This is a genomic window from Marinobacter sp. UBA2688, assembly GCF_002352785.1.
GTDB lineage: Bacteria > Pseudomonadota > Gammaproteobacteria > Pseudomonadales > Oleiphilaceae > Marinobacter > Marinobacter salarius.
Genome location: NZ_DELU01000007.1, coordinates 122152 through 237494 on the forward strand (window position 1 = coordinate 122152; position 115343 = coordinate 237494).

General features: G+C 57.8%; 99 protein-coding genes (2 of these 99 only partly in view). 47 read left to right on the plus strand and 52 right to left on the minus strand.

What is annotated here, in order from left to right; translation table 11 throughout:
- The 5 genes from rng to B3M52_RS01960 all read right to left on the minus strand — a co-directional run.
- On the minus strand, nucleotides 1-1415 hold the 5' portion of the coding sequence (rng, locus tag B3M52_RS01940; protein ID WP_286748613.1) for a ribonuclease G. Its footprint begins 67 nt before the window's first position; the window shows 1415 of its 1482 coding nt (coding positions 1-1415); its start codon is at nucleotides 1413-1415; the stop codon falls past the left edge of the window.
- Nucleotides 1408-2013, minus strand: coding sequence for a Maf family protein (locus tag B3M52_RS01945; RefSeq protein WP_075196513.1), 606 nt, complete (start codon nucleotides 2011-2013; stop codon nucleotides 1408-1410). The genes rng and B3M52_RS01945 overlap by 8 nt, the downstream gene beginning before the upstream one ends.
- Nucleotides 2014-2027: 14 nt before the next feature.
- On the minus strand, nucleotides 2028-2504 hold the full coding sequence (gene mreD / locus B3M52_RS01950) for a rod shape-determining protein MreD (RefSeq protein WP_036209841.1): 477 nt from the start codon (nucleotides 2502-2504) through the stop codon (nucleotides 2028-2030).
- Nucleotides 2504-3394 carry a rod shape-determining protein MreC gene (gene mreC / locus B3M52_RS01955; RefSeq protein WP_075196514.1) on the minus strand — a complete coding sequence of 297 codons (891 nt, stop codon included), beginning with the start codon at nucleotides 3392-3394 and terminating at the stop codon, nucleotides 2504-2506. Before mreC ends, mreD begins: the two co-directional genes overlap by 1 nt.
- Before the next feature lie 120 nt (nucleotides 3395-3514).
- Nucleotides 3515-4555, minus strand: a complete 1041-nt coding sequence (locus tag B3M52_RS01960; protein ID WP_036210335.1) for a rod shape-determining protein — start codon at nucleotides 4553-4555, stop codon at nucleotides 3515-3517.
- A 377-nt stretch (nucleotides 4556-4932) separates the two neighbouring features.
- On the opposite strand from B3M52_RS01960, the gene gatC reads away from it, so the two are divergent.
- The 3 genes from gatC to gatB are packed head-to-tail and all read left to right on the plus strand — an operon-like array spanning nucleotide 4933 to nucleotide 8197.
- Nucleotides 4933-5220, plus strand: coding sequence for an Asp-tRNA(Asn)/Glu-tRNA(Gln) amidotransferase subunit GatC (gene gatC, locus B3M52_RS01965; RefSeq protein WP_041332423.1), 288 nt, complete (start codon nucleotides 4933-4935; stop codon nucleotides 5218-5220).
- A gap of 46 nt (nucleotides 5221-5266) precedes the next feature.
- Nucleotides 5267-6724 (plus strand): Asp-tRNA(Asn)/Glu-tRNA(Gln) amidotransferase subunit GatA, encoded by a 1458-nt coding sequence (gatA, locus tag B3M52_RS01970; protein WP_286748616.1) that lies wholly within the window; start codon nucleotides 5267-5269, stop codon nucleotides 6722-6724.
- Between the two features lie 21 nt (nucleotides 6725-6745).
- A complete protein-coding gene (gene gatB, locus B3M52_RS01975) occupies nucleotides 6746-8197 on the plus strand; it encodes an Asp-tRNA(Asn)/Glu-tRNA(Gln) amidotransferase subunit GatB (RefSeq protein WP_036209830.1) in 1452 nt (483 codons plus the stop codon).
- A 53-nt stretch (nucleotides 8198-8250) separates the two neighbouring features.
- Here gatB and rimO read toward each other — a convergent pair whose 3' ends face one another.
- Nucleotides 8251-9597 carry a 30S ribosomal protein S12 methylthiotransferase RimO gene (gene rimO, locus B3M52_RS01980; RefSeq protein ID WP_075196516.1) on the minus strand — a complete coding sequence of 449 codons (1347 nt, stop codon included), beginning with the start codon at nucleotides 9595-9597 and terminating at the stop codon, nucleotides 8251-8253.
- 414 nt (nucleotides 9598-10011) lie between these two features.
- On the opposite strand from rimO, the gene B3M52_RS01985 reads away from it, so the two are divergent.
- The 4 genes from B3M52_RS01985 to B3M52_RS02000 all read left to right on the plus strand — a co-directional run bounded on the left by B3M52_RS01985 (nucleotide 10012) and on the right by B3M52_RS02000 (nucleotide 14329).
- Entirely contained in the window at nucleotides 10012-10416 is a 405-nt protein-coding gene (locus B3M52_RS01985; protein WP_036209818.1) for a PilZ domain-containing protein, read from the plus strand.
- Between the two features lie 162 nt (nucleotides 10417-10578).
- The gene (gene cysD / locus B3M52_RS01990) at nucleotides 10579-11487 is read left to right on the plus strand and encodes a sulfate adenylyltransferase subunit CysD (RefSeq protein ID WP_036209815.1); all 909 of its coding nucleotides are present in this window, start codon (nucleotides 10579-10581) and stop codon (nucleotides 11485-11487) included.
- Between the two features lies 1 nt (nucleotide 11488).
- Nucleotides 11489-13147 carry a sulfate adenylyltransferase subunit CysN gene (cysN, locus tag B3M52_RS01995; RefSeq protein ID WP_075196517.1) on the plus strand — a complete coding sequence of 553 codons (1659 nt, stop codon included), beginning with the start codon at nucleotides 11489-11491 and terminating at the stop codon, nucleotides 13145-13147.
- 165 nt (nucleotides 13148-13312) lie between these two features.
- Entirely contained in the window at nucleotides 13313-14329 is a 1017-nt protein-coding gene (locus tag B3M52_RS02000; protein ID WP_075196518.1) for a nucleoid-associated protein, read from the plus strand.
- Nucleotides 14330-14507: 178 nt separating this feature from the next.
- Here the strand turns inward: B3M52_RS02000 and trmH are convergent, their stop codons facing one another.
- On the minus strand, nucleotides 14508-15248 hold the full coding sequence (trmH, locus tag B3M52_RS02005; protein ID WP_075196519.1) for a tRNA (guanosine(18)-2'-O)-methyltransferase TrmH: 741 nt from the start codon (nucleotides 15246-15248) through the stop codon (nucleotides 14508-14510).
- 175 nt (nucleotides 15249-15423) lie between these two features.
- On the opposite strand from trmH, the gene miaB reads away from it, so the two are divergent.
- The 5 genes from miaB (at nucleotide 15424) to lnt (ending at nucleotide 21006) form a co-directional block, all read left to right on the plus strand.
- Nucleotides 15424-16770, plus strand: a complete 1347-nt coding sequence (gene miaB, locus B3M52_RS02010) for a tRNA (N6-isopentenyl adenosine(37)-C2)-methylthiotransferase MiaB (protein ID WP_041332420.1) — start codon at nucleotides 15424-15426, stop codon at nucleotides 16768-16770.
- A 394-nt stretch (nucleotides 16771-17164) separates the two neighbouring features.
- Nucleotides 17165-18148, plus strand: a complete 984-nt coding sequence (locus tag B3M52_RS02015) for a PhoH family protein (RefSeq protein ID WP_075196520.1) — start codon at nucleotides 17165-17167, stop codon at nucleotides 18146-18148.
- Nucleotides 18145-18618 carry an rRNA maturation RNase YbeY gene (gene ybeY, locus B3M52_RS02020; RefSeq protein ID WP_036209787.1) on the plus strand — a complete coding sequence of 158 codons (474 nt, stop codon included), beginning with the start codon at nucleotides 18145-18147 and terminating at the stop codon, nucleotides 18616-18618. Before B3M52_RS02015 ends, ybeY begins: the two co-directional genes overlap by 4 nt.
- Entirely contained in the window at nucleotides 18615-19466 is an 852-nt protein-coding gene (locus tag B3M52_RS02025; RefSeq protein ID WP_036209781.1) for an HlyC/CorC family transporter, read from the plus strand. The genes ybeY and B3M52_RS02025 overlap by 4 nt, the downstream gene beginning before the upstream one ends.
- Nucleotides 19456-21006, plus strand: coding sequence for an apolipoprotein N-acyltransferase (lnt, locus tag B3M52_RS02030; RefSeq protein WP_075196521.1), 1551 nt, complete (start codon nucleotides 19456-19458; stop codon nucleotides 21004-21006). The genes B3M52_RS02025 and lnt overlap by 11 nt, the downstream gene beginning before the upstream one ends.
- Before the next feature lie 174 nt (nucleotides 21007-21180).
- Here lnt and B3M52_RS02035 read toward each other — a convergent pair whose 3' ends face one another.
- Complete coding sequence (locus tag B3M52_RS02035) at nucleotides 21181-21729, minus strand: zinc ribbon-containing protein (RefSeq protein ID WP_007154802.1); 549 nt, start codon at nucleotides 21727-21729, stop codon at nucleotides 21181-21183.
- A gap of 433 nt (nucleotides 21730-22162) precedes the next feature.
- Here B3M52_RS02035 and leuS point away from each other — a divergent pair, with 433 nt between their 5' ends.
- From leuS to B3M52_RS02060, 5 genes are all read left to right on the plus strand, one after another.
- Nucleotides 22163-24748, plus strand: a complete 2586-nt coding sequence (leuS, locus tag B3M52_RS02040) for a leucine--tRNA ligase (RefSeq protein WP_075196570.1) — start codon at nucleotides 22163-22165, stop codon at nucleotides 24746-24748.
- Between the two features lies 1 nt (nucleotide 24749).
- Nucleotides 24750-25322, plus strand: a complete 573-nt coding sequence (gene lptE, locus B3M52_RS02045; RefSeq protein WP_036209774.1) for an LPS assembly lipoprotein LptE — start codon at nucleotides 24750-24752, stop codon at nucleotides 25320-25322.
- Entirely contained in the window at nucleotides 25319-26326 is a 1008-nt protein-coding gene (holA, locus tag B3M52_RS02050; protein WP_041332415.1) for a DNA polymerase III subunit delta, read from the plus strand. The genes lptE and holA overlap by 4 nt, the downstream gene beginning before the upstream one ends.
- 87 nt (nucleotides 26327-26413) lie before the next feature.
- Nucleotides 26414-26677: a hypothetical protein gene (locus B3M52_RS02055; RefSeq protein WP_041332414.1), complete on the plus strand. Its 264-nt coding sequence runs from the start codon at nucleotides 26414-26416 to the stop codon at nucleotides 26675-26677.
- Between the two features lie 188 nt (nucleotides 26678-26865).
- Nucleotides 26866-27501, plus strand: coding sequence for an endonuclease (locus tag B3M52_RS02060; protein ID WP_041332413.1), 636 nt, complete (start codon nucleotides 26866-26868; stop codon nucleotides 27499-27501).
- 66 nt (nucleotides 27502-27567) lie between these two features.
- Here the strand turns inward: B3M52_RS02060 and B3M52_RS02065 are convergent, their stop codons facing one another.
- From B3M52_RS02065 to bioB, 9 genes are all read right to left on the minus strand, one after another.
- Nucleotides 27568-29358: an acyl-CoA dehydrogenase C-terminal domain-containing protein gene (locus B3M52_RS02065; RefSeq protein WP_075196522.1), complete on the minus strand. Its 1791-nt coding sequence runs from the start codon at nucleotides 29356-29358 to the stop codon at nucleotides 27568-27570.
- Between the two features lie 214 nt (nucleotides 29359-29572).
- Nucleotides 29573-31372 carry an acyl-CoA dehydrogenase C-terminal domain-containing protein gene (locus B3M52_RS02070; RefSeq protein ID WP_075196523.1) on the minus strand — a complete coding sequence of 600 codons (1800 nt, stop codon included), beginning with the start codon at nucleotides 31370-31372 and terminating at the stop codon, nucleotides 29573-29575.
- 237 nt (nucleotides 31373-31609) lie between these two features.
- On the minus strand, nucleotides 31610-32311 hold the full coding sequence (locus tag B3M52_RS02075) for a putative metalloprotease CJM1_0395 family protein (RefSeq protein WP_226909942.1): 702 nt from the start codon (nucleotides 32309-32311) through the stop codon (nucleotides 31610-31612).
- 88 nt (nucleotides 32312-32399) lie between these two features.
- Complete coding sequence (locus tag B3M52_RS02080) at nucleotides 32400-32645, minus strand: hypothetical protein (protein ID WP_007154811.1); 246 nt, start codon at nucleotides 32643-32645, stop codon at nucleotides 32400-32402.
- A gap of 51 nt (nucleotides 32646-32696) precedes the next feature.
- On the minus strand, nucleotides 32697-33389 hold the full coding sequence (gene bioD / locus B3M52_RS02085; protein ID WP_075196524.1) for a dethiobiotin synthase: 693 nt from the start codon (nucleotides 33387-33389) through the stop codon (nucleotides 32697-32699).
- A 19-nt stretch (nucleotides 33390-33408) separates the two neighbouring features.
- Nucleotides 33409-34233 carry a malonyl-ACP O-methyltransferase BioC gene (gene bioC, locus B3M52_RS02090; RefSeq protein ID WP_075196525.1) on the minus strand — a complete coding sequence of 275 codons (825 nt, stop codon included), beginning with the start codon at nucleotides 34231-34233 and terminating at the stop codon, nucleotides 33409-33411.
- A complete protein-coding gene (locus B3M52_RS02095) occupies nucleotides 34221-34973 on the minus strand; it encodes an alpha/beta fold hydrolase (protein WP_051947032.1) in 753 nt (250 codons plus the stop codon). The genes bioC and B3M52_RS02095 overlap by 13 nt, the downstream gene beginning before the upstream one ends.
- The gene (gene bioF / locus B3M52_RS02100; protein ID WP_075196526.1) at nucleotides 34970-36148 is read right to left on the minus strand and encodes an 8-amino-7-oxononanoate synthase; all 1179 of its coding nucleotides are present in this window, start codon (nucleotides 36146-36148) and stop codon (nucleotides 34970-34972) included. The genes B3M52_RS02095 and bioF overlap by 4 nt, the downstream gene beginning before the upstream one ends.
- Before the next feature lie 28 nt (nucleotides 36149-36176).
- Nucleotides 36177-37283: a biotin synthase BioB gene (gene bioB / locus B3M52_RS02105; protein ID WP_143071122.1), complete on the minus strand. Its 1107-nt coding sequence runs from the start codon at nucleotides 37281-37283 to the stop codon at nucleotides 36177-36179.
- Nucleotides 37284-37332: 49 nt separating this feature from the next.
- Here bioB and B3M52_RS02110 point away from each other — a divergent pair, with 49 nt between their 5' ends.
- Nucleotides 37333-38112 carry a ComF family protein gene (locus B3M52_RS02110; RefSeq protein ID WP_075196527.1) on the plus strand — a complete coding sequence of 260 codons (780 nt, stop codon included), beginning with the start codon at nucleotides 37333-37335 and terminating at the stop codon, nucleotides 38110-38112.
- A gap of 15 nt (nucleotides 38113-38127) precedes the next feature.
- Here B3M52_RS02110 and B3M52_RS02115 read toward each other — a convergent pair whose 3' ends face one another.
- Nucleotides 38128-39243 (minus strand): NAD(P)/FAD-dependent oxidoreductase, encoded by a 1116-nt coding sequence (locus B3M52_RS02115; RefSeq protein WP_075196571.1) that lies wholly within the window; start codon nucleotides 39241-39243, stop codon nucleotides 38128-38130.
- Between the two features lie 145 nt (nucleotides 39244-39388).
- Here B3M52_RS02115 and B3M52_RS02120 point away from each other — a divergent pair, with 145 nt between their 5' ends.
- From B3M52_RS02120 to cmoB, 5 genes are read left to right on the plus strand one after another with little or no spacing between them, the layout of a single operon-like run.
- Nucleotides 39389-39811, plus strand: a complete 423-nt coding sequence (locus tag B3M52_RS02120) for a hypothetical protein (protein WP_007154819.1) — start codon at nucleotides 39389-39391, stop codon at nucleotides 39809-39811.
- Nucleotides 39812-39820: 9 nt separating this feature from the next.
- Nucleotides 39821-40822: a serine/threonine protein kinase gene (locus B3M52_RS02125; protein ID WP_075196528.1), complete on the plus strand. Its 1002-nt coding sequence runs from the start codon at nucleotides 39821-39823 to the stop codon at nucleotides 40820-40822.
- 33 nt (nucleotides 40823-40855) lie between these two features.
- The gene (locus B3M52_RS02130) at nucleotides 40856-41227 is read left to right on the plus strand and encodes a kinase (RefSeq protein ID WP_075196529.1); all 372 of its coding nucleotides are present in this window, start codon (nucleotides 40856-40858) and stop codon (nucleotides 41225-41227) included.
- Nucleotides 41220-41975: a carboxy-S-adenosyl-L-methionine synthase CmoA gene (cmoA, locus tag B3M52_RS02135; RefSeq protein WP_036209747.1), complete on the plus strand. Its 756-nt coding sequence runs from the start codon at nucleotides 41220-41222 to the stop codon at nucleotides 41973-41975. Before B3M52_RS02130 ends, cmoA begins: the two co-directional genes overlap by 8 nt.
- 11 nt (nucleotides 41976-41986) lie before the next feature.
- Nucleotides 41987-42982 carry a tRNA 5-methoxyuridine(34)/uridine 5-oxyacetic acid(34) synthase CmoB gene (gene cmoB / locus B3M52_RS02140; protein ID WP_075196530.1) on the plus strand — a complete coding sequence of 332 codons (996 nt, stop codon included), beginning with the start codon at nucleotides 41987-41989 and terminating at the stop codon, nucleotides 42980-42982.
- Between the two features lie 25 nt (nucleotides 42983-43007).
- On the opposite strand, the gene B3M52_RS02145 is transcribed toward cmoB, so the two are convergent.
- The 11 genes from B3M52_RS02145 to B3M52_RS02195 form a co-directional block, all read right to left on the minus strand.
- Nucleotides 43008-44303: an adenylosuccinate synthase gene (locus tag B3M52_RS02145; protein ID WP_036209743.1), complete on the minus strand. Its 1296-nt coding sequence runs from the start codon at nucleotides 44301-44303 to the stop codon at nucleotides 43008-43010.
- Between the two features lie 82 nt (nucleotides 44304-44385).
- Nucleotides 44386-45567, minus strand: coding sequence for an ATP phosphoribosyltransferase regulatory subunit (locus tag B3M52_RS02150; RefSeq protein ID WP_036209740.1), 1182 nt, complete (start codon nucleotides 45565-45567; stop codon nucleotides 44386-44388).
- A 184-nt stretch (nucleotides 45568-45751) separates the two neighbouring features.
- Nucleotides 45752-46627 carry a protease modulator HflC gene (gene hflC / locus B3M52_RS02155; protein WP_041336347.1) on the minus strand — a complete coding sequence of 292 codons (876 nt, stop codon included), beginning with the start codon at nucleotides 46625-46627 and terminating at the stop codon, nucleotides 45752-45754.
- A gap of 2 nt (nucleotides 46628-46629) precedes the next feature.
- Complete coding sequence (hflK, locus tag B3M52_RS02160; RefSeq protein ID WP_041332407.1) at nucleotides 46630-47823, minus strand: FtsH protease activity modulator HflK; 1194 nt, start codon at nucleotides 47821-47823, stop codon at nucleotides 46630-46632.
- A 78-nt stretch (nucleotides 47824-47901) separates the two neighbouring features.
- The gene (gene hflX / locus B3M52_RS02165; RefSeq protein WP_036209734.1) at nucleotides 47902-49200 is read right to left on the minus strand and encodes a ribosome rescue GTPase HflX; all 1299 of its coding nucleotides are present in this window, start codon (nucleotides 49198-49200) and stop codon (nucleotides 47902-47904) included.
- Between the two features lie 119 nt (nucleotides 49201-49319).
- On the minus strand, nucleotides 49320-49568 hold the full coding sequence (hfq, locus tag B3M52_RS02170; protein ID WP_007154829.1) for an RNA chaperone Hfq: 249 nt from the start codon (nucleotides 49566-49568) through the stop codon (nucleotides 49320-49322).
- 40 nt (nucleotides 49569-49608) lie between these two features.
- Nucleotides 49609-50652 carry a tRNA (adenosine(37)-N6)-dimethylallyltransferase MiaA gene (miaA, locus tag B3M52_RS02175; RefSeq protein ID WP_075196531.1) on the minus strand — a complete coding sequence of 348 codons (1044 nt, stop codon included), beginning with the start codon at nucleotides 50650-50652 and terminating at the stop codon, nucleotides 49609-49611.
- A gap of 7 nt (nucleotides 50653-50659) precedes the next feature.
- The gene (mutL, locus tag B3M52_RS02180; protein ID WP_075196532.1) at nucleotides 50660-52570 is read right to left on the minus strand and encodes a DNA mismatch repair endonuclease MutL; all 1911 of its coding nucleotides are present in this window, start codon (nucleotides 52568-52570) and stop codon (nucleotides 50660-50662) included.
- Nucleotides 52571-52589: 19 nt separating this feature from the next.
- The gene (locus B3M52_RS02185) at nucleotides 52590-53945 is read right to left on the minus strand and encodes an N-acetylmuramoyl-L-alanine amidase (protein ID WP_041332406.1); all 1356 of its coding nucleotides are present in this window, start codon (nucleotides 53943-53945) and stop codon (nucleotides 52590-52592) included.
- A gap of 34 nt (nucleotides 53946-53979) precedes the next feature.
- Complete coding sequence (gene tsaE / locus B3M52_RS02190) at nucleotides 53980-54486, minus strand: tRNA (adenosine(37)-N6)-threonylcarbamoyltransferase complex ATPase subunit type 1 TsaE (protein ID WP_075196533.1); 507 nt, start codon at nucleotides 54484-54486, stop codon at nucleotides 53980-53982.
- Nucleotides 54486-56057 carry a bifunctional ADP-dependent NAD(P)H-hydrate dehydratase/NAD(P)H-hydrate epimerase gene (locus B3M52_RS02195; RefSeq protein WP_075196534.1) on the minus strand — a complete coding sequence of 524 codons (1572 nt, stop codon included), beginning with the start codon at nucleotides 56055-56057 and terminating at the stop codon, nucleotides 54486-54488. Before B3M52_RS02195 ends, tsaE begins: the two co-directional genes overlap by 1 nt.
- A 155-nt stretch (nucleotides 56058-56212) precedes the next feature.
- Here B3M52_RS02195 and queG point away from each other — a divergent pair, with 155 nt between their 5' ends.
- Complete coding sequence (gene queG / locus B3M52_RS02200; RefSeq protein ID WP_036209717.1) at nucleotides 56213-57277, plus strand: tRNA epoxyqueuosine(34) reductase QueG; 1065 nt, start codon at nucleotides 56213-56215, stop codon at nucleotides 57275-57277.
- A 17-nt stretch (nucleotides 57278-57294) separates the two neighbouring features.
- Here the strand turns inward: queG and orn are convergent, their stop codons facing one another.
- On the minus strand, nucleotides 57295-57837 hold the full coding sequence (gene orn / locus B3M52_RS02205; protein ID WP_036209714.1) for an oligoribonuclease: 543 nt from the start codon (nucleotides 57835-57837) through the stop codon (nucleotides 57295-57297).
- A gap of 257 nt (nucleotides 57838-58094) precedes the next feature.
- Between orn and rsgA the strand changes: the two genes are divergently transcribed.
- Nucleotides 58095-59150, plus strand: coding sequence for a small ribosomal subunit biogenesis GTPase RsgA (gene rsgA / locus B3M52_RS02210; protein ID WP_075196535.1), 1056 nt, complete (start codon nucleotides 58095-58097; stop codon nucleotides 59148-59150).
- Between the two features lie 6 nt (nucleotides 59151-59156).
- On the opposite strand, the gene motB is transcribed toward rsgA, so the two are convergent.
- Complete coding sequence (motB, locus tag B3M52_RS02215; RefSeq protein ID WP_075196536.1) at nucleotides 59157-60116, minus strand: flagellar motor protein MotB; 960 nt, start codon at nucleotides 60114-60116, stop codon at nucleotides 59157-59159.
- 29 nt (nucleotides 60117-60145) lie between these two features.
- On the minus strand, nucleotides 60146-60997 hold the full coding sequence (gene motA / locus B3M52_RS02220) for a flagellar motor stator protein MotA (RefSeq protein WP_075196537.1): 852 nt from the start codon (nucleotides 60995-60997) through the stop codon (nucleotides 60146-60148).
- Between the two features lie 180 nt (nucleotides 60998-61177).
- On the opposite strand from motA, the gene asd reads away from it, so the two are divergent.
- Complete coding sequence (gene asd, locus B3M52_RS02225; protein WP_075196538.1) at nucleotides 61178-62056, plus strand: archaetidylserine decarboxylase; 879 nt, start codon at nucleotides 61178-61180, stop codon at nucleotides 62054-62056.
- On the opposite strand, the gene epmA is transcribed toward asd, so the two are convergent.
- Nucleotides 62028-63002 carry an EF-P lysine aminoacylase EpmA gene (epmA, locus tag B3M52_RS02230; protein WP_075196539.1) on the minus strand — a complete coding sequence of 325 codons (975 nt, stop codon included), beginning with the start codon at nucleotides 63000-63002 and terminating at the stop codon, nucleotides 62028-62030. The two genes, asd and epmA, sit on opposite strands and share 29 nt — an antisense overlap.
- Nucleotides 63003-63013: 11 nt before the next feature.
- Nucleotides 63014-63589: an elongation factor P gene (gene efp / locus B3M52_RS02235; RefSeq protein WP_036209698.1), complete on the minus strand. Its 576-nt coding sequence runs from the start codon at nucleotides 63587-63589 to the stop codon at nucleotides 63014-63016.
- A 45-nt stretch (nucleotides 63590-63634) separates the two neighbouring features.
- On the opposite strand from efp, the gene epmB reads away from it, so the two are divergent.
- From epmB to B3M52_RS02250, 3 genes are all read left to right on the plus strand, one after another.
- The gene (gene epmB, locus B3M52_RS02240; protein ID WP_075196540.1) at nucleotides 63635-64675 is read left to right on the plus strand and encodes an EF-P beta-lysylation protein EpmB; all 1041 of its coding nucleotides are present in this window, start codon (nucleotides 63635-63637) and stop codon (nucleotides 64673-64675) included.
- Between the two features lie 226 nt (nucleotides 64676-64901).
- Nucleotides 64902-66704: a GTPase gene (locus tag B3M52_RS02245; protein ID WP_075196541.1), complete on the plus strand. Its 1803-nt coding sequence runs from the start codon at nucleotides 64902-64904 to the stop codon at nucleotides 66702-66704.
- A gap of 159 nt (nucleotides 66705-66863) precedes the next feature.
- A complete protein-coding gene (locus tag B3M52_RS02250; RefSeq protein ID WP_075196572.1) occupies nucleotides 66864-68951 on the plus strand; it encodes an EAL domain-containing response regulator in 2088 nt (695 codons plus the stop codon).
- Nucleotides 68952-68990: 39 nt separating this feature from the next.
- On the opposite strand, the gene serB is transcribed toward B3M52_RS02250, so the two are convergent.
- A complete protein-coding gene (gene serB, locus B3M52_RS02255) occupies nucleotides 68991-70214 on the minus strand; it encodes a phosphoserine phosphatase SerB (RefSeq protein ID WP_036209688.1) in 1224 nt (407 codons plus the stop codon).
- Nucleotides 70207-72531 (minus strand): DNA topoisomerase IV subunit A, encoded by a 2325-nt coding sequence (gene parC, locus B3M52_RS02260; protein ID WP_036209686.1) that lies wholly within the window; start codon nucleotides 72529-72531, stop codon nucleotides 70207-70209. The genes serB and parC overlap by 8 nt, the downstream gene beginning before the upstream one ends.
- Before the next feature lie 210 nt (nucleotides 72532-72741).
- On the opposite strand from parC, the gene B3M52_RS02265 reads away from it, so the two are divergent.
- A complete protein-coding gene (locus B3M52_RS02265; protein WP_036209682.1) occupies nucleotides 72742-72981 on the plus strand; it encodes a hypothetical protein in 240 nt (79 codons plus the stop codon).
- A gap of 105 nt (nucleotides 72982-73086) precedes the next feature.
- On the plus strand, nucleotides 73087-74724 hold the full coding sequence (locus B3M52_RS02270) for a methyl-accepting chemotaxis protein (RefSeq protein WP_075196542.1): 1638 nt from the start codon (nucleotides 73087-73089) through the stop codon (nucleotides 74722-74724).
- Between the two features lie 62 nt (nucleotides 74725-74786).
- Here the strand turns inward: B3M52_RS02270 and B3M52_RS02275 are convergent, their stop codons facing one another.
- Nucleotides 74787-75368 carry a YceI family protein gene (locus tag B3M52_RS02275; protein WP_036209679.1) on the minus strand — a complete coding sequence of 194 codons (582 nt, stop codon included), beginning with the start codon at nucleotides 75366-75368 and terminating at the stop codon, nucleotides 74787-74789.
- Between the two features lie 53 nt (nucleotides 75369-75421).
- Entirely contained in the window at nucleotides 75422-75982 is a 561-nt protein-coding gene (locus B3M52_RS02280) for a cytochrome b (protein ID WP_075196543.1), read from the minus strand.
- A gap of 553 nt (nucleotides 75983-76535) precedes the next feature.
- Here B3M52_RS02280 and B3M52_RS02285 point away from each other — a divergent pair.
- Nucleotides 76536-77831 (plus strand): EAL domain-containing protein, encoded by a 1296-nt coding sequence (locus B3M52_RS02285; RefSeq protein ID WP_036209674.1) that lies wholly within the window; start codon nucleotides 76536-76538, stop codon nucleotides 77829-77831.
- On the opposite strand, the gene B3M52_RS02290 is transcribed toward B3M52_RS02285, so the two are convergent.
- The 8 genes from B3M52_RS02290 to B3M52_RS02325 all read right to left on the minus strand — a co-directional run bounded on the left by B3M52_RS02290 (nucleotide 77818) and on the right by B3M52_RS02325 (nucleotide 90086).
- The gene (locus B3M52_RS02290) at nucleotides 77818-79593 is read right to left on the minus strand and encodes an SLC13 family permease (protein ID WP_075196544.1); all 1776 of its coding nucleotides are present in this window, start codon (nucleotides 79591-79593) and stop codon (nucleotides 77818-77820) included. The two genes, B3M52_RS02285 and B3M52_RS02290, sit on opposite strands and share 14 nt — an antisense overlap.
- A 101-nt stretch (nucleotides 79594-79694) precedes the next feature.
- Nucleotides 79695-81590 carry a DNA topoisomerase IV subunit B gene (gene parE / locus B3M52_RS02295; protein WP_075196545.1) on the minus strand — a complete coding sequence of 632 codons (1896 nt, stop codon included), beginning with the start codon at nucleotides 81588-81590 and terminating at the stop codon, nucleotides 79695-79697.
- A 114-nt stretch (nucleotides 81591-81704) separates the two neighbouring features.
- Nucleotides 81705-82196, minus strand: coding sequence for a protease complex subunit PrcB family protein (locus B3M52_RS02300; RefSeq protein WP_075196546.1), 492 nt, complete (start codon nucleotides 82194-82196; stop codon nucleotides 81705-81707).
- Nucleotides 82193-84832 carry a S8 family serine peptidase gene (locus B3M52_RS02305; RefSeq protein WP_075196547.1) on the minus strand — a complete coding sequence of 880 codons (2640 nt, stop codon included), beginning with the start codon at nucleotides 84830-84832 and terminating at the stop codon, nucleotides 82193-82195. Before B3M52_RS02305 ends, B3M52_RS02300 begins: the two co-directional genes overlap by 4 nt.
- 177 nt (nucleotides 84833-85009) lie before the next feature.
- A complete protein-coding gene (locus tag B3M52_RS02310; RefSeq protein WP_041332394.1) occupies nucleotides 85010-87061 on the minus strand; it encodes a TRAP transporter large permease subunit in 2052 nt (683 codons plus the stop codon).
- Nucleotides 87062-87077: 16 nt separating this feature from the next.
- The gene (locus tag B3M52_RS02315; RefSeq protein ID WP_036209655.1) at nucleotides 87078-88088 is read right to left on the minus strand and encodes a putative solute-binding protein; all 1011 of its coding nucleotides are present in this window, start codon (nucleotides 88086-88088) and stop codon (nucleotides 87078-87080) included.
- 58 nt (nucleotides 88089-88146) lie between these two features.
- The gene (locus tag B3M52_RS02320) at nucleotides 88147-89208 is read right to left on the minus strand and encodes a hypothetical protein (protein WP_075196548.1); all 1062 of its coding nucleotides are present in this window, start codon (nucleotides 89206-89208) and stop codon (nucleotides 88147-88149) included.
- A gap of 260 nt (nucleotides 89209-89468) precedes the next feature.
- Nucleotides 89469-90086, minus strand: a complete 618-nt coding sequence (locus B3M52_RS02325; RefSeq protein ID WP_075196549.1) for a TetR/AcrR family transcriptional regulator — start codon at nucleotides 90084-90086, stop codon at nucleotides 89469-89471.
- A gap of 171 nt (nucleotides 90087-90257) precedes the next feature.
- Here B3M52_RS02325 and B3M52_RS02330 point away from each other — a divergent pair, with 171 nt between their 5' ends.
- The 8 genes from B3M52_RS02330 (at nucleotide 90258) to B3M52_RS02365 (ending at nucleotide 102174) form a co-directional block, all read left to right on the plus strand.
- The gene (locus tag B3M52_RS02330) at nucleotides 90258-92063 is read left to right on the plus strand and encodes an acyclic terpene utilization AtuA family protein (protein WP_075196550.1); all 1806 of its coding nucleotides are present in this window, start codon (nucleotides 90258-90260) and stop codon (nucleotides 92061-92063) included.
- 153 nt (nucleotides 92064-92216) lie between these two features.
- On the plus strand, nucleotides 92217-93083 hold the full coding sequence (locus tag B3M52_RS02335; protein WP_075196551.1) for an SDR family oxidoreductase: 867 nt from the start codon (nucleotides 92217-92219) through the stop codon (nucleotides 93081-93083).
- 10 nt (nucleotides 93084-93093) lie between these two features.
- Nucleotides 93094-94710 carry an acyl-CoA carboxylase subunit beta gene (locus tag B3M52_RS02340; protein ID WP_075196552.1) on the plus strand — a complete coding sequence of 539 codons (1617 nt, stop codon included), beginning with the start codon at nucleotides 93094-93096 and terminating at the stop codon, nucleotides 94708-94710.
- Nucleotides 94711-94976: 266 nt separating this feature from the next.
- Entirely contained in the window at nucleotides 94977-96137 is a 1161-nt protein-coding gene (locus B3M52_RS02345; protein WP_075196553.1) for an acyl-CoA dehydrogenase family protein, read from the plus strand.
- Between the two features lie 177 nt (nucleotides 96138-96314).
- On the plus strand, nucleotides 96315-97133 hold the full coding sequence (locus B3M52_RS02350) for an enoyl-CoA hydratase/isomerase family protein (RefSeq protein ID WP_127401734.1): 819 nt from the start codon (nucleotides 96315-96317) through the stop codon (nucleotides 97131-97133).
- Nucleotides 97134-97454: 321 nt separating this feature from the next.
- Entirely contained in the window at nucleotides 97455-99449 is a 1995-nt protein-coding gene (locus B3M52_RS02355; protein ID WP_127401735.1) for an acetyl/propionyl/methylcrotonyl-CoA carboxylase subunit alpha, read from the plus strand.
- The gene (locus B3M52_RS02360; protein WP_075196556.1) at nucleotides 99446-100273 is read left to right on the plus strand and encodes an SDR family oxidoreductase; all 828 of its coding nucleotides are present in this window, start codon (nucleotides 99446-99448) and stop codon (nucleotides 100271-100273) included. The genes B3M52_RS02355 and B3M52_RS02360 overlap by 4 nt, the downstream gene beginning before the upstream one ends.
- 71 nt (nucleotides 100274-100344) lie before the next feature.
- The gene (locus B3M52_RS02365; RefSeq protein ID WP_075196557.1) at nucleotides 100345-102174 is read left to right on the plus strand and encodes a long-chain-acyl-CoA synthetase; all 1830 of its coding nucleotides are present in this window, start codon (nucleotides 100345-100347) and stop codon (nucleotides 102172-102174) included.
- Nucleotides 102175-102570: 396 nt separating this feature from the next.
- On the opposite strand, the gene B3M52_RS02370 is transcribed toward B3M52_RS02365, so the two are convergent.
- Entirely contained in the window at nucleotides 102571-103551 is a 981-nt protein-coding gene (locus tag B3M52_RS02370) for an NADPH:quinone oxidoreductase family protein (protein ID WP_075196558.1), read from the minus strand.
- 291 nt (nucleotides 103552-103842) lie between these two features.
- Here B3M52_RS02370 and B3M52_RS02375 point away from each other — a divergent pair, with 291 nt between their 5' ends.
- From B3M52_RS02375 to B3M52_RS02395, 5 genes are all read left to right on the plus strand, one after another.
- Entirely contained in the window at nucleotides 103843-104463 is a 621-nt protein-coding gene (locus tag B3M52_RS02375; protein WP_041332388.1) for a trimeric intracellular cation channel family protein, read from the plus strand.
- Between the two features lie 127 nt (nucleotides 104464-104590).
- Nucleotides 104591-105889 carry an NCS2 family permease gene (locus B3M52_RS02380; protein WP_036209628.1) on the plus strand — a complete coding sequence of 433 codons (1299 nt, stop codon included), beginning with the start codon at nucleotides 104591-104593 and terminating at the stop codon, nucleotides 105887-105889.
- A gap of 27 nt (nucleotides 105890-105916) precedes the next feature.
- Nucleotides 105917-106459, plus strand: coding sequence for an adenine phosphoribosyltransferase (locus B3M52_RS02385; protein ID WP_036209624.1), 543 nt, complete (start codon nucleotides 105917-105919; stop codon nucleotides 106457-106459).
- A 42-nt stretch (nucleotides 106460-106501) separates the two neighbouring features.
- Nucleotides 106502-107164 carry a fumarylacetoacetate hydrolase family protein gene (locus B3M52_RS02390; RefSeq protein WP_075196559.1) on the plus strand — a complete coding sequence of 221 codons (663 nt, stop codon included), beginning with the start codon at nucleotides 106502-106504 and terminating at the stop codon, nucleotides 107162-107164.
- 62 nt (nucleotides 107165-107226) lie between these two features.
- Entirely contained in the window at nucleotides 107227-108534 is a 1308-nt protein-coding gene (locus B3M52_RS02395; protein ID WP_075196560.1) for an ABC1 kinase family protein, read from the plus strand.
- Here B3M52_RS02395 and B3M52_RS02400 read toward each other — a convergent pair.
- The 3 genes from B3M52_RS02400 to B3M52_RS02410 are packed head-to-tail and all read right to left on the minus strand — an operon-like array spanning nucleotide 108529 to nucleotide 111196.
- Nucleotides 108529-109209 carry an SIR2 family NAD-dependent protein deacylase gene (locus B3M52_RS02400; protein ID WP_075196561.1) on the minus strand — a complete coding sequence of 227 codons (681 nt, stop codon included), beginning with the start codon at nucleotides 109207-109209 and terminating at the stop codon, nucleotides 108529-108531. The genes B3M52_RS02395 and B3M52_RS02400 overlap by 6 nt on opposite strands.
- A 32-nt stretch (nucleotides 109210-109241) precedes the next feature.
- Nucleotides 109242-109748 (minus strand): DUF2244 domain-containing protein, encoded by a 507-nt coding sequence (locus B3M52_RS02405; RefSeq protein WP_075196562.1) that lies wholly within the window; start codon nucleotides 109746-109748, stop codon nucleotides 109242-109244.
- A 44-nt stretch (nucleotides 109749-109792) separates the two neighbouring features.
- Entirely contained in the window at nucleotides 109793-111196 is a 1404-nt protein-coding gene (locus tag B3M52_RS02410) for an FAD-binding oxidoreductase (protein WP_036209609.1), read from the minus strand.
- A 180-nt stretch (nucleotides 111197-111376) separates the two neighbouring features.
- On the opposite strand from B3M52_RS02410, the gene serA reads away from it, so the two are divergent.
- Nucleotides 111377-112606 carry a phosphoglycerate dehydrogenase gene (gene serA / locus B3M52_RS02415; protein WP_036209606.1) on the plus strand — a complete coding sequence of 410 codons (1230 nt, stop codon included), beginning with the start codon at nucleotides 111377-111379 and terminating at the stop codon, nucleotides 112604-112606.
- Nucleotides 112607-112805: 199 nt separating this feature from the next.
- On the plus strand, nucleotides 112806-113090 hold the full coding sequence (locus B3M52_RS02420) for a hypothetical protein (RefSeq protein WP_007154450.1): 285 nt from the start codon (nucleotides 112806-112808) through the stop codon (nucleotides 113088-113090).
- A 44-nt stretch (nucleotides 113091-113134) separates the two neighbouring features.
- On the opposite strand, the gene B3M52_RS02425 is transcribed toward B3M52_RS02420, so the two are convergent.
- Both B3M52_RS02425 and B3M52_RS02430 read right to left on the minus strand, forming a co-directional pair.
- Entirely contained in the window at nucleotides 113135-114427 is a 1293-nt protein-coding gene (locus tag B3M52_RS02425) for a S8 family peptidase (protein WP_198324912.1), read from the minus strand.
- Nucleotides 114428-114709: 282 nt separating this feature from the next.
- A protein-coding gene (locus B3M52_RS02430; RefSeq protein WP_036210301.1) for an OmpA family protein crosses the window boundary here: on the minus strand, nucleotides 114710-115343 show its 3' portion. Its footprint extends 23 nt past the window's final position; the window shows 634 of its 657 coding nt (coding positions 24-657); its start codon lies off the right edge, out of view; it ends in the stop codon at nucleotides 114710-114712.

Sequence of the window (115343 nt, forward strand, 5' to 3'; positions counted from 1 at the left end):
CTGATAAACGTCTCAAGGTCTGCCACGTTGTCGGACTCTTCATCCAACAGCCGATCCACCACGCTCTGGGACGCCATCACCAGATAGCTTTCCGCGTCATAGGCGCGATTGACCCTGAGAATTTCACGGAATACTTCATAACAGACCGTTTCGCTGGTCTTGAGAAAGCCGCGTCCATCACAGATGGGGCAAGGCTCACATAAAATCTGACCAAGGCTTTCGGTGGTGCGCTTACGGGTCATTTCCACCAATCCGAGCTCGGAAACCCCGGTAATCTTGGTTTTGGCGTGATCCCGCTCCAGCATTTTCTCCAGCATTCGGTGGACCTGGCGCTGGTGCTCGGAATCCTCCATATCGATGAAATCGATGATGATAATACCACCGAGATTCCTTAACCTGAGCTGGCGACTAATGGCACGGGCCGCCTCGAGGTTGGTCTTGAAAATGGTTTCTTCCAGGTTGCGGTGCCCCACAAACGCGCCGGTGTTGATATCGATCGTGGTCATCGCTTCGGTCTGGTCGATGATCACGTAGCCACCGGATTTGAGCTGGACCTTGCGACTGAGGGCTTTCTGAATTTCATCCTCAACGGAATACAGGTCAAAAATGGGACGTTCGCCCGGGTAATACTCGACCTTGTCGGAAAACTCGGTCACAAACTCCTCAACGAACTCCATCACCCGCTGGTGGCTTTCCCGACTATCGATGCGCACCTTCTCAGTCTGTGGACGGATCAGGTCGCGAATGGTGCGGATAAACAGGGGAAGATCCTGATACACCACCGAAGGCGCCTGACTTCGGGTAATGCGCTCCTCAATGGCCTGGTTCAGACGGTGCAGGTAGGTCATATCGCCGATCAGGTCATCTTCCGAGGCAGCCTCTGCAGCGGTGCGAATAATGTAGCCGCCAGAGATGTCCGGTTCTGCGGCAGCACCCTCTTCAACCAGTGACTTCAACCGTGAACGTTCGGTCTCATCTTCAATTCGCTGGGAAATACCAACATGACGGACGCCAGGCATGAATACCAGATAGCGCGAGGGGATGGATAGCTGGGTGGTCAGCCGTGCACCCTTGGTTCCAATGGGGTCCTTGGTGACCTGAACCACGAGGGACTGCCCTTCTCGGAGCAGGGTGCGGATATCCGGAACCGTTTTCGGTGTCTCGGGGGCGTCGCTGGCCGGCTGCTGACTGGTGACGACATCAGAGGCATGAATAAACGCCGCACGTTCCAGGCCGATGTCTACAAATGCCGCCTCCATGCCGGGTAATACACGAACCACCTTGCCCTTGTAAATGTTGCCCACGATGCCCTTGCGGCTGGTGCGCTCAATGTAGGCCTCCTGGAGCATACCGTTCTCCACGAGCGCCACCCGGGTTTCCACCGGGGTCACATTGATCAGTATTTCTTCACTCATTGCGGCTCTCCTGCCTGCTGTTCCAGGTTTCCCATACCGGGTATCCGGCACCGGCCAGTAATGCTGCGGTTTCCTGCAGGGGCAGTCCCACTACGGCGCTGTAACTGCCTCGGAGTTCCTCTACAAAAATACCACCCCGCCCCTGAATGCCATAGCCGCCCGCTTTATCCATGGGCTCACCAGTTGCCACATAGGCATCGATTTCCGCCGCCAGCAGCTCGCGGAAACGAACATTCGCTATCACCAGGCGGGACTCACAAATACCCTTGTGAACCACAGCAACACCGGTCATGACCTGATGGGTGGTTCCCGAGAGCGCCTGTAACATAACGGTCGCATCGCCGGTGGTGTCTGGCTTGCCCAGGATCCGGCCCTCCAGTACAACCGAGGTGTCCGAACCAATCACCAGGCAGCCAGGCTTGGAAGCACTTCCCGCCAGAGCCTTTTCCCGGGCAAGGCGTTCGACATAGTGTTCGGCTGACTCGTTGCTCGCGGGCGTTTCGTCAATATCCGCCGGCTGAACCAGGAACGACAGACCGATCTGCCTTAACAGTTCGGCTCTTCGAGGAGACGCTGAGGCAAGAACAATAGACTGCATAGCGCCCTCCAATCCTAGCCAAGCTTGCGATTCAGGTTATCCAGCAACACACACAACACCGGCCAGACCAGAGCACTGGTCAGCGCCGGCCACAAGTAGCTGAAACCGGAGCTGTCAGCTCCCAGTGTCTGCTTGATAAAATGCACCAGCATCTGGTTGATACCCAACAACAGGAACACCATCAGGCACTGCTGCGGCAAAGGGTACATACGCAGCCGCTGGTGAATGGTCAGCACCAGGAACGCAATAACCCCCATGGCCAGGGCATTCACGCCCAGCGGGGTGGCTTCCAGTACGTCCAGCAGCAGACCGAGGCACCAGGCCAACAGGATACCGAACTGGGCCGGTGCCCGGAATGTCCAGTAGAACACAATCAGGCCCAGCCATTCCGGCCGGAACTCAAACCAGCCCAGCGGAAACAGCGAACTGCTGAGCACCAGGGCAAACAAAACGCTCAGGGCAAAAACGGGATAACTGATCACCGACAGCATTAGCGCACCCCATCCTGTTCTGGTGATCCAGCATCGGAGCCTTCGGGCGAGCTTTCAGCGTCATTCGTGGCGTCGTCCTGTTCCGGTGAAAACACAACCAACACCAGGCGACTCCGGTTCAGCTCCGCCATTGGCGTAGCACGAATTTTCACAAACGGTTCACCCGGCTCCTTGGAAATCTGGTCCACTTCCGCCACCGGGTAGCCCTTGGGAAAACGCCCCCCCAACCCGGAGCTGACCAACAGATCCCCTTCGCGAATATCGGCGGTATCCGGCACATGCACCAATTCAAGCGTGCTGGTGTCCCCATTTCCAAGCAGGATAGCTCGCAAGCCGTTGCGAACCACTTCCACAGGCACCGCGTGGCTGCTGTCCGATACCAATAGAACCCGTGAGGTAAAACTGCTGGTTTGTTGGACCTGCCCCATCAGGCCGTTGGCATCCAGAATAGCCTGGCCGACCACAACACCGTCGCGACTGCCTTTGTTGATCACCACTTCGTGAGAGAACGGGTCCGGTGAAACACCGACTATTTCGCCAACTATGACCCGGTCATCAAGGACCTCTGAGGAGTTCATCAGCTTGCGCAGTTCGTTGTTTTCTGAGGCCAGGGCGGCATACTTGAGCGCCCGGCGCTCCAGTATCAGCAAGCGAGCACGCAGAGCTTCGTTTTCTTCCTGGAGGTCTTCACGGGTGGTAAACAGGCTGGCGACCCAGTCACTGAATTCGGAGGGTGCATTGCCAAGCCAGTGAACCGGGGCAAGGCCGGTACCGATCGCGCTGCGAACCGGCGTTACCTGATCGAAGCGGGCATCCGCAACGATCAGTATCGCTGAGAGCACAATAACCAGTAGTAGCCTGAAACCGGGAACGGGGCCTTGGACAAAGATGGTTTTAATAGCTCACCCTCCCGCACTCCATGCAGGTGTCCATACGACAACCGCCGCCGTGATCATTCACGAGCGGCGGCCGGGTAAAGGCAATGTCGGGGCGTAAAGCCGGAGTCAAGGTCAGCCCTCCTGGGAGAACATTCCGATTCCGCCACGATCAATCACTTCCAGCGCCTTGCCGCCACCACGGGCGACACAGGTCAGCGGGTCTTCCGCAATAATCACCGGCAGGCCGGTTTCCTCGCTGATCAGTTTATCCAAACCGCGCAGCAACGCACCACCACCCGTAAGCACAATGCCTCGTTCGGCGATATCAGACGCCAACTCTGGCGGCGACTGTTCCAGGGCGCTTTTCACTGTCTGGACGATCTGCGCCAGGGATTCCTGGAGCGCGTCGAGGATTTCCTCGCTGTTCAGGGTAAACGCCCGGGGCACGCCCTCTGCAAGGTTGCGGCCGCGAACGTCGATCTCGCGGATATCCAACCCCTCATAGGCACAACCAATTTCGTGTTTGATGCGCTCCGCAGTGGAGTCACCGATCAGGCTTCCGTAGTTGCGGCGAACGTAGGTAACGATCGCTTCATCGAACTTGTCGCCACCGGTACGAACAGACTCGGCGTACACAATGCCATTCAGGGAGATGATAGCGATTTCGGTGGTGCCACCGCCGATGTCCACAATCATGGAACCGCTGGCTTCCTCCACCGGCAGGCCAGCACCAATGGCCGCCGCCATCGGCTCTTCAATCAGGAACACTTCTCTGGCACCAGCGCCCAGGGCGGATTCACGGATAGCCTTACGCTCTACCTGGGTGGATTTGCTGGGAACGCAAACCAGTACGCGGGGGCTTGGGGTGATAAAGCTGTTCTCATGCACCTTGTGGATGAAGTGCTGGAGCATTTTCTCGGTAACCACGAAATCTGCGATCACACCGTCTTTCATCGGACGGATGGCGGTGATGTTTCCCGGAGTGCGACCAAGCATGCGTTTGGCTTCGGCGCCGACGGCTGCGACCATTTTCTGTGAGCCAGAGGTGCGGATGGCTACAACGGAGGGCTCGTTGAGTACGATACCGCGTTCGCGCACGTATATAAGGGTGTTGGCGGTGCCCAGGTCGATGGACAGGTCGCTGGAAAATAAACCTCGGAGTCTTTTGATCAACATTCGTGTAGTTTCAACCTGAGAGTTGCAGTCGCAAAAATGATGCGGCAACTTTAGCAGTGAGCACCCCCGCAGGCAAGGCACCATCGGGGCTCCCGAGGCGCCTTTCGCGCTTTTCTCCTTTGTTTTGGCCCCTCCCGCGATTGTTTGAATCTGTTACCATAGCGCTTTCTTTTTGAACTTGGGTGCATGGGCGCTTGAGAGACAGCCTTCCAAAACACGCTCAAGCACGTCCGTGTGGCGCTTGGGCTCCGCCATCCATGGCTCCGCACAGTTTTGGAAGGCTGTCTCTCAAGCACCCTCATCATCCGTGCAAACTTCAGTTGATATAAAGCGCGCATTTAAGTTACTGAAACTTCATATATATGGGAGGAAGCGTGACCATTTCCCGCAAGGACATTGAGAAAGTCGCTGTGCTCGCCCGCATTCGGGTGGACGAAGAACAGGTTTCAGCGCTGGAAAAGGATCTGGGCAATATTTTGGATCTGGTGGACCAGTTGAGCGCGGCGGATACCGATTCGGTGGCGCCCATGGCCCACCCCTTGGATGCCGTCCAGCGCCTGCGCCCGGATGAGGTGACGGAAACCAATGAACGGGAGGCTTTCCAGGAGATTGCGCCGGCTACCGAGAATGGCCTCTATCTGGTTCCCCGAGTGATTGAATAAAGGGCATCGATTGACCCGACGAACAGCGACGTAAACAGGACGTATCATGCATAACAAATCCGTAGCAGAGCTTTCCCGAGATCTGGAAAGCGGCAAGATTTCCAGCGTGGAGCTGACCCGGCAGTTCCTGGGCCGCCTTGAAAAGGAAGATGAGCAGCTCAACAGCTTTATCACCATTACGGAAGAACAGGCCCTGGCCGACGCCCATGCGGCAGACGAGCAACGGGCAGCGGGTAAGGCCACACCCTGGACGGGTGTGCCCTTCGCCCACAAGGACATATTCTGCACCAATGGCGTGGCGACCACCTGTGGCTCGAAGATGCTGGCGAATTTTGTGCCACCCTACGATGCAACGATCACGGAGAATTTCCGCAAGGCGGGCGCTGTGTGCCTGGGTAAAACCAACATGGACGAGTTCGCCATGGGGTCGTCCACCGAGTCCAGCTACTTTGGCGCCACTGCCAACCCCTGGGGGCTGAGCCGGGGCGAGAAGCGGGTGCCGGGCGGCTCTTCCGGCGGCTCCGCGGCGGCGGTTGCAGCGCGGCTGGTGCCCGCGGCGACAGCCACGGATACCGGCGGGTCCATCCGTCAACCGGCCGCGCTGTGTGGCGTGACCGGGCTGAAACCAACCTATGGCCGGGTGTCCCGTTACGGCATGATTGCCTTTGCTTCGAGCCTGGACCAGGGTGGCACCATGGCCCGCACAGCCGAAGACAATGCGCTGATGCTGAATGTAATGGCGGGCTTTGACCCCAAGGACTCCACCTCCATTGACCGTGACGTTCCGGACTATACCGCAACGCTGAACGAGCCGTTGACAGGGTTACGCATCGGGCTGCCGAAGGAATACTTTGCTGGCAACCTCAGTGCCGCCATGGAAGAACAAGTTCGGGGTGCTATCCGGGAGTACGAGAAGCTCGGCGCCACGGTAAAGGAAGTGTCCCTTCCCCACGCTGACCTCGCCATCGCGGCCTACTACGTTATCGCCCCGGCCGAGGCCTCGGCCAACTTGTCCCGTTTTGACGGCGCCCGTTATGGCTACCGCTGCGAAGACCCGAAAGACCTGCTGGACATGTACACACGCACCCGGGCCGAAGGTTTCGGCACCGAGGTCAAGCGGCGGATTCTGGTGGGCACCTACGCCCTGTCCGCCGGTTACTTCGACGCCTATTATCTGAAAGCCCAGAAGGTTCGTCGGCTGATCCAGCAGGACTTCATTAACGCCTTCAAGGAAGTGGATGTGCTGATGAGCCCGACCACGCCCTCCCCGGCCTTTATCCAGGGCGAGAAAATCAGCGATCCGGTGACCATGTACCTGGAGGACGTGTTTACCATTGCCATCAACCTGGCGGGCATCCCCGCCATGTCCGTTCCAGCCGGGTTTGTGGATGGGCTTCCAGTAGGCCTGCAGATTATTGGGGATTACTTCTCCGAAGCTCGCTTGTTGAACGCCGCCCATCAATTTCAGCAGGTGACCGACTGGCACCAGCGCGAACCGCAATAAGCCCGATACAGGAGAACGACTATGCAATGGGACATTGTGATCGGGCTGGAGATTCACGTTCAGCTCGCCACCAAAACCAAGATTTTTTCCGGCTCCAGCACCGCCTATGGCGCTGAACCCAACACCCAGGCCAATGCCGTTGACCTGGCCATGCCGGGCACCCTGCCCGTGCCGAACGAGCAGGCATTTCGCTACGCGGTGATGTTTGGCCTGGCGGTCAACGCCGAGATTGAACGCCGCTCAGTGTTTGAACGGAAAAACTATTTCTACCCGGACCTTCCCAAGGGCTATCAGACAACACAACTGGAGCGCCCGATTGTCGGCCCCGGCTATGTGGATATCGATCTGGCCAGTGGCGAATCCAAACGGGTGCGTATTCACCACGCCCACCTGGAAGAGGATGCAGGAAAATCTCTCCATGAGGATTTCCACGGCATGACGGGCATCGACCTGAACCGCGCAGGCACGCCGCTGATTGAGGTGGTCACTGAACCCGACATGACCAATGCCGATGAGGCTGTCGCCTTTGCCAAAAAACTCCACGGCATTGTCACGTCCCTGGGCATCTGTGACGGTGACATGTCACAGGGCTCCATGCGCTTTGACGTGAACATCTCACTCAAGCCCAAGGGTTCCGATACCCTGGGCACCCGCACCGAAACCAAGAACCTGAACTCCTTCCGCTTCATGGAGCAGGCCATTGCCCACGAAGTCGAGCGGCAGATGGACATTCTCGAGGACGGTGGCACCATTGTTCAGGAAACCCGCCTGTACAATGGCGACCGGGACGAGTCCCGCTCTATGCGCACCAAGGAAGAAGCCAACGATTACCGCTACTTCCCCTGCCCGGACCTGCTGCCGGTGGAAATCGACGATGCCTTTATCGACGAAGCCCGCAACAGCCTCCCGGAACTGCCGGATGCCCGCAAGGCCCGCTTCAAGGAACAGTACGGCCTGAACGACTACGATGCTGGACTACTGGCTGGCGACTCGAAACTGGCCGCATTCTTCGAAGCCGCCGCTGATCGCGGGAAGGACGCCAAGTTGGCTTCCAACTGGGTTCAGGGCGAATTCTCCGCACGTCTGAATGCGGAGGAAAAATCTGTGGCCGACTCACCGATTTCCGGCAAGCAGCTAGGGGATCTGGTGGTGCGCATCGCGGACAACACGATTTCATCGGCGGGTGCCAAGAAAGTGTTCGAGGCGCTCTGGGCCGGCGAAAATGACAGCGTGGATGCGATTATCGATGCCAAAGGCCTGAAGCAGGTGTCAGACACTGGCGAGCTTGAGAAGATGGTGGACGAGGTTCTGGCCTCCATGCCGGATCAGGTGGCCCAGTATCAGCAGGAATCCGACCCCAAGAAGCAGAAGAAGATGCTCGGCGGGTTCATGGGGCCGCTGATGAAGGCCTCCAAGGGCCAGGGCAATCCGAAGCTGTTTAATGAGATTCTGGTGAAGAAACTGGGGGGCTGACCCTCTGGCTGCGGCCCCAGCCTGTTTGGTTTGGGGGAGGCCTCGGTGGGAGGCTACCGAACAAGCCGACCCCATAGATCATGCTCATCCGCATGCTCGACCGCAGCCTGAACAATCTGCCCCGGAACAAGATCGGTTTCGTCGTTGAGGTAAACCATGCCGTCAATCTCCGGCGCATCCGCCTTGGAGCGGCCGATGGCGCCTTCTTCGTCGACTTCGTCGATGAGAACGTCAATAGTCTGGCCGATTTTGGCCTGCAATCGGGCCGCTGATATTTCAGCCTGTTTTTCCATGAACCGGGCCAAGCGCTCTTCCTTCACCTCTTCCGGAACGGCACCTTCGATCTCGTTCGCCCTCGCACCTTCCACCGGGCTGTATTTGAAGGCTCCGACACGATCAAGCTGAGCCTCATCCAGCCAATCCAGCAGGTACTGGAAATCTTCCTCTGTTTCGCCGGGGAAACCGACAATAAAGGTGGAACGGATGGTGAGCTCCGGGCAGATGTCACGCCACTTGCGAATGCGTTCCAGCGTCTTGCTGTCGTGGGCCGGGCGTTTCATGGCCTTGAGCACTTTCGGGCTGGCGTGCTGGAACGGGATATCCAGGTACGGCAGGATTTTGCCCTCCGCCATCAGCGGGATCACATCGTCCACGTGCGGATAGGGATAAACGTAATGCAGGCGCACCCAAACGCCCATTTCACCCAACGCCTCACACAGGGACTGCATCTTGGTCTTTAGCGGGCGGCCCTGCCAGAATCCGGTACGGTACTTGGTGTCGACACCGTATGCAGAGGTGTCCTGGGAGATCACCAGAAGCTCTTTTACGCCAGCGTCCACCAGGCGCTTGGCCTCGTCCATCACGCCACCAATCGGGCGACTGACCAGGTCGCCGCGCATGGACGGGATGATGCAGAAGGTGCATCGGTGGTTACAGCCTTCGGAAATTTTCAGGTATGCATAATGCCGGGGGGTCAGTTTGATGCCCTGAGGAGGCACCAGGTCCGTAAACGGATCGTGTTGCTTGTTCGGCGGCACAAACTGGTGCACCGCTCCCACAACTGCTTCGTAGGCGTGCGGGCCGGACACGGCGAGAACACCCGGGTGAGTGTCACGTATCTTGTCCGCTTCAACACCCATGCAACCGGTTACGATGACCTTGCCATTTTCATTGATTGCTTCACCAATGGCATCAAGGGACTCCTGCTTGGCGGCATCTATAAAGCCACAGGTGTTCACCACGACGATATCAGCGTCGTTATAGGTCGGTACCACATCGTAGCCGTCCAGCCGAAGCTGGGTCAGGATGCGCTCGGAATCAACCAGGGCCTTGGGGCAGCCAAGACTGATAAAACCCACTTTTCCGCTGCCTGCGGGAACGGATGAAATCTTGTTTGTCATAACCTGCACGAAATCGTGGAGCCGTTGGCGGCCCCGGTGGATGTTGGTGCGTAGTTTACCGCAGCCAATCCGACACCGTAAGTAACAGCTGTCCTTCGTATCCGCCTGATCGCGAGCGCTCCGAATCGATATTGGTGACACCACGCTCACATTCAGTTCACAAATCTGACAGTTTTGGCGACAGGCAACTTGCTGATCACCAAACAAACAACTAGACTTTCAGGAAGTTAAGATCGAAACAACAAGCGCTTGCTGTTTTTCGCACTCGCCATATTGCAGATTTATGACAATTGGCTGGCTTTCTCGTGTGTATAGAAAGCGTGCCTGGAAAGAAGGCAGCGAGTAAAAATAATAAAGGATTGAACGATGGGTAAGGCTGCCTGCTTTGAAACCAGAGATGCAAGAAGAGTGACTATGAAACCAGTTGCCGCCAAGCCAAACCTACGCAACCAACAACGCGTCGATGTCGCTACCGAAGCACGGATTGAAAAAACCGACGGCAGCTGCCTTACCTGTAAAGTCTCCAACATTTCCCGAACCGGCCTGATGGTCCTCTGTGATCAGGACTCTGTGAGAAAACTGGTTCCCGGCCAGAAAACACCGGCACCCGGAAACTGGATATCCGTAACAACGACATTCTCTGTGCCGGTTGTTGCCAACCAACCCGTTTCTGTGATCGCCGGAGGCAACATTGTCCACATGCGACGAATTGCCCGCGACCAGTTCCAGCTCGGCATCCAGTTTTCGGAGTTCGAAGGCAATGGTTTCGACTACGTGAACAACTACGTCAGCAAACTGCTTTCCACCTCGTCGCACTAACTCGGAAGTTTTACCCTCCAGCCTTTCCTGCCGCTATATTGTTATAGCAGTAAACTCTAGTTACCCGACTTCTTATGCCATGGCCTGATCTGGTATCATTGCGGCATTCACACGCCCAGCCTCTATCGAATCCGGAGGCACGCAAAGCGGTAACAGGACACGATGACCACTTACAACCTGACGCATCTCAAACAGCTGGAAGCTGAAAGCATCCACATCATCCGGGAAGTTGCAGCCGAGTTCGACAACCCGGTCATGCTCTATTCCATCGGGAAAGACTCCGCAGTAATGCTGCACCTGGCCCGCAAAGCCTTTCATCCCGGCAAGCTGCCCTTCCCGCTCTTACACGTGGACACCACCTGGAAGTTCAAGCAGATGATTGAATTCCGGGACCGCAAAGCAAAAGAGTATGGCCTGGACCTGATCGTCCACAAGAACGAGGACGGGATCAAACAGGGCATCGGCCCCTTTACTCACGGCAGCGCCAAGCATACCGACGTGATGAAAACCCAGGCCCTCAAACAGGCCCTGGACAAGTACAAGTTTGATGCTGCTTTCGGCGGCGCTCGCCGGGACGAGGAAAAATCCCGTGCCAAGGAGCGCGTCTATTCCTTCCGTGACGAGTACCACCGCTGGGACCCAAAGAACCAACGTCCTGAGCTCTGGAACATCTACAACGGCAAGATCAACAAAGGCGAGAGCATCCGGGTATTCCCGCTGTCCAACTGGACCGAGCTGGATATCTGGCAGTACATCTACCTCGAAAACATTGAAATCGTGCCACTTTACTACTCCGCCAAGCGGCCCGTCGTGGAACGCGATGGCACGCTGATCATGGTGGACGACGACCGCATGCCTTTGAAAGAAGGCGAAAAGCCGATGATGAAATCCATTCGTTTCCGCACCCTGGGCTGTTACCCACTGACCGGCGCCATCGAATCCGAGGCAGACACGCTGCCGGAGATCATCCAGGAGATGTTGCTGGCAACCAGCTCCGAACGTCAGGGCCGCGTGATCGACCACGATTCGGCCGGCTCCATGGAACAGAAAAAGCGGGAAGGGTATTTCTAAGATGGCACACCAGTCTGATCTGATTGCGGAAGATATTCAGGCCTACCTGAAGCAACACGAAAACAAGGAACTGCTGCGCCTACTCACCTGCGGCAGTGTGGACGACGGCAAGAGCACCCTTATTGGTCGCCTGCTGCACGACACCAAGATGATCTATGAAGATCATATGGCGAGCCTGAAAAGTGACAGCGCCAAGATGGGCACAACGGGCGAAAAGCTGGACCTTGCCCTTCTGGTCGATGGCCTGCAGGCCGAGCGGGAACAAGGCATCACTATTGATGTTGCCTATCGTTTTTTCTCAACTGATAAGCGCAAGTTCATCATCGCAGACACTCCCGGCCACGAGCAGTACACTCGCAACATGGCGACAGGGGCATCGACGGCTCAAGTTGCGATCCTGATGATCGATGCGCGCCACGGCGTTCTGACCCAGACCCGCCGCCACTCTTACATTGCCTCTCTGCTTGGCATTCGCCACATCGTGGTCGCAGTGAACAAAATGGATCTGGTTGATTTCAGCGAAGAACGCTTCAATGAAATAAAGGACGACTACCTGGCGTTTGCCAATCAGCTTGGCCTGAAGGATATTCGCTTCGTGCCATTGTCTGCCCTCGAAGGCGACAACGTCGTTAACAGGAGTGAGAACACACCCTGGTTCGACGGCCAGCCCCTGATGGACATTCTGGAGACGGTGGAAGTATCCCACGACAAAAATCTGGAGCACTTCCGCTTCCCCGTCCAGTACGTGACGCGCCCGAACCTGAACTTCCGCGGTTTCTGCGGCACCATAGCCTCTGGTGTTGTGCGCCCCGGCGACAAAGTGATGGCCTTGCCTTCACGACGCACCAGCGCAATCAAAGACATTGTGACGTTTGATGGCAACCTGGAAGAAGCCTATATCGACCAGGCGGTCACACTGACGCTCACCGATGAAATCGATGTCAGCCGAGGCGACATGCTGGTCAAGGCTGAGGATGAGCCAGAAGTGGGCAACCGCTTCACCGCCAACATTGTCTGGATGACGGACGGCCCGCTGGAAACCGGTCGCCTTTACGACATCAAGCTCGGCCCGACGTTTACCTCGGCTACCGTCAAAAAGATTCATCACCAGACCGACGTCAACACACTGGAGAAGAACGACAACCCGTCTGCGCTTCAGCTGAACGAAATCGGACTGTGTGAGCTGACCCTGAGCCAGCCCATTGCGTTTGATGCCTATCAGCGCAACCACGCCACGGGCAGCTTCATTGTGATTGATCGGCTGACCAACGTGACGATCGGTGCGGGTATGATTGCCGGCACTGCAGGCACGGTTGAGTCGCTGGACCCGGTGACCAGCGAAGAGCGCGAGCGCCGTCTGGCGCAGAAGCCTGCCATTATTGCCTGTAACGGCAAGCAGGCCACGGCGCTGGCCCTGGCAGTTGAACGGGCGCTGTTCGATCAGGGCAAGACCTCCGTTGTCCTCAGCGAGGACAATGCCGGCAATGCCGAAGACCGTCGGCGCGCAGCGCAGGTGGTCAGTGCCCATGGCCTGATTGCCATTGCGGTGAACCTGGGTGCGGATGTGGCATCGGCGTCTGTTTCTGCAGACGATGACAAGGAGGTCACTGAAGCGGTGACTTCACTGATTCAGGACCTGATGCGGCATAAGCGGGTTTAACCTCGCTTTTGGGACTTTGAGGATAGCCCCCATGGTCTTAGGCCTTGGGGGCTTCTTCGTTTTGGGGCTGATCCCACAGCCCTATAAAAACCATTACAATCCCAACCCCTGAAGGTTTACCCTCAGCCTCCTACACGTTCTATTAACCAAGGGACTCTTGACTCCATGGCCATCAAACAGCTCCGCACTCTCTTCGCCAGCCAGTATCAGCCCGGACAGCCGGCGCGGGTTCGTCCCGGCGAGGCGTTGGCCGAGCCGGGTGGCGACTATGAGGCGCTTCACAAGCAGATGAAGCGCCTGTTCAACAGCAAACCCGGCAAGAAATACGGTCGTTTTTCCGAGGACATCGGTGAAAGTCCGTTCAGCAGCTGGCTGAAGGACTACCGGGAGGACAAGCAAAGCTTTGCGTCGATGACTGACCGTCTTTTTGGCCAGTGGCAGGAACTGCTGAACAGCGCCCAGGAGGAATTTGAGGGGCACCTGATGATTGTCCACGAAGCCCTCGCGGATGCGGAGGTGGTTTATCTGTTTATCCTGGAAAACGACAGCGCCATGCGTTTTGATGCCCAGCAAACGTTGGACGCGACGGACATCCTGAGCCTGTCGCGGCTGAATCTGGCGGTGCGCGTGGAATTGGACGACTGGCTGGGTGACAACGCCGGCGAGAACTATCTTACGCTGGTCCACGCTCGTGGTTCCGGGGAAGGCGGTGACCTGTTCATCAAGCTATGCGGTTTCACCAATCAGGTGGATGTGGAGAAAGAGACGCTGACGTTCATGGATGCCGTGGAAGCCTTTGCCAAATCATCCGAACCGGAAGAGGCAGGCAAGATTCGGGCGCGAGCCTATGAGTTCTCGAAGGAGCAGCATGCGTTGGGCGAGCCGGTGGCCATCGAGGCATTGTCGGGCTACCTGGATGAGAACGAGCCTCAGCGTTTCAAGGAGTTTGCCAGTGAGACTGCCGAGCTGCCGGAAAGCGGGGTGTTGCATCCAGATCACCGCAAGGTGAAGAAGCTGGTTCGGATTGCGGGCTCAGGTGGTGGTATGAGCGTGTCGTTCTCTTCGGATCTGGTGAATCAGGCGGTTTACTATGACCGTGACAACGACGCATTGACGATTACGCGGTTGCCTAAGGCGTTGCGGGAGCAGCTGCAACGTTATCTTGAAGGCCGGGAGGAATAGCAGCTCACTGATCTGATGACTTTGGGGGCTGACCTTCTAGACTGAGAACTCTTGGGGCTGGTCCCGCCATGGGGTAGCATTTTCTTCTGGAAAAAGAACTCGCTGCGCTCGGACACCTTTTTCCGGCAGAAAATGCTACCCCACACCGTGACCGATCAATCGACTGTGGTTAATCCTTTTATTGAGGTTCGTTGGTGGCTGATTCTGTTTTATCAGTCCACCTCGGACGGTTGGCTCGGAGCTTTCGGACTTCCTGCATCCAGCCTACGCCGTCGACTAATTCACCGGTTTCCGGGTCTATAGGCGGGTATGGCAGGTTGCGGTCGTCGCAGTAGCGTTTTACGACCGGCTGGCACCAGCAGAACAGCAGACGGTTGTATTCATCGTCTGGTAGCCTCTGGTGGGCATACAGGCCTGCCTGTTTCCTCTGCCGTTGTGCTTCGGACAGAATAATCGCACAGGCGGACGACACGTTCAGGGACTCCACCATGCCCATCATGGGGATCACAATGTGCTCGTCAGCCTGTTCGGCAGCGCTGTCGCTGACACCATCTACTTCATTACCCATGATCACCGTGCAGGGCACGGTGAAATCCGCTTCCCGGTAATCAATCGCTCTTTCCGACAATTGGGCGGCGTAGAGTTTGTGGCCCCGCCCTTTCAGCTCCGAAACCGCATCGTCCATGGTGGGGTGCGTGTGGGTGGTGACCCAGTTGTAGCTGCCGCCGGCGGTTTTTCGGAAGGCACGGAAACCTTCCCGCGGCCAGACCACGTGCATGCTGGCAAGACCAAACGCATCGCAGGAGCGGATGATGGCCGACAGATTGCGGGGTTTGTGGACCTGGTCGGTGAGGACGCTGAGATCGGGCTGGCGAGTATCCAGGGTTTGTTTGATTCGGGCCAGGCGTTCGGGAGTCATGATTGTTTGAGCGTTCTAAAAAATTGGAAAAACCAATACTACCACAAGCGATTTAGAGGATTGCCGAGACAAAGGTGGTTGCCGATTGATCACCCCGTTATAATGTGCAGCTAACTTTTTTAAGCGCCACTCCCAACCTCCCGGCGCAAATCACACACCAAGCACGTTGAGAATCATGGCCAAGAAGCTGTACATCAAGACCCATGGCTGCCAGATGAACGAGTACGACTCATCACGCATGGCAGACCTGCTTCGCACCGGCGAAACCGTCGAAATGACCGACTCGCCGGACGACGCCGACATCCTGTTGCTGAACACCTGCTCGATCCGCGAAAAAGCGCAGGAAAAAGTGTTCCACCAGCTGGGTCGCTGGAAGAAACTGAAAAACAGCAAACCGGACCTGATCATCGGCGTGGGCGGTTGCGTGGCCAGCCAGGAGGGTCAGGCGATCATCGACCGGGCGCCCTACGTGGACATGGTTTTTGGCCCGCAAACCCTGCATCGTCTGCCGGATATGATCACCGAAGTCCGCGCCAAGGGTAATGGTGTTGGCGTGGTAGACGTCAGCTTTCCGGAAATCGAGAAGTTCGACAACCTGCCTGATCCCGGCGCGGACGGCCCGTCCGCGTTTGTTTCCATCATGGAAGGCTGCAGCAAATACTGCACCTTCTGCGTGGTGCCCTACACCCGTGGCGAGGAAGTCAGTCGTCCGGTGGACGACGTGATCGCGGAAGTCGCCCACCTTGCCAGCCAGGGCGTACGTGAGGTGAACCTGCTGGGCCAGAACGTGAACGCCTACCGTGGCGAGACCCACGATGGTGACGTGATGGATATGGCGGAGTTGGTGACCCTGATCGCCACCATCGACGGCATTGACCGTATCCGGTATACCACCTCACACCCGGTGGAGTTTTCGGACTCACTGATCGAGGCCTATGAGCAGGTACCAGAGCTGGTCAGCCACCTGCACTTGCCAGTGCAAAGTGGCTCAGATCGGATACTGGCAGCCATGAAGCGCGGCCATACAGCTCTGGAGTACAAGTCCAAACTTCGCCGCCTGCGCAAGATTCGCCCGGACATCAGCTTCTCCTCGGATTTCATCATTGGCTTCCCGGGGGAAACCGAGAAGGATTTCGAGGACACTATGAAGCTGATCAACGATATTGGCTTCGATATGTCGTTCAGCTTCATCTACAGCGCCCGGCCCGGCACTCCGGCGGCGGACCTGCCGGATGACACGCCACTGGAGGTGAAGAAACAGCGCCTGAGCATTCTCCAGGACCGGCTGAACCAGAATGTGATGGACATCAGTCGCAAGATGGTGGGCACGACACAGCGTATTCTGGTAACAGGCTTGTCCAAGAAGGACCCCGGTGAATACGCGGGCCGTACCGAGAACAACCGTATTGTGAACTTCCGGCATGAGAATCCGGAGGTGGTTGGGCACTTTATTGATGTGGAGATTCGGGAGGCTCTGCCTAATTCTCTTCGCGGGGTTCCTGTGGGTTCCGGGATGTATTAAACCTGGGCCCCACGCGTCTCGGGTTTGGTGAATGGCGAGTGGTGGGGACCTCCTCCCAAAAAACGCTACAAGCACATCCATGTGCGCTTGGGCTCCGCCATCCATGGCTCCGCACATTTTTGGGAGGAGGTCCCCACTACTCTCCGCAACTTCTTCTCGTGTCTTCAGCGTGCAAATGGTCTTGTATTTAAACAAGTGAGCCTGCACATAGTTGGATAAGGGCGCTGGCCGGAGGACTATTCCAAAAACGTGGAGCGCCAAGGATGGCGCGACCGAGCCCTACATGGACGTATTCACGGGCGTTTTTTGGAATAGTCCTCCGGCCAGCGCCCGATTGCACAATTCATGACATACCCGCTCCCTGAATCCACGGGAGTAAACAAACGGAGCACTTTTGGACGCCAACGATCACCGACAATTCGACCTACACCCGGTAGACCAACGCCGGCTGACCACCCTCTGCGGCCAGTTTGATGAGCACCTGAAGCACATTGAGCGGCGCATGAACGTCAAAATTGGCCGCCGTGGCCATCATTTCCGGGTGGAAGGTGAAACTGAACACGTGGCAGCCGCTACGGAAGTTGTCCGGCACCTGTATCGGGAAACCGAAGCCAACGATGATATCTCGCCGGACATGGTTCATTTGTTTATCCGCGAGACCGGATTCGAACGGCTGCCGGATGACGTGCCTTACAAGGGCGCCGTCACCGTCATCAAAACCCCGAAACTGCAGGCCAAGCCCAGAGGCGAGAACCAGCAGAAATACGTGCACAACATCCGTACCCACGATGTGAATTTTGGCATTGGCCCCGCCGGTACCGGCAAGACATGGCTGGCGGTGGCGTGCGCGGTTGAGGCACTGAAAGACGAACAGGTGAAGCGCATCCTGCTGGTCCGGCCGGCCGTGGAAGCCGGCGAAAAACTCGGCTTCCTGCCGGGTGACCTGGCCCAGAAGGTGGACCCTTACCTGCGCCCCCTCTACGACGCCCTCTACGAAATGCTGGGCTTTGATCATGTGACGCGGCTGATCGAAAAAAGCGTGATTGAGATCGCGCCGCTAGCCTTCATGCGCGGCCGCACGCTCAATAATTCGTTCATCATTCTGGATGAGAGCCAGAATACCACCCGCGAACAGATGAAGATGTTCCTGACACGGATCGGGTTTGGTTCCACTGCCGTGATCACCGGTGACACCACCCAGGTGGATCTTCCCCGCGGGCAGAATTCCGGCCTGATCCATGCGGCCGGTGTGCTGAGCAAGGTGTCCGGTATTGGCTTCACACGGTTCGAGGCCCGCGATGTGGTGCGTCACCCATTGGTGCAGCGGATTGTCGAGGCTTACGATTCCTTTGACGACGGGAGCGCTACAGGCCAGTGAGTGAACTGACAGTGGACTTGCAGCGGGCCATCGAGGTACCCGAGGCGCCAGATGACATCGAGTTTGAGCGCTGGGCCCGGGCCGCATGGTTGGGTGAGAATCCATCCGAGGTGACGATCCGTATCGTTGCCAGTGATGAGAGCGCCGAGCTGAACAGCCAGTATCGCGGGAAATCAGGGCCAACCAATGTACTGTCCTTCCCATTTGAGGCGCCAGCCGGTATAACGGTTCCGTTGGCCGGTGATCTGATCATTTGTGCCCCGGTTGTTGAAAAAGAAGCAGCCGAGCAGCATAAAACACTGACGGAACACTGGGCCCATATGGTGGTGCACGGTATGCTGCACCTTCAGGGCTACGACCACATTGAAGACAATGATGCCGAGGTCATGGAAGCCCTCGAGATCCGGCTGCTTGCGCAGCTCGGGTTCAGCAATCCTTACGAGACAGAGGAAACGGAAAAAGACTCATGAACGACGATCAGTCGAGTCGCAGTCAGGGCAGCAACAAGTCCTGGCTGGAGCGTATATCACAGGCCTTCTCCAGCGGGCCTGAGTCCGTCGAGGACGTGCTGGAAATCCTGCGGGACGCCGAGTCCCAGGAAATCATCGATACCGATGCCATGAGCATCATCGAAGGTGCCATGCAGGTGATCGACATGCGGGTGGATGAAATCATGATTCCCCGCTCCCAGATGGTCACCGTCAAGGCATCCCAGGACCCGAAAGAGTTCCTGGGAGAAATCATTTCATCTGCCCACAGCCGCTTCCCGGTCATTGGCGACAGCCAGGACGATGTCATTGGCGTACTGCTCGCCAAGGACCTACTCCCTCTGGCCCTGAACAACGACCTCAACTGGACCCGCATCCGCGAGATTCTTCGCCCTCCCACGTTCGTACCGGAGAGCAAGCGCCTGAACCAGCTATTAAAAGAGTTCAAGGAAACCCGCAACCACATGGCCATTGTAGTTGACGAATACGGTGGTACAGCCGGCCTGATCACCATTGAGGATGTGCTGGAACAGATCGTGGGCGAAATCGAAGACGAACATGACTTCGACGAGGAAACCCACATCAAGGCCCGCGGCGATGGCACTTACGCTGTGAAGGCCGTCACCCCCGTCGACGACTTTAACGAATTCTTCGAAACCGAGCTGGACGAAGAGGAGTTCGACACCATTGGCGGCGTTGTGCTCAAGGAATTCGGCCATCTGCCCAGACGGGGCGAGTCGGTTGAGTTTGGCGGATTGCAGTTCACCATTGCCAACGCCGATAACCGTGTTATCCGTCTGCTGCAGGTAACGCGTGGTGATGACCAGTAATACAACGGCCCGAACCTCCGAACTGACATCCGCCCTGTCCGAGCACGCCTGGCTGCGAGCGGCCACTCTGCTCGTTGCCGGGGCCTTGCAAACACTCACCTTTTCACCCTTTAACTGGTGGTGGCTGGGGCCGTTGTCGGTCGCGCTGATACTGTTTTGCTGCCTGCCGCTCGCCCCGCAAAAGCTGTTTCGGGCTGGCTGGCTGGTCGGATTGGGGCTGTTCGGTACGGGCGCAAGCTGGGTCTACATCAGCATCAGTGAACACGGCAATACGTCCGTTCCACTCGCGATCATACTCACCGTTATTTTTGTGTCGGGACTCGCTCTTTTCCATGGTCTGGCGTTCTGGGCCTGGGGCAAGCTTGCCAAAAACAACGCGGTCAGGCGGCTGTTCCTGTTTCCGGCGGTGTGGATACTCTGTGACTGGGTCCGGGGCTGGCTACTGACAGGATTTCCCTGGCTGTACCTGGGCACCGCCCACGTTGATGGGCCTCTGGCCGGCTTCGCCCCCTTAACGGGCGTTCACGGGCTTACGTTCTGGGTGGCCGTGACCGGCTGCGCAATTCCAGGCTGTTGGTGGCTGATCCGGAAAGCCCGCCATGCCAGCACGGCGCTCGTCGCTGGTGTGGTGCTGCTGCCCTGGGTAACCGGCCCGGCATTCTCCCAGGCACAATGGACGACCCTGCAGACAGAACCAACCACGTTTGTCGCGATGCAGGGCAACATTCCCCAGCAAATCAAGTGGGACCCGGACTTCCTCCGGGACCAGATCGTCGCATACCTGGAGCTGACTGAAGACCACTGGGATACCGACCTGATTCTGTGGCCGGAAACCGCTATTCCGATTCCCCAGGACCAGGCTGGCAAAATCATCGACCACATCGGTGAGGAACTGGGAGAGAGCAGCACACTGATTACCGGCATCCCCTGGTACGGCTTCAGTGACCGCATTGAAGACTTTACGTACCACAACAGCATCATGGCCATCGGTAGCGGCGGCGGCATCTACCATAAGCAGAAGCTGGTGCCTTTCGGTGAGTATGTGCCGCTGCAGCAGTGGCTTCGCGGTCTGATCGGCTTTTTTGACCTGCCCATGTCCAGTTTCAGTCGCGGCCCTGCCAATCAGTCGCCGCTTGAGGCCAATGGCATCAGGATCATGCCGTTTATTTGCTACGAAGTGGCCTACCCGGACTTCGTCGCCACCAATGCCCGCAACAGTGACATGCTGCTGACCATCAGCAACGATGGCTGGTTTGGCGATTCCATTGGCCCGCTGCAACACCTACAGATCGCCCGCATGCGTGCACTGGAAACCGGTCGTTATATGCTGAGGGGCACGAATAATGGTGTAACGGCCATTATTGACGAGAAGGGCCAGATCACCGAAACCATCCCGCAGTTTGAACGTGCGGTGATGACAGGTGAGGTCTATGCGGCGGAGGGCAATACGCCCTACATGCAATCCGGTTCCTGGCCGGTGCTGACGCTGGCGGCGATTCTTATTGTGTTTGTTCGGGAGCGGGTGATTCCGCGGAACTGATTTCTCCTGGGGGCGGGTTCGTAGCCTGCCTGAATGGTGCCTGGCCACGGGGTGGGGGTCCCTTTTCTTTGGAAAAAGAACTCGCTTTGCTCGGACACCTTTTTCTGGCAGAAAAGGGACCCCCACCCCATGGCCGTTCTGGCTCTGCGCTGGACTCCCCTAGTCTTCCTATGGCTATTCTGACTTCCGTGGCCAGCGGCTGGTGACGCGTTCGTAGTAGTGGGAGCCGCAGGCGTCACAGGGTTCCAGATGGCTGGTTGCGGTCAGGCAGCGCATGTGGCTGCAGTTCAGGCATTTGAACATGCCGGCAGTGGCCACTTCGCCGCTGATATACTGGCTGGGCTCGTGGTTTTCCAGTTTCTGGTTCAGCTCCAGCGTATCCAGTCGGGTCTTATCCGCCACCGAGAACAGCATATCCGCCAACTGGTGCTCCAGCAGTGAGATATCCAGTTGCAACCATTCCTTCAGACCTTCGCCGGTTTCTTCCACAAAATGCAGCAGGTGTTCGAGGTCCCGCTGCAGATACGCGCCAAGCAGGTCCGCTTCTTCGCGGGTCATCTCTGCCAGTTCATACTCAAACTCCACCGCCCGCTCGATTTCCTCTTTCAAGGTATCGCGAGTGGTATTCTCCATATCACTGAGACGGGCCTGGACCCGCTCCAGCATGCGGTCGTAGGCCTCGAGAGCCCTGCCTGAGAGATGATTGCGTTCTGGTTCGGTCATGACAGCTCCTTATACCGGGTTACAGGTGCCGCGCCGGTGTGTCGGTTGCCTTTGCGGGACACGCTGTAAATACGTCCATGTAAGCTTGACTGCAGCATCCATGCTGCAGACAGTCCCGCAAAGGCAACCGACACCCCGACACCAGACATTGGCAGTTGCCTTGTAAGCCTGACTCCCAGAGTCCGGGGCAGAGCGGGTATGGCTGTCCAGGGATGTCAAAAACATGGATGTTTTTGTCGAGCGTACAGGGACGTATTTACAGCGTGCCCTGGACAGCCATACCCGCTCTGCCCTTCACCATAACCCCAAGCATGGCACAGTATCGGCAAATTGGCAGACTACCTGTTAAGCCTTGTGTGCGTTAGAATGTCCGGCCTCTTCGCACATCTTTTTTGATACGGTCTGATAAAGGGTAACTTTGGTAATGGCAGGAATGGACCAGCAATACAATCCGCGCGATGTTGAACAACAAGCCCGTACCTATTGGGAAGAAAACAACACGTTTACGGTGAAGGAAGAACCGGGCAAACCCAAATACTACTGCCTGTCCATGTTCCCCTATCCCAGCGGCAAACTGCACATGGGGCACGTGCGCAACTACACCATCGGCGACGTCATTTCCCGCTACCAGCGCATGCAGGGCAAGAACGTCATGCAGCCCATGGGCTGGGACGCGTTCGGTCTGCCCGCTGAGAACGCCGCCATTGCCAATAAGACTGCGCCGGCGAAGTGGACCCACGCCAATATTGCCTACATGAAAAACCAGCTCAAGCAATTGGGCTTCGGTTACGACTGGAACCGCGAGCTGGCGACGTGCAAGCCGGATTATTACCGCTGGGAGCAATGGTTCTTCGCCCGCCTTTACGAAAAAGGCCTGGTGTACAAGAAGATGTCCACCGTCAACTGGGACCCAATCGACCAGACGGTGCTGGCCAATGAACAGGTGGTTGATGGTCGCGGCTGGCGCTCCGGCGCGTTGGTCGAGCAGAAAAAGATTCCCCAGTGGTTTATCCGCATTACCGACTACGCCGAAGAATTGCTGAATGATCTGGACGAGCTGGAGGACTGGCCTGAGCAGGTCAAGACCATGCAGCGTAACTGGATCGGCAAATCCGTGGGTACCGAGCTGACCTTCCCCCTCAAAGGCCGCGAGGACGCATTGGACGTCTACACCACCCGCCCGGACACGCTCATGGGCGTGACTTACATGGCCGTGGCCGCCGAGCACCCCATTGCCAAGGCCGCTTCCGAGCGCTATCGCGAGGTTGCTGAATTTGTCGAGCAGTGCCGTAACAGCAAGGTTGCCGAAGCCGATATGGCAACCATGGAAAAGAAAGGCATTGATACCGGTTACAAGGCCATTCACCCGCTGACGCAGGAAGAGATTCCCGTTTACGTCGCCAACTTCGTGCTCATGGAGTATGGCACTGGCGCATTGATGGCGGTGCCCGGCCATGATGACCGTGACCACGAGTTCGCGCTCAAGTATCGCCTGCCCATAAAGCAGGTTATCGCCGCCACAGACAGCCGCGAAATCGATGTTCAGGAGCGCGCCTTCACCGAAAAAGGTGTTCTGGTATCCTCTGGAAAGTACAACGGCCTGACCAGTGCCGAGGCGTTTGACGCAATCGCCGATCATCTGGAAGAAAGCGGTATTGGCAAGCGCACGGTCAACTATCGCCTGCGGGACTGGGGCGTGTCGCGCCAACGCTACTGGGGCGCTCCAATCCCGATGATGACCCTGGACGATGGCACCGAACGCCCGGTACCGGACGATCAGTTGCCGATCACACTGCCCGAAGACGTGGAGATGGACGGCGTCCAATCTCCCATCAAGGCAGATCCGGAATGGGCAAAGACCAGCTTTGAAGGCCAACCGGCCACGCTGGAAACAGACACCTTTGACACCTTTATGGAGTCGTCCTGGTACTACGCCCGCTTCTGCAGCCCCAACTACGACAAGGGCATGCTGGACCCGGCTGCCGCCAACTACTGGCTGCCGGTAGATCAATATATCGGCGGCATCGAGCACGCCATTCTGCACCTGCTTTATGCGCGCTTCTTCCATAAGCTGCTGCGGGATGTGGGGCTGGTCAACAGTTCCGAGCCCTTTAACCGCCTTCTGTGCCAGGGCATGGTGCTGGCCGAAACCTATTATCGTGAAGACGATAACGGTGCAAAAATCTGGATCTCGCCAGCGGATGTCGTTACTGAGAAAGACGACAAGGGTCAGGTCGTGCGCGCCGTTCACAAGGACGACGGACAACCGGTGGTGGCCGGTGGTGTCACCAAGATGTCCAAGTCCAAGAACAACGGCATTGACCCCCAGGCTATTATCGATGAGCACGGTGCCGATACCGTGCGTCTGTTCATGATGTTTGCGGCGCCTCCAGAGCAGTCACTGGAATGGTCCGACAGCGGTGTTGAGGGCGCCCACCGTTTCCTCAAGCGCCTGTGGCGTATGGTCAGCGAGCACACTGAAAGCGGAATAGTTCCTGCCCTGGATACCACCGGCCTCAGTGAAGGTCAGCGCAATCTTCGTCGCAAGACCCATGAGACTATTGCCAAGGTGAGCGACGATGTCAGCCGACGGTTGACGTTCAACACCTCCATCGCAGCGGTGATGGAACTGCTCAACGATGTCAGCAAACTGACTGACAATGAGCCCCAGAGCCTGGCGGTTCGCCAGGAAGCACTGGATACCGCGGTACTCGTCCTGTCTCCAATCGTTCCCCATATCTGTCACCAGTTGTGGCACGCACTGGGTCACGACGAGCCTGTGGTTGACGCGCCCTGGCCTGAGGCAGACAAGGACGCCATGGTTCGCAGCGAGATTCAGGTTGTCCTGCAGGTGAATGGCAAAGTCAGGGCAAAAGCCGACGTCCCAGCGAACATCGAGAAGAGCGCACTGGAAGCTCTGGCACTCGAGAACGAGAACGTTGTCCGTTTCACCGAGGGCAAAACCGTGCGAAAGGTCATCGTTGTGCCCGGTAAACTGGTGAACGTGGTGGCGAACTGATATGAACCTCCCGGCGAGCCTACCCAAGATACTTCCGGCTGGCCTCGCCCTGTCACTTCTGGTGTCAGGATGCGGGTTTCAGCTACGGGGCGCCCCGCCGGTGTCGTCCGCATTGCAGCCGCTGGCTGTTGATTGCTCCGGCGATGTGCCAGAACAGCTGTGTGGCTCGGTGAAGGAACAGCTGTCTCTGGGCAACATCGACCTTCAGCCCTCCGAAAAAGCCGATTATGTGCTCAACATCAGCAATTTCCGCCGGGAACGTCGTGCCAGCGCCATCACCGTGCGCGCCGCGGCTGCCGAGTATACGTTGCGGCAAACGGTCGATATTGAGGTTTTGACCTCCGACAAGGTTCCTCTGATCGCCCCAACCGACTTGAATAGCAGTGAAACCTATCGCTACGACGAATCCAATGTGCTGGCCAAGCAACGGGAAGAAGAAGCCCTCCAGGAGCAACTCTATGACCGACTGGCCCAGCAAATTATCTTTCGCCTGGCGCCCCTTGACCGGGATCGCATTGACCGGCTGAAACAGGAAGCGGAACAGACCCGCGATCAAGACAGTGGCCAACCATGAAGACCCAGGCCCACCAGCTACCCCAGCTTCTCCAGAAAGGCTTGTCACCTGTTTACCTGGTGTCAGGCGATGAGCCCCTACTGGTTCAGGAATGCTGCGACCAGATCCGGAAGACTGCGCGGGAAGCGGGCTATCAGGACCGGGTAACCTTCCACGCCGACCAGCAGCTGGACTGGAACCGCGTGGGCGAGGAGTTTGGTGCGCTATCGCTGTTTGCCGAAAAACGCCGTATCGAAATACACCTGCCTACCGGCAAATTGGGTGATGGCCGCGCCGTTCTTGAAAGCGTGCTGCAGAATCCTCCTGACGACATTGTGCTGCTACTGATCAGCGCACGGCTGGATGCCGCCGAAACCCGCCGGAAGTGGTACAAGGAATTGCAGGACAAAGGCGTACACGTGCCGGTATGGCCCATTGATACTGATAAATTCCCGGGTTGGCTGCAACAGCGGGCTCGCAACCATGGCCTCAGCCTTACCCGCGGCGCACTGGACATCCTGGCGGAACGCCTCGAGGGCAACCTCCTGGCGGCAAGTCAGGAACTGGATCGCCTGGCGTTATTGGGCACCGGCGCCACCATCGACGAAGACACCGTCGAACAGGCTGTTCAGGACAGCTCCCGCTTCAACGGTTTTGAGCTGGTGACAGAACTCCTCGCGGGCCGGGCCGCCCACGCTCGCAAAATCGTCGGGGTACTGCAGCAGGAAGGCGAGAACCCGCTGGGATTGCTGGCGGTGCTGACACGGGACCTGAACCTCACCATGGAGCTGAATATCGCCGCGGCCAAACGGGAGAATACTGCCGGCTTCCTCAAGAAGCGCGGCGTGTTCCAGCCCCAGCGCGCAAAGGCCGTTGAACAAGCGGCGAGACGCCTGAACCGCCACCAGCTCAATACCGCACTGGAACTATGCAGCACCACCGACAGGGCCGCCAAAGGCTTTGATACGCTCTCCCCCTGGCATTACCTGCAAGACCTGATCACCTTGCTTGCAAGACCCGCCTGACTCCGCGAAATGGCCGTCATCCGGCTTGACAGTTTTCGATATTCAGTAGCATCGTATAGTTGTTAACTGTTAAAGGAGGTGCGTGATATGAGCTTCCAGGACGAACTGAAAAAACTGTCCGAAAAGATTAAACAGTACCGTGACGAAGCACGGGTTCAGATGCATCTGGCCCATGAGGACGTGAAAGACGAGTGGGACGATCTGGAGAAGGACTGGGAACGGTTTCGGAGCAAACTCGATCACATCCTTCACGACGCCGAAGATGCATCAAAAGAGGCTCGCGAGACCGCTCATAAGCTGGGCGAAGATTTGAGAACGGGTTACCAGAATCTGCGCAACCGAAAGAAGTGAAGTGTTAACCAGTTAACATAATGCAACAAATAGCCACACAGAGGCTCTCTCCCTTTGGAGCCTCTGTGTCATACTTCTCAATTATAAATGAATAAACCGTCATTTTTCTGACCGGCCAGATCTAACCACTTCCTTTCCTGGCCCGATCAGCAAAGGCGCTGTCACGCGCTGAGAGGTATAAATGGCCTATGAAAACTAAAAACGTTGTTTTGGTCGCACTGGCGGCCTTGCTTATCCCGTCTCTCGTCATCAGCCAGAACACCCGCTTCAGTGACCCGGACACCGTTGTAAAAAACGAGTTCTGGGGCAACCTTTATGCCCAGGGCGGCAACTCCTTCTTCTGTGACACACCCTTCAAAAATAAAGGCTTTGTCCTTACGGAAGGCTATGTCTACCCTCTGGCAGAAGTTCGCAATGCACTTGGGTGCGGCACCAGCAGCCAATGCGACGATGACGACAGATACCGGCAGATTGCATCGGACCTTCATAACATGGTCCCCGTGCGCAGTCGCATTGAAATGTCCCGGAGAAACGCGATTTACGAAGAATTGGGCAATGCAAGCAGCCCGGACGAGTGCGGAATTCGCGAGAGTGCGCAGTTTTTTGAACCCCCGCAAAAGGTAAAAGGCGATATCGCCCGCACGGTTGCCTATATGGTGGACACCTATGACCTGCCCTGGGCAGGCGCTTCCCGGGTGTTCAAGAGCTGGAATCAGATCGATCCACCGGATGATCGAGAGCTTGTCCGCCATCGCCAGGTGGCCGACATTCAAGGTAACGAAAACCCGTTTGTTCTTGATCCAGGCCGGATAGAAAACCTGTAAGCGAGTATATAGAGCAGCACAAAAAGGCAGGCCCGCGGGCCTGCCTTTTTGTTCACCGCTGACTACTCAGAACTCCTCAGCCGTCAGAGCCATCATTGAGTCGCTACCACTGCGAATGCCCTCAGCCAGTGCGACGGTCTTCGGCAGCAATCGGTCGAAGTAGAAGCGTGCGCTCTTCACCTTGCCGGTGTAGAAGCCAGAGGTGTCGCCATCGGCCTTCGGTGCCGCCACTTTAACCATTTTGGCCCACATATAGCCGAGAGCCGTCAGGCCAAACAGGTCGAGGTAGTCCACGGAGGCCGCGCCCACAGCGTCCGGGTTATCCCCAGCCTGCTTGATCACATGCTCAGTCACATCCGACAGGCGCTCAAATGCTGCTGCCAGTGGCTCCAGGTAGGGGCGCAGGTTTTCGTCGCTGCTGTTTTCCTCGATGAAGGTGGCCACGTCCTCAGCAAATAGCTCATAAAGCTTGCCCTGGCTGCCGACCACTTTCCGACCCATCAGGTCCAGCGCCTGGATGCCGTTCGTGCCTTCGTAGATCTGCGTTATGCGGCAGTCGCGAACCAGTTGTTCCTGGCCCCACTCCCGGATAAAGCCGTGACCGCCGAAAACCTGCTGGCCCATGATACAGGCGTCCAGGCCACGATCGGTCAGGAAAGCCTTCGCTACCGGTGTCAACAGCGCCACCATGCCCTCGGCATGCTTGCGGCGCTCGTCATCGTCGGAATACTTGGCGATATCCAGCCACTGAGCAACATAGGTAGAGAACGCGCGCCCTCCTTCCACATACCCTTTCATGGTTAGCAGCATGCGGCGCACATCAGGGTGGACCAGGATCGGGTCCGCAGCTTTTTCCGGCTGCTGGGCACCCGTGGGAGCTCGGCTCTGGATACGCTCCAGAGCGTATTCACGAGCACTCTGCAGCGATGCTTCAGCAGCACCAACACCCTGGATGCCCACGCCCAGACGCTCATAGTTCATCATGGTGAACATGGCGGCCAGTCCCTTGTTCTCCTCGCCAACCAGCCAGCCCCTGGCGCCGTCGAAGTTCATCACGCAAGTAGCGGACCCCTTGATGCCCATTTTTTTCTCGAGGGAACCGCAGCTCAGGCTATTGCGCTCGCCAAGGGAGCCGTCTTCGTTGACTGCAAACTTGGGCACCAAAAACAGGGAAATCCCCTTGGGGCCCTTGGGCGCATCCGGCAGCTTCGCCAACACCAGGTGGATGATGTTCTCCGCCATGTCGTGCTCGCCCCAAGTAATGAAAATCTTGGTGCCCGTTACACTGAAGGATCCATCGCCATTAGGCTCGGCCTTGGTGCGGATAATCCCCAGATCCGTGCCCGCATGAGGTTCCGTCAGGTCCATAGCGCCTGACCAGGTACCCGCGTACATATTAGGCAGGTATTTTTCCTTGAGCTCCTGACTGCCATGGGCGTCCAGGGCCAGGCAGGCGCCCGCCGTCAGCATCGGGGCTAGGCCAAAGGCCATGTTGGCCGCCTGCATCATCTCCTCAAACTGGGCAACCAGAGTTTTTGGCATGCCCATACCGCCAAACTCCGGGTTGCCGCCCAGGCCGTTCCAGCCACCCTCAACGATGGTCTGGTAGGCCTCGCGAAACCCCTCGGGTGTGGACACGTCGCCGTCATTCCACTTACAGCCTTGCTCATCGCCCTCGCGGTTCAGAGGAGCCAGCACACCACTGGTAATCTTACCGGCTTCTTCCAGAATGGCGTCGGCAGTGTCCGGGTCAACGTTCTCTGCCACTTTGGGCAGAGACGCCCAAAGAGCCGGCGCATCAAATACTTCATTCAGGACAAAGCGCATGTCACGTAAAGGTGCCTGATAATCAGCCATCTCAAAACTCTCCACAATTCAGTCAGTCTGCGAAGTGAACAACGATGGACCTTCGGCCCTGATCACTTCCTCGGCTATGTGTCCGCACAGGTTATATTTATGGTGGCCCATTCTACCCTATCGGAGCCCCCAACTCATGGAGCGCCGGCGGCCATGTCATCAAAAAAGCCCGCCTCCTGGGAGAGCGGGCTTTTAGAGTTCCGTGAAACCCGCCTTAGAGGGCAAAGGCTTCTTCCGGCATGTCCATCAGGCTGTCTGAGCCCGCCAGCATGCTTTCCGCATGCCCTTTGGCCCGCGGCAGCATGCGCTTGAAGTAGAAGCGCGCTGTCTGGACCTTGGCGTTATAGAACATTTCCTCGGTGGTACCTTCCACCATCTTGTCCAGCGCGACCTTGGCCATACGGGCCCAAAGATAGGCGAAAACAGCGTAACCGGAGTACATCAGGTAGTCCACGGAGGCCGCGCCCACTTCTTCGCGGTTCTTCATGGCGGACATGCCAACCTTGGTGGTCAGTTCGCCCCACTCCTTGTTCATGGCGGCCAACGGCTCAACGAATTCTCTCAACTGCTCGTTGTCGGCGTTTTCCTTACAGAACACGTGAACCTGCTTGGTGAAACCTTTCAGGGATTCACCTTGGGTCATCAGTACTTTGCGACCGAGAAGATCCAGCGCCTGAATACCGGTGGTGCCTTCATAGATCATGCCGATACGGGAATCACGAACGTTCTGCTCCATACCCCACTCGGAGATAAACCCGTGACCACCGAATACCTGCATACCCAGGTTGGCTGCTTCGTAACCGATCTCGGTCAGGAACGCCTTGGCGATCGGGGTGAGGAAGCCCAGGGCTTCATCAGCCGCTTTGCGATCTTCCTCGGTCTTACCGCTGTGAACGATATCAGCCTGCTGTGCGGTCAGGTAAATCAGAGCACGGGCGCCTTCTGCAACCGCTTTCTGGCTCAGCAGCATGCGACGAACATCCGGGTGAACGATAATCGGGTCAGCGATACCCTCGGGGTTCTTTGGACCACTCAGCGAGCGCATGGCCAGACGGTCTTTGGCGTAGGCCAGGGAGCCCTGGAAGCCAAGCTCAGCAGCACCCAGACCCTGGATCGCGGTACCAATACGCGCCGTGTTCATAAAGGTGAACATGCAGTTCAGGCCCCTGTTCTCAGGCCCGATCAGCCAGCCTTTGGCGCCGTCGAAATTCATCACACAAGTGGCGTTGCCGTGAATACCCATCTTGTGCTCGATGGAACCACAGGAAACGGCATTGCGCTCACCGGAAGAGCCGTCGTCATTCGGCAGAAGCTTGGGCACGATAAACAGGGAAATGCCCTTGGTACCTTCAGGAGCGCCTGGCAGCCGGGCCAGCACAATGTGGACGATGTTTTCGGCCATGTCATGCTCACCAGCGGAAATGAAGATCTTGGTGCCGGTGATGCTGTAGGTGCCGTCTGCATTGGGCTCAGCCTTAGAACGCAGCGTGCCCAGGTCGGAACCGCAATGAGGCTCGGTCAGACACATGGTGCCGGTCCACTCGCCGCTGATCAGCTTGGTGAGGTAAGTCTGCTTCTGCTCTTCAGTGCCGTGGGCTTCAATGGTGTTGGTCGCACCGTGGCTGAGGCCGGGATACATGCCCCAGGACCAGTTAGCGGTACCCACCATCTCGCTCATTACCAGGCCAAGAGAGTGTGGCAGGCCCTGGCCACCATAGTTGGGATCAGCGGTCATGGACGGCCAGCCGCCTTCCACGTACTGCTGATAGGCCTCTTTGAAGCCGGTTGGCGTTTTCACGCCGTCTTCGCTCCAGGTGCAGCCTTCTTTATCGCCCACCTGGTTCAGCGGAGACAGAACCTGCTCACAGAACTTGGCACCTTCCCCGATGATGGCATCGACCATATCCGGAGTTGCATCTTCGGCGCCTTCCAGATTGGCGTAGTGCTGCTCGCTGTCCAGCAGCTCGTTCATTACGAATTTAATGTCACGCAGGGGCGCTTTGTAGTCAGGCATGGAATCCACCTCAGGTTTTCGGTCTCAGCTGCGACACGGTCACAACACTCAGCCTCGGGATTTACTCATACGCTCAGCAAGAGAAGCTGAACGCCAATAAAACACTTGTTTGAAACATACGTTTAGAGGCACAGAATTGTCAATAGGCGTAATCAAAATTTGTGTTGTGTTTTGTCGCGAATGTGTACCGATGGCTTAAGCACACGGGAAGGTTTTAGACTAAAAAGCAGCTTGTTATCAGGCTGTTGCCCGGAAGGATGAAGAGGGATTGGCGCTTACATCATTGCTCCCGACGCCGGAGATGACCTGATAGGCATTCGTCGCTTCCTGCGACTGCTTTGCACTGCTTTCGTCACCCGCCTGGTCCTCGGACACTTCAGATTGCCCGGACTCGTCAGTGCGACCCAACTCTGAGGAGAGTTCAGCTTGTGCCTGCAGCATCAACTGCATGGCCTCTGCCGCCACTGCCCGGTCTTGTGGGGAAGGCTCTGCCGGCGCCAACGCTGCAGCCCTGACCACACGCATTTTATCGATTGTCGCCTGGGGATCTCCCCGCACGGGCGAGGTGCTAATCGAGACCTCGCCACCAACAGCGTACTGGGCACCGTCGGGGCCCCGTTCATAGACGTAGGAAATAGAACCGGCGTACTGGCCGCCAACCGCCTGATGGGCTGCCTCATGGGCACGAACCTCACGGTCCCTGGCTTTCAGTTCCGTAAGCTGTTTCAGCTCTGCCTCATCCAGGCCCTGAGCATCCTCTACGCTGGAACCCTGCGAGCGGGTACGATCCTCCGCAGCATTATCGTCAGCTACCCGGCCGGACCCGGAGGTTTCAGGAGATGTTCGAGATGAAGGTGATTCATCCGAAGATGGCCGGAGAGGGGCACCCGCAGCTGCGTCTCCCGAGCCAACGGAAGGCGCAGGAAAGGCAGGAGCCATTGACGGAAGGGAGCCCGAAATCATCATGTCAGCAGACTGGCCGTCGAATCCAAAGGACCTGAACAGGGCTCGGACGCCCTGAGAGGGTTCAGGCAGTAATATCCAGAAGCGTTCCCAGGGTTTCGTCGGCGGTTTTCACTACCTGGGCCGAAGCTTCAACGCTGCGCTCGTACAGTTTTAGATCAATGATCGGTTCCACGAGGCCACCGACACCTTCTGCCGTGCCCTGGGGGCCATCAACACCACCACGGGCAATCCTGCGGGCGGCATTTTCCATGCCTTGCATGCCGTCCTGGATACCCTGAATACCAATGCCTAATGTATTGCTGATCATAACCGCGCAGCCCAATGACCATATATTGACACCAGTAAGCCACAAATTTGGTCAATTTTCAAACAAAACGGCAACATCCAGTGCTTTGGCCAGCTCCTTCGGGTCGGCACGATTCTGCCATGGCAACACCCCCAGGCATGGCGCGGGCAGGTTCTGAATCAGATAATCGAGGGTTTCCTGCTCACAGTTCATGGCCGCGGGGTCCGGCCGATTGGCCACCCAACCTGCGACAGGCAATCCATCACGGCGGATAGCTTCAGCGGTTAACAGTGCATGGTTGATACAGCCCAGTTTCAGGGGTACCACCATAATGACAGGCATACCCAGAGCGACAGGCATGGCGGCGTAGGTTTCACGATCATTGAGTGGTACCCGCCAGCCGCCGGCACCCTCCACCAACAGTAAATCCGCGGGACGCATCTGCAACCCGCGGCAAAATCCGACCAGCCGTTCCGCCGTGAGGTGCCGACCCGCCTGGGCAGCTGCCACATGGGGCGCGATGGCGGGCTGTAAGGCTACCGGGTTCACCTGATCGTAAGGCAACGGTTCCGACATGGACTCCATCAGTATCAGCGCATCTTCATTGCGCAGCCCCTCCGGTGTTTCTTCGCAACCAGACGCCACCGGTTTCATCGCAAGCGTTTTCTTCCCCAGGGTAGCGGCCGCCTCAAGAATCGCAGCAGACACCAGCGTTTTCCCCACGCCGGTGTCGGTACCCGTCACAAAGTAACTCTTTCTGGCCATAGATCAATGAATCCCCATGTCAGTCCGGCAGACGGCAACCCAGCCATGCCGATGTGTAAGTGGCCTGTATCCGGCCTTCCCCGTCTCGCGGATAATAACGGCACATGGCCCGCAAACGGCCAGGCGCGGTCGCGCTTTGCCGCCGCGAGGCGCCTTTGTACCCGGCGCCGATAGCCTTGAGCTCCGCCAGCAGAGCCAGCGGCGAGGGATAATCCAGTGAAATGGTCTCGATCGCAAGTTGCGGATCCGGGAGCGTTTCAAATGCCTGCTCCCGAAAACGCGCTTCCGATTCAAAACCATTCACATGCTGGTGCCCGGGGTCTGCCCGGTGCCATGCTTCCCGAAGTTCGTCGAGGGTACCCTCCAGCAATGTCGACACCAGTAGCCGACCGCCTGGGCGCAGAACCCGGCGGCATTCAGCAAGCACACCGGCCGGGTCACGGCACCACTGAATCATCAAATTGCTGAAGACCACGTCCACACTGTTATCCGGCAACGGCAACGCCTCGGCATCCGCCTCGATCCACCGAATGCCGCTCGGGTTGGCAGATCGGGCGTAACGAAGCATTCCCGCAGCAATATCAACGCCGGTCACCTGGCTCCCCGGAATCGACGCCAACTGCCCTGTAAACCACCCAGTGCCGCTACCCAGATCGAGTATCTGGAGTCCATCTGCGCTTTGGGCCTGATGCAGCCCTTCCTTCAACTGGTCCAGCAAGACCTGGCCCATATAGCGCTGCAGCCGGGCAGCGGGATTGTAGGTATGGGAAGCTGAGCCGAAATCGCGGGCAATTGTGGATTTCGGAGGCACCCAGTCGTGGATATTGGTTGTTACAGGGTCCATTCAACCTCCTTGCCGAAAACAAACTGAAGGATTTCGTCATGGCAACGCGAAAGCGCCTGCCCTCGAGGCCAATGGGTCATACCGGTTACCCTAACGACCTTGGCGGCTGGAGACGGATGAAACGAGTGCTCCCAACATTCAACGACCACATCGTTGCTCGCCTGAAGATGCAGCGTCGGCACTGGTAAAGCACCCCACAGAGACCGCTGATCTTCGCTGCCCAACCAGTCCAGGCCCCGAACCAGGTTCACGTCGCTGACAGAAGGCCCTCGCGCAAGCCAGGGGCGCAGTTCCTGCCGGGCTTGCGACTCATCATGGCTGCCGTGAATCAAAAGTCGCTGAAAGCGCCGCCAGGCAAGGCCGGCGTTTTGCGACACCTGTTCCCGGAATGTCTCAAAAGTATCCACTTCCATCCCTGTGGACCACTGCTCCCCAGCCACAAAGCGGGGAAACCCCGCCAGAGTGATTGCCTTGCGGACCTGGGGACAACTGCGTGAGGCAGCCGCCATTACCACCTGCGCCCCCTGGGACCAACCCGCCCAAACTGACGGGCACGGATAACGCTCCAGCAGATAATCCGCCACCCCCGTGATCGAGTCGCATCGGGACATCAGGGCGTCGTTCAGCGATATCAGATGAATCTCCCCTGGCCAACGATCAAACAACGGAAGCAACATGGCGGCATCGACACCCCAACCACCCACAACCACCAGCGGGATTCGTGATTCCACAGCGTTCATACCACCTCTGCAGAGGGCCTGTTCAGTAGTGAACGGCAGTCCGCCAATGCGGACAGCAACATTGCCAGGTCTTCCGAAGAGTGCGCAGCGCTGAAGGTGACCCGCAAACGAGCCTGGCCTTCCGGCACAGTCGGCGGCCTGATCGCCGTAACCATTAGCCCCCTCTCCTCCAGGGCCTGACTCAATGCCAGGGCTGCCCAGTTGTCGCCCACCAAGATTGGCTGAATTGGTGTGCGCGATGGCATCAACTCATAGCCCAGTGCCGATGCCTCCTGGCGAAACTCTGAGATCAGCATCTGCAGGTGACTGCGACGGCTATCTTCCCGTTCGATCAGGTCAAAGCTGGCACAGGTGGCCAGAGCGATGGCCGGAGGCATGGCGGTGGTGTAGATATAGGTGCGGGCCTTCTGTACCAGGTAATCCATCAACAGCTGGGGGCCAGCCACAAAGGCGCCACTGGTGCCCACAGCCTTGCCCAGGGTGCCGATCAATATGGGCACGTCCTCCTCGGACAATCCCTGCTCCATCAGGCTGCCCCGCCCCTGAGGCCCCAGGACGCCCAAACCATGGGCGTCATCCACCACCAGAAGGGCCTCGTGCGCCCGGCACAGTGCCGCCAACTCCCTCAATGGCGCGATATCCCCATCCATGCTGAATACGCCGTCTGTCACCACCAACTTGTGGCCACCGGTAGCGGCAAGCATGTCAGCCAGGGCACTCATATCACCGTGGCGATAACGACGCACCCTGGCGCGGCTGAGAACACAACCATCGATGATGGAGGCATGGTTCAGGCGATCAGAGAAGATGGTATCGCCACGGCCAGCCAGCGCAGAGATAACACCCATATTGGCCATGTAGCCGGTCGAAAAAAACAGCGCAGCACTGCGGCGGGTAAATTCCGCTAGCCGCAGTTCCAGTTGGTGGTGGGCATCGTGGTGACCGCAAATCAGATGCGAAGCGGCGCCGCCAAAACCGGTGTTTGGCATGGCCTCAGTGGCAGCCTTGATAATCCCGGGGTGATTCGCCAGCCCCAGGTAATCGTTGCTGCAGAACGACAGTAGCGGAACGCCATCGGAAACCAACGCGGGCTGCTGGGGGCCGCTGATCTGGCGGCGGGTGCGGTAAAGCCCCGCCTGTTTTCGCTCTTCCAGCTCTGCTGCAAAGTCACGCATGGCCAGCCCTCACAGACATGCTGTCTGCCTATGCAGACTCACGGGTGGCATCGTAGAACATGTGACGGGTCTGTTCGTATTCGACCGCTTCAACGATAGCTTCTTCCGCTTCCTGTTCGGTGCAGGACTGCTCGCGCTCTTCAGGCCGAATGCCCAGACGCTTGAACAACTCGCGGTCCGCATCCGCCTCGGGGTTGGCGGTCGTCAGCAGCTTCTCGCCATAGAAAATCGAGTTCGCACCAGCCAGGAAGCACAGGGACTGCATCTGCTCATTCATATTTTCACGGCCCGCAGACAATCGCACGTGCGAGGCAGGCATCATGATCCGAGCAACAGCGATGGTGCGGATAAAGTCGAACGGGTCCAGATCTTCCACATTTTCCATCGGCGTTCCTGCCACCTTCACCAGCATGTTCACCGGCACGCTCTCCGGATGGTGGGGCAGATTCGCCAACTGAACCAGAAGGCCAGCACGATCGTCAGGGTCTTCGCCCATGCCCACGATGCCGCCGCAGCATACTTTCATGCCTGCATTACGGACATTCTCGAGGGTGTCCAGCCGGTCCTGATAGGTGCGGGTGGTAATGATATGGCTGTAGTACTTTTCGGACGTATCCAGATTGTGGTTGTAGTAATCCAGCCCGGCTTCGGCCAGCTCGTCGGCCTGTTCCTGCTCCAACATGCCGAGGGTCATGCAGGTTTCCAGGCCCAGGGATTTAACCTGGCGCACCATATCCACGACATATTCCATGTTTTTCTTCGACGGGCTACGCCAGGCCGCCCCCATACAGAAACGGGACGCACCCTTTGCCTTGGCGGCCTTGGCTTCAGCAACCACTTTTTCAATTTCCAGCAGTTTTTCCTTTTCCAGGCCGGTGTTGTAATGACCGCTCTGGGGACAGTATTTACAGTCCTCCGGGCAGGCACCGGTCTTGATGGACAGGAGCGTGCTGATCTGCACTTCATTCGGGTCGAAATGCTCACGATGGACGCTCTGAGCCCGGAACACCAGGTCATTGAATGGCAGTTCGAACAACGCACGGGCTTCCTGCATGGTCCAATCGTGGCGCGGTGAGGTAGAAGGCGCGGCAGAAGGCGCTATAGAGGGTGCATCGGCGTGTGCGGTGGCAGTCATGATTCAGTCCTGTTAACTTTACCGGGATTCTGGTTTACGGATTGAACAGATGATAAAGGGACTGAAATCGCTGTCAACCTTGATGACACCAAAGGTTAACAGCGCGAAACGGATTCCGCGCGCTCAAATCAGCATCAAGGGCTTATTTCAGCTGCGCGGCGGGCAATGCGTGGCCTGCCTGGAACCGCATGCCCATTTCGGGCTCTGCACTCCCTGCCGGCAGGACTTGCCCGCCAACCACTCGCACTGCCGCTGCTGCGCACTGCCTATCGCCTACGCTGGCGATGAACTCATCTGCGGTCAGTGCCTGAAAGACCCACCGCCCTTCAGCCGAATCGTCGCGCCCTGGCGCTATCGATTCCCGGTTGACGGTATGGTCCAGCGCTACAAATACAATGGCCAACGCGCCTATGCCCGCCCCCTGATCCAGGATCTGAGCACTCATCTGACATTGATGCTGGAGACCCATCCTGAACGCACGCCGGACCTGCTTCTGGCCAGCCCGATGCATCCGGCCCGTCGACGAAAACGAGGATTCAATCAAGCGGCGGATATTGCAGAGCACATCAGCCGTCAATCGGGCATTCCCTGGAGCGCTGACCTTGTCGTCAGGAACCGGCGCACCCGGCCACAACGAGGACTGAACCGCGAAGAGCGCCTGGCCAACCTGCGGGGAATCTACCAGGTTACCCGTATACCGCCGGCCAGTATTGCCATCGTTGATGACGTGGTCACCACCGGCGCCACTGCACGAAGCCTGACTGAAGTGCTGCTTGAGGCCGGCGCCAGGGAGGTTCAGATCTGGGCGCTGGCAAGAACCCCCGGATAAAGGTATGCAAACGCATTAGTCGGCGAGCTGCCCTGCCACTTCATCCGCAATGGCCAAAGCAGCCGTTAATCCCGGCGACTCAATGCCGAACAGGTGCACCAGCCCGGCAACGCCGTGCCGACGTTCTCCGGCGATCCGGAAATCCGCAAACCCACCATCCGGGCCAGCAAGCTTGGGACGAATGCCGGCATAGGCGGGCTGCAGGCGGGACTCGTCCAATGCTGGCCACCAACGGCGAATACTTTCAGCAAACGACCTTGCCCGACCGGGGTCAACCGAGAAGTCCACCCGCTCTATCCATTCAACATCGGGCCCGAATCGAGCCTGGCCCGCTAGATCAAGCGTCAGGTGAACGCCGAGGCCGCCTGGTTCAGGGATAGGGTATACCAATGAATGGAAGGGGTGGCGACCGGAATAGCTGAAGTAGACACCACGGGCCAGCCACTGGCGGGGCGCGATATCCGCTGGTACTCCCTGCCAGCTCGTGGCCAATGGTACTGCTCCGAGGCCGGCTGCGTTCACCACCCGTTGCGCCCTGAGCTCACAGGGCGCTGGCCCTCCAACCTGCAACCGATGCTCTCCGTCACAGGTCGCCGCACGCTCTACAGGCGCCTGGCGGACCAAATGGCCACCGTAGTCCTCCAGCTCTCCCAGCAACGACAGCATCACTCCATGACTGTCTACAATGCCCGTTTCCGGTGAGTACAACGCCTCCTGGGCGGTCACGTCCGGCAGAGAAACCCGCAAGGCCCTGCGGGTTACCCTCTGGAGCAGAACACCGTTGCGAAGGGCCTGACTGGCGATAGTGTCGAGCCTCTCCACCTGCGACGCGCCATTGGCCACAATCCACTTGCCGGTTTTGCGGTGGTCGATGCCACGGGTCTGACAGTACTCATACAACATCCGACGACCACGAACACACAACCGGGCCTTGAGGGAGTCCTCGGGATAGTAGATCCCAGCATGGATAACCTCACTATTGCGGGACGACACCCCTTCGCCAAAGTGAGCGCCGGATTCCAGCACCAGCACCTCCCTGCCCTGCTTGGCCAGCGTCCTGGCCACTGCGAGGCCGACAATGCCGGCACCGACGACCACGGTATCTGCCTGTACTATGTCTCGCCCTGTCATCTGCTTTAACGTCACCCGCGTTGTGTTTCGATCGTTTGTCAGCATCACCAACACGCTCGTTGGCTAAAAAGCCCGAATCGCATTACGGTGTCGCCCCCGAAACGTTATACTTGGCCGTGAATTGAGTGCACGGAGCAGGGAACCGATGTCTGACAGGAAGCAGTTTATTATTGTAATGCTGGTGGCGGCCATATTTGTTGGCTGGCTTGGCTGGCGAGGCTTTGAAGTCATCAGCCTGAACCAGGCACTGAAGGCCGATGAAATGGTGGCCAACTATCCTTATCAGCATCGCGTTCTCCGGGTTGAAGGAGGGACCGCCATCATGAGCTCACTGCGCTCCCATGAAACCTCGACGCACGAAGCACTCACCACCATTTTTCCGAGCATGCGTAACCTGGGAGACAATGATCGTGACTGGCAACGGGCCGAGCGTGAACTGGCCCAGGTCCAGGCCCAGGCAGGCAACATCGTCCTCAGCGCGTCTGGCATTGATCGGGTGCGATGGGAACTGGACGAAAACTGGTATCACCTCGCCAGCATGAAGTCCCAACAGAATTCGAGATACTAAACCTTATTTATGACCGAAACCTCCAGCCATCCTTACGACGCCCTTACCCCCGATACCATTCTTGATGCCCTGGAAGACGCCGGATTTGTGGTCAGTGGACGCCTGTTTGCCCTCAACAGCTACGAGAACCGTGTTTACCAGATTGGTATTGAAGACCAGCCACCGGTAATCGCCAAGTTTTACCGTCCGGGGCGCTGGAGCGAAGCCCAGATCCGGGAAGAACATCAGTTTACCGTCCAGTTGCTCAACGCCGATATTCCGGTCGTGGCGCCCATGGCTATGCCCTCCGGCGATACACTGGGCCGTTGCGGGGACTTTCTGTTTGCCGTATTTCAGCAGCGGGGCGGGCAGGCGCCCGACACCAGCGTGACAGATACCCTGTACCGCCTCGGCCAGTGGCTGGGCCAGCTCCACAATATCGGTGACACTGAGCCCTTCAACCATCGCCCGGTTATGTCGATTCTTTCGGGCATTGAGGATAACAATCGGTTCCTTACGGAAAACCGCTGGATTCCAGATGACCTTCGGCCAGCGTGGGACTCGCTGATTCCCGATCTTGTCGACCACTGCGCCCGTCGGATCGATGACGCTGGCGAGGTGCACTCCCTGAGAATTCATGGTGACTGCCACGCCGGCAACATCCTCTGCCGCGAGGAACAGATGCTGTTTGTCGACCTGGACGATTGCCGTACCGGGCCTGCGATTCAGGATTTGTGGCTGTTACTGAACGGTGATGACGTTGAACGTGGCCAGCAATTTGGTGAACTACTGGAAGGCTACGAGATGTTCCGCGATTTCAATCGTCGTGAGCGTCATCTGATTGAACCCATGCGCTGCTTCCGGCAGATTTCCCACTGCACCTGGCTGGCCAAGCGCTGGGACGACCCGGCCTTCCCGCGTTTCTTCCCCTGGTTTGCCCAGCCGCGTTTCTGGTCCGACCAGATCCTGTCACTTCGGGAACAACTGGCGGCGCTACAGGCCCCTTCCATTCATGTACCCGGCCAATATTGAGGCCACTATTACCGACAGACCGGAGACCAACCGATGAGCCAAAGTGAGGCCCGATTTACCGTCCGCAGCCTGATTGTCACTGCCATTGCCACCATCATCGTTACCATCGTGGTTTTGGAGGCCAGCGGGCGGATTGATCATGCCGAGAATAAGGATCATGTGCCGGTGGGGGAATTTGAGGCCGTTCACATCAAACCTGGCGAAGAGTTCCGCATGTCGCCCAAGTCATCGGAACTCCACGCTGTCTGCGAACAGGGGTATCTGGCCATCGCCGCCGATGTGGACCCGGAGTTCCGGGGCATCCTCGTTGATTACAAGAACCGGGGCGTACGCTGCAGCCGAGGCCCGACACCCGCACACGACAGGCCTGTCAATGAGGGCCAGGAGCCAGCAGACAATGGCTGACAGGAACAAAAAACCGGGCCAGGCGCTGGACCGTCTGTTCGCCACTGAACGGGAAACCGGAGAATTCCGGTTTGACACATCGGTGGCTCGGGTATTTCCGGACATGATCCGGCGCTCAGTACCGGGTTACACCACGATTATTCCGATGATTGAAGTGATCACCGAACAGTATGCCCGCCCGGGCAGTCACTGCTACGATCTCGGCTGCTCTCTCGGCGCCTCCACTCTGGCCATGCGCCATGGCATTGGGGACCGCGACTGCACCCTTACAGGCGTGGACAACTCGGCTGCCATGATTGAGCGTTGCGAGCATTATATTGCTCTGGACGACCACCCATTGCCGGTTTCGCTGCGGTGCGAGGACATCCTCGACACCCCGATTGAGAACGCGTCGGTGACCACCCTGAACTTCACACTGCAGTTCGTGGCGCCAGACAGACGCGCAGAACTGATGGCTCGCATCGCCGACGCCACACTGCCCGGCGGAGTACTGATCCTCTCCGAGAAAATTCGCTTTGAATCCGATTCCGAGCAATCGACACAGACCCAACTCCATCACGAGTTCAAACGGGCCAACGGCTATTCCGACCTGGAGATCAGTCAGAAGCGTTCCGCCCTGGAACAGGTACTGATACCGGAAACCCTGGCCGAACACCGTGAGAGACTGATAAACGCAGGATTTAGTCAGGTTATGGTGTGGTACCAGTGTTTCAACTTTGTCTCCATGCTCGCCATTAAATCGCACTGAACGGAGCCTCCATGACGACCTTCAACTGGCAGGGGTGCTTTGCCCCGCTGCTTGACGATCTTGATAGCCGTGGCCTTGAGCGCTGGCGAAAGCAACTGCAGCAACAGCTACAAAAGCGCTTTGACGACAACCCTCATGGGGATATTGCCCGATGGAACCGGGCTCTGGACACCCTGCCCCACATTGGTGATGCCACGGCGAACCTGAACCAGTCGGCCATTACCCTGAACTCCGACCAGCCCCTCAGCACAGAAGACCGTGCAAAGCTCGAAGAAGGGCTGCGAGGACTGATGCCCTGGCGTAAGGGCCCGTTCGAATTCTTTGGCACCTATATCGATACCGAATGGCGTTCTGACTGGAAATGGGACCGCGTCGCTCCCTACCTGTCAGACCTGAGTGGTCGGCAGATACTGGATGTCGGTTGCGGCTCTGGCTATCACTGTTGGCGCATGCTGGGCGAAGGAGCCGGCCGGGTGATTGGCATCGACCCAGGACTGTTATTCCTGTTCCAGTTTCTCAGCGCCAAACAGTATGCAGGCCAGGAGCAGCGCATTGATCTGCTCCCGGTGCGCGTAGAGGATCTGCCGCCAAAGCTGGAAGCATTCGACACCACTTTCTCAATGGGTGTGCTCTACCACCGTCGCTCACCACTTGATCACTTACTGGAACTGAAAGACACACTCCGCCCGGGTGGCGAACTGGTGCTGGAAACGCTGATAGCGGATGGGCCGGAAGGTTACAGCCTGATGCCGGAGGACCGCTACGGCCAGATGCGCAACGTCTGGTTCCTGCCCAGCTGCGACACTCTGTTGCGCTGGCTGGACCGAACCGGTTTTTGCAACGCCCGCGTGGTGGATGTGACAGAAACCACGATCGAGGAGCAACGCAGCACTGACTGGATGCAATTCCAGTCGCTGCAGGACTTTCTCGACCCGGACGACCCAACGAAGACCGTGGAAGGTTATCCGGGTCCGAAAAGGGCGACGGTTATCGCGGACAAGCCCTGAAGGTGTCCGCGACAACCCAGGAAGGTTACTCGCCGAAGGGGTGGCGCAGAATGACCGTCTCTACCCGGTCAGGACCGGTGGAAATGATATCGATCGGTGCTTCGATCTGCTCTTCCAGGAAACGGATATAGGCCCTGGCGTTCTCCGGTAACTGGTCCAGGCCTGTCAGCCCGACCGTGCTCTCCTGCCAACCCGGAAGATCCGCATACACCGGCTCAATGTCCTTGTAGGTATCGCAACCGATCGGCGGGCGGGTAATCTCCCCGTTAGGCGTTTTGTAGCCAATGCACACCTTCACCGTATCCATGCCATCGAGCACGTCCAGCTTGGTCAGGCAGATGCCCGATACGCTGTTGATCTGGATGGCGTGGCGCAGTGCAACCGCATCAAACCAGCCACAACGGCGTGAACGCCCGGTGGTGGTGCCAATCTCGTTGCCCTTGACCGCCAGGTGATGGCCCATATCGTCAAACAGCTCGGTCGGGAACGGACCGGAACCGACACGAGTGGTGTAGGCCTTGGTGATCCCCAGCACGTAATCCAGGAACAACGGCCCAAAACCAGACCCGGTAGCCGTGCCGCCAGCCGTGGTATTTGAGGAGGTGACGTACGGGTAGGTACCCAGATCAATGTCCAGCAGCGAGCCCTGCGCACCTTCAAAGAGGATGTGTTCGCCGCGCTTGCGAAGGTCATGGAGGATATCCGTGACGTCGGCAGACATGGGCAGAATTTCCTCGCCCATGGTCATCAGTTCGGAAAACGCCTGATCAATGTCTTCGGGCTCTTCCTTGAAGTACTCGGTCAACACGAAGTTATGGTACGACATGATTTCCCGGAGCTTCTCTTCAAAGCTCTTCGGGTCACACAGATCTCCAACGCGAATCCCACGGCGTGAAACCTTGTCTTCGTAGGCCGGCCCGATACCGCGACCGGTGGTGCCAATTTTGTCGACACCTCGCGCTCGCTCGCGCGCCTGATCGATACGAACATGGGTCTTGAGGATGACCGGGCACGCCAGACTGATCTTCAAACGCTCCCGCACAGCAACCCCATTGCCTTCGAGTTCGCGGACTTCCTTCAGCAACGCTTCCGGAGAGAGCACGACGCCGTTGCCAATCAGGCACTGGACATTCTGGCGAAGAATGCCAGACGGAATCAGATGAAGGGCGGTTTTCTTACCTTCAATAACCAGGGTATGGCCGGCATTGTGGCCGCCCTGAAAGCGCACCACCGCCGCAACCTTATCGGTCAGCAGGTCAACAATCTTGCCTTTTCCTTCATCACCCCACTGGGTGCCCAGCACTACAACGTTTTTACCCATGACTCTCTCTCAGTGCGGCCCCGCCAATTGATGGGGTGCCCGCAGGTTTACCTGTAAATGAGTGGCCCGACCCCGAAGGTCATCAGTCCAACTGCTCCACGACCCACTGGCCGTCTCGCTTCACCAGGGCACGATCGCAATTGCGCGTGCCAGGATCAACGCCCTCGTCTTCCGGCAGGGCGCGGATAACCGTCTCCGTCATCCGCAGGCCGGAAATCACGCCATCCAGCGCAGGATCTTCGGTGGCTGGCGCCCATATGGCCTTGCCAGCGCGGCCGGTTCGCTGACCAAGTGAGACCAGCGCACGGATATCAAGACTAAAGCCCGTCGCCGGACGTGCACGGCCGAAATCACTGCCAATGGCATCGTAGCGACCGCCCTTGGCAACCGCGTCACCATGCCCCGGCACATAGGCCGCAAACACCAGCCCGGTATGGTAGTTGTATCCTCGAAGCTCACAAAAGTCGAACCCGAAGCTTACCTCTGGATAGCTCGCGGACAGCATATCCGCCACTCGATCCAGTTGATCCAGCGCCTGACGAAGCGGTTCCGGCGCCCCTTCAAGAATGCGCTTTGCCTCACGCAGGGCATCCTTCCCACCGCTGACTCTGGCCAGCTCTCTGAGCATGCCGCCAGCAGAACCCGGTGGGCACCCGCCCAGCAATTCATCCAGTTCCGGCACAGACTTACGGGCCATGGCATCAAAGATGGCCGCGCCGGTATCGCGATCAAACCCGGCCTCTCCAACCAATGTCTCGTAGATCGCGACATGGGCAAGATCCAGATGGATTCTGGGCAAACCCGATACACGCAGGGTTTCAAGCATCAGGCTGATCACTTCCAGATCCGCCGATTCGGAGGCGCTACCAAACAGCTCGCAACCCGCCTGGATGGGCGTGCGCCCTGTCAGCATATGGCGCGGTCGGGTGTGGAGCACATGGCCGGCATAACACAGCCGCGTAATACCTTCCTGGCCAAGGGTATGGGCATCAATGCGTGCTGCCTGCGGCGTCATGTCCGCACGCAGCCCCATCATCCGGCCGGTCAGCTGATCAGTCAGCTTGAAGGTCTGAAGCTCCAGGTCGTGCCCGGTGCCCGTAAAAAGTGATTCGAGGTATTCGATCAACGGCGGGATAACCAGCTGGTAACCCCAACGCTGGCAGGTATCCATTACATCCCGGCGCAGGGATTCAATCTGTCCAGCCAATGGCGGAAGGATGTCTTCCACGCCATCAGGCAGTAGCCAGCGATCAGATACTGTCATGAGATTCGGTTGTCCGTTCTGTCCCGGGGCGGAAGCTTCTTGCCGCGAGAGTGCACAGGATTTAGGGCGATGCTCGGGGAAAGATAAAAACCCGAACCAAAACCGGCAGAATTTTACACTGTTGGCAGACACAAAAAAACCGGAATACCGAGGTATTCCGGTTTTGTCACTACCATCGTCGTGGTTAGCGGTTTCCCTGAGGGTCCTTCAGGAACTTCAGGAAGTCGCTATCAGTGTCGATGACCATGATGTCGTCTTCATTGGCAAAGGTGTTCTGATAGGCTTCCAGACTGCGGTAGAAGCTATAGAACTCGCTGTTAGACCCATAGGCATCGGCATAGATCTGGGCGGCCTGAGCATCACCTTCACCACGCATTTCCTCAGCCTTGGCAAAGGCTTCCGCCAGGATAACGGTGCGCTGGCGATCAGCATCCGCGCGAATACCCTCCGCCAACTCGCGACCGCGGGAGCGGAATTCCTGCGCCAGTTTCTCGCGCTCGGTCGCCATTCGACGATAGACGTTCTGGCTCACCTGCCCCGGGAATTCAATGGCTTTGACGCGGATATCCACCACTTCAATGCCAAATTCCTTGAGCGACGTTTCGTTCACCCGGTCACGCAGGGTGTGCATCAGCTCGTCACGCTGGCCGGAAACGACCTCGACCATGGTCCGAACACCGAACTCATCCCGAAGGCCGTTATCCACGCGAGACAACAGCAGCTCGGAGGCGCGGTATTCGTCACCACCAGTGGCCCGGTAGAACTGATCCACGTTGCGGATTTTCCAGGCGATGTAGGAATCGACGTCCAGCGGCTTCTTCTCGATGGTCAAATACTGACGCGATGGAAGATCCGTTGTCAGCAATCGGATGTCGAATTCCCGGACCTGATCAATGACCGGCACCTTGAAGTGAAGCCCGGCTGAAATATCCGTTTCGATCAACTCACCGAACCGCAGCAGCACGCCACGATGGGTTTCCGGGATAATGTAAACACTGGAGAGCGTAACCAGTACGACAATCAGGGCGCCTGCAAGGCCCACAATACTTTTGGGTCCCATCATTATCTGCTCCTCCGAACGCCACTATCCTGCCTGCCACGCAGCTCCTGAATCACCTGATCTGACAGGGTCTTGATGTCGATGTCACTGCCGGAGCTTCCGGAACCGCTCTGGCTGCCGGTGCTGGCACCGGAACGGTTAGTCAGCCTATCCAGAGGCAGGTACATCATATTGTCGCTGCTCTGGGTGTCCACCAGCACTTTGCTGGTATTCGACAGAACCCCTTCAAGCGCCTGGATGTACATACGCTCGCGAGTGACTTCCGGCGCAGTCTGATACACACCAAGAACCGCCAGGAAACGTGAGGTTTCACCACGGGCACGCTCAATCACTTCTTCCTTGTAGGCCGCCGCTTCCTCGGTCAAGCGCTGTGCCCGGCCACGAGCCTCGGGGACCACTTTATTGCGGTAGGTTTCAGCTTCTTCCTTGACCTGCTGCTCGTCCTCACGGGCGCGCTGCACTTCACGGAAGGCATCCTGCACCGCATCGGGTGGCTGAGTGCTCTCGACGTTTACACGGACAATGGTCAAGCCAGTGCCGTATTCTTCCAGGAAGCTCTGTAGGCGCTGCTCCACGCGAACGGCCAACTCGGCACGACCTTCCGTCAACACGTCATCAAGTGTTGAGCTACCAACTTCATGGCGCAAGGCGCTGTCAGTAGCAAACGCCAATGCCTGGTTGGAATCACGGACGTTCAGCACATAAGCCTGAGCATCACCAACACGATACTGGACCTGAAGGTCGACAGAGACGAGGTTCTCGTCCTGTGTCAGCATCTGGCCTGTAGATTCCGCATTCCGGACGTTCGTCACCCGGACCAGATAAACGCTATCGATCAACGGAACCTTGAAGCGCAGACCCGGCGTTTCAGTACGACTGAACTCGCCAAAGCGAAGCACAACCGCACGCTCCTGCTCGTTCACGGTGTAGAACGATTGAAAGACCACGTATCCGGCAAAAATGATGGCCGCCAACGCCAGGATGGCACCAAAACCGCCGGCGCCACCCGAGGACGAACTGCCGCCACTGCCTCCGGACTTGTTGCCCTTGCCACCCAGCAAGCGATTGAGCTTGTCGAGACCCTTTTTTAGCGCCTCGTCCAGGTCCGGTGGGCCCTGGTCATTTCCGCCACGACCACCACCAGTACCCCAGGGGTCATTGTCGTTGCGGTTTCCACCCGGTTCATTCCAGGCCATAGTGTTCTCCGTTCCAAACTAATCGAATGGCTGCAAATACTAGGGATTTATAAGCGCCCCGGCAATAGCACAGCCGGCCTATGTACGTTGTTCTTCAAGCCTTACATCATTTTCGCGCACGCCAGCGCGGCTCAAAAGCTGTAACCAGTCACGATGCTGAAGGCGTACTTCCAGTACCGAATCCCCGCTATCGCGGTGACTTTCCGTCACGACAGAGCCCGCTTCATGCAAAAGCGCCCGCAACTTGCCGTCCGTCGGGCCCAGCAGTACGAATTGATGGATCACGTCCTCCGCCAATCGTTCGACGATGGTATCAAACAGGCCTTCAAGACCTTCCCCGGTGACCGCAGAAACCCAGACACGCACGGGAACGCCATCTTCGTTGCGCTCAACCCGCGGCTGGAAGTTATCCAGCAGGTCGATCTTGTTGAAAACCTGCAACACCGGAATCTCGTCAGCACCTATTTCTGCCAGCACTTCTTCCACCTGCTCCATGTTCTCGTCACGCCGGTGATCGTGGCAGTCGATTATGTGGAGCAGAATTGAGGCTTCGGTGGTTTCTTCCAGGGTGGCACGGAAGGCTTCAACCAGCTTGTGGGGAAGATGACGGATAAAGCCGACAGTGTCGGCCATTACGACCGGGCCAATGTCAGGAAGTTCCAGGCGCCTCAGCGTCGGGTCCAGGGTCGCAAACAGCTGATCCGCCGCGTAAACGGTTGACGTTGTTATGCGGTTAAACAGCGTGGACTTGCCCGCGTTGGTGTAGCCCACCAGTGAGACGGTTGGAATATCCGCACGCATCCGGGCCCGGCGACCCTGGTTACGCTGTTTACGGACCTTTTCAAGGCGGCGATGAATGGACTTGATACGCTCCCGCAGCAACCGCCGATCCGTCTCCAACTGGGTTTCACCCGGGCCACGCAACCCGATACCACCCTTCTGGCGCTCAAGGTGCGTCCAACCCCGAATAAGGCGGGTCGACATATGCTCAAGTTGAGCCAGTTCCACCTGAAGCTTACCTTCATGGGTGCGAGCACGCTGAGCGAAAATATCCAGGATGACGCCCGTGCGATCGAGCACACGACAGCTCAGCTCACGCTCAATGTTTCGTTCCTGGCTGGGGCTGAGTGCGTGATTGAAAAGCACCACATCCGCTTCGTTGGCGGTCACGGCATCACGAATTTCTTCCAGCTTCCCCTCGCCGACAAACAGTCTCGGGCTGGGCTGCTTGCGCGAGCCGGTGACAACACCTACGGGTTCGACACCGGCAGACCAGACCAGTTCACGGAACTCGCCCAGATCCTCAGCTTCTTCGTGTGAGGAAAACTCGATATGAACGAGAATCGCCCGTTCACCAACGTCGGGACGCTCAAACAAGTAGTAACAACTCCAAATCAGTCAGACTGCACCTGTCACCAAAACAAACACCCGCGGCCCTGGGAGCCTTTTCGGGCCCTTCGGGAGCGCGGGTAACAACACCGGTGTGCCCGGATAAATCAGTCTTCAGATTCTTCTCCGCCCGGAGCCTGTGGCGGAATACGAACGTTCCGCGCGGGCACCACAGTGGAAATGGCATGCTTATAGACCATCTGGCTGACAGTGTTTTTCAGCAAAATCACGAACTGGTCAAAAGACTCGATCTGGCCCTGAAGCTTGATACCATTGACCAGAAAGATGGAAACCGGAATGCGTTCCTTGCGTAATGCATTAAGGTAAGGGTCTTGTAGAGAGTGCCCTTTTGACATGTGTTTTCTCCTGTTTATAAGTAAAGGCAGATCGTCAACTTCAATTGTTAAATGTGGTGCGAAACTCAATAATTTTCAAGGCAGTGTCGGACATAAGTTTGTCGCCACTATCCAACCAGTCCACATCGGACCACTTTCGCAACCAGGTCAGCTGTCGCTTGGCAAGCTGCCGGGTAGCAGCAACGCCCTTGTCCACCATGGTGTCGTAATCATAATCACCGGCCAGATGTGCCCAGCCCTGACGATATCCGACACAACGCATGGAGGGCAGGCCAGCATTCAGATCACCCCTGGCCTTCAGCGCCCTGACCTCATCAAGAAAACCCGCATTCAGCATGGCGTTGAAACGCAGGGCTATTCTTTCATGGAGCACCCGCCTCTCGGCGGGAGCCATCGCAAGCTGCACTACAGTATACGGGAGAGACGGCGATTCGTCTGCCTGCCATTGGGTGAAATAGGTGTAATCCTCAATGCCATCGCTGTTCTGACGGTTCTCTGCCTGGCCTCTGCTCGCCTTGTCCTGCCATATTGAGGAAATCGGCCGTCCCGTCAGACGAATCACCTCAAGTGCCCGAATAAGTCGCTGCCGGTTATTCTGATGAATGAGACCCGCCGCCACAGGGTCCTGTCGCTCCAGCTCCTGGTGAAGGGCACCCCAGCCTCGCTCCTTCGCCTCCTGCTCAAGGGCCTCCCGGACGACTGGATCAGCAGACGGCAGGTTGGACATACCATGCAGCAATGCCTTGAAGTACATCATGGTGCCACCCACCAACAACGGAATCCGCCCCGCTGACACAATGTCGTTCATTTCACGCAGGGCATCGCGACGGAAGTCCGCTGCCGAGTATGCTTCCGCCGGGTCGCAGATATCAATTAACCGGTGTGGCGCCTGGGAGAGCTCCTCGTGCGAGGGCTTGGCGGTTCCAATATCCATACCCCGGTAGATCATCGCCGAATCAACACTGATGATATCGCAGGGCAGCTGGCGACAGAGCTCGATGGCCAGGTCGGTCTTGCCCGAGGCAGTCGGGCCCATCAGGCATATGGCCAGGGGCTTGGTGCCTTTAGCGGTTGATGCCGTCATACCGGTGTTAACGCCCGCGCAGGAATAATTTGTCCAGCTCCGAGAGGGTGACCACAGTCCAGGTGGGCCGACCATGGTTGCACTGACCACTGCGCTCGGTGGCCTCCATGTCCCGCAACAGGGTATTCATTTCCGGAATGGTCAGTTGCCGATTGGCACGCACGGAACCATGACATGCCATGGTACCAAGCAACTCATGTATCACCGCCTCCACACGGTCGCTTTCGCCGTTCTCAATCAGGTCAGACAGCACATCCCGAACCAATTGCTCGGTGTCCGCCCCCCGCAACAGCGCAGGCACCTGCCGCACAGCGAGAGTTTCGGGGCCAATGCGCTCCACCCTCAATCCCAACTGCAAAAGCTCTTCACCATGAGTCTCCGCCAATGCCGCCTCTTTCTGGCTGACAGCCAGGGAAACGGGCACCAGCAGCGGCTGACTCTTGAGGTCCTGCGCCTCCAGCGCACGCTTCATACGCTCATAGGTAATACGTTCATGGGCCGCGTGCATATCCACCACGATCATGCCCTGACGGCTCTGGGCCAGGATATAAATTCCGTGCAGTTGGGCAATGGCGTAGCCAAGCGGCGGCTCATCACCGCTGTCCTGCGGTGGCGTAGGCGCCGCAACGGCCAGATCACCGGAGTCAGCCATCGCGGGCTGCGCCCCGGTTCCACCGCCCCCGTTCAGGGACTGGTAGAACGCCATTTGATCGCGGGCCTGCCATTCAGGCTGCGGGGGCCTCGGGCTCCCTGAGAACCCGGCATGCTGCGGGCTGCCGCCGGAACCTGTAAACGGATCGGAGGCGGGCTGGTGATTGACACCCGGCATGGCAGCCTGAACGCCAAAACCACCGGTTGCCGTACCGGCCTCCCGACCGTGGGACTGGGCTACCGCTCCCTTGAGATGATCATCCGGGCGTACATCTGCCAGCGCCTTGTGAAGCGTCCGGAAAATAAAATCGTGAACCAGGCGCCCATCGCGGAAACGCACTTCGTGCTTGGTGGGGTGAACATTCACGTCCACGTTCGCGGGATCAACCTCCAGATACAACACGAACGCCGGGTGACGGTTGTTGTAAAGCACATCCCGATAAGCCTGGCGCACGGCATGCGCTACCAGCCGGTCCCGTATCACCCGCCCGTTGACAAAAAAGTACTGCAAATCCGCCTGACTGCGGGAAAAGGTCGGCAGGGCAACCCAACCCCAAAGTTTCAATCCCGTAGCCTCAGCATCAATCACCACGGCGTTGTCGATAAACTGCTGACCGCATAGAGAGCCAATCCGCCGCTCCCGGTCCAGCGGATTCTCAGCCGGCCTGAGGCTCTGGACCACACGCTGGTTATGTCGAAGCGTAAAACCGGTGTCGAAACGGCTCAGGGCCTGGCGGCGAATGCATTCTTCAACATGGTTGAACTCGGTCTTCTCCGTACGGAGAAACTTGCGTCGGGCGGGCGTGTTAAAGAACAGGTCCCGGACCTCCACCGTCGTGCCCACCGGATGGGCCGCCGGGGAAATACTGGCGTCCATGTCGCGCCCTTCCACTTCTACCTTTGAGGCCGCCTCCTGGCGCTCTGTGCGTGATGTCAGTGCCAGCCTGGAAACGGAACTGATACTGGCCAGGGCCTCCCCCCGGAAACCAAGGGACGCCACTGCTTCGAGGTCTTCGAGATTTTCAATCTTGCTGGTGGCATGACGGCTGAGCGCAAGGGGAAGGTCCGTCTCGTCTATGCCCATGCCGTCGTCACGTACCCGGATCAGCTTGACACCCCCCTGCTCCACCTCGATATCGACCCGGCGGGCACCGGCATCGAGCGCATTTTCTACCAGCTCTTTCACGACCGAAGCCGGGCGCTCAACCACCTCACCGGCAGCAATCTGGTTGGCCAGGCGGGGCGTCAGTAATCGAATGGAGGGCATGTTACCAGGGGACCTCGTGTCAGGATGCAGGAATACGAATGGTTTGCCCTACCATAACACGGTCATCATTGAGGCCGTTATACTGCATCAGTTCGCTGACGGTTGTCTGGTTCTCCCGAGCGACACCTGAGAGCGTATCCCCCCGGCGAATCCGGTACTGACTGACACTGCCATCGCCACGGCCGTTCTGCTTCTGCCACGCCAGCAACGTGCCTGGCGGGGGCGTTTTCTGGAAGTAGTCATCGATACCCCGAAACACCGCCTGGGACAGTTTTTCACGATACCAGGCACTGGAAAGGTTCTGCTCTTCCTTCGGGTTCGAGATGAATCCCGCCTCAACGAGAACCGATGGAATATCCGGTGATTTCAGCACCGCAAACGCAGCCTGCTCAACGCCTTTCTTGTGAAGCTTGGCGACACTGCCAAGCCTGCCGAGGATAGAGTCCCCGACACCGAGGCTGGAATTGATACTGGCGGTCATGGAGAGGTCCAGCAGCACACCCGCCAGCATGTCATCTCGACCATCAAGGGACACCCCACCGGCACCCCCGATCAGGTCAGAGCGGTTCTCGGTTTTGGCCAGCCAGCGGGCGGTTTCACTGGTGGCACCCCGCTGTGACAACGCAAACACCGAAGCACCACGGGGCTGAGGCGTGCGAAAGGCATCGGCGTGGACCGACACAAACAGGTCGGCGTTGTGCTTCCGGGCCAGCAGTGTGCGGCTACGCAAATCGATGTAGTAGTCACCGGTACGGGTTAGCTTGGCGGTATAACCCGGCTTGGCGTCGATCAATTCCGCCAGGGTTTTCGACATTCTCAACACCACGTCCTTTTCTCGGGTGCCCCGGGGGCCGATTGCTCCCGGGTCTTCGCCGCCGTGGCCGGCATCAACCACCACGATAATATCCCGCTTGCCGTTGGCGTTTTCGGTGACGGTTGGCTCCGAAGGCTTTCGAGCCTTCAGACCACCTTCGTCAATCAGGTCAACGACCAACCGGTGACCGTACTGCTGATTGGGTTCGAGCTGAAAGCTGCGCGGCTTGATGTCACTCTTCAGATCGAGCACTACCCGAAGATCATTACCGTTGCGCGGGGCGCTGCGGATACGCTTTACGGGACTGCCCGAGAGATCGAGCTTGTCAAAATCGGCCTTGAGCGTCGTGTTCTCAAGGTCAATCACCAGGCGCGAAGGCCCGGAAAGGGCAAACACCTTGTGATCAATCTTGTCGGCAACATCCAGCACCAGCCGGGTATGGTCCGGCGCGGGCCAGATCCTCACGCCTTCCACGTTAACGCCCGCCATTGCCGCCATAGGAAACAACAGAGTCAGCATTACACTACCGGCCAGGCACCATCTGGAGAACATTCTTGCCATCATTTTCCTGCCCACCTGCACTGATCACACATAATTAACCTCGAACACTCGACAACGGTATTGCCGCAAGCCTGGCCTGCAGCCCCACACCCACAGCCGTTGCCGCCGAGACAAGCGCTTTACGCCCATCTCCACTGACACTCAAGCGTATCCAAAGGTCAGGATCCGGAAGGATTCCCTGACCCCGCTCGGGCCACTCAATCAAACAAAGGCTCTGGCCCTGAAAGTAATCACGTATACCCATGTACTCCAGCTCCTCCGGATCACCCAATCTGTATAGGTCGAAGTGGTAAGCGGGAGGGCTCAGGTGCTCATACGGCTCCACAATGGTGTAGGTCGGACTTTTAACAGCCCCGTCATGGCCAAGGCCACGCATGACTCCACGGCTCAGGGTCGTCTTTCCCGTACCCAGGTTGCCCTCGAGAAATACAGTGGCTCCCTGTCCGGCCTGAACCACAACGGTAGCAAGCCCCCTTCCAAGGTTTTCTGTTGCCACCTCATCCTTCAGGAACAGCGAGAGCTCCTGCGCTGCAACGTCCATCATTCGTCTCCACCACCGCCAACCGAACGACGATCCGGCCAGCGCTCAGAATCCACCAATACCTGTGACAGGGCCTCAATAACGTCCATCGGCAACAGCCCCATATAACCGCGGGTTTCCGACGCCAGGTCCGCAGCCGCCAGATGCAATGCAGCGCCTGCCGAGGTTGCAACACGGGCATCCTTCAGTTGAGCGTACAAACTACCCAGCACGCCCGAAAGAACATCCCCCATGCCACCAGTCGCCATGCCAGGGTTACTGCCGCTGACAACGTCCGGCACTGCACCTCCGCCTGCCACCACCGTTCCGGCCCCCTTAAGTAGCACAACTCCGCCAAACATCTGAGAGATTCGCCCGGCAGCGCCTACACGATCCTCTTCAATTTCCGCCACATCACACGCCAGAAGCCGCGCCGCCTCTCCAGGATGCGGGGTAAGGATATGATTGTGTGCCGGCTGCGCCACCCTTGAGGCCATCAGGTTGAGGGCATCTGCATCGAGCACCCTCGGCTTACCGCTCGCAACCACCTGCTGGAGCATCTGCTGCCCCCAGGCACCCTGGCCGATGCCCGGACCACAGACTATGACATCCGCCGCTTCAATCAACGGCGGCAGTTCAGAACCATGAATCAGCCCCTGCACCATGACCGATGGACAGCGCGCGAGGGCCGGTGAGACGTATTCCGGGCGCGTGGCCAGCGTAACCAGTCCGGCACCGGCTCTTGCCGCTGCTTCGGCTGCCAACAGGCCGGCACCGCCAAAACCCCGGTCCCCGGCCACCACGAGCACGTGCCCGAAACGACCCTTATGCGCGGTTCTTGATCGCCTGGGGATAACCGAACGAATCGACCGCCAGTCAACCCGGCGAGCAAAAGGCTGCTGACCGCTCTCGGAGGCCCAGTCATCGGTATCCAGGGACTCGAACAGGATGTCACCCCCACACTCAGCCCCCTGCCCCGTAAACAGTCCGGCCTTGAGCCCAATAAAGGTCACTGTTGCATCAGCCCGTATCGCCTGTCCGACCACCGCTCCAGTTGTTGCGTTCAGGCCGGACGGCAAATCAATCGCCATTACGGGCGCAGGCGCCTCATTGCACGCGTCGATCATCGCCGCAAAGGGCTCCCTGGGAGCGCCTGTTACGCCGGTTCCCAACATGGCGTCCACGATTAAACCGACGCTGGCAATTGATCGCTGCGCATCGCCGCTACCAAGATCCGCAAGTTCCCGCACTTTTACCCCATCGGCCACGGATTTTTGCCAGGCCTTGCGGGCATCACCAGATAATTTTCCCGTCGGCGCAACGGCAATACAGTCCACATCCAAACCATGGCGTACGGCATTGGCCGCCACCAAATAGCCGTCACCGCCATTGTTGCCGGCGCCACACAGCACCAGAACCCGGCCCGGCTCAGGCCAGTTGCGTACCAGCCTGCGAAACGCACCGGCGGCTGCGGCCTGCATCAGGTCAAATCCGTCAACCCCTTGTTGATCAATTACATAGCGATCAATCTCCCTCACCGCATCGGCGGAGTAGAGGTCTTCTGGTAAACTATGACCACCAGACAGGGGCATGAAAATCGGCTCCCGCTAAAGAATTCGGATTAAGAAAATCGGCCAGATACCTGTAAAGAATAGCAAAACAGCGGAAAAGGTCATAACTTAATCAAATTAAACTTCATTACCCTTCGGGCCGCCGGGAAAACCGGTTGCCACTCGACTGGCACTCCATGACCGAATCGATCGATCAAAACCTCGAACATCTGCCGGAACACATCCAATCCTGGGCCCGGGAACTCGGCTTTAGTGATGTCGGCATTACCCTCCCGGACACCGGTGCTCACGGAGCTCGCCTGAAGGACTGGCTCCGCAAGGGTTTTCACGGCGAAATGTCGTATATGGAAGATCATGGCGACAAACGCTATACCCCCACCTCACTGGTGGAAGGAACGCAAAGAGTCATTTCCGTGCGGCTGGACTACCTGCCTGCGCCCGATAACCCGGGGCGAATACTCACTAACCCCGAGAAGGCCTACATTACCCGCTATGCCACTGGGCGTGACTATCACAAGCTGATGCGCAAACGACTGGCGACCCTGGCAAAACGCATTGACGAGGCAGTATCGGGATACGATTACAGAGCGTTCGTAGACAGCGCTCCTGTGCTCGAAAGGGCCCTTGCCCAGCGCGCGGGCCTGGGCTGGATTGGCAAGAACAACATGCTGATTCATCCAAAAGCGGGGTCGTTTTTCTTCCTCGGAGAAATCTTTACCAGCGCGCCATTACCGCTGGACGAACCGTTTGAAAAGGAACATTGCGGCAGTTGCGCCGCGTGCCTGGACATCTGCCCCACAGATGCCTTTGAAGGCCCCCACAAACTCGATGCCCGCAAATGCATCAGCTACCTCACCATTGAACTCAAGGGCAGCATTCCGGAAGAACTGCGCCCCAAAATGGGTAACCGCGTGTTCGGTTGTGACGATTGCCAACTAGTCTGCCCCTGGAACAAGTTCAGCAAGCCAACGGCGGAAAAAGACTTCCAGCCCCGCCATGGCCTGGACAACAGCGAATTGGCTACGCTGTTCCTCTGGACGGAAGAACAATTCCTCAAACGCACTGAAGGCTCCGCCATCCGCCGCACCGGTTACGAGGGATGGCTGAGAAACCTGGCGGTGGGCCTTGGCAATGCGCCTTCAACCATCCCAGTGATCGAAGCCCTAAAACAGCGGGCTGACTTTCCGTCAGAGATGGTTCGGGAGCATGTGCACTGGGCCCTTCGCAGGCACGGCCTATAGCTTGAAAGCGCCGCAGCCTACAGTTGGAAGAAGTGTTCCCGATAATGCCGCAGCTCCTCTATGGAGTCGCGAATGTCGTCCAACGCCAGGTGACTGCCTTTCTTCTTCACCCCGTCCAGCACATCCGGCCGCCAGCGCCTGGCCAGCTCCTTGATGGTACTCACATCCAGGTTACGGTAGTGAAAGAAGGCTTCCAGTTCCGGCATGTACTTCACCAGGAAACGACGATCCTGGCCGATGCTGTTGCCACATAATGGTGACTGCCCCGGCTCGAGATACCGCTGCAGGAATTCCAGGGTTTTCTGTTCGGCATCGATCTCGCCGTACTTACTGTCCTTTACCCGCTGGGTCAGTCCGCTTTCGCCATGGGTCCGCGTGCACCACTCGTCCATTTCACTGAGCAGTTTGTCTGATTGGTGAACGGCAATCACCGGCCCTTCTTCAATCGTGTTCAATTCAGAATCCGTAACGATGGTTGCTATCTCGATGATGCGCTCTTTTTCCGGGTCTAACCCCGTCATTTCCAGGTCAATCCAGACAAGGTAGTTGGCTTCTGGCATTCGGTGACTCCCAGCCTTCCAATGCGTGCATGGGTGGCCGGTCACTGCTTCCCGGGATACGCTACAAGCACATCCATGTGCGCTCGACTGAAACCATCCCTGGTTTCAGACGCTCCCGGGAAGCAGTGACCGGCCACCCTCGTAATATTGGTAATATATCGGCCAATCCCGACAGAACAAACAGGCTCTGACGAAATCATTCACGTATGATGTTACAGCAATCACCATTTCCCAGCAGGAATTAACCGACCCACGATATGGCTAAACGTCGACTCAACAAGCAGCAGCAGTGGCGCATCAAGAAAATTCAGCAGGAGCGGGCTGCACGGGCGGCGAAGAAAGAAGAATCCATCAGCGAAAAGCTGGACGCTGGTGATCTCGGCCCGGAGCAACAAGGCCTTGTTATCGCTCACTACGGCCAGCAACTCGACGTGGAAGCCCTGGAGGGGGAAGACACCGGCAAGGTGCTGCGTTGCTTCGTGAGAGCGAACATCGACAGCCTGGTAACCGGTGACAAGGTGATCTGGCGCCCAGGCAGCGACAATACCGGCGTCATTGTGGCGCGTTGCGACCGTCACACCCTACTGCAACGGCCCGACAACTTCGGCGCACTCAAGCCCGTCGCTGCCAATATTGACTACATCATCCTTGTGATCGCCCCCGAACCGGAACCCCACGACAACCTGATTGATCGTTATCTGGTGGCGGCCGAGAGCACAGACATTCCGGTCATCATCCTGCTCAACAAGACCGACCTGGTGACTGACCAGAATCGGGAAGCAATCGACCAACTTCTGGCTCGCTACGAAAAGCTCGGATATCGAATAGAACGCACCTCCGCAAAAACCCTGGAGGGTGAGCAGGCGGTTAGGGTTGAAGACCTGGTAAAAGGTCAGACTAGCGTATTCGTGGGTCAATCGGGAGTTGGCAAATCGTCCATTATCCAGACGTTATTGCCGGAAGCATCGATCCGGGTAGGCGCGGTCTCGGAGAGCACCGGGAAAGGGGTTCACACCACCACGACCGCCAAACTTTTTCACCTCAACTGCGGAGGCGACCTCATCGATTCGCCGGGTATCCGGGAGTTCGGGCTGTGGCACATGACACCACAAGAGATCGAGTACGGCTTCCGGGAGATACGAGACCTGATCGGTCACTGCAAGTTCCGCAATTGCAGCCATATGGGTGACCCCGGCTGTGCCATTGCGCAGGCTGCCGAGGATGGTCGCATCAGCACGGAGCGACTGAAAAGCTTCAACCGGATTCTTCAGGATATGGCGGAACAGCAGTCACGGGGACTGAAAGCCGACTGAACCGGCTTACCAGTTCAGCTCTCCGGGCTTGGGTTCTTCCTTCTCTTCCGCCCAGCTGCCTTCTTCCAGCCGTTTCATTGCCTCCTGCTGCTGCTCTTCAGAGGGGGCAGTCAGGTCAATCAAGGGCTCACCCGATCGACTGGCATTGCTCTGGATGCCAGCCGCTGTCTTTTTGTTCATCACGATAATGGAAATACGACGATTAACCGGCGCCTGAGGATCGTCCTGATCAAACAGCACCGAATCGCTCAGCCCCACAACCCGGCCAATTTGCTCCTGCCTGACACCGCCTGCAACGAGCGCTCTGCGAGCCGTGTTGGCCCGGTCCGCCGACAATTCCCAGTTGGTGTAACCCGGGCGACCGCTGAAGGGCGTGGAGTCGGTATGGCCGGTAATGCTCAGTTTGTTGTTGACGGTGCCGAGTGTCTTGGCAAGCTCAAACAGGATATCTTGAGAATAATACTTGAGCTCGGCCCGACCACTGTCAAACATGGGGCGCTGTGAGCGGTCGACGATCTGAATACGCAGGCCCTCGCTGGTGATATCGATCAGCAGCTGATCTTTGAACTCCTGAAGGGTTTCGCTCTGCTCTATACGGTCCTGAAGGTCCTGAAAGAGCTCCTCCATCTGCCGCTGCTCCAGAGTCTGCGCCAGCTCCTCCACAACCTGGTCTTCGATCTGGATATCGCTGCGCTCGATGTCCTCGCTGCTTTCGTTGATCACCGAGGCACTGCCCTCAAGATCCACCGGATTGGGAGACCCACCCTCAGTAAACCCGACCGGGTCCTTGAAGTAACCTTCCACAGCACGAATCTGTTCAGGAGACGCCGTTGCGGTCAGCCAGAGCACGAGAAAAAACGCCATCATGGCGGTAGCGAAATCGGCGAAAGCCACTTTCCATGAACCGCCGTGGTGCCCAGCCGCAACTTTCTTTTTTCTCTTTACGATGATTGGCTGTTCTTCCAAGAAACTGCTCCTGACGGCTCTTGCTCAGACTATTTTGAACGCACGTGGTCGTTGAGTTCCTGAAACCCGGGCCGCTTATCCGACGGCAGGGCCTTGCGGCCGAACTCGATGGCCATCTGCGGCGCCTGGCCCGACACGGTGGCAACGATTGCGGATTTGGCGCATTCGTAGGCCTTGATCTCGTATTTGGCGGTGTGCTCCATGGCAATGGAGGTGGGGCCAACGAAGCCATACCCCATCCAGATTCCGAGGAACGTTCCCACCAGCGCCGCCGCCACGCTGAGGCCAATTCTTTCAGGGCCCTCACTCAGGAAGTTCATGGTGATAACAATACCGAGCACGGCTGCGACAATCCCGAGGCCCGGCAGAGCATCGGCTATCTTGTTGACAGCGTGGGCTGGCTCTTCAAGTTCGTGCTGACGACTCTCGATCTCATTTTCCATCATGCCTTCGAGCTCATGGGTTGCCATGTTCCCGGAACTGATAATTCTCAGGTAGTCGGTGATAAAGGCCAGCAGGTACTTCGACTTAATAATGGCGGGGTAACGGCTGAAGATCTGGCTTGACTCCGGATTGTCGATGTCTTCCTCGATGGCCATCACACCCTGTTTCCTGGATTTGTCGAAAATCTCGTACATCAGGCTGAGCAAATCCATGTAAAAGGACTTGTTGTAGGGAGAACCCGTCAGTTGGCTGAGGACACCTTTCGCCACTTCCTTGATGGTGTGCAGGGGGTTGGCAATGATGAACGACCCCACTGCAGCGCCGCCGATAATAAGTATTTCCGTGGGCTGCCATAACACCAGAAGATTACCACCATGGAGGACATAGCCGCCGAGGACGCTGGCAATGACAATGACTGCACCGATTATGAGTAGCATGGATTGAGAACACACCTTCTATGATTTCTGTCAGGCTAGGCGCCTGAAGCGGAGCCGCCTGGCCGGCCTGCACAGATAATAGCAAGCAGCGGACCGAACCGCGAAGATATGAAACAATTTCTATACACACCCCGCGATTTGTTAAACTTCGCGCCTTTGAGCGCCAAGGATCACTTTCCAATGTTCGACAAGCTGTTTGTAATGAGCCAGTACATAACGCCGCAACTCGCGGTTTCACGCCTTGCGGGCCGACTTGCGGACAATGAAAGCATGCCCGGGCTAAAGGATCGTGTGGTGAAGTGGTTCATCGGCCGCTATGGCGTCAATATGAACGAAGCGCTGGAACCGGACCCGGCGGCCTATGCAAGCTTCAACGCCTTTTTTACCCGCGCCCTGAAACCCGGCCTGAGGCCCGTGAACGAGCGAGAAAGCACTCTGGTCAGTCCCGTTGACGGCGCCATCAGCCAACTGGGTCAAGTCAGCAATGATCGGGTATTCCAGGCCAAGGGCCAGTCCTTCAGCCTCAACGAACTGCTCGGTGGCGATGAGGAGCGGGCGGCAAGCTTTACCGATGGCGAATTCGCCACCATCTACCTCTCCCCTAAGGACTATCACCGCATTCATATGCCGCTGGCCGGCACGCTCCGGGAAATGGTGTACGTTCCCGGCAAGCTGTTTTCCGTCAACCCGACCACCGCGGAGAACGTGCCCAACCTGTTCGCCCGGAATGAGCGGGTTGCCTGTCTATTCGACACCCCGGCAGGCCCAATGGCCCTCGTGCTGGTCGGCGCAATGATCGTGGGCAGTGTCGAGACGACCTGGGCTGGCGTCGTGGCACCCGGCGGGGGTGAGGTTTCCGAGAGTCGCTATGACAGCCTCAAAACACCCATCCAGTTTGAAAAAGGCGAGGAAATGGGACGGTTCCGCCTGGGCTCAACGGTGATCATGGTTATGCCCAAGGGCGCTGTGAAATGGAACGCCAATCAGGTAGCAGGCGGTACGGTGCGTATGGGTGAAGCTTTCGGCGACATCAACACCGGTCAGCCGGGAACGCAATAACGCCGGGCAACTCATCAAGCCCCAACTTCAGCATCAACAGGCGGTCCAGGCCCAAGGCCACTCCGGAACAATCGGGCACCCCCGACTCCAGGGCCGCCATGAACGACTGGTCGATGGGCATCTCGGGCTTTCCCACTCTGCGGCGAGCCTGGTTGTCCGCCTCAAACCGACGCCTCTGCTCGTCGGGATCGGTCAGTTCCCAGTAGCCATTGCACAGCTCCACACCGCCCACGTAGAGCTCGAAACGATGAGCCTGCCGCACCCCGGACCGTTCAGACACACGGGCCAGTGCAGCCTGGGACTCCGGATAACCGGTCACGAATACCGGCCCAACGCCCGCCAGTGCCGGCTCCACCTGAGAGCTCATCAGCAGATCCAGATAATCGTCACGAGAGAGGCCATCCAGCTGGGATGGCTCCATCCATTGTTCGCAACGCTCTGACAACTCGTCATTACCGGCCAAAAACGGATCAATACCCGCGAACCGGACAAACGCATCGCGATAATCCATGGTGCGTGGCGGCTCACAACCCAGCCAGCCACAAACCAACTCGGAGACCTCTTCCATCAGATCGACATCCGTAAAACCGGGCCGGTACCATTCAAGCAGGGAAAACTCAGGGTTGTGTCGCCGCCCGAACTCACCGTCGCGAAACACCCGGGCGATCTGATAAATAGGGCCGGATCCAGCCGCCAGCATCCGTTTCATGTGATATTCCGGGGATGTCTGCAGCCACCCGCCCGCTGGGCGGACTCCGATCGAGGCGGGATTCGCGGAGATACTGTCAATATTGATATCAGTAACACCGTGCCGGCCAAGTACGGGCGTCTCGACTTCCATCACATCACGTTGCGCAAAAAAGCCACGCACCCAGGCAAGCTGTTGTGCGCGGCTTTTAAGAGCCACCTGTGAAGCCGAGGGCCGCCACTGAAGGGAGTCAGTCACCAGGGCTCCAATCAGCTGTTTTTGACCCGGTTGACGTATTCACCGGAGCGAGTGTCCACCTTGAGCACTTCACCAATGGTGATAAATAGTGGCACGTTGACAACGGCACCCGTGGAAAGCGTCGCCGGCTTGGAGCCCCCCTGGGCGGTGTCGCCTTTCATACCCGGATCCGTGTCCACCACTTCCAACTCGACAAAGTTGGGCGGGGAGACTGTCAGAGGCGCGCCGTTATAGAGTGTTACGGTATAAACATCCTGCTCTTTCAGCCATTTAAGCGAGTCACCAACCGCCTTGGCATCCGCCGGAAACTGCTCGAAAGACCCGTCGGTTTTCATGAAGTGCCAGAATTCGCCATCGGTATACAGGTACTCCATTTCCAGATCGATCACGTCAGCAGCTTCCAGGCTCTCGCCGGATTTGAAAGTGCGTTCCCACTGCCGGTTGGTCATCAGGTTACGCAGTTTTACCCGGTTGAATGCCTGCCCTTTGCCGGGCTTTACGAATTCGTTCTCGAGAATGATGCAGGGGTCGCCGTCCAGCAAAACCTTAAGACCGCCACGGAATTCGTTGGTAGAATATGAAGCCATGAAATTATCACCTGAAACGATGCTTTTGGAAATTCGAAGCTGGCTATGATACAGCGAACCGCCACCCGTATAGAAGCCCGCCCCGTCGATCACGCTGATCACAGCTGGCAGCGACTGCTCTCGGAGTCCGTCACTACGCCGGATGCCCTCCTGCGCCGGCTTGACCTTGACCCGGCAGCTTGGCTCCATGGTGCGAACGAAGGCCACCGATTGTTCCCCATACGGGTACCCGAACCCTATCTGAATCGAATCACGAGGGGCGATCCCGACGACCCCCTGCTACGTCAGGTGCTGCCTTTATCGTCCGAAGCAGACACCTATCCCGGGTTTGTCTCCGACCCACTTCAGGAAAGTGGCTCGATGCCAGCGACCGGGCTGATTCGCAAGTACGATAGCCGCGCCCTGTTAATGGTGACCGGGCAATGCGCCATCAACTGTCGCTACTGCTTCCGCCGCCACTTCCCCTACGAGGACCACCGACTGTCGCCGGAGGACCGGTCGCAGGCCCTCAAGGCCCTCTCCGACGATACTCGCATAAACGAAGTGATTTTCAGCGGGGGCGACCCGCTGGTGGCGAATGACCGGCTGCTGTCGGCCTGGGCCGAGGCATTGGCAGCCATCCCACACATCCGCAGACTGAGAGTCCATACCCGACTGCCCGTCGTCATCCCCCAGAGGGTGTCTGATTCGCTGATCGCGTGGCTCTCGGGCTCACGCCTGCAGTCTGTCGTCGTCATCCATGTCAATCATCCCGCCGAACTGGATGCCGACACGCAACAGGCCCTCGGGCGACTGAAAGCTGCAGGCGTCACATTGCTGAACCAGAGCGTGATATTGAAAGGCGTGAACGACAACGCCAGAGTGCTGGCGGAACTCAGCGAGCGATTGTTCGAGTGCGGTGTACTGCCCTATTACCTCCATGCCTTCGACCCAGTGGCCGGCGCCCACCACTTCGAAGTTAGTGACGACAAGGCTCGGGACCTGGTACGGCAACTGATTACAGTGCTGCCAGGTTTCCTGGTACCCAGGCTTGTCAGGGAGATTCCGGGCCAGCCCGGGAAAACACCATTAGACCTGTTTGCGTGACCCATTTGGCAATGTTGGCCCAATTTTACTTGTTAAACATTGTCAACTCGTGCTTTTCTCGCTTTTTGTTGTGCGTTTGCTATTTTACAGTGCAGAAAGCGATAACAATAAAAACCGATATTCGCGGCGTTTTCCGATTAAAACACGCAGGCGTTACCAAGATACGCCTGTAGTTCGTGGTGCAACCCGGAGTACCTACCGTGGTCCAGACAATTGGCGTGATAGCATGGAAGGCATGATTCTGAAGCCCGATCTCCGCGTTCCTGAACAGAAGACGGCAAGTCTCTCTTTTTGCCAGACTTCCCCCAAAGCCTTCAGGGACTGGGTAAACCAGTTACCAATGGCGAATATTGGGGAAGCTTCCCGGCAGCTCTATCACGCCATCATTGAGCTCAATCATCTGTTTATCGCGCCTCAGCAGCGGCTGCAACTGCTGGAACTGATTCGCCCGAAGATTCACTTCGTCTGCTCCGAACTGTCTCGCCACTACCTTGGCTTGGCCGTCGCACTACCGGAAAAGCAGCGCAAGGTTGCCAATCTGTCCCAAGCCCTCCAGCTCCATGCCGCCAGCGGCTACAAACTGTGCGTGCTTGAGTTCCTGGACAACGGCGGCCTGGACAAAAATCGTAAGGCGGTCTCGACAGCGATTCACCGCGCCATCTCAGAGTTGGCAGCTACGATCGTAAGGGCCCATCAACTGTATTGCCCAAGCCCTGCGCAAAGTTGGCTGGAATGTCATCGACTTTTCCGATTCGCCCATCGCAACAAGATTCAGGGGCTGTCCGTCGACGACGATACTCTGACCCATCGCCGTGGAAGCTCCGTGGAAGACTGCTACAAACGCATCCTGCTGCTAGGCTGCGCCCGCCCCAATCAACTCCGGCAAGGCGAGTTGGCGCAGGTTTACGAGCTGTTCGAGAACTGGACCCACCTGGTTTCCTGCGGGCCCGAAACCGATAACGACAGCCTGTTCGTGGTAAACATGGAGCGGGACACCTCGCCGGTCTACCGCAGCCTGCTGGAACAAAAGCCGGGTAACGACTGCTACAACTTCGACACTCGGGAATTATCAGAACAGATCACGGACGCCTTGCACGCCCGCAACAAACGGGATGGTGGATCCAGCGAACTTGAGCTGCCCTCCCGCATTGGCGACACACTTCTGACTCACCTGAGCCAGGCGCTCGGCATCCTTGCCAAGCGCAACTTCAATCGCATTGCCAGTCAGGGCACGCTCGAGATATGCGTAGGCCTGACCGCAACCCATTATTACGTGGCCGGCGAAAAAACGTTCAACGAATTTGTCAGCGGCAACGACAACCAGAACGGCGACGACAACATGTTCCTGCGCTCGTCCCGGCAGAAACAGGATGCCTGGGCCGGCGCCCATGACGCCGGGCCCAACGACGAGCCATTGCAATCGGCAGATACGCCAATCAACTTCCGTAACAGTATTGGCGCCACACCAGACAGTGAAAGTGATCGAAGAAAACCCAAGCGCCACCATGCACTGCTGGTGAACACCAGTCCCGGCGGATACTGCGCCGCGTGGGAGACCAACGTCCCCTCCTCCCTTCAGGCGGGCGAGGTTCTCGGCGTCCGCGAGCAGTCAAACCACCCTTGGAGCGTAGCGGTTGTGCGCTGGATAAGACAGGTTCGCAACCAGGGCACACAGGTTGGCATTGAGCTTTTGGCCCCCAGTGCGGCGCCATGCGGCGTAAGACTGATTCAGAAAATTGGCAACAGCAGCGAGTACCTGCGCGGCCTCTTGCTACCGGAAATCAGCGTCGTTAACCAGGCAGCAACCCTAATCACACCGCGACTTCCGTTCCAGTCCGGCAGCCGGATTTCATTGCTTCATGACGGTCGGGAAGATCAGGGCACACTGTCCCGCAAGATTTCAGCGACCGGCAGTGTCAGTCAGTTTGAACTCAAGCTTCAGAGCGCCAGTGTAACGCCAGCCGGCGGCAATCCGCCGGAGGCAGGCACCAGTGAAGACGAGTTCGACTCACTATGGCCCTCGCTATAGCGCACCGTTACTGTGAACGGACGCTTATGAACCCGCCCGAAGGGTTGTTATTAACCGGTAACCCCTGCATCATTCAGCGTTAGTGAAAGCCGGCCCCGTGCTCTGAGTTCTACGACAGGTGTCGGCACAGCCAACGTGTATCACGAGACATCTGACGAAATGCAGAAAAAGAACGCAACCGTACACCTGCTCATCCTTGATCCGTCCCAGAACGACGCCGAGACCCTGGTCAGCCTGCTCCGAAACTCGGGCAAAGCCACGCGAGCCCATCGCATCACGTCCGAGGAAGACCTTGAAGAAACCCTGAAAACGGGTAACTGGGACCTGCTTTTAGCGCGCGACGATGTTGAACAGGAGTTCGGCGCAGATGGCGCCCTGGCGATGATTCGGCGCTTGGACAAGGACATTCCGTTCGTTCTCCTGACCGGCGAATTCAATCGCGAGCGCACAGTCTCCATTATGAAAGCCGGTGGACAGGACACGGTTCCGTTCGAGAACACGGATCAGTTGGTGCTGGTGGTTAACCGGGAGCTGAGCGCCCTGGAGGATCGGCGGCGTCGCAGGACTCTCGAATCCCACCTACGGGAATCTGAACAACGCTGCCAGCTTCTGCTGGAAAGTTCCAAGGACGCCATCGCTTACATTAACGATGGCATGCACATCTACGCCAACCAATCGTACATGGAGTTCCTGGGCTACGACGACATCGACGACCTGATCTGCATCCCTGTGCTCGACACCCTGACACCGGAAAGCCAGGAAAAATACAAGGAGTTCATGAAATCCTTCGCCGATAGTGGTGAGGATGGCATGACCATGAACTGCGTCGCCCGCCGCAGTGACGACCAGGAACTCAGCGTCACCATGTCGGTATCCGCAGCGACGTATGATGGTGAGACCTGCACCCAGATCGTGATCCAGCCAGAGCACAGCGACGCGGAGCTGGAAGAGAAGATTCGTCAGATCAGCAGCCAGGACCTGCTAACCGGCCTGTTCAACCGTCAATACCTGATGGATGCCTTGGGCCAAACGATTGCGACGGCTGGCAAGGACAACAAGACTGGTGCACTGGCCTATATCGCCCTGGACAACTTCATGAGCCTGAAAGGCCAGGTGGGCATTGCCGGCGCCGACCTGATGCTTGGCGACCTGGCTACCCTGCTGAAGGAGCAGGCGCCTGAGAATATGGTCCTCGCCCGCCTCAGCGACGACGCCTTCTGCCTGCTGTGCCAACCGTGCGAAGAGAAAATCATGGCGGAGCAATGTGAAGCCATTCGCAAGAAGGTCGAAGACCATCTGTTCGACATCAACGGCCGCACGGTACAACTGACTCTCAGCATCGGCGTTGCCGCGATTACCGAGAATGCACCCAAGGCACCGGACCTGATGGGCCGGGCCCACACCGCCTCATCGGAGCTGAAGAAAAAGCCGGGCCATGAGCAGGGCAACGGCGTTCTGGTGTACAACCCGGCAGATTACGAGGCCATGGATGAAAGCAACTCGGTCGATGCCATCCAGAAAGCCCTGGATGACAATCGCTTCAAGCTGCTTTTCCAACCCATTATCAATCTACGCGGCGAGGGTGAAGAACACTACGAGGCCTTCGTCAGGATGTTGAACAAGGACAACGAGGAAGTCTCACCGTACGACTTCCTGCCGCCCGTTGGCCCCTCGGAGATGGCTATCAAGATTGACCGCTGGGTGATTCTGCAGACCATCAAGCAGCTTTCCAGCCATCGATCGCGCGGGCACGATACCCGCCTGTTCCTGAACGTGACGGCAGAGACCCTGGAAGACAAAACCTTTACCCCCTGGCTGAGTGTGGCCCTGAAGGCAGCTCGCCTGCCGGGCGACTCACTGATCTTCCAGATACGCGAAGGTGATGCCAACAACTACATGAAACAGGCCAAAGAGTTTGCCAAGGCGGTTCACGAGCTGCACTGCAAGGTCTCGATCTGCCAGTTCGGGTGCGCTCTGAATCCGTTCAATACCCTGAAGCATATCGACGTGGATTACGTGAAGATCGACGGTTCCTTTACTGAAGAACTTCAGAAGAAGGACGACGCCAAGGAAGAGGTCAAGGAAATGGTCAAGAGCCTGCAGAGTGCAGGCAAGCTGACCATCGTGCCTCTGGTCGAGAACGCCAGCGTGCTTGCAACCCTGTGGCAGGCTGGGGTGAACTACATCCAGGGCTATTATCTGCAGGCCCCGGTTCCGGAGATGAACTACGACTTCGGTGACCACTGAAGAATCGCGCGGCATAGCCCTCCCATGCCGCGCGTTCTACTACCTTTCCCGGGCCTGCAGACTGTCGCTTTCCCTGAACCCGATCAGGTAGAGGATCGCATCCAGCCCCAGCGTCGAAATCGAATGCCGTGCGGATTCCTTGACCAGGGGCTTGGCCCGAAAAGCCACCCCGAGCCCCGCCTGGCTTAGCATGGGCAGATCATTGGCACCATCACCCACCGCAATGACCTGTTCCCGTGAAATATGCTCGCGTTCCGCAATTTCCTGAAGCAGTTCCGCCTTGCGCTTGCCATCAACAATCTGGCCCGACACCTTGCCCGTCACCTTGCCGTTTTCAATTTCCAGCTCGTTGGCGTACACATAGTCAATCCCGAGTTTTTTCTGCAGATGGCGAGCAAAGTAGGTGAAGCCACCAGACAGTATCGCCGTACGGTAGCCCAGGGATTTCAGGCTCAGTATCAGGTGTTCCGCACCTTCGGTTAGATTCAGGCGGGCGGCGATGCCCTCAAGCACGGATTCATCCAACCCCTGGAGAAGCGCCAGACGCTCTGCAAAGCTCTGCCCGAAATCCAGCTCACCCTGCATAGCTCGCTCAGTAATCTCCGCCACCTGCGCCCCAACGCCGGCTTCCAAAGCCAGTTCGTCGATCACTTCAGCGTCAATCAGGGTGGAATCCATATCGAACACGACAAGCCGTCGATTACGGCGGAAGATGGAGTCCTCCTGGAAGGCAATATCCACGTTCATCTCTCCGGCGATATGCAGGAAGTCGGAGCGCAGCTGTTCGAGATCAGATGGTGTGCCACGGACAGAAAACTCCACACAGGCAATGCGGTTCTCGGAGGAATTCAGCGACGGGCGGGCAGAAAGCCGGCTGATGTTATCGATGTTCAGGCCATGGCGGGCGGTAATCGCAGACACCCGCGCAATTTGCTCGGCCTTGATATCCCGCGACAACAGCGTGACGATGTAGCAGGCGCGGTTACGCCCCTCCGCCCATTGCTGGTACTCCTCGATCGTAATCGGCGCAAAACGCACCTGCAGATCCAGCGCATGCAGTCGGAACAGAAGGTCGCGAATCACCGGTGAGGATTTGGACTCATCGGGGATCTCGATCAGGATACCCCAGGTCAGGTGGTCGTGGATCACCGCCTGGCCGATATCCAGAATACGCACATCGTACTGCCCCATGATGCCGGTTATCTCCGACGTCAGGCCCGGCTTGTCGCGCCCCGAAACGTTAATCAGAACCAGTTCACTCACTGTCAGGCTGCTCCTCTGCATTGGCAACGCTGTCTGCATCGGAAACGCCTGCCGCATTGCTGGCTGACTGAATCACATCTATCGCATCCACTCTCTGAAGCCCGCGAGGCAGTTTATGGCCACGGCGGCCACGCTCGCCCAGGTAGTGCTCCAGATCGCTGAACTGAAGCCCCATCTTGCGCTTGCCGGCACGAATCTCCAATTGGTCGTCCTCAGCGAAAACGGCAACAGCCACCACATATTCTTCCCGGTTCTGAACCCGCGCCGAGGGAATGCTGATGATCTTGTTGCCCTTGCCTTTGGCCAGCTCCGGCAGCTCGCTCAGCGGGAACACCAGCATCCGTCCTTCATTGGAAATGGCGCCCAGATAAAGCGGCTTGTCCGAGCCGGGCACCACCACCGGCGACATGATCTTCGCCCCTTTCGGTACCGACACCACGGCCTTGCCGTTGCGGTTTTTGCTGATCATGTCATTGAGGGAGGTCACGAATCCGTAGCCGCCATCGGTGACCAACAACACCTTCCGCGCTGGATCGCCCATCAGCAACCCAGAGAACGTTGCCCCCGACGGCGGATTGATACGGCCACTCAGAGGCTCGCCCTGCCCCCGCGCAGATGGAAACGTATGGGCGACCAGGGAGTAAGCCCGCCCCGTGGAGTCCAGGAATACCGCCTGCTGGTTATTACGCCCCTTAGCAGCCATGGCAAAACTGTCACCCGCCTTATAGCTAAGCCCCTCAGGCTCAATATCATGCCCTTTGGCCGCCCTGACCCAGCCCTTCTCCGACAGCACAACCGTGACTGGATCGTTGGAAACCAATTCGGTTTCGCTGAAGGCCCTGGCTTCCCGGCGCTCGACAATGGGTGAACGACGATCATCCCCATAGGTTTCCGCATCCGCCAGCAATTCGTCCTTGATCAGCTCCCGCAGGCGGTCCTCGGAGCCAAGAATCGCCTGCAGCTCATCCCGCTCAGCCGACAGCTCGTCCTGCTCGCCACGGATTTTCATTTCCTCAAGCTTGGCCAGGTGACGCAACTTCAACTCAAGAATGGCTTCAGCCTGCTCTCCGGACAGCCCGAAGCGGGACATCAACTCTGCTTTGGGTTTATCTTCGTAGCGGATAATCGCGATAACTTCATCGATGTTCAGATAGGCCACCAACAGGCCTTCAAGAATATGCAGACGCGCCAGGACCTTATCCAGCCTGTGCTGCAGGCGCCGGGTGACGGTGGTGCGACGGAAGCTGAGCCACTCCGTCAGCATTTCGCGCAGGCCCTTCACGCCCGGGCGGCCGTCATTGCCGATGACGTTGATATTCACCCGATAGGTTTTCTCCAGATCCGTGCTGGCAAACAGGTGGGCCATCAGCCCTTCCTGATCCACACGATTGGAGCGTGGAACGATCACCAGCCGGGTCGGGTTCTCATGGTCGGATTCGTCGCGCAGGTCCGCGACCATGGGCAGCTTTTTGGTCTGCATCTGCTGGGCGATCTGCTCCAGCACCCGGTTCCCGGAGACCTGATGAGGCAGGTCGGTCACCACGATTTCCCCGCTCTCGTTGATCCAGCGCGCCCGCATTCTTAGCGAGCCCCGGCCGGTCTCGTACATCTGGCGGATATCCTTGCGAGGCGTAATGATCTCCGCGTAGGTGGGAAAGTCTGGCCCCTGGACATGCTCACACAGGTCATCGGTGGTGGCCTCCGGCTGGTCAAGCAGCCTTACACAGGCCGCTGCCACCTCCCGGACATTGTGCGGCGGGATGTCCGTTGCCATACCCACGGCAATACCGGTGGTGCCGTTCAAAAGTACGTGAGGCAACCTCGCGGGCAATACTGAAGGCTCGTCCATGGTGCCATCAAAGTTTGGCACCCAGTCCACTGTGCCCTGCCCCAGCTCGCTGAGAAGGACATCCGCGAATTTCGCGAGACGGGATTCTGTATAACGCATGGCCGCGAAAGATTTGGGGTCGTCAGGCGCGCCCCAGTTGCCCTGGCCATCCACCAGTGGGTAGCGATAGGAAAACGGCTGAGCCATCAACACCATGGCTTCGTAGCAGGCACTGTCGCCATGGGGGTGAAATTTACCCAGGACATCGCCCACCGTACGGGCAGACTTCTTATACTTTGAGGTGGATTTCAAACCAAGCTCGGACATGGCGTAGATAATACGCCGCTGCACCGGCTTCAGTCCGTCTCCGACGTTGGGCAACGCCCTGTCCAGAATGACGTACATGGAGTAGTCGAGGTAGGCCTTTTCGGTGTAGTCCCGCAATGAAACCCGCTCAAAGCCTTCATCCGTGGTCTGAAACTCTGGCATGGATGCCCCTTTGTTATTGCCTGATATGAATTCCGCTGGTTATCCCGGCCTAAGCCGGGACTGCACATTATATGGAGGCGGGGACGGATACACCAACACCCCGTGGATTTTCCAATAGCGGAATTCCCGCATGGAGAGAGTGTAACCCTCACCGTATGCTCGCCATCAGTAAACGATGATCCGTTTCACGACATCCACGAGTGGAGAACTATGAGACCCAACCTGAAAGCCTGTGGGCAGGCGCTGATTACGGCCATGGTGAACGCTGTTCTTGCTCTTACCCTGATGCTCTTGGTGGAGTTTGCCATAACCGGCACTTTCCAACTGGCGGGCCCTTACCTGTGGGCGGGGTTGCTCATCGGACTGGTTATTTTCTTCGCCCAGTTCTGGCGCCAGCGCCATCTCTGCCGGAACGGACAATCGGCCCAGGAGTCCCCTGATACGCTTTAAGGGTATTCCTGCCAACCACACCTCATAAGCAACCCGCTAACACTGACAACCTTCTTTCCGATGCTATCCTGACTAAACGCGTCTTCAGAAAAGCAGGAAGGAAAGATGAATTTCAAGAATTCCTTAGGCCTGAGAGCCAAGATCGCTTTACCTTTCGCAATTTCCGCCATCGCTTTGATCGTCATCGGTCTTTTTAGCGTCTTGACGGCACGGAATCTGGTATCCGACACAGATACGCTCTCCGAACGTTATCTTCCCGCCGTAAGCGAAGCGCTCAACGGCGATCGAGACCTTTATCAGGCCCTGGTCGCGCAAATGTCTTTTATCAGCGCAACGGAGAACAATGAATCTCCGGACCAGTATCAGGCTGACTTCGAGGAAAACGCTGACCAAGCACTGGAGAGGCTGGAGAAAGCGATAGAACGCCTGCAAGGCACTGGTATCTCTGAGAAAACCGAGAGTTTTCGCGAAACCTATGACCTCTGGCTGGAGACCGCTCGAGAGTCCATGCGGACTGCACAGTCAGGAGACCCCGCCGCGGGGCACAGGCTACTGACTGAACAAAGCAACCCGCTGTTCAGTGAGCTCAGGGATTACTACGACCAGGTGGGGGTTCACGCCGATGAGCAGGCTCAGATTGTAGCCAACGAAGCATCTCAGGAGGGGGCTGCCAGCTCGGCCTTTATACTGGTCATCACCGCCAGCGCTGTCATAGCCGGCATTCTTCTGTTTATCGTGTTCCTCCGGATGATTATTGCGTCCGTTGGTGTGCTAAGGAAGCAACTTGACAACATTGCCCGGGGCGAAGGAGACCTCACACAACGCATTCCCGTGGAAATGGACGATGACCTCGGCAAACTGGCCACGAGCTTTAATCAGGTGCTGGAAAACCTCCAGGCCATGATCGGCTCCATCCAGGACCTCAGCAAGCAACTTGGCTCGGGCGCATCCGAGCTGTCCAGTGCGGCGCGCGACAACAGCGACGGGATAACACGGCAAACAGATGCTATCTCCATGGTCGCCACGGCCATCAATGAGATGCAAAGCGCCATTGAAGAAGTGGCGGGCAATGCATCACGTGCGGCCGACATTACCAAACACGCCCAGGAAAAAGGCCGCAACGGGGCCACCATCATTCGCAACTCCTCCGTCCAGGTACAGCGACTGGCGGCGCAGATTTCCAAGGCGGTGGAGGTTATACGCAAGCTGTCACAGGACTCGGAGAACATCACCTCGGTACTGGATGTTATCCGCGAGATTGCAGACCAAACCAATCTTCTCGCCCTCAACGCCGCCATCGAAGCCGCCCGGGCCGGCGAACAGGGACGGGGGTTTGCGGTTGTGGCCGATGAGGTTCGCACCCTGGCCAAGCGCACCCAACAATCCACGGAAGATATCCAGACCATGATCACTGCCCTGCAGACCGGCGTTGCCGATATCGTTGCGGTGATGGAGACCGGCAGCAAGGAAGCGGTGGAAACTGAAAAGCTGGCCACGGAGGCGGAGGCGGAGCTTCAGGGCATTCTCGAATCCATGGCGGATATCAGCGACATGAACACCAGCGTGGCTTCAGCCACCGAGGAACAAACCCAGGTAATTGACGAAATCAACCGAAGCGTGACTGAAATCAATGATCTGGCGTCAGAGAGCATGACGCGCTCAGGCAGCATCGACCGCATTAGCGAATCGCTGGATGGCTATGCCAGGGAACTTGAGCAGCAGACAGGCCAGTTCAAGGTGTGAATTTGAAGGAAGGAGCATTGCCGCCTCCGGACTAAAATCTGAAGGCGGCATTTAGAAAGCTTTTACTGGCGAATGCCTTCGACAGAGATGATCATCTCAACCGTTTCAGACGCCTTGCCCAGATCCATGGGGATACCGAAGTCCGTCAACTTGAATTCGGTTTCAGCTTCAAACCCCATGCGGTAACCACCCCATGGATCGTCGCCATGCCCGAGCATTTCCACGTCCAGGGTGACCTCTTTCGTCACACCACGCAGGGTCAGGTCACCGACGATATCGGCCTCGCCCTCATCGTCCACAACCACTCTTTTACTCTTGAACGTGGCCTCTGGGAATTCGTCAACGTACAGGAAGTCTTCCGAGCGCAGGTGCTTGTCACGCTCGGCGTGGTTGGAATCAACGCTGGATGTGTCCACGGCAACTTCAACGGAACTGTTCGCCGGGTTTTGTGCATCGTAGACAAATTCACCATCGAAATCGTTGAACCGACCATACAACCAGCTATAGCCCAGATGGGAAATCTTGAACGTAATAAACTGGTGGGAACCCTTGGTATCAAAAGCATAGGTTCCACTGTGCTCGGATGCCTGGGCTCCGCCAGACACCGCAAGTGCAACCGCAGATGCAAGCAGCAATTTTTTCATGTTCATCTCCTTGTTTAAACAGCCCGTAGGCACGATTGAATCGATAGTCTGAATTACAATTGGCGGCGGCCTGAACCCAACATGCGTCGAAGGGTGTCGTCCCGGTCAATCAGATGATGCTTAACCGCAGCCAGACCGTGTACCCCGGCAAGCACGACAAGTGCCCAGGTAGACCAGTAATGGACAAGCCCGGCGGTGTCCTCCATCCCCTTAATCTGGCCGGTCACCGAAGGCACATCAAACCAGTTGAACACACTTATTGAGGACCCATCCGCCGTCGAAATGAGATACCCACTGGCCATAGCAACAAAAATCAGCACATAGAGCAGAGAGTGTGCGCCATGAGCGGCCAACACTTCCAGTCGGCTATGGCTCGGGAGTGCACGCGGCAGCGGATTGAACAGTCGCCACACCAGGCGAAACAGCATGACCAACAGCAGCAATATACCGATACTTCTATGGATATCCGGGCCGGTGCGATACCAGTCGTCGTAATAGGATAGATCCACCATCCAGTAACCCAGCCCGAATAGGCCAAACACCGCTACAGCCACCAGCCAATGAATGGCTACGGATACCACACCAAAATTACTGCTCGAATTGCGTACCTGCATGACGCTTAACGTCCCACTCCCTGATACCAGACAAGATCCCAACAGTTTAGGAAGAGCCCCGCACAAAACCAATCAAAATGTTTTGGAGACGAAGATCAGATTTTCTGATGAACAACCCCATACGTACGATCCCTTATACCTTTGGTCTGATACGGGTTTTACGGATTGTGGAAAACAATGGGTACGATAAACTTTTTACATACTTCATTTACCCGGTTCGGGTCACTCAGTGAACGAGAGGAATAAACATGGAACTTGAATTCGACGAATCCGTCGCAGTACCCAGCAACAACTGATTCCCTGCAGCTCCCACCGGAGCTGCCGGACACCGGTCCTGCTCACCCACCTGCGCATTGCCGCCTGACGTTGCCTGTTTTTACATGAAATAGTGGTAATAACCCGCTGTTTTTGGCACTCTTCTGTCTATCTAGACCATCCTGTTCGTGCTGACTGATTTACTTTCCTATAAGTCAACGAAATGCGACCAGGATCAACAGATCGGGCTGCCACAGGCTTTCCCGATGTTTTCGTTTATCCGGACCAGAAAAGGCCTATGTCGCGAACCCTCCCAGAGCAGATGACCGCACCGGAAGTTGATGTGCTGTCGCCTATGTTAACCAGGGAGGGGGAATCATGGACGGCCGACTACCAGGGCCTGACTTTACGAACGGCGCTGCAGCCAATATTCAGTATTTCCCACAAACGGGTTGTCGGCTACGAAGCGCTGATTCGCGCCTTTGATACCGATAATGCTGCGGTATTACCCCTTCATTTGTTCGAGCTACCGAGCTCTGACGCCGAAAACCTGCTGCTTGATCGCCTTTGCCGATACCTGCACATCAGCAACTATTCCGGATTCCAGGACCAGCTGAACTGGCTGTTCCTGAACGTATCTCCCCGTGTGGTTTCAGCTGGCAACCGTGCCGACAGCTTTTTCGGCGAACTGTTGAAGAAAACGGGCCTGCCTCCCCATCGCATCGTGATGGAGATTGTAGAGCAGCCAACGGACGATGCAGAACGACTGCGTGAAACCGTTGCCTACTACCAACAGCTGGGCTGCCTGACCGCTATCGATGACTTTGGTGCTGGGCATTCCAACTTTGAGCGCATCTGGAACCTGTCACCGGATATCGTGAAGCTGGACCGTAAGCTTCTGACTCGGGCCACAGACGACCACAAGGCCAGACAGATACTCAACGGCATCGTCTCTTTGCTGCATCAGTCTGGGTGCCTAGTGCTCCTTGAAGGCGTGGAAACTCACGACCAGGCAATGATTGCTATCGACGCGGGCGTTGATTTTGTCCAGGGATTCTATTTCAGCAGGCCAAGTACTGCCCTGGCGGACATTCCCCACAAAGTGACGGACCTGGACGGGTTACTGAGAGACTATAAGAGCAAAAACCGGATAACGAGAGACCCAACACAGCAACTGATTTCCTACTTCGAGGATTTCTTTCGTAGTGCCGTAGACACACTCTCGCAGGGCATGCCGATGAACGAGGCATGCAGTAGCCTGCTGAATCATCCTGCGGTGTCGCGGTGTTACCTGGTCGATGCCAACGGCGTACAAATTGATGACACCATGGTATCGGACGCCACAGCCCGGGGCCTGGACCCTCGATTCCGGCCGCTGGAAAGCACCACCAGTGCCGACTGGTATCGCCAACAGTATCTACGCCAGGCCATTGCCCAGCCAGGCCATGTTCATATAACCGCGCCCTACCTCTGTATTACCGGCGCATACATGTGCGTTACCCTGTCCCTCGGTTACTACCACAAGGGCGAGCTGAGGGTTCTTTGCTGCGACATTCTCGCCAACCCTACCGAAACCGCCCTCAGGAAAGGCTGATCCCGTAGACCACCGAGATCACGCCGACGGTCACCAGCCCGATAAACAGGTTCATCGGCAGGCCTACCTTTACGAAGTCCATAAACCGGTATCCCCCTGGCCCAAACACCATCATATTGGTCTGGTAGCCCAGTGGTGTGGCAAAACTGGCGGATGCCGCCATCATCACGGCGATAACATAGGGCTCTGACGCGATCCCCAGGGCCGTTGTCATTGACAGTACAATGGGTAGTACCAACACTGCGGCTGCGTTGTTGGTAATGACCTCGGTCAGCACCGATACCGCGAAGTACACCAGCAGGATGGTCAGCAGTGGGTGACCACTGCTCACCTCCAGAATGCCCGTCGCAACATAACCTGCAGCCCCGGTTTCCTGAAGCGCAGCCCCTAAGGCAAATGACGCAGCAATTGTAAGCATCACTGGTACATCCACCGCTTTCTGCGCCTGACCGACGGAACAGCAACCGCTAAGAACCATCAGGGCCGCCCCCATCAGTGCGGCGTTCAGCATGCTCAATGCCCCAAAAGCGGCAGCGCCCACGAGCACCAGCAGGATGCCCCAGGACAGATAGGCACGGTCATGGCGGGGTGTTTCGGTTTCCAGGTCGTTGATCAGCAGGAAGTCCTTGGCGTATCGCTGACGACTGACAAAAGCGGGACGTGCCTCCAGCAACAGAACGTCGCCGGTTTTCAGACGAATATTGCCGAGATTGCCCGACACCCGCTCACCACCCCGGGCGACTGCCAATACCACCGCGCCATAGCGATCCCGAAAACGGGCATCCCGGATGGTCAGACCCAGCACTTCCGACTGCGGGGACAGCGCGGCTTCAACCAGCCGGCGCTCTGCCCGGTCTTTACTCAGGCTTGGCTCATCATCGTGTACCGAAGGGACAATACCGTTGATTCGCAGCAGATCGGAAATAGCCTGGGTATCGCCAGCAAAGACCAACCGGTCACCGCCTCGAAGGCGTTCTTCCGAAGGTACCGCCGTAACAACGCTGCCATCCCGCTCAATCTCGACGAGGTACAGCCTCTCCAACTCACGCAGCCCGGCCTCTCCGACACTCTTGCCCACCAACGGCCCATCAAAGGCAACTGCCACCTCCAGGGTGAACTCCCGCATGGAACCGAACTTCTGCTGGTCCTTACGATCCGGAAGCGCCCTCGGTAACACCAGAAGCATGACAGCCAAGCCGATCACAGCAACCGGCAACCCAACGGCGGTGATGGAAAAAATCGAGAAACCGCCCTCCCCGGTCAATTGCTGGTACTGGCCATTGACCACCAGGTTGGTGCTGGTGCCAATCAGGGTGAGGGTACCACCCAGAATGGCGGAGTAACTCAGGGGGATCATCAGTTTCGAGGGTGATATGCCAATCTTGCGGGACCAGGCATGGACCGCGGGAATCATGGTGGCCACTACCGGGGTGTTGTTGAGGAAGCCGCTCAGCAACGCGACAGGGAATGCGATGCGGGCCTGGGCCGAGCGCACCGTACGAGGTGACCTGAGCAGGTGATGGACAACCAGGTCCACTCCACCGGAATGGTGAATGCCCGCCGCCACCACGAACATGGCAACCACCGTGATCAATCCACTGTTACTGAATCCGGCAAGGGCCTGATCGGCACTGATAATGCCGCTGGCACTGAGAACGATGAGTACACCCAGCATGACGAGATGCGGGCCGAACCGCCCGACACTCATCAATAATAACGCCACACCCGTAAGGCTTAATGCAAACCAGCCCTGCCAATCCATCTGGTGGTCCTTTGGATAAAAGGGGCAGGATAACGAGTTTGCCGAATACTTAGAAAGAATAAAGGATGCTGTTTAAAGCACCAGAAGAAATATAGGACGATTCAGACTTCGATATCCGCCATATTTCCGTAAGTCTCCAGCCAGGTGCGGCGGTCAGACGCCCGCTTTTTACCCAGCAGCATGTCCATGCGGCTGTCGGTATCGTCGCCGTCTTCAATGGTCAGCATCACCAGCCGGCGGGTATCCGGCGCCATTGTCGTCTCCCGCAACTGGAGCGGATTCATCTCGCCCAGGCCCTTGAAACGGGTAACGGAAATCTTGCCGCGACGGTTTTCGGCCGCCAGCCGGTCGATAATGCCCTGCTTTTCGTGCTCATCAAGGGCGTAAAAAGTTTCCTTTCCCAAATCAACACGATACAGCGGGGGCATGGCAACAAATACGTGGCCGGCAGCAACCACCGGTCGGAAATGCTTGACGAACAACGCGCACAACAGGGTGGCGATGTGTAGGCCATCGGAGTCAGCGTCCGCCAGGATGCAGATCTTGTTGTAACGCAGGCCTTCCAGTTTGTCGGAGCCAGGATCTACCCCAATGGCAACGGCAATGTCATGGACTTCCTGGGAAGCAAGAATTTCGCTGGAGTCCACTTCCCAGGTGTTGAGGATCTTGCCTCGCAGGGGCATGACCGCCTGAAATTCACGGTCACGAGCCTGTTTCGCGGAGCCGCCGGCGGAGTCACCCTCAACCAGAAAGAGTTCCGAGCGGTTGGTGTCGCTGCCGGAACAATCCGCCAGTTTTCCGGGCAAAGCCGGGCCGGATGTGACCTTTTTGCGGGCCACTTTCTTGCTGGCCCTGAGACGACGCTGGGCATTGCTGATGAACAATTCAGCGAGTGCTTCAGCAATGTCCGTATGCTGATTCAGCCACAAGCTGAACGCGTCCTTCACCACACCGGAAATAAACGCGGCAGCTTCCCGGGAGGACAACCGTTCCTTTGTCTGGCCGGAAAACTGGGGTTCCTGCATCTTGAACGACAACACATAGGCGCAGCGTTCCCAGATGTCTTCAGGAGACAACTTGACGCCCCGGGGCAACAGGTTACGGAACTCACAGAACTCCCTCATGGCCTCCAGCAGGCCGGTACGCAGGCCGTTCACGTGGGTGCCGCCCTGGGCGGTCGGAATCAGGTTAACGTAACTCTCCAAAACCGCTTCGCCACCTTCCGGCAACCACTGGAACGCCCAGTCCACCGCTTCCTTGTTGCCGGAAAAGCTGCCCGTGAACGGCTCCAGCGGTACGGCTTCGATGTCGGCAAGCTCGGTGCGCAGGTAGTCCCGCAAACCGCCCTCGTAGCACCATTCATCTTTATCACCGGTGTGTTCCTGCAGGAAAGTGACGTTCAGGCCGGGACAGAGAACGGCCTTGGCGCGCAGGTTGTGGCGCAAACGGCTGACGGAAAATTTCGGGCTGTCGAAGTAGCTTGGGTCCGGGGTGAACTTCAATCGGGTACCGGTGTTCCGCTTGCCCACAGAGTCGACAACTGTTAGTTCCGTCTTCTTGTGGCCGTTGGCGAAGGTCATCCGGTGCAGTTGCCCGTCACGCTTGATGGAAACCTCAAGGAGCGTCGACAGGGCGTTGACCACCGAGACACCTACCCCATGCAGGCCACCGGAAAAGTTGTAGTTACCCTGGGAGAATTTACCGCCGGCGTGGAGGCGGGTCAGAATCAGCTCCACACCCGGAACCCCATGTTCCTTGTGCATGTCGACCGGCATCCCGCGGCCGTCGTCTTCCACGCTCAGGGAACCATCGCTGTACAGGACGACATCGATCCTGCGGGCGTGCCCCGCCAGCGCTTCGTCGACACTGTTATCAATGACTTCCTGGGCCAGATGGTTGGGCCGACTGGTATCGGTGTACATGCCTGGGCGTTTGCGGACAGGGTCCAGACCACTCAGAACTTCAATGGCATCGGCGTTGTACTGTTTCTGGCTCATGGGAAGGAAGCGACTCCACGGGTTTGTTATAAAACTGGCCCATAGCTTAGGGATTCGCAGGGAAAGATCAACGGTTGTTTTGTGCTGGTGTGGACCAGCACGGCCCCGGCGCCGTTAACGCTGTCGCGAGAAACGCCCGAGGCCTTCCCCGGACACCCGCAACTGCTCCCACTCTTCGGGGCTGATGGCGATCACTGCACAGGGTGTGGTCAACGCCTGGGTTACCATGGCGTCTGCCGCCGGCCGCCTGACCTTGACCGCCAACTCCAGAACATCGTCTACGATCTCGGATGACGTCAGTGTCAGGCCGTAGCCGCCAGTGGTTTTCTGCCCCAGCCCCACCAACACCAGATGTTCCTCATTGAAATCAATGGCGCGAAGCATGCTCAGCGCCAGGTTTCCGGAGGGCAGTTGGGCAAGCTTGTCCAGATCTCCGGCACTGGACACATAGACCAGTCCCGGCGCCGTGAGCCCACAGTGATCGGACTCAGTGACCTGTCTCGCCAGAGGCGCACCATCAGCGGTCGCCGAGCGATTGATCGCACAGCCTGTGATCAGACTGAGCACGAGTACACAGAGTGGTAGCAGCGTAAAACGGTAGGTCAACGGGTACTCTCCACGTTGCGGATCGGCTCACCGCCAGTTTTTGACTTCGGGCCTGATCTCAGGCGATACCCCTCAAAGCCCACTCTGGGCAGACCCAGGGAGGTAATGGTGGGCCGACGAAAACTGGTACTCAACCTTACCCCGCCTACCGGTTCTTCGCCAATAACGATTTTTTCAGGTAACCCATTGACCGGATATTCGGCACAGGCCTCGCCGTTTTCACAAATCAGCCCGTTGTTGTCCATGTCGCTGCCGGCAACCAGGAAATACTCACCGGCCTCAACCTCGTCAAACGCAAATTCGTACCGCCCCCGGGAGGCGGAGACAACGGCCTGCTCAAGAGTATCGCGCTCGTCGTCCGCACTGACCAGCAATACATAGTGTCGGCCTGCGTTCCGTTCATCCGATGAACTACCCAGGCTGAGAGATACCGGAATCATAAGCGTTGCAGCAGGTGCGCCGTCTGCTTGATAGGTAATCACCAGCGTTGCCATGTAGCGCCCGTCACCCCCCAGTTGCGTAGGGTCTGCGGTCACTGTCAGTGACAACGGTCGCGCATCGCTGGGTTCACTCACATCAAGCCATGGCGCACCAGGGTCCACGTCTGTGATGGTGACGCTCTCGCCTTCGGGGTAGGTCGAAAATACCAGCTGTTCGCTGAGCACCGCAGCATTGAACTGTATGGCCGTGGGCGAGGAACCAAGAGTGATTGGGAAGTTGCCGTCCAGGGCCGCATCCATCGCCGCCAATGCGTTGATCTGTCCCGCTCCGTATTCAAACGCGGGCCCCACATCGTCCGTAAGGTCACCATTTACCAGGAAACTCTGAAATCCGGCAGGGGTAAGGGTCGGCACTTCCGCCTTCATCAGGGCGTAAACGCCCGCCACATGAGGTGCCGCCATTGAGGTTCCCTGCAGGCCAGCGTATCCCGGCTCGAATGAGCCCGTATCGTCGCGCCCCCAGGCGCTGACAATGACATCGGCCGTACCGTCCTGATTGGCATCCCTGCTTGCATCACCACCCGGAGCAACCACGTCGACGGACTGGCCAACGTTGGAATACGAGGCACGCACACTTCCGCCGTCTACAGCCCCCACTCCGATAACGTTGGGATAGGCAGCCGGGTAGGTAGGCTCGTCCGTACCCTGGTTGCCAGCAGCGGCAACAATCAGTTTGCCGTTGCCACCATTCCAGGCGGCGTCGATCGCCTGCTTCAGCGCGTTGCTTGGTCCAAGCCCACCGAGACTGAGATTAATCACCTCTATTTCATTCCGGCCGGCTGCCCAATTCAGGGCGTCGATCAGGTCAGCGGACGACCCTACACCGTCACGCCCGAGCACCCGTACCGGATAGATAGTGGCCCCCGGCGAAACCCCGACTACACCCTGGGTGTTATCGACGGCAGCGGCAATACCTGCCACATGGGTTCCGTGGAAATTACTGCTCCGGGCCTTGCCGTCACCCGGGTCGGCGGGGTTCGTGTCACGTTGGCCACTGTCCTCCCGATCAATATCCAGATCACCCGATACGTAATCCATGATCTGCCCTGGGATCAGTTGCACATTGGCGCTCAAGTCCGGATGCCAGTCGCCCGTCGCCGTCGGTGGCGATCGGAATACGCCGGTATCCATGACCGCGATACCAATATCTGCACCCGCACTCGGTGCGGCCTGCCAGGCCAACGGCGTTTGAATCAGCGGCAGACTCCATTGGCGACTGTAGAGTGGATCATTGTCCGGGGACACTTGTTGGGAGGAATAGAGGTAGTTCGGCTCCGCTGATGTCACACCGGGCTGTTGCTGCAACTCCCTGACCCATTCCAGGGTTTCCTGACGCGCACTTTCTCGCTGCCCGGACGACATGGTTGCCAGGTTTCGTGGCCGGTCACGGCGCAACAGCCAGGCACCTCGACCCAGTTCCCTGCGCTGTGACGTCGCCATCGCTGCGATCACTGGCAGGTTCCCCGAGGCTGGCGCGAGGGTGACTACGGCTTCATCAATCATGAATGGCGGCGTCGAGTAGCTGGTGTTCATCACGCTGGCTGTTCCCTCACCTGCCAGCGACAGCACGTACCGAAATGGAATACCGCTGGTGGTACTGACTTCCACCAGGTAAGAGCCGGGCTCGAAAGTGTCGTCGAGCACCTCGACCAGCGGTCGCAGATCACCCGAAGCAGACTGAGACGCCACTTCCACAACGGTTCCCGCCTGCTGTTTCAGTATCCGAAGAGAACGCTCCGGCGCCGCTGCGCCAGCGGGCAGGAGATCCTCCGGAGAACTGAACACCTGAAAAGAGACGCGGTCTCCGGGTGACAGGTCTACGGCGTAGACATCAACGGCATCTTCAAAGTACTGGAAAAAATTTGCGTAGGTATCGGAGCCAGAACTCAGATAGCCACCCACCGTTGCGCCCGGCGGCAGAGTCTGGGCAGACACGGCCGTGTTATTGGCGGTGGCAAGGTCAACACGACGATCATCTGCGGTATCGGAGTCCACCCGTGTACCGCTCTCGATGTCAATCACCCCACTCAGATCGGGTTGCGCCTCACTGCTACCACCGGATCCACCACCGCCGCAGCCTGCGAACAGCAATGTAAACGAGATCAAACCAGCAGTAACAGGAACAGTCCGAATCATAATGGGCTCACAAGGACGACAACTTAGAAGTGCGAGAACGACACCATATGCTTTCAGTATGGTACTCATTAAACGCCTATGAAACCGATTACGTTCCAAACCCATAATCAGATGCAAAAAACCGCCTGCAGGTTACCCCACAGGCGGTTTCGCGTCGGTGCCTCCGAGGCTCTATATCTACAGTGCGTAGAAAAACAGAGGCACGAACGCCGCCGTCAGCAATGTCGGTCCCATCACCACCAGTGGCAATAACAGTCTCTCATAGCGATGCCAGAACGAACCCGTGCGCTCAGCGGCCAACACCTCGGTTTCACCTACCACCTGCCGTGTCAGCAGATGGTTCAGTGCCACCGGCGGGCTCAGGTAGCCCAGTTCAAACGCCACCAGGCACACGATCCAGAAGTGCAGCGGGTCGATACCCAACTGGATGGCGGGCTGCGCGATGGTGGCCGACACCAGGATGACCGCGCCGAACGGGTCCATCACCATGCCGATAATGGTGAGCATAACCACAATCACCAACATGGCGATCCAGGGGCTGGTCAGGTTTTCCGGGAACAATGCGTGCACCACATCGGAACGTTCCAGGATGCCCCCGAGACAGATAGAGAAACCAATCAGCGCCAGCAGTGCGCCGATGTGTACGGCAGAGTCACTGGCGGCCGCCGTTGTACGCATACAAAAAGCACGCACCCGGGATTGGCCCTGTTCGTTGGGATCCTTGCCCGAATCGAGATAGACCAGCGCCAGCATCACCAGCGGCAGGATCATCGGCGCGCTGTACTCATTGAATCCCAAACCGAGAATGACCCAGATGGCCAGGATAACCACCGCGGTAACGATGGCATAAGGCACCAGGGGGCGAAGCTGCGCCAGCGATTTACGGAATGCCCCCGGAGCCGGGCGAGGCTTCCAGTTGCCCTGGGTTTTACAGACAACCACAGAGAACAGGGTGGCCGACATAATAAACACCCAGAAACCCCAGCCGTACATTTCGGAGGTGGTCACTTCCTTGTTCAGCGCCGCCACAACCACGATCAGCAAACAGGGATTAAGAACCACCCCCAAGCTGCCGGACATGGCCGTGGTAGCCAGCGATAGCTGTCGCCCTGCTCCACTCTTGCGCATTTCATCGTAGACGACACCACCCACGGCCAGGATGAAAATCCCCGAGGCGCCAGTAAACGCAGTGGGAAAAGCGGTCGCGAATATCATCACCGAGGCCAACATGGGCGCGGGCAGATGGTAAGGTTTGATGACGTTCAACAGCAGGTCCGGAATGCGAGTCTGCTTCAGCGCCATGCCCACAAGCACATAGAGCCCGATGTTGATAAACATCGAGGACAGGTTGGTCATCATACCGAAATAGATCGCCAGGCCGGACGAGTAGCCGTCCACGAAGAAGAAATAACTCATCGCGATCAGGCCCATTGCGCAATACAGCGGCAGTACCAGGCCGGAGGACGCCGCCAGTGATCCTGGCCTCATTCGAGACGGCACCGACACAAACCGCATCAGGTTGATCACCATGAACAGCCCGAAGACGGCCGCCCAGGCGTATTGCAGCAACGCGGTGCCTCCCGAGCCCGGCGAAGAGGATAACTTGCCCACGTAAGAGAACAGGGAGTACACCATCAGGCCGTTGACCACAAACTGCATGCCCTGGCTCAGACGCCACTCTGACCGGTTGCGCGGCAGTCGCAGGGCTATGTGATCGGCGTCGAAGGCCGAAATCGCCGCAGCCATGGCAAACATGGCGATAAACAGGAACTTGGTGAGCTCGATATTATCCAGCAGGAAATCCGCAAAGCCCTGTTCAACCGCCTTGTAAACTGCCAACGCCTCGGTGGCATGCTCCTGGTTTTCTTCATAGAGGCGATGCTTCTGCTGGCAGAGTGCCAGGTTTTTTTCCAGGGACTTGCGGATCGCATCCGGGTCCGGCGGCGAGCTGAAAAGGTCGTCCGGATCTGGCTCGTAGGCCTCGACACGTTTCCTGACCTCTGCATCCACATCCATGGACAACGTGCAGGTCGGCTCCGTGGCGTCCGGGTCCAGCAGGTAGTAGTTCGGCCAGGTCTGCTCCCCCACCCACAGCATGCGCGAGTGGAGTGAGTTTCCCATACCCAGAAGAAGCGTAAAGATAAGGAGCAGCAGGAGGATAACCCCGTGCAATCGATGCACGGGGTACAGCGTTTTCGGGCCTGCCGCTGATAATGCTCGCCAGTTCATGGAGGGTCAGCCTTTATTATTCGCGGTCAGGCGCTGTGCACTCGGAGGCACCGGGATTGCTGGAGCAACGGATTTTGCTGAGCAGGCTCATCATCTTCGGGTGATAGACCTTATTGGCACCATCGGTTCCATCCCGAAGCTGCAGGCGGTTTTCCCGAAACATCTCCTGATAGCCTTCGATGTCAGCATCGGGAATACGGATCCACTTTTCCTCCGGAATGGCGGACTCCTGCCGCTGAATCAGGTCCATGGCCTGGCCGTACATCCCCCAGGCAACTTCACGGGACTTCTGAGCCGTGTCGTCGTCGAGCACATCGTCTCGGGCAATGACCTGGATGGTCAGTTGCGCCAGCGGATAATCAACGATGCCACCGTCTTCACCAATGCCCTTGTAGAGTTCCAGAGCTTCGTAGGCAAACGCCGGTGCGTAAGCCGTATCCACCGAGCCATTGTTGAACTTGCCGGCAAAGTTGGTGATGTCGGAGGGTACAACCGTCGCTTTCACATGGTTGACCATGTGGATGGCGTCCTTCTGGTAATCCAGTGTGGCCATGCGCTTGCCGGCCAGTTCACCAGCGGTATCAATGCTACGGTCATTGACAAACAGGTAGCCTGCACCCGCCGGAACAATGCCCAGCACCTCATAGTCGCCCTGTTTCATCAAGGGCGCTGCCTTGGCCTGCGCAAGCGTGGCGAGGGTTGTTTTCAGATCGTCATAGGTCGGGATCGCGCCAACGGCGCTGATGCTGCCGGTAAATCGGTTGAACGGGCGGGTCCGAAGATCCGTAGCGGCGACGGCGTCGCATTGTCCGGAATTGAAATCACCCACGGCAACCCCTTCGTCAGTGTAGGGGCGCAGTTCAAAATCAACCCCATGGGCTTTCATTTCCAGCGCATAGTCTTTGACCATGTTGTACATATCACCGTTTGCGCCGATCACATCGAAAACGCACATCGTCACAGACTGTGCGGCGGCCATCGGAGCAACTGCAGCAAAAGAAAGGGCAGCAAGGGATTTACGGATCATGAATGACCTCCGGGTCTTTCTTGTGTTTGTAGGTAATTACAGTGAGTCGGGGGCCTGCTTAGAGCAGGCCGTCCAGATCCATGGTTTCAGGCTCTTCGAGCCGTTCCGGGCTCAGTCTTCCGAAATAGGTACGGGGCGTGCGGTAGCCGTAGTTCGCTGTCCAATGCTTATCGGACGAGAACTGAATGACGTCTCGGGCGATCTCGTCTACCAGGCGATACTCAGCCCATACTTTGATCACTCCATCCGCGTCGGCGAACCGCGCGATGACATCCTTGAGCACCTCCGGGCGACCAAACGTCTCTGCAGCCACGGCCTCAAGAGCCATGGACGCCCGTATACCCGATTCAACCCCCAGGCGGGAGCTATCCTCAAGCACTTCCCAGGGATCCGGAGACAGGCTGGGGCGGGTGTCCGGCAACAGCAACCACACCATGCCGCGTATGGCATTCGGTAAACCGCCCCATTTTTCGTTATCCAGGCATTCGGCGGCACGCTCCGCCCGGGGCGCAATATTGCGGGGAACCCCTGCCATGGCACCGGAGTTGGCGTCGTTCACGATGGCCTGCATGCCGGTCAGCAGGCCCAGCAGGAAAGTCAGCTCCTCCTGGTCATCGAACAGGAACGGACACTCGAATTCCTTTGCGGCCGGGTCAAAGTCATAGGCCGCCATGGCGCGCTGATAGGCGACATAGCGACGCTTGGCGGTTCGGGCATTCAGCCGCTTTGCTTTCTCCCGCGCGTCTTTTGCGGCGGGTACGTCACCGGCAAAATCAGCGCGCAGGTATTCCAGTTCCGCTTCCCATGCCTTGTATTCAGAGCAGTTCGCGGCCAGCAGCATCAACAGGGAACCGGTGCTCTCAGGCGCCTCGGTCACGCGGGAAAACGAGTACAACAGCGGGTCAACGCCCTCACCCAACGCACAGGCCATTTGCGGATCGGACATCTGCATGACGTAAGGGGTTGCTTCCCCCTCGGAGTAATTGGAGAGCACCACACCCGTTGTAGTGTAGATGGGGTTGGCCGAGCAACCGGCCAAAAACGTCACCACAAGAAGAAGCAGGTGACGGCTGCGAACGTTGAGGGCATGCCCAAAGGAATTCACCAGTGAGGAGTTCATAGTTCGTCCTGTTTGCATTGTTTTTATAGGTCGGGGGCGATCGCAATCACTGTCCCGTTCATCTTTGACGAGGGCAAGAATGCGTTGAATCTTGTCAGACAAAAATGGCTGGATTGCCGATTTGGTTATGCCGATCAGGCCAATGGCCCACATAGACGAGAGGAAATTATCTTTTAATTTCTTTAAAACAATAAGTTATGTAAAAAATTACAATTGAGACATTTGTACCACCATCAGCATTTAACGCCGGGTTATCCGATTCAGGGCGTCGTTAAACCCATCATTGCAACCACCTGCGCCGTCAAATCATCCAGGGTCAGGCCACCGTCAGGCCGATACCATGTCACTGTCCAACTCAGGGCGCCCGTGAGCATACGGCGCACCACAAAGGGATCTGCCGCCAGCACGCCGTCCTGACGCAAGGTCTCCAGCACACCCAACCACAACTGCTCGTAGATATCCCGAAGCTCAAGGACGTAAGCCTGGGATTCCTCGGACAGGCTACGCCACTCGAACACCAGCACTGCCATGGCCTCCCCGGTCTGCCCGTTGATGGACTCCAGTTCAGCGCGAATCAGCGCCTGCAACTTGTCACGATGGGTACTGGCCGCATCCACGGCAGCCTGCATCAGGGCCGTGTTGAGACGAATGGTCTCCACCATGACGGCCTTGAGGATTTCTTCCTTGGTGCGGAAGTGGTGGAACAGGCTACCGGACTGAATGCCAACGGCGGCGGCCAGATCCCTGACGGTGGTCCGCTCATAACCCTTGTCACGAAACAGCTTTGCGGCCTCGTGGAGAAGCCGGCCACGGGCTCCGGCGGGATCGGAAACCAGGTTGTCGGCAACCAGTGAGCGCAGGATAGAGTCTTGATTCACAGTGTTTTCCAGCCAGGGAACAGAAGAGCGCCCATTCTATCCCGAATTTGCCTGTTTACAAACCAAGCGCTTGCTTGGTATCGTCAGCCGCATGATAGACAATCTCCGCTAAAAGCGACCCTGTAAGGGTCTCTGAAAGCACTTTGCGGCTTCCGTTAACAAGGTGAAGACATGCCAGATTCCGACATCTCCAGGCCACAAACCGTCCGTATTGGCTGCTCTGCCGCCTTCTGGGGCGACACCGAAACGGCTGCCGCCCAACTGGTCCACAAGGGCAATATTGATTACCTGGTGGCGGACTACCTGGCGGAAATCACCATGTCCATCATGGCGGGGCAGAAGATGAAGGACCCAAGCCAGGGTTACGCCCGCGACTTCGTACAAACGGTGATGGGCCCCTTGCTGGGTGAGATCAAACAGAAAGGCATCCGGGTATTGGCGAACGCCGGTGGCGTCAATCCCGTCGCCTGCCGCGATGCTCTGCAGGCTTTGTGCGAAAAAGCCGGCTTGGAGATGAAGATCGCCCTGGTGCTGGGTGATGACCTTTTGCCGAAAAAGAAGCAACTGGCCGATGCCGGCATCACCGAGATGACCACCGCACAGCCAATGCCGCCGATGCTGGTCAGCCTGAACGCCTACCTTGGCGCTCCGGGATTGGTCGCAGCACTGGAACAGGGTGCGGACATGGTTATCACCGGCCGGGTTGCCGACAGCGCCCTGGTGCTGGCGCCTCTGGTGCATGAATTTGGCTGGCGCTGGAGCGATTACGACCGACTTGCCCAGGGCAGCCTGGCCGGGCACTTACTGGAATGCGGCGCGCAATCCACGGGCGGTAACTTTACCGACTGGGAAGATGTAGCCGAGGGTTATGCCGATATGGGCTTTCCGATTGCAGAAGTCTCCGCCACCGGGGATTTCATCATGACCAAGCCGCAAGGTACCGGGGGCAAAGTGTCCCGGGGCACGGTGGCGGAACAGTTGGTCTATGAAATCGGCGACCCGAGAGCTTACCTGCTGCCGGATGTGACCTGTGATTTTACCGGGGTCTCCCTTGAGGAAGTGGCAACGGACGAGGTTCGGGTTTCTGGCGCCAAGGGGCTTCCCCCCACGGACAGCTATAAGGTGTCCGGCACCTGGCCGGACGGTTTCAAGTGCACGGTAACCTTCTTGTTGGCAGGCATGGATGCGAAGGCCAAGGCCCGGACAGTCGCCGAGGCGATCTTGGCCAAAACCTCCCGGATGTTCAGTGAGCGGGGTTTACCGGACTACACGGAAAACAGCATCGAACTATTAGGCACCGAGGCCACCTACGGCGCTCAGGGGCGTATGGGAGAATGTCGGGAGGTGGTGGTGAAGATCAGCACGGCCCACCTCAAGAAGGAAGCGTTGGTGCTGTTTTCCCGGGAAATCGCCCAGGCGGCGACAGGGATGGCACCTGGGATTACGGGCATTGTGGGTGGACGGCCGACGGTGTGGCCGAAGATTCGGTTGTATTCGTGCCTGGTTCCGAAAACGGAGGTGTCCGTTGCCGTGGATCTTGGTGGTGACAAGCAGGCGGTAGACGTGGCTACTGACGGTGGGTTCGAGCCGAGCCAGCTGGTTCAGCAGTCTGCCAGTGCGGCCGCTCCGGCCACGGATACCACGGTGCCTTTGATTCAACTGGCCTGGGCGCGCAGTGGTGACAAGGGGGATCACACCAATATCGGGGTGATTGCCCGTAAGGCGGAGTTTGCGCCGTTTATTGAGGTGGCGTTGACGGAGTTGGCGGTGGCGGAATGGATGGCCCATACGCTACACCCTGAGCATGGTCGGGTGACCCGTTGGGCGTTGCCGGGGTTTCAGGCCTTTAATTTCCTGTTGGAGCACAGTCTTGGTGGCGGGGGCGTTGCCAGCTTGCGGATTGATCCGCAGGGGAAGGCGTTTGCCCAGCAGTTGCTTGAGTTCCCTGTTCCGGTTCGTGCTGAACTGCTTGATTGATTTTACATTGGTGCATGCACTCTGGTGGGAGGATATGTCCGGGACACGCGGTGAATACGTCCCTGTACGCTCGACAAAAACATCCATGTTTTTGACGGTCCCGGACATATCCTCCCACCAGAGCGCCCGAACATTTGAAAAGGTCCTCTTGTTATGAGCTATCAGTCTGTTTTTCACCCGAATCTCTTTCGGGATCAGGTTTTTATCGTTACCGGGGGTGGTTCCGGAATTGGGCGTTGTACCGCTCATGAACTCGCCGCGCTTGGGGCTCGGGTTGCGCTCGTTGGGCGGAAGGCTGAGAAGGTTGAGGCGGTGAAAGCCGAGATTACTGAGGACGGTGGTATTGCTTCCGCTCACGTGTGCGACATCCGTGAGGAAGAGTCTGTAAAGGCGACCGTCACGGCCATCATTGAGGAACATGGCGGACTGAACGGCGTCGTGAATAACGCCGGGGGTCAGTTTCCGTCGCCGCTGGCAAACATCAACCAGAAAGGTTGGGAGACGGTGGTTCGCACGAATCTTACGGGTGGCTTTCTCATTGCCCGTGAAGCCTACAATCAGGTGTTGTCAAAAACCGGCGGCGCCATCGTGAACATCGTGGCGGACATGTGGGGCGGCATGCCTGGCATGGGGCATTCCGGCGCTGCCCGGGCAGGAATGGTGAATTTTACCCAGACAGCTGCAGTTGAGTGGGGTTGCTCCGGGGTTCGGGTGAACGCTGTGGCTCCGGGCTGGATTGCCTCCAGTGGGATGGATAACTATCCCGAACATATGAAGCAGTGGATTCGTAGCCTCGGGGATAACGTGCCTCTTAAGCGAATGGGGACGGAGTCCGAGGTCAGTGCAGCGATTTGTTTCCTGCTGAGCCCGGCGGCGGCGTTTATCAGTGGGGACTGTTTGCGAATTGACGGCGCCGCGTCCCAGGGGGGCCGAGTTTGGCCGTTCCCGAAAGCGAAGAACAATGAGCCCTTTAATGGGTTCCACCGGGCAGTCACGCCAAAAGTGTTGAGTGACGACTGAGGAGAATTCGATGCAGGTACTGGAGTCCACCGTAAATCCCCAGTCGGATGACTTTCGCGCAAACGCGGAGGTGATGGAGGCGCACATTGCCACCTTCCGCGATGTGGAGCAGAAGGTTCTTGATCTGGCGGAAGCGGCGCGGGAGAAGTTCACCAAGCGTGGGAAACTGTTGCCCCGTGACCGAATCAATCGCCTGCTGGATCGCGGTACGCCGTTCCTGGAGCTGTGCTCCCTGGCCGGCTACAAGATGCACGACGACAAGGATGGCAGCCTGTCCGGAGGCGGCATTATCGCCGGCATTGGCACGGTTAGCGGCATTCGTTGCCTGGTGGTGGCCAGTAACAGCGCCATCAAGGGCGGCACCATCACACCGGCGGGGCTGGACAAGACCCTGCGGCTGCAACAAATTGCCATGGAGAACAAGCTGCCGGTGGTGTCACTGTCTGAAAGCGGCGGTGCCAACCTGAACTACGCCACGGATATCTTCGTGCTGGGCGCGCGCGGTTTCGCCAACCAGGCACGCATGTCCGCCGCTGGCATTCCGCAGGTAACGGTGGTTCATGGCAATGCGACCGCCGGCGGTGCCTATCAGCCGGGGCTGTCGGACTATGTGATTGTGGTGCGGGAACAGGCCAAGATGTTCCTCGCCGGCCCTCCCCTGCTGAAAGCGGCCACCGGCGAAGTCGCTACCGATGAAGAGCTCGGCGGCGCACAGATGCACGCAGAAGTGGCCGGCACGGCGGAATACCTGGCCGAGGACGACGCCGACGGCATCCGCCACGCCCGCAATGTGCTCGACGCCCTGCCCTGGAACGAGCAGTTACCCCCATCACGGGAGCCGGAATGGGAAGAGCCGCTTTATCCAGCCGAAGAGTTGCTGGGCGTAATTCCCAGTGACGCCAAGAAGCCCTATAACGTGCGTGAAATCCTCGCCCGCATAGCCGACGGCTCGAAGTTCATGGATTTCAAGAACGGCTACGACGACCAGACCGTGTGCGGCACCATCCGCATTGAAGGCCACTCGGTTGGCATCATCGGCAACAACGGCCCGATCACGCCTGCCGGCGCTACCAAGGCAGCGCAGTTTATCCAGCTCTGCGACCAGGCCGGCACGCCTTTGCTGTTCCTGCATAACACCACGGGTTTCATGGTGGGCACCCATTCGGAACAGAACGGCATCATCAAACACGGCTCAAAGATGATCCAGGCGGTGGCGAATTGCCGGGTGCCGAAGGTCGCAATTGTGATCGGCGGTTCCTATGGTGCAGGTAACTACGCGATGTGTGGCCGCGGCCTGGACCCACGCTTCATCTTCGCCTGGCCCAACAGCCGCACGGCGGTCATGGGCCCTGCTCAGGCGGGCAAGGTGATGCGCATTGTGGCCGAAGACAAACAGCGCCGGGGCGGCCTGGAACCAGATCCGAAAACGCTGGATTTCCTGGAGCAGGCCACGGCCAAGAAACTGGAAGACGGCTCTACGGCCCTGTTCGGTACAGCTCGGTTGTGGGACGACGGGCTGATAGATCCGCGGGATACCCGGCGGGTTCTGGCGTTGGTGCTGTCGGTTTGTCGGGAGGCTGAGGTTCGGCAGTTGCGGCCTAATTCATTTGGCGTTGCCCGCCTCTAGGGGAGCTTAGTCATGGTGGTTGGCCCCGGAGCGGGAGGCCTCCCAAAAAACGCCCTGCAGGAAGCAACGAATTTATAGACAAAGCGGCTGTGTGGGCGGGCCTTCAGAAACCGTGCGGAGCCATGGATGGCGGAGCCCGAGCGTCACATGGATGTGCCGAAGGAGCGTGTTTCTGAAGGCCCGCCCACACAGCCGCCACCCAAGCTAGAGAACGTGCACCATCACCAAATAGGCACGGGCTAACAATCAATCAGGAGAACAAAAACGTGAAATTCACAGCCGAACACGAAGCCCTCAGAAAAACCGTCCGCGATTTCGTGGAGAAGGAAATCAATCCCCACTGCGACGAATGGGAAGAAGCCGGCGAGTTCCCGATTCACGATATCTTCAAGAAGCTCGGCAACCTGGGCGTGTTGGGCATTCAGAAGCCGGAAGAGTATGGCGGCATGGGGCTGGATTACAGCTACAACCTGGTGGCCGCCGAAGAACTCGGCACTGCCCATTGCGGAGGTGTGCCGCTGGCAATAGGCGTGCAGACTGATATGTGCACCCCTGCCATTTCACGCTTTGGCTCTGACGAACTCAAACGGACCTTCCTTGCCCCGGCCATTGCCGGCGATATTGTGGGCTGTATCGGCGTCAGCGAAGTCGCCGCCGGTTCTGACGTGGCGGGAATGAAAACCACCGCAAAACAGGACGGCGATGACTACGTCATCAACGGCTCCAAGATGTGGATCACCAACAGCCCCAAAGCCGACTTTATCTGCCTGCTGGCCAACACCTCCGACGACAAGCCCCACAAGAACAAGTCGCTCATCGTAGTGCCCATGAACACGCCGGGCATTTCCTTCAGCCCACACCTGAACAAGCTAGGCATGCGCTCTTCCGAGACCGCGCAGATTTTCTTTGACGATGTGCGAGTACCGCAGCGTTATCGGATCGGTGCGGAAGGCACCGGGTTCATGATGCAGATGCTGCAGTTCCAGGAGGAACGGATGTGGGGCGCGGCCAACGTGATCAAGGCGCTGGAGCTCTGTATCAACAAGACCATTGAATACTGCCGCGAGCGCAAAACGTTCGGGCAGCCGTTGATCAACAACCAGGTGATTCACTTCCGCCTGGCAGAGTTGCAAACCGAAGTGGAAGCCCTGCGTGCCCTCACCTATCAAGCCTGTGAGCTGCATGTGGAAGGCAAGGATGTGACCAAGCTGGCGTCAATGGCCAAGCTGAAGGCTGGCCGGCTTGGGCGTGAGGTGACGGACAGTTGCCTGCAGTACTGGGGGGGCAATGGTTACATGTGGGAGAACCCGCTGTCCCGTGCGTTCCGGGATGTGCGGCTGGTGTCGATTGGCGGCGGTGCTGACGAAATCATGTTGGGGATTATCTGCAAGATGATGGGGACTTTGCCTGGTAAGCAGCGGGACTGATTTTTTGGATTTTGGCATTGGGGGAAGGACTGGCAGGCAGGAAGGTAGGGCCGTTTCGAGACACGCTGTGAATACGTCCATGTACGCTCGACAAAAACATCCATGTTTTTGACGGTCCCGAAACGGCCCTACCTTCCTGCCAACCAGCCCCCAGACAACGGTATTGGAGTCATGTCTATGGAAAATTTACCTCACTGCGAAACGCTAGTTCTGGAGAAACAGGGGCCTGCCCTTCACGTCACCATCAACCGGCCGGACGTTCGGAACGCCATGAGCCTGCAGATGGTGGCGGAACTGTCGACGGTGTTCAGTCAGGTTGAGAACGACGCCAGCATTCGTGCCGTGGTGATTCGCGGAGCCGGTGGCCACTTTTGCGCCGGCGGGGATATCAAGGACATGGCCGGTGCCCGGGGGCAGAAGCCTTCCGAGGGTGAGGAAGATCCTTTCTACCGGCTGAACCGGGCGTTCGGCCAGATGATTCAACAGGTGAACGAGTCGTCGAAGGTGGTGATTGCAGTCACCGAGGGTGCGGTGATGGGCGGCGGTTTTGGATTGGCCTGTGTGTCGGATGTGGCGATTGCCGGGCCGACAGCCAAGTTTGGTATGCCGGAGACGACCCTGGGAGTCATTCCCGCGCAGATTGCGCCGTTTGTGGTGGAGCGCATCGGGCTGACGCAGGCGCGTCGGTTGGCGTTGCTGGGGCTGCGAGTGGACGCGGATGAGGCGTGCCGGCTGGGGATTGTTCACCAGGTGGCGGAGTCTGAAGTTGAGATTGATGAGTTGCTCGGCCATGCGGTTGACCGGGTACAGCAGTGCGCGCCGAATGCGACGGCCCAGACCAAGGCGTTGTTGCACCGCGTTGGTCACGAGTCGATGAGTGGGCTTCTGGACAGTGCTGCCGGGAAGTTTGCCGAGGCGATTCGCAGTGACGAGGGTTCCGAGGGGACTCTTGCGTTTATGCAGAAACGGCCGGCTTCTTGGGCCAAGTCAGACTGATGGTGGAGGGTCGGGATTGATCCGGCTTTCCGGGACACGCGGTGAATACGTCCCTGTACGCTCGACAAAAACATCCATGTTTTTGACGGTCCCGGAAAGCCGGATCAACCCCGACCCCAGACACCGTGCAAAACGCTCATAAAAAAAGACATGCAATTACAACAGTTGGAAGGAGCTTTGGTGGGAGGGAGGCCCTGGTTCAGGACCCTAAAAAACATGGATGTTTTTTAGGAGCCTACATGGACGTATTCACGGCGTGTCCTGAACCAGGGCCTCCCTCCCACCAAAGCGGATAACCACCCAACCATGAGACCAGCAAAAATGCTAAAAAAGCTCCTGATAGCGAACCGAGGCGAAATCGCCGTACGGGTGATCAAAACCGCGAAGTCGCTGGGATACCGGACGGTGGCAGTGTATTCCGAGGCAGACGCCAAGGCCCTGCACGTGGAATTGGCCGACGAGGCGGTGTGTATCGGACTGGCTCAGGTATCGGCGTCGTATTTGAACGCAGAGGCGATTATTGAGGCGGCGCGGAAAACCGGGGCGGATTGTGTGCATCCGGGGTATGGGTTCCTGTCGGAGAATTCCGGGTTTGCCAGGGCCTGCAAAGACGCCGGCCTGGTGTTTGTCGGGCCACCGGAGGCGGCTATTGAGCTGATGGGCAGTAAGCGGCGATCGAAGATTGCCATGCAGGAAGCCGGTGTGCCGGTGGTGCCGGGGTTCGAGGGCGACAATGCCAGCGACGAAGAACTCATCAACGCCGCCGAAAATATCGGCTACCCATTGATGATCAAGGCCTCTGCCGGCGGGGGTGGCCGTGGTATGCGTCTGGTGGAAAAGGCAGCGGAACTGGCCGATAACATTCAGCGGGCTCGCTCCGAAGCCAAGCAGGCCTTTGGCGATGGTGAGCTGATTCTGGAGAAGGCGGTTATTGAACCCCGCCATATCGAAATCCAGATATTTGCAGACCAACACGGTAACGCGGTGTATCTCGGTGAACGGGACTGTTCAGTTCAGCGGCGCCATCAGAAAGTCATCGAAGAGGCACCCTCTCCGTTTGTAACACCCGAACTGCGCCAGGCCATGGGCGAAGCTGCCGTGAAGGCGGCGCTGGCCTGTGACTATGAAGGTGCTGGTACGGTCGAGTTCCTCGCCGACAAGGACCGCAACTTCTACTTCCTGGAAATGAACACCCGCCTGCAGGTGGAGCACCCTGTGACCGAACTGATCACCGGTCAGGATCTGGTGGCCTGGCAGCTTTCCGTGGCCGAGGGCCTGGCGCTGCCACTAACACAGGACCAGATCCAGCTGAACGGCCATGCCATTGAAGTGCGCCTTTACGCAGAAGACCCAGCCAACGGCTTCACACCGCAAACCGGGCAGCTGCACCAGTTCCAGCCTGCGGAAGGCGAAGGTTTGCGGTTTGATACCGGCGTGCGCTCCGGGGACTCGATTACGCCTCACTATGATCCCATGCTGGCCAAGGTGATCGCCTGGGGGGCCAATCGCAACGAAGCCCGTCGTCGACTGCTCAGGGCGCTGGAAGACACCACTGTATTCGGTGTGACCACCAACCGTTATTTCCTGAGCCGCATCATCGCGGACGACACCTTCGGCGAAGGCGAGGCCACCACCGCCTTCCTGCAACAGGCGTTCAGAGACGATCCATCCCTGGCACCAAAAGACATCAGCATCCGCGAGCTTGCGTTGGCGGCCTGCGTGTTCAGCCATGGCAATTCAGGCCGTCCTGACGTTCGGGCCGACCTCAATAATGCCTGGAGCAACGCACCGTCGACTGTCAGTCCGATGAAACTGGATACCGGCGATAAAACCCTGGAACTGCTGGTCCGCCGCGCCGGCAATCATGTCACCGTGACCCTGGGCGAAGAGCAATACGAGCTCGACCTTGAAAGCATGGGCGATGGCCTGTTATGCATTATCGACAACGGCGTTCGTCAGCGATGCCAATATCACTGCCAGGGCAATCACCTATATTTGCAGGCGTTCGGGCAGGCACTGGCAGTGCGTGACGTGACCCACCAGCCGGCCAGCGGTGCCGCCGCCAGCGGCAGTGGCCGTATCAAGGCCACCATGGACGGCGCCATTATTGATGTTCTGGTCCAGGCCGGCCAGGCGGTGAAACAGGGCGACACTCTGGTCATCCTGGAGGCCATGAAGATGGAGCATCCGGTAAAAGCCGACCGCGATGGCACGGTCGGCGAGATACTGGCCACCAAAGGCGACCAGGTAAAACGCAGCCAGTTACTGGTAGAGATCACTGCCACAGACGTCACCTCAGAGGAGGCCGGACAATGAGCACAATGAAGAACAGAACCGTTTTTATAACCGGAGGCAGCCGGGGTATCGGGCGAGCCATCGCCCTTGCCTGTGCCCGAGAAGGTGCCAATGTGGTGATCGGTGCAAAATCCGACGAACCGCATCCAAAGCTGCCGGGCACGATACACAGCGTGGCGGAGGAAATTCGACAGGCAGGTGGCCAGGCCCTGCCACTGGTGCTGGATGTGCGAGACGAAAAACTGGTGCGCCAGCGGATAGATGAAGCTGCGAACCATTTTGGCGGCATTGATGCGCTGGTAAACAACGCGGGCGCCATCAAACTGACCGGCGTCGAGAACCTGAAGGTCAGCCGGTACGACCTGATGCATCAGGTCAACGCTCGCGCCGTATTCCTCTGCAGTCAGGCGGCATTGCCCTGGCTGAAGGAGTCCGACCAGGCCCATATCCTGAGCCTGTCGCCGCCTTTGAATTTGGATACCCGGTGGTTCGCCCAGTATGGGCCCTACACCACCACCAAGTACGCCATGACCATGCTGAGCATGGGTATGGCCGAGGAGTTTCGGCGTTACGGGGTTTCAGTGAACACCCTGTGGCCTAAAACGTTAATCGCCACGGCCGCCATTGAGTTTGAAGTGGGCGGCCCGCAAATGATGGCCCAGGGCCGCAAGCCAGACATCATGGCGGACGCCGCACTGAGCGTCCTCAGCCGTCCTGCCGGGGCAATGACCGGTCAGTCCCTGATCGATGAGGACGTGCTCAGGGCCGACGGCGTAACGGATTTCGAACACTACCGGTACCAGCCAGGCGACAAGCCCCTGCTGCCGGACCTGTTTCTGGATTAACCCCGGAGCCATTCGTTGTCCGGGGGCAAAACAAACAACAACGTTTCACACTGACCCTGACGGATGACCCTATGACCCAGGACAACGTATCCCCACGTGACATTGCTCGCAGCCTGCCGGGCATACTCCGGCGATTTCCCGCCATTGCCAAGGGCTATTACTACTACTCGGTCAAAAACGAGAACAAGGACCTGACCCTTGGCACCCTGGTGGACCGCAACGCCGAAAAATACGGACACCGCCCGGCCATCCTGTTCGAAGACCGCAGCATTACCTGGCGGGAATTCAACGGTTGGGCCAACCGCATTGCCGGTTTCCTGAAGACAGAGGGCCTTATCCGGGGCGATACCATCGCCGTATTCCTGGAAAACCGCCCGGAGCTGCTCGCCGTGGTCGCCGGTGCCGCCAAGGTGGGCGTGGCCTGTGCCATGCTCAACACCTCCCAGAAGGGGCGCGTACTGGAACACAGCATCAATCTGGTCAGTCCTAAAATGGTCGTTGTGGGCGAGGAACTGGTGGAGGCCTTTGACGGCGTGAAAGCCGATATCAGGACCAGCCACCCCAACCCATTCCTGTTCCTGGCCGATACCAACACCACGAACATCTTCGGCGATGCACCGGAGGGCTATGTGAACATGGCGGCAACGGTCAGCGCCCATCGGAATACGGCCCCCAAGCCGGCCGATCCGCCCACTATGGGTGACACCGCCATCTACCTGTTCACCTCCGGCACCACTGGCTTACCCAAGGCGGCGCCGGGCAGCCACCGCAAGTTCATGAAAGCCTACGGCGGGTTCGGCATGATGTCCCTGGACATGAGACCGGACGATGTCCTTTACTGCACCCTTCCGCTGTACCACGGCACCGCCCTGCTGGTGTGCTGGGGATCCGTGATGGCCGGTGGCTCTGCCATTGCCCTGCGTCGAAAATTCTCCGCCAGCGCGTTCTGGGACGACGTGCGGTATTTCCAGGCAACCACTTTCGGCTACGTGGGCGAACTCTGCCGTTACCTGCTGAATCAGCCCCCCAGCGAACAGGACCGCAATCACAACCTCACCAAGATGATCGGCAACGGCCTGCGCCCGTCCATCTGGAAGGAGTTCAAGGGACGCTTTGGCATCGAAACCGTGGCGGAACTCTATGCCTCCAGCGAGGGCAACATCGCCTTCAGCAATTTCTTCAACCTGGACAACACCGTTGGCTTTTCCACCGCCCCCTACAAACTGGTCAAATTCCACGACGGCACCCGCGACCCGGTTCGGAACGACAGCGGATTCATGCAGGAAGTCGAAAAGGGCGAGCCGGGCCTGCTGATCGGCGAGATCACCAAGAAGTGGTCCTTCGAGGGTTATACCCAGAAAGAAGCCACGGAAAAATCGATCCTGCGGGACGCCTTCAAGAAAGGCGACCAGTGGTTCAACACCGGTGACGTGCTAAAAGAAATCGGCTGCGGACACCTGCAGTTCGTGGACCGCATGGGCGACACTTTCCGCTGGAAGGGCGAGAACGTATCCACCACAGAGGTGGAGAACATCATCGACGGTTCCAATATGGTGGAGGAAGCCATTGTCTATGGGGTGGAGATTCCGGGCACCAACGGCAAGGCCGGCATGGTAACGCTGGTTCCCCACGCCAATGGCCATGAATTTGATGTAAACCGACTGTTCCGGTACCTGAGCGACAACCTGCCGCCCTATGCGATTCCGGTGTTTGTTCGGGTAACCAGTGCCATCGAGAAAACGGGGACCTTCAAGTACCGCAAGGTGGATATCCAGAAAGCCGGTTATTCCATCGACAAACCGGGGGAGGAGGTTTACGCCTGGTTACCCGGTACAGATGGTTATACCCGGTTGACTTCTGAGCTGGTTGCCCAGATTGATTCGGGTGATGTCCGGTTTTGAGTTTTCCTGGGCCTATGGTGGTGCCTGTGTATCTTGGCCCTAGCCTGTTTGGCTTTGGGGGCTGCACCAGTGGGAACCCCCTCCCAAAAAACGCTTCAAGCACATCCATGTGCGCTTGGGCTCCGCCATCCATGGCTCCGCACATTTTTGGGAGGGGGTTCCCACCGGTGCTGTCAAATCATGGAAGGTTCCGCCCTACGGTTTCATCATGTACCGGTATATCCCCGAGGTCCGCAGGCCTTGGCTGACAGGGACTCACCAAAATGTCTCCGGCCAGGGACGGCCGGAGTCAAGCGCACATGGATGTGCTCGTAGCGTTTTTGGGGAGTCCCTGTCAGCCATGGCCAATCACCTGAACCATCAGGCTAGATTCAGAGGCCAGCACCAAGCCAAGCCTTAAGAACCGACCTTGAGAACAACCTTCCCGGTAGCCGTCCGCCCAGTCAGCGCCCCAAGGGCCTTCTCGTAATCCTCGAAGTCATAGACTTCACTGATTCGCGGATTAATCTTGCCTTCGGAGAACAGCTTCAGCAGCTCCATCATGTTCTGGGCGCTGTTCTGAGGCTCACGCTGGGTGAAGCTGCCCCAGAAGACACCAACAACGGAACAGCCTTTCAGCAGCGTCAGGTTCGCCGGAATCTTGGGGATATCTCCAGCCGCGAAGCCGATGATCAGGTGACGGCCGTTCCAGGCCATGGCGCGCAACGCCTGCTCCGTAAAATCACCGCCGACCGGATCGTAGATCACATCCACGCCCTTACTGTTGGTCAGGCGTTTAACCGCGTCTTTCAACGGCTCTTCGGTGTAGTTGATCAGCTCGTCGGCACCGGCCTCTTTCGCCACCGCCAGCTTCTCTGCCGTACTGGCTGCCGCAATCACATGGGCGCCCATGGCTTTACCCAGTTCCACCGTTGCCAGGCCAACACCGCCGCTGGCACCCAACACCAACAGAGTTTCCCCCGGCTGGATATTGGCGCGTTGCTTGAGAGCGTAATACGAGGTGCCATAGACCATGGAAAAAGCAGCCGCTTTTTCGTCGGACATGGACTCGGGAATGGGCAGGATGTTCTGCTCCGGGACGACCACCTCTTCGGCAAAGGCACCGTAGCCGGTGAGGCCGGCAACCCGGTCACCCGGCTTGAAGCGAGTGACTTTCTCGCCGATTTCAATTACCTCGCCAGACATCTCTCCACCGGGAGAAAACGGCATGGTGGGCTTGAGCTGGTACTTGCCTTCAATGATCAGGGTATCCGGGAAGTTCAGGCCGGCAGCCTTAACGCGCACCTTGACCCCGTGACCTTTCACGACGGGGCTGGTGACGTCTTCAATCACCAGCGTCTCCGCCGGGCCGTATTCCTTGCAGAGGATCGCTCTCATATTCGTGACTCCGTTGTAGGACAGTCGATATTTGGACGGTCGATAGAGGACAACATCAATGGATGGTTATCAACCTAAACAGAGTCGGATCATGAAGCAAATAAAGAAATCTAATCTCTCCGGATTAGCTGGACTTATTCTGATCGGAAAAATGACTCACTGGCATAGGCCAGACGAATCAGAGACATAGTCATTGCTCAATACGCGTAACAGCTTCAAGATATGCCTCAAACACGCTTCAAAAAGCGGGAACGGATCACAGCGTTCGCAATACGCGGCTTAGGGCCAGAGATGTTTGACATAATTTACGTGCTGGAAATGACCGGTGTGATTGCCTTTGCGATCTCCGGCATGTTGATCGCCCGATCCAAGAACATGGACCCGGTGGGCGTTTTCACCATCGGCTTCGTGACCGCCCTGGGGGGAGGAACCCTTCGTGACCTGATGATGGATAATCACCCGTTGTACTGGATCAAGCATCAGGAGCAACCTATCCTGATCCTCTGCATGGCCGTTGTGTTCAGCTACTGGCACCGTGTCGAGCGTATCCGCGAATCGCGCATCCTGCTTCCTGATGCTCTCGGCCTGGGTGTTTTCACAATCCTCGGCGCGCAGTTGGCTCTGGACCTTGGCCACTCCTGGTTTGTGGCGTCACTCCTGGGCGTGATGACCGGTACTTTTGGTGGTGCACTGCGTGACACCTTCTGCAATGAGGTGCCGTTGATTTTCCGCAAAGACCAGATCTACGCGTCCATATCCTTCGCCGGCTGTTGGCTATACTTTGTTTGCCAGTGGCTGCTGGAGAGCGAATCCCTGGCCATGACCATTGGCCTCTTGTTTATTTTCATCACCCGACTGCTGGCTGTGCGCTTCGACATCCGCCTCCAGCGGGACAGGCGAACAGTGCAATGAGGCTACCGATGATCAATCGTCCCTTGGCGTTCTCGCCTCCAGCCGGTAACATTGCCGTTTTTTCACCCAATTCCTGAAACCGGTTCATTCAACCCCCATTCAGCACCCTGTAAGGCAGGCATACGTCATGCTAGAACGACTATTCAAGCTCCAGGCTAATGGCACCACAGTTCGCAAAGAGGTACTTGCGGGCTTTACCACCTTCCTGACCATGGCTTACATCATCGTGGTCAATCCCAGCATTCTCTCCGCTACCGGCATGGACTTCGGCGCGGTATTCGTGGCGACCTGCCTGGCGGCCACCATAGGCACCCTGATCATGGGGCTCTGGGCCAACTACCCGATCGCGCTGGCGCCGGGCATGGGCCTGAACGCGTTCTTCTCGTTCACCGTTGTTGGCGGCATGGGCTATAGCTGGCAGGTGGCCTTGGGTGCTGTCTTCATTTCCGGCTTTATCTTCTTCCTGCTGAGTATCTTCAAAGTCCGGGAATGGATCATCAACAGCATTCCCATGTCCCTGCGTTTTGGCATCTCCGCCGGCATTGGCTTCTTTCTGGCGCTCATCGCGCTGAAAAATGCCGGCATCGTGATTGATAACCCCGCCACCCTCGTTGGTCTGGGTGACGTAAAAGTGGCCGAGAGCCTGTTGTTCTTCGGCGGTTTCGTGCTGATCTGTGCTCTGTCCTTCCGCAAGATCACCGGTGCGGTGATGATCGGAATCATTGCCGTGACAGCAGCAGCCATGGGGCTGGGCATGGTGGAGTACGATGGTTTTGCGTCCGCGCCCCCAAGTCTGGCGCCGACCTTCATGCAGCTGGACCTCGCAGGGGCGCTGAACATTGGCATGATCAGCGTGATTTTCGCCTTTCTGTTTGTAGACCTGTTTGACACCTCCGGCACCCTCATCGGCGCCGCCCAGCGCGGTGGCCTGCTGGACAAGGACGGCAAACTGCCACGGCTGGGCCGTGCGCTGATGTCCGATTCCGTAGCCACCATGTCCGGCGCTGCCCTCGGCACCTCCACCACCACCAGCTACATCGAATCCACCGCCGGCATCTCCGCCGGTGGCCGCACCGGCCTGACCGCTGTGGTCGTCGCGGCGCTGTTCATGGCGTGCCTGCTGCTCTCGCCCATTGCCAGTATTATTCCGGCTTACGCCACCGCTCCGGCGCTTCTTTATGTCGCGGTGCTGATGGCCAGCGGCCTGAAGCTGATCGAATGGGACGACGTCACCGAAGCCGCACCGGCAGTGGTAACCGCCCTGATGATGCCGCTGACCTTCTCGATCGCCAACGGCATTGCCCTGGGCTTCGTTACCTATGCCATCCTCAAGGCCTTGAGCGGCCGCTGGTCGGACCTGAACCCCAGCGTGGTCATCATCGCCGTGGTCTTTATCCTGAAATTCATCTTCCTGGACGCAGCCTAAGCTGCGCTTTCAGCGCTTGGACACGCTATGGACTATTTTTCAGAAAGCATCAAGAAAGCCATTCGCACCGTGCCAGACTGGCCCAAGCCAGGCGTCGCCTTCCGCGACATCACCACCGTGCTCCAGGACCGCACCGCGTTCCGCAAGCTGATTGATGCCTTCGTTCACCGCTACCACGGCCACGATATTGATGCCGTTGCCGCCGTAGATGCCCGTGGTTTTATCATCGGCTCCGCCCTGGCCTATGAGCTGAACGCCTCGCTGGTACTGATCCGCAAGAAAGGCAAGCTGCCGTTCGATACCCTGGTGGAAGACTACGAACTGGAGTACGGCACCGCCTCGGTGGAACTGCACAAGGATGCCTTCAAGCCCGGCGACAACGTGGTGCTGGTGGACGACCTGATCGCCACCGGCGGCACCATGCTGGCCGCCTCACGGCTCATTCGCAGAATTGGCGCCGAGATCGTCGAAGTGGCTGCCATGATTGACCTCCCCGACCTGGGGGGCTCACGCAAGCTGCAGGAAGAGGAGTTGAAGGTTTATACTGTTTGCTCTTTTGAGGGTGATTAGGGAGCGTCTCGCTCCCTTCCATAACGCACGACGGGAGCGGCCATGCCTGACTATCAGCACCACTGGAAAGACGGAACACCGGTTAACCTGCCCTTGGGCAAAATCGTCTGCATCGGTCGTAACTATGCGGAACATGCCCGGGAGCTGAACAACCCGGTTCCCGATGAGCCCCTGCTGTTTATCAAACCGGCAACCTCCGCGGTGCACATCACCCGCCCCCTGGACTTCCCACGCAACCAGGGCGCGGTTCATTTTGAAACCGAGCTGGCCGTGCTGATCGGCCGCCCACTGACCAATGCGTCGGCCAGCGACGCCGAAGCCGCTATCCTTGGCTACGGCCTGGCGCTGGACCTGACGCTGCGAGACGTGCAATCCCGGCTCAAAGAGAAAGGCCAGCCCTGGGAACGCGCCAAGGCCTTTGATGGTGCCTGCCCACTGTCGCCCTTCGTGTGTATCGACCGTCTCCGCCGAGACCATCTCACCTTTACCCTCGACATCAACCGCGAACGCCAGCAAACCGGTGATACCCGGGATATGCTGAACCCGATCGTGCCATTGATCGCCCACATAAGCACCCAATTCACCCTGATGCCCGGCGATGTGGTTCTTACCGGTACACCAAAAGGCGTTGGCCCCCTGGAATCCGGCCAGATATTGTCTCTGGAACTGGAAGACGCCTTGTTTGTGGAGACCACCGTGCTCTAGGCTGGGCATGGGACATTGCGATCCTCCTCAGGTCCATCGGCTCTTCAGGACGTATAACAGGCATGGCAAAGAAACCGGTTACCACACGCAGCGGACGATTCTTCAGACTGGCAGGCATGACGGCGTCCGTGGCCGGTCAGTATGCCGGGCAGCGTGCGCGCCGGATATTCCGCAGCGAGGAAGACAACGAGGGCGCCCGCTCTGAGAGCTATACCCGCATGGCGGACCAGATTGTCGACACCCTGGGTGAGCTCAAGGGCGCGGTCATGAAAGTCGGCCAGATTGCCTCCCAGACCCAGGACTTTCTGCCCCGGGAATTCTCGGATGCCCTTGAGCGGCTTCAGAAAGAGGCCCCGCCCATGCCGTTCGAGGTGATTGTCGGTCAGGTGGAGAGCGAACTGGGCAAACCGGTGTCAGAACTGTTCGAGTACCTGCAGGAAAAACCCTACGCGGCGGCGTCCATCGGCCAGGTTCACCGGGCCCGCCTGCACGACGGCACCGATGTCATCGTCAAGATTCAGTACCCCGGCGTGGACGAATCCTGCGACAGCGACCTGAAACAGCTACGAATGGCCCTGAAACTGGGCGGCCTGCTGAAAATGCCGAAAGAGCACGTCGACCAGCTGTTCGACGAAATCCGGGTGCGGCTCAAAGAGGAACTGGATTACGAGAACGAGGCCCGCAACCTGAAGGAATTCCAGGCGTTCCATGCCAATGACGACTGGATCGAGATCCCGACCGTCTTTGCCAGCCACTCGTCCCGGCGGGTACTGACCATGGAGCTGGTGGAAGGCGACCATATCAGCGAGGTAACCCCCGCAAGATACGCTCAGGACACCATCAACCTGATCGGGCACCGCATCTTCACCATGATGGCGGACCAGCTTTTCCGCTACCAGTGCATCCATGGCGACCCCCACGCCGGCAATTTCGCCTACCGGCCCGATGGCACCATCATCCTTTATGACTTTGGCTGCGTGAAAAAGCTGAAGCCGGAAATCGTCGAGGCCTATCGCAACGCCCTGGTCTCCGCCCTGGAAGAGGATTACGCCGCCCTGGATCGCCACCTGATCGCCCTTGGTGCTCGCGTGGAATCACAGCCGGCGGTGGACGAAGCCTACTATGCCATGTGGCGGGACATTCTGATTCAGCCCTTTGACAGCGATACGCCCTACGATTTTGCCGAGTCAGAGCTGCACAAGGACGTCGCTGCAAAAACCACCACCGTGTTCAAGTACCTGGACTACTTCAAGCCGCCGGTAGAGAGCATCTTCATTGACCGAATGATTGCCGGCCATTACTGGATGATGAAGCGTTTGGGGGTGCAAGCAGCATTTCGGGAAGAACTCGAGGAGTATCTGGCGTTATAACCCCAGCCCCTTCATCCACTCCGCAACGCCCTCACCGGCGCCCTTGCGAATAACCTCCGCCCTCGAAAGGCTGGCCGGTTCACCAGGATCGATGACCGTTACCGGCACATCGAAATTCACCAGATCCACCAGCCCGGCTGCGGGGTAGACTTGCAGGGACGTGCCCACAATCAGCAGATGATCTGCGGTGGGCACGATCTCCGCTGCGGCCTCGATCATCGGCACTTCCTCGCCGAACCATACGATGTGCGGCCGAAGCTGGGAACCGCGATCACAGGTGTCTCCAGGCTGTATGTCGTTGAATCCGATGTCGTAAATCAGTTCCGGATGCGTCGAACTGCGGGCTTTGGTGAGTTCACCGTGAAGGTGTATAACATTGCTGGAGCCGCCCCGCTCATGCAGGTTGTCCACGTTCTGGGTAATGATCGTTACCCGGTAATGCTGCTCCAGTTCCGCCAGCAAGCGGTGGGCGTCATTTGGTTGTGCCGACTTCAACTGCCGCCGGCGTTCGTTGTAGAAGCGCAGCACCAGTTCCTGGTTTCGGGCAAAGGCTTCTGGCGTCGCCACGTCATAGACACTGTGTTGTTCCCACAGGCCGCCATTATCGCGAAACGTGGAGAGTCCGCTTTCGGCGCTCATACCGGCGCCGCTGAGCACAACGATGTGATCTTTCATACAGCAACACTTTGATTGTCAGATGAATGTAGTCAGAACCAGAGCTTCTCCGGCCTGCGCCGTTTTTCCACCCTCAGCCCATGCCTCTCCAGGATCGCAACCAGTTCCTTGGTGTCATCGATATTGAGAAAGGGTGCGAGGGAAATTTCCTCGCCCCGGAACTGCAGGTGAAGCTTTGGGGGAGTCCAGGGATGACGTGGCATGTCCTGCCATACGCGGGTGTGGCGCCGGGGCAGCTCCCATTCCCGCTCCTTCTGGGTCAGGCCTTTTTCCAGGCGGATCAGCTCCGGTGCGAACGTGAGCACTTCGCGCCTCTGGCACTGACGGGAGGTGTAGTAGAACGCCGCCGCCAATGCGGTCAACTCAAGACCCGCGAACGGCAATACCGGCCATGCTCCGGCCAGTAGCATGCCAGTGGAAATAACCAGCGAAAGCAACACAGCCGCAAGCCAAATGCGGATATTGCCCCGCCAGTTCATGGACCGGTTGGGGGTCAGGAGAAAACAGTCGCCTTCACACTCGGAAAGCTGCTCTACCATTCAGGTCGCTCCCAGGAGCCACCACCCGCATCGCCTGAACGCCTTCAGTCAAATATCTTGCCGGGGTTCATCACACCCTTGGGGTCGAACACCTGCTTGATGCCCCTCAGGTAGGCAATTTCAGCGGCGCTGCGCGTGTACTCCAGATACGGCTTCTTGGTCATGCCGACACCATGCTCGGCAGACACACTGCCCTGATAACGTTCGACAATCTCGAAGACCCATTTGTTCACCTGTTGGCATTTCTCAAAGAAATCCTCTTTGGCAAGGTCTTCCGGTTTGAGGATGTTCAGGTGCAGGTTGCCGTCGCCGATGTGGCCGAACCAGATAATCTCGAAATCCGGGTAGTGCTCGGTGACCACCGCGTCGATTTCCTGCAGGAACCCCGGCACCTTGGAAACCACCACAGAGATATCGTTCTTATACGGCGTACGCGGTGCAATGGACTCTGAAATGCGTTCCCGCAGTTGCCAAAGGTTCAGGGCCTGGGTTTCGCTCTGGCTGATAACGCCGTCCAGCACCCAGCCGTTTTCCACGCACTGCTCGAACAGCGCCATGGCATCGTCCATCACCTGATCGGACACCGCCTCAAATTCCAGCAGCGCGTAGTACGGCGCCTCGGTTTCGAACGGCGCCTGCACCTGGCCATGGGCCAGTACATGCCCCATGGCCTGATGGGAGAAGAACTCGTAGGCGGTCAGGTCGATCTGCTTCTGGAACGCCTGCAGCACGTCCATGGTGTTGGTCAGGTCGTTCAGGCCCAGCACCAGCACGGTCAGATTATCCGGCTTGCGAGAGAGCTTCATGGTGGCCTCGGTAATAAATCCGAGAGTGCCTTCCGCGCCGATAAACAGATGGCGCAGGTCGTACCCGGTGTTGTTCTTCGCCAGATCTTTGTTCAGATCGAGGATATCCCCCTTGCCGGTGACCACTTTCAGACCAGCCACCCAGTCCCGGCTCATGCCGTAGCGGATCACCTTGATACCACCGGCGTTGGTGGAGAGGTTGCCGCCAAGCTGGCTGGAGCCGGCCGAGGCGAAATCCACGGGATAGTACAGGCCGTTGTCTTCGGCATAGGTCTGCAGCTGTTCCGTCACTACCCCGGCCTGACACTTCACGGTGCGGTCGCTGGCGCTGAAGTCCAGGATCTGGTTCATGTTGTCAAACGCCACCACAACCTCACCATTGGCCGCCACGGCTCCGGCACTCAGGCCGGTGCGCCCACCAGAAGGCACCAGAGCCACTTGGTTCTCGTTGGCAAACCTCACCAGCGCCTGCACCTGTTCCGTCGTCTTGGGCAAAACAATGGCCACGGGCTTGGGTGGATAGATCTTCGTCCAGTCCTTGCCGTAATTTTCCAGGTCGGCCGCGTCAGTCAGCACTTTTCCGGGAGTCTGGCCCGCTTCCATCAGGGCTTTGAGGGAGGCAACGATCTGTTCAGGATTCATGGATAGTCCGGTCTCGCAAAGGGTTAATCAGGGCGTCGTTAAGCAGAGTTGATTCAGGTGGTCCGACGCGCTGTGAAAATCTGCGTTTATGGTATCATACCGCCCCTGTTCTGTGAGCCCGCCCGCCAACAGCGGTCCTCACGGGTCATTTCATGTGACGAAAGGTTCGGAAGCAAGCCCATGTCAAATACGTCTCTTGAAAAGAGCAAAATCCGCATCCTGCTGCTGGAAGGCGTGCACCAGTCCGCCATTGATACCCTGAACGCCGCAGGCTATACCAACATCGAATTCCTGACTCATTCACTGGCCGAAGACGAGCTGGTGGAGAAAATCGCCGACGCTCATTTCGTGGGTATCCGCTCACGCACCCAGCTGACCGAGAAGGTATTCGACGCTGCCCAGAAGCTGGTAGCGGTGGGCTGTTTCTGCATTGGCACCAACCAGGTTGACCTTCAGGCGGCCACCCGTCGCGGTATCGCTGTTTTCAACGCACCTTTCTCCAACACCCGCAGTGTGGCGGAGCTGGTTCTGGCCCAGGCGATTCTGTTGCTGCGCGGCGTACCTGAGAAAAACGCCAAGGCCCACCGTGGTGAATGGCTGAAGTCCGCCAAAGACAGCTACGAAATCCGTGGCAAGAAGCTCGGCATCATCGGTTATGGCAACATCGGCACCCAGTTCAGCGTGCTGGCCGAAGGCCTGGGCATGGACGTGTACTTCTACGACGTGGTGTCCAAACTGTCCATCGGCAATGCCACCCAGGTAGGCACCCTGCAGGAGCTGCTCAACACCTGCGATGTGATCAGCCTGCACGTTCCCGAAACGCCGTCCACCAAGTACATGTTCAAGGCCGAGCAGTTTGCCCAGATGAAGCCGGGCAGCATCCTGATGAACGCTTCCAGGGGTACCGTGGTAGACATTGACGCCCTGGCCGATGCCCTGGGCAGTGGCAAGCTCCTGGGCGCCGCCATTGATGTCTTCCCCGTTGAACCCAAGTCCAACAATGAAGAGTTCATCTCTCCACTGCGCGAGTTCGACAACGTGATCCTGACTCCGCACGTCGGTGGCTCCACAATTGAGGCACAGGAAAACATTGGCCGCGAAGTGGCAGAAAAGCTGGCCATGTACAGCGACAACGGCACGTCTGTCTCTTCCGTGAACTTCCCGGAAGTGGCCCTGCCCTCACATCCGAACCAGCACCGCCTGCTGCACATCCACGAAAACGTGCCGGGCGTGATGTCGGAAATCAACCAGGTGTTCTCGGAAAACGGCATCAACATCTGTGGCCAGTACCTGCAAACCAAGGAAGACATTGGTTACGTGGTGATCGACGTCGACAAGGAGTACGGCGAGTTGGCACTTGAGAAACTGCTGAAAGTCAAAGGCACCATCCGCTGCCGCGTGCTGTTCTGATCCAGACGGTGTTTCAGCACCACAAAGAAGCCGGGGCCAACAGGTCCCGGCTTTTTTATGGCCAAACAGGCCAACTCCCGCACATGACCTCTTATTAATCCTCTTTTAGGGCACTTGACCTTGAGATGTCATCAGATGCAGCCATGATGGAAGTGAAAGCTTTAACATTGCATCCAACATTCACTCCAAGGAGCATTCCATGTCACTGAAGGAGTCATTGCAGAAAAAACTGGAAACCCAGACCGAGTACTGGAGCAAACAGATCCAGAGCCTGCAGGCCGATGCTGAAGAAAGGATGGCAAAAGCCCAGGACGACCAGGCAGAGGCTGAAATCCAGAAAGATTTCTCCGAGCGCATTCAGGCGCTGGAAGAACACGTCGAAGAAGCACGCAAGAAGATTTCGGAAATCCGGGATTCAGGGGAAGACCAGTTGCGGGACCTGAAGGCAAGGATTGACGAGTGGCTTCCCGGCGGGAAGAACTAGGAAACGATAAATGGCCGGAACGGGATCGTTCCGGCCCTCAAGCATTACTGCGGCACTCTTAGCAGACGATTGGGAGAGCCCTCTTCAATACTCCCAAGTACATTTCTGGTCGCCAGCTCGTCCAGCCTGGTGCTGACCGATGCCGGTGACAGATCGGGTTCAGCCCCCAGGATCAGGGCAACGCTGCCCGCTACGTGTGGCGATGCCATAGAGGTCCCGCTGATGGTGTTTACTTCATCGTCCTCCTGGTACCAGGCCGCGGTGATGTCAGACCCCGGGGCAAACAGGTCCAGACATTCTCCGTGGTTGGAAAACGACGATCGTTGATCCTCGCGGGTAGTGCTTCCTACGGTTACCGCTGATGCAACCCGATTTGGAGAGCCGGAACAGGCGTCAGCATCGCTGTTACCGGCGGCCACGACGAACGTCACTCCCTGCTCTATCGCACCACGCACGGCATCGTCCAGAGCGTCTGAATTTCCTCCACCAAGGGACATATTGGCAACGGCCGGCGCCTGATGGTTCTCAGCCACCCAGTCAACACCTGCGATCACATCCGCGTTAGAACCGGCACCGGAGCAATCCAACACCCGCACGGCCGAGATGGATGCGTTCTTGGCAACGCCATAGACGGTGCCAGTTGCGGTACTGGCGACATGGGTCCCGTGACCATTGCAGTCTGTGGTGTCTTCCGGGTCAGTCTCGCCACCAATGTTGACGATCGGGCCGATCAACGGCAACCCACCCAACCCCAGCAAGCCCGTATCGTTCACCGCAAAGTTACGGCCTTCAATCACCCGTCCGGCAAACTCATCGTGGCTATCCCGCAGACCTGTGTCGATGATATAGACACTGACTCCGTTACCGGCAGAGGACGGGTAGCTATATTGCTCATCCAGGGGGAGCACCGGCTGATCGATCCTGTCCAGCCCCCAGGTGGCATCACCCTGCGTCACCGCATTTGCGGCAACAACCTGGTCGGGCTCAACTGCCAGCACGCCAGGCAGGGATGACAACAGTGCTGCCTGCGGCTCTGTCATCGTGACCGCCGCACCGGTCATCGCAGTTCGGTATACATGCAGAATATCACCACCACCTACGGCCACCAGAAGCGATTCGACGCTTGCCTGCAGGTCGGCAAGCCCCAGCATGTCAGGAATCGACGGGGCCAGTGTGAGGATATAGCGCCCCGGTATGCGATCTCCCGGCTGAAGCGCGGATTCGGAGGCTTCCGAAGTGCCCGTCAGGCCGACACCATCCGACAGTTCTGCGAAGGCCGGGGCGGCCAAGAGAACACTGAGGGTAAAACCAATTGTTTTTGTGATCGTTGTTGTCAAAGCAGATCTCCCATTTGCTCATTTTCCATGATTGAGGCTCACCGGGAACGGACAACATAGAGCCTTATGTTCCACCACGGGACATTCCCCTTCACCGTTCCATGCATTGAAGGGCGATTCAGGTCAGATGAGGCCAATTCGGCTCTCTTAAACAACCTTTAATGCACAAAGGCCGATGTTGACAATTGAAGCTGATGGCAGAATGGGGAAGGAGCAAAAAGGGAGGGAAGCGGCTCCGGACGCGGGCATGATCCGGAGTCGCTGATTCAGCCTGGGCTGATGTTACTGCATGGGAACCAGTGTCAGCTCGACGCGACGATTCTGTTCACGTCCGCTTTCAGTGTCGTTGGAGGCAATCGGGTAGCGCGGGCCATAACCTGTCGCACGGGTCCTCTTGGGTGCGATACCCTGATTCAAAAGGAAATCCCTGACTGACCCAGCGCGGCGCTCACTCAGCAACTGGTTGTAATCCCGCGAGCCAGTGCTATCGGTATGGCCTTCGATCTGAATGATGGTCTTGTCGAATTCCTTCAGTACCAGCGCCACGGATTCCAGCGTGTTGCTGAACGACGGCTTGATGGAGGACTGGTTGACGTCGAAGGTGATGTTGCCCGGCATGACCAGTTCAATTTCGTCACCATTGCGTACAACGCGAACACCGGAACCCTCGAGTTTGCGGCGCAACTGCGCTTCCTGCTTATCCATGTAATAACCGATACCACCACCAATGGCCGCACCGGATGCGGCACCAATCAGTGCGCCTTTGCCACGGTCACTGCTGCTGGAGGTTGCAGCGCCGACGGCGGCACCACCAATGGCCCCGATAATGCTGCCTTTCGTGGCGCTAGAGGTTTTTTCCTCACCGGTGTAAGGATCGTATGTCATACAGCCGCCAAGACCCACGGTGGCGACGGCA

What these genes read in the sequence shown, in the direction of transcription:
- B3M52_RS01945 (WP_075196513.1), bottom strand. Translation starts at nt 2,013, where the DNA reads ATGCAGTCTATTGTTCTTGCCTCAGCGTCTCCTCGAAGAGCCGAACTG.
- mreD (WP_036209841.1), bottom strand. Translation starts at nt 2,504, where the DNA reads ATGCTGTCGGTGATCAGTTATCCCGTTTTTGCCCTGAGCGTTTTGTTT.
- gatA (WP_286748616.1), top strand. Translation starts at nt 5,267, where the DNA reads ATGCATAACAAATCCGTAGCAGAGCTTTCCCGAGATCTGGAAAGCGGC.
- gatB (WP_036209830.1), top strand. Translation starts at nt 6,746, where the DNA reads ATGCAATGGGACATTGTGATCGGGCTGGAGATTCACGTTCAGCTCGCC.
- rimO (WP_075196516.1), bottom strand. Translation starts at nt 9,597, where the DNA reads ATGACAAACAAGATTTCATCCGTTCCCGCAGGCAGCGGAAAAGTGGGT.
- B3M52_RS01985 (WP_036209818.1), top strand. Translation starts at nt 10,012, where the DNA reads ATGAAACCAGTTGCCGCCAAGCCAAACCTACGCAACCAACAACGCGTC.
- cysD (WP_036209815.1), top strand. Translation starts at nt 10,579, where the DNA reads ATGACCACTTACAACCTGACGCATCTCAAACAGCTGGAAGCTGAAAGC.
- cysN (WP_075196517.1), top strand. Translation starts at nt 11,489, where the DNA reads ATGGCACACCAGTCTGATCTGATTGCGGAAGATATTCAGGCCTACCTG.
- B3M52_RS02000 (WP_075196518.1), top strand. Translation starts at nt 13,313, where the DNA reads ATGGCCATCAAACAGCTCCGCACTCTCTTCGCCAGCCAGTATCAGCCC.
- trmH (WP_075196519.1), bottom strand. Translation starts at nt 15,248, where the DNA reads ATGACTCCCGAACGCCTGGCCCGAATCAAACAAACCCTGGATACTCGC.
- miaB (WP_041332420.1), top strand. Translation starts at nt 15,424, where the DNA reads ATGGCCAAGAAGCTGTACATCAAGACCCATGGCTGCCAGATGAACGAG.
- B3M52_RS02025 (WP_036209781.1), top strand. Translation starts at nt 18,615, where the DNA reads ATGAACGACGATCAGTCGAGTCGCAGTCAGGGCAGCAACAAGTCCTGG.
- lnt (WP_075196521.1), top strand. Translation starts at nt 19,456, where the DNA reads ATGACCAGTAATACAACGGCCCGAACCTCCGAACTGACATCCGCCCTG.
- B3M52_RS02035 (WP_007154802.1), bottom strand. Translation starts at nt 21,729, where the DNA reads ATGACCGAACCAGAACGCAATCATCTCTCAGGCAGGGCTCTCGAGGCC.
- leuS (WP_075196570.1), top strand. Translation starts at nt 22,163, where the DNA reads ATGGACCAGCAATACAATCCGCGCGATGTTGAACAACAAGCCCGTACC.
- lptE (WP_036209774.1), top strand. Translation starts at nt 24,750, where the DNA reads ATGAACCTCCCGGCGAGCCTACCCAAGATACTTCCGGCTGGCCTCGCC.
- holA (WP_041332415.1), top strand. Translation starts at nt 25,319, where the DNA reads ATGAAGACCCAGGCCCACCAGCTACCCCAGCTTCTCCAGAAAGGCTTG.
- B3M52_RS02055 (WP_041332414.1), top strand. Translation starts at nt 26,414, where the DNA reads ATGAGCTTCCAGGACGAACTGAAAAAACTGTCCGAAAAGATTAAACAG.
- B3M52_RS02060 (WP_041332413.1), top strand. Translation starts at nt 26,866, where the DNA reads ATGAAAACTAAAAACGTTGTTTTGGTCGCACTGGCGGCCTTGCTTATC.
- B3M52_RS02065 (WP_075196522.1), bottom strand. Translation starts at nt 29,358, where the DNA reads ATGGCTGATTATCAGGCACCTTTACGTGACATGCGCTTTGTCCTGAAT.
- B3M52_RS02070 (WP_075196523.1), bottom strand. Translation starts at nt 31,372, where the DNA reads ATGCCTGACTACAAAGCGCCCCTGCGTGACATTAAATTCGTAATGAAC.
- B3M52_RS02075 (WP_226909942.1), bottom strand. Translation starts at nt 32,311, where the DNA reads ATGGCTCCTGCCTTTCCTGCGCCTTCCGTTGGCTCGGGAGACGCAGCT.
- B3M52_RS02080 (WP_007154811.1), bottom strand. Translation starts at nt 32,645, where the DNA reads ATGATCAGCAATACATTAGGCATTGGTATTCAGGGTATCCAGGACGGC.
- bioD (WP_075196524.1), bottom strand. Translation starts at nt 33,389, where the DNA reads ATGGCCAGAAAGAGTTACTTTGTGACGGGTACCGACACCGGCGTGGGG.
- bioC (WP_075196525.1), bottom strand. Translation starts at nt 34,233, where the DNA reads ATGGACCCTGTAACAACCAATATCCACGACTGGGTGCCTCCGAAATCC.
- B3M52_RS02095 (WP_051947032.1), bottom strand. Translation starts at nt 34,973, where the DNA reads ATGAACGCTGTGGAATCACGAATCCCGCTGGTGGTTGTGGGTGGTTGG.
- bioF (WP_075196526.1), bottom strand. Translation starts at nt 36,148, where the DNA reads ATGCGTGACTTTGCAGCAGAGCTGGAAGAGCGAAAACAGGCGGGGCTT.
- bioB (WP_143071122.1), bottom strand. Translation starts at nt 37,283, where the DNA reads ATGACTGCCACCGCACACGCCGATGCACCCTCTATAGCGCCTTCTGCC.
- B3M52_RS02110 (WP_075196527.1), top strand. Translation starts at nt 37,333, where the DNA reads ATGATAAAGGGACTGAAATCGCTGTCAACCTTGATGACACCAAAGGTT.
- B3M52_RS02115 (WP_075196571.1), bottom strand. Translation starts at nt 39,243, where the DNA reads ATGACAGGGCGAGACATAGTACAGGCAGATACCGTGGTCGTCGGTGCC.
- B3M52_RS02120 (WP_007154819.1), top strand. Translation starts at nt 39,389, where the DNA reads ATGTCTGACAGGAAGCAGTTTATTATTGTAATGCTGGTGGCGGCCATA.
- B3M52_RS02125 (WP_075196528.1), top strand. Translation starts at nt 39,821, where the DNA reads ATGACCGAAACCTCCAGCCATCCTTACGACGCCCTTACCCCCGATACC.
- B3M52_RS02130 (WP_075196529.1), top strand. Translation starts at nt 40,856, where the DNA reads ATGAGCCAAAGTGAGGCCCGATTTACCGTCCGCAGCCTGATTGTCACT.
- cmoA (WP_036209747.1), top strand. Translation starts at nt 41,220, where the DNA reads ATGGCTGACAGGAACAAAAAACCGGGCCAGGCGCTGGACCGTCTGTTC.
- cmoB (WP_075196530.1), top strand. Translation starts at nt 41,987, where the DNA reads ATGACGACCTTCAACTGGCAGGGGTGCTTTGCCCCGCTGCTTGACGAT.
- B3M52_RS02145 (WP_036209743.1), bottom strand. Translation starts at nt 44,303, where the DNA reads ATGGGTAAAAACGTTGTAGTGCTGGGCACCCAGTGGGGTGATGAAGGA.
- B3M52_RS02150 (WP_036209740.1), bottom strand. Translation starts at nt 45,567, where the DNA reads ATGACAGTATCTGATCGCTGGCTACTGCCTGATGGCGTGGAAGACATC.
- hflC (WP_041336347.1), bottom strand. Translation starts at nt 46,627, where the DNA reads ATGGGACCCAAAAGTATTGTGGGCCTTGCAGGCGCCCTGATTGTCGTA.
- hflK (WP_041332407.1), bottom strand. Translation starts at nt 47,823, where the DNA reads ATGGCCTGGAATGAACCGGGTGGAAACCGCAACGACAATGACCCCTGG.
- hfq (WP_007154829.1), bottom strand. Translation starts at nt 49,568, where the DNA reads ATGTCAAAAGGGCACTCTCTACAAGACCCTTACCTTAATGCATTACGC.
- miaA (WP_075196531.1), bottom strand. Translation starts at nt 50,652, where the DNA reads ATGACGGCATCAACCGCTAAAGGCACCAAGCCCCTGGCCATATGCCTG.
- mutL (WP_075196532.1), bottom strand. Translation starts at nt 52,570, where the DNA reads ATGCCCTCCATTCGATTACTGACGCCCCGCCTGGCCAACCAGATTGCT.
- B3M52_RS02185 (WP_041332406.1), bottom strand. Translation starts at nt 53,945, where the DNA reads ATGGCAAGAATGTTCTCCAGATGGTGCCTGGCCGGTAGTGTAATGCTG.
- tsaE (WP_075196533.1), bottom strand. Translation starts at nt 54,486, where the DNA reads ATGGACGTTGCAGCGCAGGAGCTCTCGCTGTTCCTGAAGGATGAGGTG.
- B3M52_RS02195 (WP_075196534.1), bottom strand. Translation starts at nt 56,057, where the DNA reads ATGCCCCTGTCTGGTGGTCATAGTTTACCAGAAGACCTCTACTCCGCC.
- queG (WP_036209717.1), top strand. Translation starts at nt 56,213, where the DNA reads ATGACCGAATCGATCGATCAAAACCTCGAACATCTGCCGGAACACATC.
- orn (WP_036209714.1), bottom strand. Translation starts at nt 57,837, where the DNA reads ATGCCAGAAGCCAACTACCTTGTCTGGATTGACCTGGAAATGACGGGG.
- rsgA (WP_075196535.1), top strand. Translation starts at nt 58,095, where the DNA reads ATGGCTAAACGTCGACTCAACAAGCAGCAGCAGTGGCGCATCAAGAAA.
- motA (WP_075196537.1), bottom strand. Translation starts at nt 60,997, where the DNA reads ATGCTACTCATAATCGGTGCAGTCATTGTCATTGCCAGCGTCCTCGGC.
- asd (WP_075196538.1), top strand. Translation starts at nt 61,178, where the DNA reads ATGTTCGACAAGCTGTTTGTAATGAGCCAGTACATAACGCCGCAACTC.
- efp (WP_036209698.1), bottom strand. Translation starts at nt 63,589, where the DNA reads ATGGCTTCATATTCTACCAACGAATTCCGTGGCGGTCTTAAGGTTTTG.
- epmB (WP_075196540.1), top strand. Translation starts at nt 63,635, where the DNA reads ATGATACAGCGAACCGCCACCCGTATAGAAGCCCGCCCCGTCGATCAC.
- B3M52_RS02245 (WP_075196541.1), top strand. Translation starts at nt 64,902, where the DNA reads ATGGAAGGCATGATTCTGAAGCCCGATCTCCGCGTTCCTGAACAGAAG.
- B3M52_RS02250 (WP_075196572.1), top strand. Translation starts at nt 66,864, where the DNA reads ATGCAGAAAAAGAACGCAACCGTACACCTGCTCATCCTTGATCCGTCC.
- parC (WP_036209686.1), bottom strand. Translation starts at nt 72,531, where the DNA reads ATGCCAGAGTTTCAGACCACGGATGAAGGCTTTGAGCGGGTTTCATTG.
- B3M52_RS02265 (WP_036209682.1), top strand. Translation starts at nt 72,742, where the DNA reads ATGAGACCCAACCTGAAAGCCTGTGGGCAGGCGCTGATTACGGCCATG.
- B3M52_RS02270 (WP_075196542.1), top strand. Translation starts at nt 73,087, where the DNA reads ATGAATTTCAAGAATTCCTTAGGCCTGAGAGCCAAGATCGCTTTACCT.
- B3M52_RS02275 (WP_036209679.1), bottom strand. Translation starts at nt 75,368, where the DNA reads ATGAAAAAATTGCTGCTTGCATCTGCGGTTGCACTTGCGGTGTCTGGC.
- B3M52_RS02280 (WP_075196543.1), bottom strand. Translation starts at nt 75,982, where the DNA reads ATGCAGGTACGCAATTCGAGCAGTAATTTTGGTGTGGTATCCGTAGCC.
- B3M52_RS02285 (WP_036209674.1), top strand. Translation starts at nt 76,536, where the DNA reads ATGTCGCGAACCCTCCCAGAGCAGATGACCGCACCGGAAGTTGATGTG.
- B3M52_RS02290 (WP_075196544.1), bottom strand. Translation starts at nt 79,593, where the DNA reads ATGGATTGGCAGGGCTGGTTTGCATTAAGCCTTACGGGTGTGGCGTTA.
- parE (WP_075196545.1), bottom strand. Translation starts at nt 81,590, where the DNA reads ATGAGCCAGAAACAGTACAACGCCGATGCCATTGAAGTTCTGAGTGGT.
- B3M52_RS02305 (WP_075196547.1), bottom strand. Translation starts at nt 84,832, where the DNA reads ATGATTCGGACTGTTCCTGTTACTGCTGGTTTGATCTCGTTTACATTG.
- B3M52_RS02310 (WP_041332394.1), bottom strand. Translation starts at nt 87,061, where the DNA reads ATGAACTGGCGAGCATTATCAGCGGCAGGCCCGAAAACGCTGTACCCC.
- B3M52_RS02315 (WP_036209655.1), bottom strand. Translation starts at nt 88,088, where the DNA reads ATGATCCGTAAATCCCTTGCTGCCCTTTCTTTTGCTGCAGTTGCTCCG.
- B3M52_RS02320 (WP_075196548.1), bottom strand. Translation starts at nt 89,208, where the DNA reads ATGAACTCCTCACTGGTGAATTCCTTTGGGCATGCCCTCAACGTTCGC.
- B3M52_RS02330 (WP_075196550.1), top strand. Translation starts at nt 90,258, where the DNA reads ATGCCAGATTCCGACATCTCCAGGCCACAAACCGTCCGTATTGGCTGC.
- B3M52_RS02335 (WP_075196551.1), top strand. Translation starts at nt 92,217, where the DNA reads ATGAGCTATCAGTCTGTTTTTCACCCGAATCTCTTTCGGGATCAGGTT.
- B3M52_RS02340 (WP_075196552.1), top strand. Translation starts at nt 93,094, where the DNA reads ATGCAGGTACTGGAGTCCACCGTAAATCCCCAGTCGGATGACTTTCGC.
- B3M52_RS02350 (WP_127401734.1), top strand. Translation starts at nt 96,315, where the DNA reads ATGGAAAATTTACCTCACTGCGAAACGCTAGTTCTGGAGAAACAGGGG.
- B3M52_RS02355 (WP_127401735.1), top strand. Translation starts at nt 97,455, where the DNA reads ATGCTAAAAAAGCTCCTGATAGCGAACCGAGGCGAAATCGCCGTACGG.
- B3M52_RS02360 (WP_075196556.1), top strand. Translation starts at nt 99,446, where the DNA reads ATGAGCACAATGAAGAACAGAACCGTTTTTATAACCGGAGGCAGCCGG.
- B3M52_RS02365 (WP_075196557.1), top strand. Translation starts at nt 100,345, where the DNA reads ATGACCCAGGACAACGTATCCCCACGTGACATTGCTCGCAGCCTGCCG.
- B3M52_RS02370 (WP_075196558.1), bottom strand. Translation starts at nt 103,551, where the DNA reads ATGAGAGCGATCCTCTGCAAGGAATACGGCCCGGCGGAGACGCTGGTG.
- B3M52_RS02375 (WP_041332388.1), top strand. Translation starts at nt 103,843, where the DNA reads ATGTTTGACATAATTTACGTGCTGGAAATGACCGGTGTGATTGCCTTT.
- B3M52_RS02380 (WP_036209628.1), top strand. Translation starts at nt 104,591, where the DNA reads ATGCTAGAACGACTATTCAAGCTCCAGGCTAATGGCACCACAGTTCGC.
- B3M52_RS02385 (WP_036209624.1), top strand. Translation starts at nt 105,917, where the DNA reads ATGGACTATTTTTCAGAAAGCATCAAGAAAGCCATTCGCACCGTGCCA.
- B3M52_RS02390 (WP_075196559.1), top strand. Translation starts at nt 106,502, where the DNA reads ATGCCTGACTATCAGCACCACTGGAAAGACGGAACACCGGTTAACCTG.
- B3M52_RS02395 (WP_075196560.1), top strand. Translation starts at nt 107,227, where the DNA reads ATGGCAAAGAAACCGGTTACCACACGCAGCGGACGATTCTTCAGACTG.
- B3M52_RS02400 (WP_075196561.1), bottom strand. Translation starts at nt 109,209, where the DNA reads ATGAAAGATCACATCGTTGTGCTCAGCGGCGCCGGTATGAGCGCCGAA.
- B3M52_RS02405 (WP_075196562.1), bottom strand. Translation starts at nt 109,748, where the DNA reads ATGGTAGAGCAGCTTTCCGAGTGTGAAGGCGACTGTTTTCTCCTGACC.
- B3M52_RS02410 (WP_036209609.1), bottom strand. Translation starts at nt 111,196, where the DNA reads ATGAATCCTGAACAGATCGTTGCCTCCCTCAAAGCCCTGATGGAAGCG.
- serA (WP_036209606.1), top strand. Translation starts at nt 111,377, where the DNA reads ATGTCAAATACGTCTCTTGAAAAGAGCAAAATCCGCATCCTGCTGCTG.
- B3M52_RS02420 (WP_007154450.1), top strand. Translation starts at nt 112,806, where the DNA reads ATGTCACTGAAGGAGTCATTGCAGAAAAAACTGGAAACCCAGACCGAG.